The sequence below is a fragment of the Altererythrobacter sp. C41 genome, assembly GCF_016803135.1.
Taxonomy (GTDB): domain Bacteria; phylum Pseudomonadota; class Alphaproteobacteria; order Sphingomonadales; family Sphingomonadaceae; genus Pelagerythrobacter.
Genome location: NZ_JAEVFE010000001.1, coordinates 673,599 through 787,080, shown reverse-complemented (window position 1 = coordinate 787,080; position 113,482 = coordinate 673,599). Strand labels below are relative to the sequence as shown.

Genomic DNA, 113,482 nt, shown 5'->3' with positions numbered 1-113,482 from the left:
AATGGCGAGCCCCAAACTGACCTCTTGCCTGAAAGTGCTCAGCGCTTGATCTTGTCCTTTCAGAGTTGATTATCGCGCACAGGTAATTGCCTTCGGCCGCTGTTGAAACGGGCATCCAATAGAGCATATGATCGATGACCGCTTTCGCGTCCTTCAGAAGAAATGCGGCGGGCTGCGTGCCGGCCTTAGCGTAAATCACTCGTAACGGAGCGGGAGGAAACTGGGCCGAGAGCTGGCCAATGTAGTCCAGCTGTTCCGAAAAGTTTCGCTTCCCCTTACCATTCTGAGCCCAGGCTTGTTCGGCCGACGCTAGCCAGCTCGCTAAATGGGAATACCCCTGATCCCCGGCCGAAGCCGAACTCAGAATTTCGCCTTTGGCAGTGGTGGGAATCGCGCCTTCGAATATCGCGAAGAGCCGATAAGGCAGTATCGATTCGCCTAGGAGTACAGGTCGAATGAACTCTTTCTCGACGTTGCTTTCTAGGCTCGGCACATCCTTCCACGGAGCCTTCTCGAGAGGTGAGCGGCGGCTGACCACGAGGGGAGCTTCCGGATTGCTACCGAGACGACCGGAAGCTTTCCGTTCCACGAGCACGAATGCGCGGGGAATGAGAATGGCTCCTTGCCGGAACGCGTTCCGGTATGGCGAGCCTCCGCTGCGTTGTGCCGTCTCGGGGGCGGGTACACCATCTCGCTCAGTGAGAGAGCTGTCCGCAAGCTTTTCCGAAGCGTCTCGCATCGGCAAAGCTCCACTGAACGCCTTCACCTTCGATGGCGTGGCCTTCGCGATCGCCCGCTTGCGGCCGAAGAGAACACAGGACGGAACCGGGAACAGCGGAACCACGCTGTCGTCCATTGTCCAAGCCTCGTTCCACGCAACATTGTAGGACGCGAACTGGCCGGTCCTGAACTTGGCGAACTGAGCGCGCGTCAGAGCCGCCAGCGGCAGCACGAACGCGAGCGTGCCGCTCGGGCGCAGATAGAGGTGCGAGCTGCGTGCCACAAACAGGGCGCAGAGATCGTTGTGCGACGGAATGTCGCCGACATAGATACGCTCGCCTTTCGCCAATTCCTTGAACCGCTTCTGCAAGTCCGTGCTCATGTGGCGGTAGGCGACCCATGGCGGATTGCCGACGAGCACGTTGGCCCAGCCGCCGCCGCTCGCCAGCGCCAGTGGGCGTGAGAGGTTGCGGGCGACGTAGCTCCAGATCGTGTCGCGCCCCTCCAGGCGTAGTTTGTGGAAGGTCTCGTAAGTCGCCCCAAGGTCGCTGATCGACTGGTCTTCCTCCGCGTTGGTTTCGCGCTGGTAGTGCTGGCGCGTTTCGCGCTCGATCTGCGCCTCGACCTGCTCGCGGCTGCGGCGGGCGAGGCTGCCGGCGCGCATCGCCTCGATCGCCTTGTCGAACAGGCCGGGATCGCGGCAGAAGGTCTCGGGGAAGCCCAATTGCTCGCGCTTGCCTTCGCCGGCCTTGGGCGGGGGCACCTGGATGACCAGTTCCTTCTCGATCATGTCCTGCTTGATCGAGAGTTGCATCGAATCGCCGAGATAGACAGGGATCGAAAATCCGCCGGCGCGCTTGCCGAGCGCCGGGGCAAGGGCGAGGAGAAATGTCACGCGGGCGATGATGACCGCCACCGGGTGGATATCGACGCCCGCGATGTACTTGCAGGCTTCGGCCGCGCGATTGCGCGGATCGAGCCCGGCGTCCTCCGCTTCGCGCAGGAAGCACCGCACCGCGTGGAACAGGAAGGTGCCAGAGCCACAGGCGGGGTCGAGCACGCGCTGTTCGAGCGGGCGGTCGACAGCATTGCGGACAACTTTCGCTGCGAGCCAGTCAGGCGTGTAGTATTCGCCGAGGCCGTGGCGCTCGGTGGCGTCGATCAAGCTCTCATAAAGGATCTTGAGCACGTCGCTTTCGACCTCGCGCAGGCGGAAGCGGCGGACGTGAGCCATAATCTTGCGGACGAGGTCCTCGCCGCGAGGAGTGGCGGCCATCCAATCGAAGAAATCGCTTTCGACCGCGCCTGTGATGCCGGCTGAGGCGAAAGCCTCGCCTGAGAGCATGCGCTTCGGATCGTCCTCGCGAAGGTCCATTACCGCGAGCGCAATGCACTTCGTGACGATGACGAGATAGCTGTGGCGGAACCACAGCGTGGGGTCGTCCACCTCGCGGCCATAGACCAGCTTGAGCATGTCGGCCCAGAGCTGACGCTTGAGGGCTTCGGCGGGCTGGGTGGAGACATCTTCCCACAGCGCGCGCAGCTCGCGATCAACGCGCTTGAAGGCGATTGAATCAGGGCCGAGTTCCGTGCGGATTGTCAATGCGTCTGGGGGGAGCGAACCTTTGAGCGCGAGCACGCCGTCGAGCCAGGCGAGGAAGGCTTCGCCTCGCTCGGGATCGAGGGTGGTCTCCTTGAGCTGGACCAACTCGCCGCCGGCCAGCTCGTAGACGATCCAGCGCCTGCCGTCCGAGGCGATGCCGACGAAGGGTTCCCCATGCTCGCGTTCGCAATCGGCGAGGTAGTCGGGCATCCGCCGCTGGACATCGGGCAACTCCCGGTCGAGATCGCGCTTAGCTTCCAGCACAGTGCGACCGATGAGTGCATCGAGCCGACCGCAGATCTCGGGCTGGCGCTTCTCGAACCGGAGCGAGGCGCGATCGGAATCAAACTCTTCTACGAGAAGTTGGCTGAAATACGCCTTTACCTCGTCATGACCCGGCTTGCGGGCAAGGTTTTGCAGCAAATCTAGCGTCGCGTCCGTAAGCCCCATGCGCGCGGAAGTGCCAGAAGAGTGCGGCTGGAGCAAAGGCTTAATCCTCATCTCCTTCATCTTCTGCGGCCTGTTTCCGGTCGAGGCGGCGGACTGTCCCGGCATCGGGACGATTGCTTCAAGTTCTGAGTCTTTTGTTTGCGCCCTCAAACGCCGGGCGCGGCGCATCCGCGCCTTGGTTTCCGCGCAAGCGCTCCGGACGGCCGGTCGGCCTTGCGGTCCGCTGGGCGCGGACCGGGCATTCCAAGCGTTAGGTGTGGCGGCGGAGTAGGCCCACCCCCCGGCCCCTCCCGCGAGCGGGAGGGGAGGAGGTTACCACCCGTCATCCCGCAGCGTTCTGATGCGCGGGCCGGCGGTTTGGGCGGGTGGGGGCCCCTCCGGGGCGTCGCCGGCCTCGCCGCTCGTCAGCTCCGGGCAGGTTCGGTCGTCGCCGATGGCGCAGGCTTCGCCGAAGAGGGCGGCTCGGGAGCGGCCGTCGCCCGCGAAGACTTCGGCGTATTCGGCCTCGGCCGCGGCGGCGTCCGCTTCGGGGGTGGCGCTGCGGGTGCGCCAGTCGCGGTCGAGGATTTCGAGGCGGCGGAACTCGCGGTAGGCGGCGCGGGTGCGGGGGCTGAGGTGGGCCCACCAGCGGACGTGCATCCCGGCGATGCGCTCGATGAAATCGCCGGCCTGCTGCTCGGCCTCCTCCTCCTCGCGCGCCTGCTCCTCCTCCCATTCCTCGCGCCACTGCTTCTTGAGGCGGTCGAGGTCCATCTTGCCGATCGCGTTCAGGCCTTTCGCCTTGCCCTCCGTGAAGCGCTCGGGCGCGCGGTTGCGGAGCATGAACATGAGCAGGCGGTCGTTGTAGACGGTGCGCTGGCCGACGAGCTTGCCGTAGGAGTAGACCGGGACCTCGACGCCGTGGAGCGCGCGTTCCATCGCGACGTCCTCGATCCGCTGCACGCCGAGCTGGAGCGCGGCCTCCCACGCCTTGCGGAAGCTCTCCGCGCCCGGCTGGCGGCGCAGGTGGTAGGCGCCGCGCTGGCTCATGCTGACGGCGCGGGAGGCGGCCTCGACGCTGCCGGTGTCGGCCAGCGCCTCGATGAAGGCGCGCTGGCGTTCGTCGGTCCAGCCGTCGTGGCGCTGGCACTGGCGGGGGACGGGGGCGAAGGCGGGCAGTTCGCCTGCGGGGACGGGCGGGCGGGCCTCGCGATTGTCTGTGCGGCGGGTCATTTGCGAGTTTGGAGCAAAAAATCGCGATGTAGGAAAATGGATTCTTTGTTTTCGCCTCAGGCGCCGGCGGCCGCATCCGCGGCCTTGGCTATCCTCGCTCCCTTCGGTCGCTGCGGGCGCGCGGTCGCGCTTGCGGTCGGCTGGTCGCCGACCGGAGCTTTCCCGGCCAGGGGTGTGGGATGATTCAGATCCTCCCCATTTTCCGTCAGCCAAATGGGGAGGGGGACCGCGAGACGCGCAAGCGGCTCGTGGTGGAGGGGCTCGTTCCTCCCAGTGCCCCTCCGTCAGACGCCTGCGGCGTCTGCCACCTCCCCATTTGTGCTTCGCAAAAAAGGGGAGGATCGAGTGTTGGTCAGGGGCGCGTCTGCCCGTCCCCGAACACCAGGTACTTGAAGCTCGTAAGCTGCTCCAGGCCCACGGGGCCGCGGGCGTGCATCTTGCCGGTGGCGATGCCGATTTCGGCGCCCATGCCGAATTCGCCGCCGTCGGAGAACTGGGTGGAGGCGTTGTGCATCACCACGGCGCTGTCGATCGCTGTCATGAAGCGGCGGGCGGCTTCGGCGTCCTCTGTCAGGATCGCGTCGGTGTGGTGGCTGGAGTGTTCATCGACCCAGGCGATGCCTTCGTCGAGGCCGCCGACGATCTTCACGCTGGCGATGGGGTCGAGGTACTCGGTGTCCCAGTCTTCCTCGGTCGCGGGCTTGATGCGGTCGTCGAGGGCGATGGCTTCGGCGTCGCCGCGCAGTTCGCAGTCGGCGGCCATGGCGTCGGCGAGTTTGGGGACGACTTCGCCAGCAATCGCGCGGTCGATGACGATGCTCTCGGTCGCGCCGCAGATGCCGGTGCGGCGGAGCTTGGCGTTGCGGATCACCTGCACCGCCTCGTCGACGTCGGCCGCCGCGTGGACGTAGCTGTGGCAGTTGCCGTCAAGGTGAAGGAGGGTGGGGACCTTGGCCTGGTCGCGCACCAGCTCGACCAGCCCGCGGCCGCCGCGGGGGATGACGAGATCGACGTAGTCGACCGCGCGCAGCAGCTCGGCCACGGCCTCGCGGTCCGTGGTCTGGACCGTCTGAACCGCGTCTTCCGGCAGGCCGGCGGCCTTGAGCCCCTTGCGCATGGCGGCGACGATCTCGCGGGTCGAGTTGCGGCTCTCCGAACCGCCGCGCAGAATGATCGCGTTGCCCGACTTGAGGCACAGGGCCGAGGCGTCGGCGCCGACGTTGGGGCGGGATTCGTAGATCATGCCGATGACCCCGATGGGAACGGCGACGCGCTCGATCTTGAGGCCGTTGGGCCGCTCGAAGGTCGCGAGCGTGCGGCCGACCGGGTCGGGCAGCTCGGCGATTTCCTCGAGCGCTTTCGCCATGCCCTCGATCCGGTCTTCCGTCAGGCGCAGGCGGTCGACGAAGCTGCCAGGCTTCGTGCCCTCGACGCTCGCGACATCCGCCGCATTCGCCTCAAGCACCGCAGGCGTGGCTTCGCGCAGCGCCTTGGCGGCCTCCCGCAACGCGGTGTTCTTCGCCTCGGTGGCGGCCGAGAGCAGCCCGCGCGCCGCATCGCGTGCGCGGCGGCCGAGTTCGTGGATATGGATCTGCGGGTCGAGCGTCTGGTCGTTCATCGAAAGTCCTCGTGTCGTTCGTGTCATGAGCGGGAGCGCGCGGCAAGTCAGCGCAGCTCGACCGCCCGGTCGTAAGCCGCCTGCAAGGTCACGCGCATCAGGCGCGAGAGCGTCTCGTCGCCGTTGAGCGCGGCAAGGCCGGCGGCGGTGGTGCCGCCCTTGCTGGTCACCGAATTGCGCAGCGTTTCGAGATCGGGCGCGCCATCCTCCATCGCCATCGCGAGCGCGCCGGCCATCGTGCCGAGCACCATCGCGCGTGCTTCTTCCGCGCTGAAGCCCTGCTCCTCGGCAGCGGCGACATAGGCGCGAGCGATCTCGAACACGTAGCCTGGGCCGGAGCCGGCGACGGCGGTCACGCGGTCTAGGCGGTCCTCATCGTCCACGGTGACGACCGTGCCCGCGCGCTCCATCATCGCGGAGGCGTGGGCGCGCTGGTCGGCGCCGACCTCCGGGCCGGCGTAGAGCCCGCTGACGCCCTGGCCGACGGCGGCCGGCAGATTGGGCATGACGCGCACGACCGGGGCGCCATTCATCGCGTGGGCGATCCGCTGCGCGGAACAACCCGCCGCGATCGACAGCACGTAGCCGCCCTCGGCCAGCCGGCTTGCATAATCGGGGAGCACGTCGTCGATCATCTGCGGCTTGATCGCGACGATCACGACGTCGAACTGCTCTTCGCCGAGCGCGGCGAGATCGGAGACGAGCCGGGCGGGCGAGGGTGCGGAATCGAGCGCCGGATCGACAACGGTAAAGTTCTCGCCACCGCTCATCCAGTGACCGAGAAGTGCATCACCCATCTTGCCGCAGCCGATCATAACTATATTACTGAATTTCAAGTGTCGCCCCTAACTATAAATGAATAGTTCAATGGATGTGGCAGCGGTTCTGACGAACCCGATCGGCGAAACCCGATGCTGCCCCGCATGGAAACTTTTTCGGCATCCCCGGTTGTGCATTGCACAATGGCAATCTACGTAACGGACGAGATTTTTCAAGGAGTGGATTTTTATCGCCGTGGCCGAGAATCGAAACATCGTCGTCAAAATTGGTTCCGCTCTGCTCGCGAATTCGGATCTCCTCACCCCGCGTTTCAGCTTCATTCAACGGCTTCTGGAGGATGTCGCCCGCCTTCGCAACGAAGGTTACAACGTGATCCTCTGCTCCTCCGGCGCGGTCGCGCTGGGCCTCAAGATCGTCGGCGAAACGCCCGAGAGTGCGGGGGTCAGCGACAAGCAGGCGGCCGCTGCCTGCGGCATGCCGCTGCTGCTCAACGCCTACAAGCAGGTCGGCCACGAATACGGCTTCGAGATCGCGCAGGTCCTGCTGACGCTGGGCGACTTCGAGCACCACCGCCGGTTCCTCAACACCCGCAACACCGTGCACCGCCTGCTGGAGGCGGGGGTCGTGCCGATCGTCAACGAGAACGACACGATCACGACCGAAGAGATCCGCGTCGGCGACAACGACCGGCTGGCCGCCAAGGTGGCGCAGATGGTCGGCGCGAAGGACTTCGTCATCCTCACCTGCGTCGACGGCCTCTACGACCGCAATCCCGACGAGCCCGGCGCGGAGCTGGTGGAGGAAGTCCGCGACGTCGGCGAATACATGGCGGCGACCACCGGCACGAGCACGCTCGGGACCGGGGGGATGACGACCAAGCTCAAGGCCGCGAACATGGCCCAGGAAGCGGGCTGCATGACCTATATCGCCAACGGCGAATACGAGCGCCCGCTGTCCGCCGTGCTGAGCGGCGAGCGGCGCTGCACGCGCTGCCTGCCCAATCCGAACCCGATGTCGGGCATGGACGGCTGGATCGCCAATCGCCTGCAGATGGCCGGCAGCCTCGAGGTGCCGAAGGACCTCGCCGACGAACTGGCGCAGGACAAGCGCCCGATCCGGCGCGAGGACATCGTGGCGATGGACGGCGATTTCACCCGCGGCGACGTGCTGCATCTCTATGATAGCGACGGCGTGGAGCGCGCGCGCGGCCTCAGCGATTTCACTTCGGAAGAAATCCGGGTGATGCTGGTCAACCCCGAGACGCCGCCCGAGCAACTGCTGGGCTACAAGACCAAGGGCGAGATCATCCGCGCGAACAACCTCGTCATGCTGGAGAACCGGCACCTGCTGTGGGACGCGCCGGCGGGGATGACTGCATCCTCTTGATGCGGGGCAAGTAGCTCCTCGTCATCCCGGCGCACGCTGAGCGATCCCGGCTTTCGCCGGGATGACGCGAACCGCGACGGCTCTGCTGCGCCCAACTTCACTTTGCGTTCAGCGAGTGCGGCGGTATAGGCCGCAGCCATGACCACACGTCCGCGTTCGCCGCTCAAGCTCGCTTTCGCCGCCACTGCCTGCGCGGCCACTGTCTTCACCGCAGGCTGCGCCGGCGGTGGCGGCGGACCGAAGGATTCGCTCGCTTACGTCGCCCGCGACGTGGAGACACTCTATGCCGAGGCGAAGCGGCGGCTCGACAGCGGCAACGCCAAGCTCGCCGCCGCACTGTTCGACGAGGTCGAGCGTCAGCACCCCTATTCCCCCTGGGCGCGCCGTGCGCAGTTGATGAGCGCGTTCAGCTATTACGTGGCGAAGGATTACAACCAGGCGATCCAGAGCGCGCAGCGCTTCCTGTCGATCCACCCGGGCAACAAGGACGCCCCCTACGCCTATTACCTGATCGCGCTCAGCTATTACGAGCAGATCAGCGACGTGCACCGCGACCAGGCGATCACCGAACAGGCGCGCACCGCGCTGAACGAAGTCGTGCGGCGTTTCCCGCAGACCGAATACGCCGCCGACGCGCGGCTGAAGCTGGACCTCGTCAACGATCACCTCGCCGGCAAGGAGATGGAGATCGGGCGCTTCTACCAGCGCAGCGGCAACTGGCTGGCGGCGCAGATCCGTTTCCAGAACGTGGTCGACAATTTCCAGACGACCAGCCACGCGCCGGAAGCGCTCTACCGTCTGGCGGAAAGCAGCCTGGCGCTCGGCATTCCCGAAGAAGCGGTGAAGTACGCCGCCGTGCTCGGCGCGAACTATCCGGGCAACGAGTGGTACGAGAAGGCCTACGATCTGGTGCAGGATCACGCGGCCGGCGTCACCGCGAGCTAATTGTCGCGGAAGCGAAGCTCGTTTCCGGGCCGGCGTCACCCTGAACTTGTTTGTGCTTTGCACAACTTCGCTTCCAGGGCCCAGTTCTCCTCCATGCGCCCTTCGGGCGCTTCGAGAGCGGGATGGATGCTGAAACGAGTTCAGCATGACGGGGATGGATGATTAACCCCGGTTCCAAATGCCGGGAACAAGCGCGCACCGGTTGGTGACGCGCTTTCTCATTCCGGCTAGAGAATCGGGCCAGTCATGCTGACCCGCCTGTCCATCCGCAACGTCGTGCTGATCGAAGCGCTCGATCTCGATTTCGGGCGCGGCCTCGGCGTGCTCACGGGCGAAACCGGGGCAGGCAAGTCGATCCTGCTCGACGCGCTCGGCCTCGTGCTCGGCAACCGGGCGGAGACCATGCTGGTGCGCGCCGGCGAGGACCGCGCGAGCGTCACCGCGAGTTTCGAGTTCGCGCGGCTGCCCGATGCGATCGCCGAAGCGCTCGATGATGCCGAGATCGCGATCGAGCCTGGCGAACCGCTGATCATCCGCCGTCAGGTGCGCGCCGACGGGGGCAGCAAGGCCTTCGTCAACGACCAGCCGGTCAGCGTCGCGCTGCTGCGCCAGATCGCGCCAGCGCTGGTCGAGCTGCACGGGCAGCACGACGACCGCGGGCTGGTCAATCCGCGCGGCCACCGGGCGCTGCTCGACCGCTATGCCGGGGCCGACACCGCCGGCCTCGCAGCCGCATGGGACGCGTGGCGCGCGGCGGACGAGCGGCTGGAGAGTGCGCGCGCGGCGATCGAACAGGCCAAGGCCGACCAGGACCTGCTGCTGGCGCATCTGGCGGAGCTGACCGCGCTCGAGCCGCAGGCGGGCGAGGAGGCGCGGCTCGCCGAAACGCGGGCGGCGATGCAGAAGGGCGAGCGGCTGTCGGGCGATCTCGAGGAGCTGCGCCATGTGTGGGACGGGTCGGATTCGCCGCTTGCCTCGCTTCGGGTGGCGGCGCGGCGGCTCGACCGGATCGCGCCGGAGCACCCGCTGCTGACCGAGGCGCTGGCCGCGCTCGACCGCGCGGTGATCGAGGCGAGCGAGGCGGAGGAGAAGCTGGAAGCCGCGGCCGAGGCGCTGGTGCACGATCCGGCCGCGTTGGAGGCGGCCGAGACCCGCCTGTTCGACTTGCGCGCGCTGGCCCGCAAGCACCGCTGCGAGGTGGACGAACTGCCCGAGAAGATGCGCGCGTTTCGCGCCGCGCTCGACGCGATAGAGGGCGGGGAGGCCGAGCTCGACGCGCTCGAAGCAGCCGCGCGCGAGGCGGGGGAGCGCTATCGCGAGCGGGCGGGCGCTTTGCACACGGCGCGCGCGGCGGCGGCGGCGAAGCTCGACGAGGCGGTGGCAGCGGAGCTAGCGCCGCTCAGGCTCGATGCCGCGCGCTTCCGCACGGCGGTCGCCCGATTGCCCGAGGAGCGCTGGGGGCCGTACGGGCTCGACAGCGTCGAGTTCCTGATCGCGACCAATCCGGGCGCGGATTTCGCCCCGCTCGCCAAGATCGCCAGCGGCGGGGAGCTGTCGCGCTTCATCCTCGCGCTCAAGGTCGCGCTCGCCGAGCAGGGCGGTGCGGCGACGGTGATCTTCGACGAGATCGACCGCGGCGTCGGCGGCGCAGTCGCCAGCGCGATCGGCGAACGCCTCGCGCGGCTGGCGGAAGGTGGGCAGTTGCTGGCCGTGACGCACAGCCCGCAAGTCGCGGCGCGGGGCGGCACGCACTACCTGATCGCCAAGTCGAGCGAGGGGACCGTGACCAAGACCTCTGTCCTGCTGCTCGACGAGGGCGGCCGGCAGGAGGAAATCGCCCGCATGCTCAGCGGGGCGGAAGTGACGCCGGAGGCACGCGCGCAGGCGGACCGGCTGCTGGAGGGGGTGTGAGGCGTGCCGCGCTCGGGGTGGCTCTGCTGATGGTGGCGGGCTCGTCCCCGGCCGAGACGGTTGCGCCGGCGCCGCCCGCCACCGGCGACACGTTCGGCACCGATGCGCATCTCGCGCCTTCGGAGCCGGACGCGGTGCTGCGCTATGCCGATCATCCGCGCGGGTTTGCGGAGTTGCGGCTGCCGGAGGGGGAGGGGCCGTTTCCGCTCGCGGTGATCTTCCATGGAGGGTGCTGGAAGACCGGTATCGCCAACCAGGCCTACATGGCGCCGCTCGCGACGCGTTGGCAGGCACAGGGGATCGCGACCCTCAACGTCGACTACCGCGAGGTCGGCGATGGCGGCGGCTGGCCGGACAGCTTCGAGGACTGGCAGGCCTCGGCGGCGCTGATCGAGCGGGTGACGGCTGTGCACCCGATCGACCGCGCGCGCGTGACGCTGGTCGGGCATTCTGCAGGCGCGCTCCCGGCGCAGTGGCTGGCGATGGCGCAGGGGATCGACGGCCCGCTGGGTGCGCGCGAGCCGCTGGCGGTGCGCGCGGCGATCGTCCTCGACGGCCCGGCGGATGTCGGGGCGGAGCGGGAGGCATTCGACGCCCTGTGCGAGTTTTCCTCGGTCGATCCGTTCATGGGCGGCGAGCCGGGCGCTGCGCCCGCGCGCTACGCCGCGATCTCCCCGCTGGGCCACCCGCCGAAGCTGGAGGAGCTGCTGTTCGTCCAGGCCGTCCTCCCGCCTCCGCCCGAGAGCGCGCAAGCCGCGATCCGCAGCGCGGGAACGCAGCTCGAAATTCGTGCGAATCCCGGCGCGAGCCACTTCGCCGTCCTCACCCCGGGCGCCGACGCCTATGCCGCCAGCGAACCCGCGATGCTGAGGGTGATGCGCGGCGGAGAGGCCACGCGATGATGGACCGGCGGACGCATCTCGCGGCGCTGGCCGCTTTCGCGGTAGCGGTGTTGCCCTCGCGGCAGGTGAAGGCTCTGGAGAGGATCATGGAAGAGATACACCCGCAATATGGCCTGATCGGGCAGATCATCGCGCAGCCCGGCAAGCGTGCCGAACTCGCCGCGATCCTGGCCGAAGGCACGGACCGGATCCCGGGCAACTTCGGCTATCTGGTCGGCGAGGATGCGGGCAATCCGGATGCCCTGTGGGTCGTGGAGCTCTGGGCCGATAAAGAGGCGCACGCCGCCTCGCTGGCTCTGCCGCAGGTCAAGGACGCGATTGCCCGGGGCCGTCCGCTGATCGCGGAATTCGGCACTCGCGCAGAGTTCAAGCCGGTGGCAAACGCCGCTGCATGACGGATATTGAATCGCTCTCCGAGGCCGAGGCCGCCAACGAGCTGATGCGGCTCGCGAAGACGATCGCGCGGCACAACCGGCTCTATCATGCCGAGGATGCGCCGGAGGTCACCGACCAGGAATACGACGCGCTCGTGCGCCGCAATGCCGCGCTTGAGGCGGCGTTTCCGCACCTCGTCCGGGCCGACTCGCCCTCGACCGCGGTGGGCCATGCGGTGGCGGGATCGCCGCTGTCGAAGGTGACGCACGAGGTTCGCATGATGAGCCTCGACAATGCTTTCGCGGAGGAGGAGGTGGCCGAGTTCGTCGCGCGTGTGCGGCGCTATCTGGCGCTTGCGGACGACGCGCCGCTCGCCTTCACCGCGGAGGACAAGATCGATGGGCTGTCTTGTTCGCTGCGCTATGAAAATGGCGAGCTGGTGCGCGCCGCCACCCGCGGCGACGGGCAGGTGGGGGAGGACGTCACGGCGAACGTGGCCTGCATCGCGGATATTCCGCAGCGCCTCCACCACCCCCCGGCCCCCTCCTCTAAAGAGGAGGGGGGGAAGAAAAGGCGCGCCGAAAAAGCCCCCTCCTCTTTAGAGGAGGGGGTTGGGGGTGGTACCTCCACCTTCCCCGCCGTGTTCGAAGTGCGCGGCGAGGTCTACATGGAGCGCGAGGCTTTCCTTGCGCTCAACGGGCGGCTGATGGAGGAGGCGCGCGCGCAGGCCGAGGCGAAGGGGGAGGAATTCGATCCCGCGAAAGTGCGCCAGTTCGCCAATCCCCGCAATGCCGCCGCTGGTTCGCTGCGGCAGAAGGATGCGAGCGTCACCGCCAGCCGACCGCTGCGCTTCTGGGCGCACGGGTGGGGCGCCGCGTCCGAGGTGCCGGGCGAGACGCAGTACGAGGTCATGCGCCGGATCGGCGAATGGGGCCTGCCGATCAGCCCCGATCTCAAGCTCTGCCACTCGCTGGAGGAGATGCTCGCGCACTACGCTGCGATCGGCCGGCGGCGCGGGAAGCTCGGCTACGAAATCGACGGCGTGGTCTACAAGGTCGACCGGCTCGACTGGCAGGAGCGGCTCGGCTTCGTCGCCAAGGCGCCGCGCTGGGCGCTGGCGCACAAGTTTCCGGCTGAACAGGCCGAGACCACGCTGGAGGCGATCGACATTCAGGTCGGGCGCACGGGCAAGCTCACGCCGGTCGGCCGCCTCGCCCCGGTGCTTGTCGGCGGAGTGACGGTGACCAACGTCACGCTGCACAACCGCGACGAGATCGCGCGACTGGGCGTGCGGCCGGGCGACCGGATCAAGGTCCAGCGCGCGGGCGATGTGATTCCGCAAGTGGTCGAGAACCTGACGCGGGATGCCGAGCGCCCGGCCTATCGTTTCCCCGAGACCTGCCCCGATTGCGGCAGCGACGCCGTTGCCGAGGAAGGCGAGGTCGATGTCCGCTGCACCGGCGGGCTGATCTGCCCCGCGCAGCGGACCGAACGGCTCAAGCATTTCGTCAGCCGCGGCGCGCTCGACATCGAGGGGTTGGGCGAGAAGACCATCGACCAGTTCTTCGCCCTGGGCTGGCTGGAGAGCCCGGCCGACATCTTCCGCCTCAAGGGCCGGCGCGAGGCGATCCTCGCGCTCGAGGGCTGGCAGGACAAGTCTGTGGACAACCTGTTGGCGAGCATCGCGGCCAAGCGTGAGCCCGACGCCGCGCGGCTGCTGTTCGGCCTCGGCATCCGCCATGTCGGCGCAGTCACCGCGCGCGATCTGATGAAGGGCCTCGGCGATATCCGCCGCCTGCGGGAGAAAGCTGCCGCGATTCACGCCTATCGCGAGGAGAACCCGCGCGGCGAGGATGAATCGGCGGGCAAGTTCAACGCGCGCATGGTCGAGGCGATCAAGGACATCCTCGAAGTGCGCGCCGACGGCATTGGCACGGCGGTCGGCTTCGCGCTGGCCGACTTCTTCCATGAAGAGCACAACCGCGACGTCTGGAACGACCTGATCGGCGACCGGCCCGGCGCAGGCGTGGTCGATCCGCCGCCCTATGTGGTGGAGACGAAGGACAGCGCGGTTGCGGGCAAGACGGTCGTGTTCACCGGCAAGCTCGAAACCATGAGCCGCGACGAGGCCAAGGCCCAGGCCGAGCGCCTTGGCGCCAAGGCCGCCGGATCGGTCAGCGCGAAGACCGATCTGGTGGTTGCCGGCCCCGGCGCGGGCAGCAAGCTTAAGAAGGCGGCGGACCTCGGCATCGAGGTGATCGACGAGGCTGCCTGGGCGGAGATCGTCAAAGCGGCGGGTTGAGGCGGTTGACGGCGAGTTTCCCTTGCTCCCGCTGCTCCCTCTTTCCTCCCTCATCCGGATCGCTAACCGCAAGGTCCGACGGCGCGGCGCGCGATCCCAGCTTTCGCTGGGACGACGATGAAATCTGAGGGGGCCAACTCACCGGGCACCCCACCACGCCACACATGGCCCCACCGGCCAGACCGTGGCCTGCTTGCGACGGCCTACGCAACATTCCGGGGGGCCATCCATTGGCCAGATAGACGCGGATGTTTCCGCGCCCTTGCTCCGCGCGCCGGCCGCGGGTCGCCGCGGGCAAGCCGACCCAGCCTAGCGGAGACCAGCAATGCAAGTCAGCGAATGTATGACGAGAGACGTCCAGGTCGCGAGCCCGGACGATACGATCCAGCACGCCGCACAGATCATGGAACGGATCGACGCCGGCGTCCTTCCGGTCGGGCAGGGCGACCGGCTCGTCGGGATGATCACCGACCGCGACATCGCCATCCGTGCCGTGGCGAAAGGCCGCGAATGCGACACGCCCGTGGGTGATGCGATGAGCAGCCAGGTCCTGTACTGCTACGCCGACGACGATGCCGAGGACGTGCTCGAGAACATGGGCGACCAGCAGCTTCGCCGCATGCCGGTGGTCGACCGCGACAAGCGTCTGGTCGGCATCGTCTCGATCGGCGACCTCGCCAAGAAGGACGAGCGCGACACCGGCGAGGCGCTGAGCCAGATCGCACAGCCAGGCGGCCTCCACGCCACCTGATCCCCAACCAGGAGAAAACCGATGAGCGCCAACGGCCTCGAGGTATTCGACAAGACCCTGCAGACGACCAACATCTGGCTGGACCAGATCATGGAACGGCTCGGCCCCGACCGACAGGTCGCATGGAAAGCGCTGAGCACGGTGCTCCACAAGCTGCGCGACCGCCTGCCGGTGGAAGAGGCGGCGCACCTCGGCGCACAGCTCCCGCTACTCGTGCGCGGGGTCTACTACGACCAGTACCAGCCTGCGCGGCAGCCGATCCGCTGCAACCGCGAGGAGTTCGTCGCCGAAGTGACCGAATGGCTCGCCGACACCCGCCCGGTCGACCCGGAGGAGGCGATCCGCGCGGTCTTCGACGTGCTCTCGCGCAATATCGACACCGGGCAGGTGGAAAAGGTCAAGGCGATCCTGCCCGAGACGATCCGCGATCTCTGGCGCAGCGCGGAGGAAGTGGCCTGAGCGGTTCAGGAAGACGGGCTACTCCGGCTCCACGTCGTAGTGGATGATCTGCACGGCGATCAGGCCGTCCTTCACCACGAAGGCGTCCGCGCCATGCCGGGTGCGCGCGCCGTTGGTGGCTTCGCGGTCCAGCCGAGGAGCGCGTAGTCCTCGGCGACTTGCACCAGTTCGTATCGATAGGTTGCGTCGGGCAGATTCTCGCGCAGAACCCGCGCGGTCTCGCGAATGCCGTCCTTGCCGTGAAATACGCCGTCTTTCGACAGCACGAGCAGGTCGTCCGTGTAATTCCGCTCGACGTCCGCGCCGAGCGCGTGCTCGCGCCGCAGCGCGAGGTGATCTTCGATGACTTCCCGGGTCGTGCGCATCCTTGCCTCCTCGCGGGAAGAACGCCGGCGCTGGGGAAGTGTTTCGCGCGGCGGTGAAGCCGGTCTTCCAACTGCTGGGTTTCGCGGCGTCCGAGAGATTGATTTTTTGGTTCGCGCAGAGGCGCAGAGGCGCGGAGAGGTTTCGCGTAAACTATCCCTCTGTCATCCCCGCGAAAGCGGGGACCCATCTTCGGACGGCAGGAGCTGGGTCCCCGCTTTCGCGGGGATGACAAAGCTATGACCTAAGCGCGCCTTCCCTCCGCGCCTCCGCGCGAACCCTCTTCTGGTCCAACCGCCGCAAGGGGCGTGGAGGGTACGGGACAAGCCCTCCCCCGGCCCCTCCCGCGAGCGGGAGGGGAGGAGGGCGTCAGCGCGTCAGCTTCTTGTAGGCGAGGCGCGTCGGGCGGTCGGCAGCGTCGCCGAGGCGGCGGCGCTTGTCTTCCTCGTAGGCTTCGAAGTTGCCTTCGAACCATTCGACGTGGCTGTTGCCCTCGAAAGCGAGGATATGCGTCGCCAGGCGGTCGAGGAAGAAGCGGTCGTGCGAGATGACCACGGCGCAGCCGGCGAAGTTCTCGATCGCCTCTTCCAGCGCGCCGAGCGTCTCGACGTCCAGGTCGTTGGTCGGCTCGTCCAGCAGCAGCACGTTGCCGCCGGTCTTGAGCATCTTGGCCATGTGGACGCGGTTGCGCTCGCCGCCGGACAGCTTGCCGACGTTCTTCTGCTGGTCCTGACCCTTGAAGTTGAACGCGCCGACATAGGCCCGCGTGCTCATGTCGTGGCCGTTGACCTTCATGTAGTCGAGCCCGTCCGAGATTTCTTCCCAGACGTTGTGCCTGGGGTCGAGGTGGTCGCGGCTCTGGTCGACGTAGCCGAGGCGCACGGTGTCGCCGATCTCCACGCTGCCGCTGTCGGGTTCTTCCTTGCCGGTGAGAATCTTGAACAGTGTGGACTTACCCGCGCCGTTCGGCCCGATCACGCCGACGATGCCGCCGGGGGGCAGGGTGAAGCTCAGATCTTCGAACAGCAGCTTGTCGCCATAGGCCTTTGAGATACCCTTGGCCTCGATCACCTTGCCGCCGAGGCGTTCGGGCACCTGGATGACGATCTGCGCCTTGCCGGGCTTGCGGTCGTTCTGCGCTTCCTGGAGCTGTTCGAACTTGCGGATACGCGCCTTCGACTTGGTCTGGCGAGCGGCGGGAGTCTGGCGAATCCATTCGAGCTCGCGGCTGAGCGCCTTCTGCCGCCCGCTCTCCTCGCGCGATTCCTGCTCGAGGCGCTTGGCCTTCTTCTCGAGGTAGGTCGAGTAGTTGCCCTCGTAAGGGAAGTAGTTGCCGCGATCGAGCTCGAGGATCCAGCCGACGACGTTGTCGAGGAAGTAGCGGTCGTGGGTGATCATCAGCACCGCGCCGGCATATTCCTTGAGGTGGTTCTCCAGCCACTCGACGCTCTCGGCGTCGAGGTGGTTGGTCGGCTCGTCGAGCAGCAGGATCGAGGGCTTCTGAATCAGAAGACGGGTGAGCGCCACGCGGCGCTTCTCGCCGCCCGACAGGTCGGTGACCGGCCAGTCGCCCGGCGGGCAGCGCAGCGCCTCCATGGCGATTTCGAGCTGGTTGTCGAGCGTCCAGCCGTCGACCGCGTCGATCTTCTCCTGTAGCTCGCCCATCTCGGCGCCGAGCGCGTCGAAATCGGCGCCGTCCTCGCCCATCTCGATGCCGATCTGGTTGAACCGCTCGACCATGTCGGCCACGTCGCGCGCGCCGTCCTTGACGTTCTCGAGCACGGTCTTCGACGGGTCGAGTTCCGGCTCCTGCGGGAGATAGCCGACGGTGATGTTCTCGCCCGGCCAGGCCTCGCCGGTGAAGTCGGTGTCGATGCCGGCCATGATCTTCATCAGCGTCGACTTACCCGCGCCGTTGGGGCCGACGATGCCGATCTTGGCGCCCTGGTAGAACTGCAGGTTGATGTTCTGCAGCACCGGCTTCTGCGCGCCGGGGAAAGTCTTGGTCATGTTCTTCATGACGAATGCGTATTGGGCGGCCATCAGTCGTCCTTCGGGTATCAGCAGGTGTTTCGAGAGTTGGCGCGCAGATAGGCGTTGGGGCGGGCGCGGGCAAGCTGGACTTGGCCGCAAGACGCCGATAGCAAGCGCACCCATGAGGACTCTGGCACTGGCGCTCGCCGCCGCATCGCTCCCGACGCTCGCCGCCGCGCAGACCGTCGCTTCCGAAACCCCCGCCGCTGCCGCCAGCGCCGATGCTGCGCTCGAAAGCGACACGCTCGCGTGGGATTTCGTCGAGGGGATCACGACCGAGGTCGGGCCGCGCCAAGCCGGCACCGAGGCGGAGAAGCGCGGGCGCGACTGGTCGGTGGCATGGCTCAAGGCCAATGGCTTTGTCAATGTCGCGGACGAGCCGTTCCAGATGGAAACCTGGGTCCGCGGCACCGAGACCGCCGAGATCGTCAGCCCTTATCCGCAGCCGTTCCATGTGACGGCGCTGGGCGGCAGCGCCTCGACCGGGCCGGAGGGGATCACCGCCGAAGTGGTCGAGTTCGAGAGCGTCGCCGCGCTCCAGGCCGCGCCGGCGGGGAGCCTGAAGGGCAAGATCGCCTATATCAGCCACGACATGACGCCGACGCAGGACGGCTCGCAATACGGCTTCGCGGGCCCGGCGCGCTGGGTCGGCGCGGGGATCGCCGCGAGCAAGGGGGCGGTCGGGAGCGTGATCAAGTCGGTTGGCACCGACTATCACCGCAACCCGCATGCGGGCGGCACCTCGTTCCCCGAAGGCGTGGCGCCGATCCCGGCGGGCGCGCTGTCGCTGCCCGACGCGGCGAACCTGGAGCGGATGTTCGACCGCGCCGAGGGGCCGGTCACGATGAAGCTCGTGCTCACACCTCGCGACCTCGGCACGACCACCAGCGGCAACGTCGTGGGTGAGATCGTCGGGCGCGACCCTTCGCTGCCGCCGGTGCTCGTCGCCTGCCATATCGATAGCTGGGACCTCGGCACCGGCGCGATCGACGACGGCGCGGGCTGCGGCATCGTAGCCGCGGCCGCGAAGCACGTCGCCGCCGCAGGCCAGCCGCTGCGCACGATCCGCGTGCTGTTCGCAGGGGCGGAAGAGACGGGGCTGTGGGGCTCCAAGGCCTATTCCGCCGCGCACATCGACGAGCCGATCGCGGTGGGCCTCGAAAGCGACTTCGGCGCGGACCGCATCTGGAAGTTCGAGAGCAACTTCCGCGAGAGCAACCCCGACCTTCACGCGAAGATCGCGGCGGCCGTCGCGCGCTTCGGCGTCTCCAACGGCACCGGCGTCGCGACGGGCGGAGCGGACATCAACATCGTGCGCGACCAGAACAGCGCGATCATCGACCTCGCGCAGGACGGCACGCGCTACTTCGACCTGCACCACACGCCCGACGACACACTCGACAAGGTCGATCCGGTGCAGCTGCGCCAGAACGTCGCTGTCTGGACCCAGGTCGTCGGCATCCTCGCCAACGAGCCAGGGTCGATCAAGGGCGAGTAGGCCCTAGCTCCCGAACCCCCGCCGCATCAGCGCGGGCAGCATCATGGCCTGGAGGCTCGCACGCGCGACGAGGAACAGCGTGAAGGCGAGCCACAGGCCCCAGTTGCCGTGCGGCCAGGCGAACCACAGCACGCCGGCGTAGACCACCGCCGCGCCGAGCATCGAGAGTAGCAGCGCGCGCGTCCAGCTCGCACCCACGAACACGCCGTCGAATACGAAACCGGCGACGCCGGCGAAGGGGATCAGCACCAGCCAGAACGCCTGCTGCCGCGCCGCGTCCGCCACAGCGTCGGTCGCGGCGAAGCTGGCGAGGATAGGGTCGGCCAGCAGCGCGAACGCGAGGGCGACCAGCGCCGCCGCGCCGAAACCGCGCAGCAGAATCGCCCTGATGTAGCGCGCGAATCCCTCGCGGTCCTGCGCGCCGGCCCGTTCGCCGTTCAGTACTTGCGCGGCGTTCTCGAACCCGTCGAGCAGCAGCGCGGTGAAGACGAACATCTGGTAGAGGATGCCGTTCGCCGCGAGCACCACGGCGCCGCGCTCGGCGCTCAGCCGGGTCAGCGCGGCCAAGGCGACCATCAGGACCACCGTGCGCAGGAACAGGTCGCGGTTGAGCGAGAGGAACGGGCGCAGGCTGTTCCAACGCAGCACCGTGCGCTCGCGCGCGGCGTCGAGGATCGTGCGCCCCTGCTCGCCCCGCAGCACGAAGGCGGCAACCGCGGCGAGCTTGGCGTATTCGGCGGCGAAACTGGACCAGCCGACCCCCGCGATCCCCATGTCGAGATCGAGCACGAACCACAGCCCCAGCGCGACGTTGAGCAGGTTGTAGGCGACCTCGAACACGAGCACCGCCGCCATCCGCCGCCGCCCGACGAGATAGCCGATCAGCGCGAGATTGAGCATGACGCCCGGCGCGGTCCAGTAACGGATCTCGGCATAAGTTCGCGCGGCGGCGAGCACTTCGCCCTCCGCGCCCAGAACGCTGAGCAGCGCGGGCATCAGTACCGGCTTGGCGATCAGCAGCATGACCGCGATCGCGATCCCGATCGTCGCTCCGCGTAGCAATATCGCCGCCTGTTCCTGCGCCCCGCTGCGGGTGCCCGCCTGCGCGACGAGCCCGGTCGTGCCGGTCTTGAGGAAGTTCATCACGGTGAACAGCACCGCGAACAGCCGCGCGCCGACGTCCACCGCACCTTGCGCCGCGGCGTCCTCCAGCCGGCCGACGATCCACATGTCGCCGACCCCGATCAGTGCCGTCGCGACATTGGTGACCATCGCGGGCAAGGCGATCGCCCAGATGACCCGGGTGTCGAGCGCGGCGGCAGGGGAGGGGGTGGAAATCGCCTTGGCTCCTCACGGGCTCCGGCGCAGGTCCGGCCGGAGCGCGCCAGCCGTAACGGCTAATCCGGCGCCGCGCTATGGGGCCGCGCCGTCAGGGCAGGTCCGCCTGACGCGGCACCAGGGCGCGCGCGGTTGCGGCCCCCGGGCGCTTGCGCGACTTCCTGCGCTTGCTGCCGAACCAGAAGCTCCAGGTCGCGAGCGTGCCGAGCAGCACGAGTGCGAGGCCGGAGCATGTCAGCACCAGCCGCCAGGCCACGCCGCCGACCTTGCCGGCGTGGACCGGGTAGTATTTCTCGGTGATCGCGGAAGCGGTGTCGCCGGTCGCAGGGTCGTCGGTCGCGAGAACGGTGCCGGTGGCGGGATCGAGATAGACGTAGGTCCGGCCATTGGGAGTCCACTCGAAGCTCTGCTTCATCCGCAGCGTGAGCGGCGCGCCGGGTTTCTGCGGGAGCGTCAGGCGGCGCGGCAGGGCTTCGGGAAATGCGGCCTGCGCATTGGCCATGACGGTCGGCCAGTCGGTCGCGGAGGCATGCGGCCCATCCGTCTCCGGCTGGATGGGCGCGGCCGTCTCGGCGGGGTCGGCCCAGGGCGTCAGCAGCGCTTCCGACACGGCCGGGAATATCATGAAGGCGCCCGTCAGCGCACTCAGGATCAGCACCGGCGAAGCGACCGCGCCGATATCGCGGTGCTGGCGGATGATCGCGCCCTTGGTGAAGCGCGCCGGCCACAGGCGGAATTCGAAGGACCTGCGGGTGCGCCACCACAGGATCAGGCCCGTCACCGCGAAGGCGAGCAGCAGCAGGCCGAGGGCGCCGGTCAGGTATTCGCCGATCTCGCCCATGAACAGGTAGTGGTGAAGGTCGAACAGCCACAGTTCCGGCCGGCCCCACATGCTGTCCCACCGGTCGACGACCACGCCGGCCTGGGTGAGATAGGCCCCGCCGCCGTCGGTGTATATCGCCTGGTGGAGACCCAGATCGTCGTTGGCGAAGGTGATGCGCGAGAGCGCCGGATCCTCCGCGATCGCCGCCGCCACGGCCTGCCCGATCTGGGCCGGGTCCGCCGTCAGCGGATCGTCCGCGCCCGGCAGGCCGATCCAGCTCTCCTCCCACACCAGCACCGTGCCGCTGAGGCCGATCACCGCGAGCAGCAGGCCGACAATGCCCCCGGCCCAGCCGTGCAGGAGGGCGAGGAGGCGCATCAGAAGGCGCCGCGCCAGCTCAAAGTGAAAGTGCGCCCCCGGCCGGCGTAGAAGCGGTTGTTGTCCGACGTGCGCACGGTGTCGCTGTCGTAGGTCAGGTAGTACTTGTCGGCGAGGTTCTGCACCGCGAGTGCGAATTCGCCGGCGCCGGTCTGATAGGCCACGTAGGCGTCGAGCAGCGTGTAGCCCTCGAAGTCCGTGTCCACGCTGGCGTCGTTGAACGTGCGCGAGAGATAGAAGCGCGACTGCAGCCGGGCGCTGAACGGGCCGCTGCGATAATCGGCGGAGAGATTGAGCCGGTCGGGCGAAATGTTGGCGCCGTCCAGATCGTTGTTCACCAGCTCGTCTTCATCGTTGCTGTCGGTCTGGCCCTCGATATCGCTGTAAGCCGCGCTGAGCGTGAGGCCGGGCAGCGGCGTGCGCCAGGCGATGTTCGCCTCCAGCCCCTCGATCTGGATCGGCTGGCGCGAGACGCTGAAGATGCCGTCCTGGCCGAGCACCAGGATCGATCCGAGATCGCTCGACGACCAGAAGTAGCTGACGCCGGCGTCGATCGCGCCGCGCTTCCACTCAAGGCCGATCTCGCGGTTGTTCGAGATCACCGGTTCGAGCGCGAGGTAGTTGTCGATATCGACGCCTTCCTCCTCGATTCCGCGCAGGATGCGGCCGACGTCGGCGATCGTGTAGCCCTCGGCATAGCTGCCGTAGGCGCGCAGGCCTGCAATCGGCTCCACGATCACGCCGCCGTTCCACAGGACATCGTTGAACGAGGGGCTGCCGCCGCCGACGGCGACGGGCCGATAGGTGCCGAGGTTGTCAGGGACGCCATCGCCGTTGTCGTCCTCGTCGTTGCGGCCGTCGCCATCGTGGTCGGGAATGCGACCGTAGAAGGCCAATGTTTCGAAGTCGCCGACCTTCAGTTGCACGTCTTCGTAGCGGGCACCGCCCGCAAGGCGCACGGCACCGCCGAACAGCGCGAGGTTCGCCTGCGCGAACGGTGCGAGACTGCGGAAGTCTGTCTCCGGCACCCAGGTGCGGCCCGTCTGGGCCAGATACTGCTCGGTGCGGTCGAACAGCGCGTCGAAGCCGGCGGTCACGGTCAGATCCTCGAAACCGGGCACCGCGCGCTCGTAGCTGATCTTGCCGCCGATCTTGCGCGACAGGTTCGCCGACTGGTCGAACAGATTGCCGGTCGGATCGATGGCCGGATCCTGGAACGTGTCGGTGACGAGGCCGCCGAACACGTCGCGCGTGCGGCTGAAGAAGGCCTGCACGGCGAACGCGCCGCCGCCGAGATCATCGTCGGTCAGGGCGGCGGAGAGCAGCTCGGCACGGTTCGTCGGCGGATCGCCCTGGATAACCCCACGCTCGCTGCTGGCGGGGATGCCTTCGGCGCGATTGCCGGGCACGAGCACGTAGTTGCCGTTGCCCTGCAGCTCGAACCGGTTGGCGACCACGTCCAGCCGCGCGCTCGGGCTGAGCTGGTAGCCGAAGCGCCCGAACACCGACCAGGAGTCGCTGTCCTGGACCTCACCCTGGGTGCCGTCGACGCCGATGTTGTTGCCGTGCCCGTCCCGATAGGCACCGCGCTGCTCGAACGTCGCGCCGACCGTCGCGTCGAACGCGCCCGCGCGGTAGCCGACGAGGGCGCCGATCTTGCCGCCCATCGCGGCGCCGTCGAAGCCGTCCGCGGCCGAGGCCTGCAGCAGCGTGCGCGCGGCAACGCCGTCCTCCGCCGGCGCGCCGACGGTGACCTGGTTCACCACGCCGCCGGTGCCGCCGATGCCCTGCAGCGCGTTGGAGCCATAGATCACCTCGACCCGGTCGATGAAGAACGGATCGATCGTGTACCCGTCGCGCGAACCGTCGCGGACCGGGGTCGACTGCGGGATGCCGTTGATCGCGTAGAGCGGCGAGCGCCCGCGCAGGCTCTCGCCCGATCCCGAGAGCTTCTCGCGCGTCGGCGAGAACGAGGGGAGCAGGGCGGAGACCGCGTCGACCGTCGAGCCCGAGATCTGCACCTGCTGCTGCAGCGCCTCGGTGTCGACCACGTCGATCGTCAGCGGCAGCGCGCTCGGGGGGAGCTGGGTGCGCGCGGCGCTGACGATGATCTCCGCCTCGCCTTCCGCGTCCTCGGCGCCGACCGACTGGGCGGCAGCGCCGCTCGACCAGGCGAGTGCGACGGCGAGAGCGGGCAACGAAACGCGGATAGACATGGGAACCCCCCTGAACTGTGTGGCGGGTCCGCTAGCAGCGCTGCAACTGGCTCGCAATAGCATCTTTGGGGATGCGTCGGAAAAGACCTCCAAGGCCGGTTCCACACGCTCCGCCCGCCGCGGATCGCGACTGCAGGCGGCGGTGATGAAAGGGGGAACTTGGTCGGGGAGACAGGATGCGAATCCTCTGCCCCGCAATGTTCACTGGACACAATCGCTTACGATATTACTAGTGTTTACGGATCGGTTGTGTCACGGAGGATGTCACAGTTTGTGTCACGGATCCAGGTGGTATGTCGCGTGGGGATGGATACTCGATCATAAAGCGCAAGCGCAATGGTCGAGAGCTGCGGAACTTCGAGGTCCGCATTCAAGTGCCCGTCGCGTGGCGGGATGTCGTCGGTAAGACCGAGGTTCTGCTTTCGCTCGGGACGGGAGATCGCCGCACCGCCAACATGCGCGCGCCGCAGGTCGTCGCGGAGAAGCTGGCGGCCTGGGGGCGTGCTGCTGGCGAAGCTCCAGCAGCGACACCCGCGCTGGACCCGTCGAGTGTTGCGGTGCATGTTGCCTTCGACGGCATGCTGGACGCCATGGAAGGTCGCCGTCGCGAATGGCCGGTCGACGACGCCGAATACGCGGAACGGCTCGCAGAACGCGAGGCGGATCTGCGCCGGATGACCCGACGCCTTCAAGACGGCGACCTGTCGCAGTGGGAGGCGGTCGCCGACCGAATTATAGAAGCGCGCGGCCTAGCGATCACAAAAGATAGCGAGGGATACGCCGCGTTCGTCCGCGGTATCGCCGAAATGAGCATCGATGCCGTCAGTGTGTTCGTTCGCCGCACCAGCGGGGAGCTCGACGCGGCGCCGCGCAGTTCAATCGTCAGGCAGATCAAGGCTAGAGACGCGGCGAAGGCGAAGGCAGGCGAGAGCCTGGTGGAACTGTTCGACCAGTGGGCAGAAGAAATGCTGGCGAAGGGCGCGAAGCGTCCCGACACCGTGAACCAGGACCGAAAGGTCATCCGACAGTTCGCGGCGTTCGTCGGGCTCGATCGGGAGGTGCGTTCGATCACGCCGCTGGAAGTCGCCGACTACCGCGACACCATGCGCAAGCTGCCCCCGAAGTGGATGAGCAAGAAACTCTTGCGCGATCTCGACATGAGGGCTGCGGCGGTCAAGGCTCGCGAGCTAGGGCTCCCCCGAACCGCGTTCACCAACGTGAACAAGCACCTGTCGACGATTTCGCCGCTGTTCAAGTGGCTCGCCGGGCAACCCAAGTGGGCCGGGCTTGGAAATCCATGCACGGGCCTGTTCCACCCCAAGGTAAAAGGAAAGAATCCGCGTCCGCCGTTCACGACCGACGACCTCAATGTGATCCTCCAGTCGCCGTTGTTCACCGGCTTTCAGGCTGACGGAAAGGAGCATGTGCCAGGTGAACAGCGTGCGCATGATTGGCGTTACTGGATACCTTTGGTCGCGATGTTCACCGGCGCGCGCATCGGCGAGGTCGCACAGCTGCGGCTCGGGGATGTTCGACAAGAGCGAGGCGTGTGGTTCGTGCATATCCGGCATGATTCTGGGGAGGGCCTGGCGACGAAGAGCGGGAAGAGTCGCCCGGCCGCGTTGCACTCAATGCTCGAAAGTCTTGGCTTCCTAGCCTTCCATGAGCGCGAGCTAGAACGCGCAGGTAACGATCTTGCCGCGCCGCTATTCCCGGAACTGGCCCCGAACGCACGCGGCCAGATCAGCGGAACCCCCTCACGATGGTGGCGTGACTATCTCGTAGCGATCGGGGTGAAGGACCCGAGCGTCGAGGGTGGAGATGGCTTCGGATCGCATAGTTTCCGACACACACTTGCCGATCGATTGCGTGACGAGGCCGAGCTGCTCGATACCGAGATCGCGGTGTGCCTTGGACACAGCATCTCATCGACCACATCGGGGTATGGGCGGCTGACCCAAGGCACAGTCAACAAGTTCAGCGGGTGGATGAAGGCCGTGACGTTCGAAGGGGTCGATTTCAACCGTCTCACGAGGTTCCGCCAATAGGTCGTGATCTCCTCGCTGCGCATCTCGGTGCGGTCACGCTGCGGAGCCGCTAAGCCTGCCCAACGCCCGTGGCGGGAAGCAATTGTCGGTTGGCCACCGTGTTGATTTCCATGTCGGCTCCAGATAGACGGCAGCGCCCCTGCAATACCGTCGACACGCCGCGTGTCGTCACATCGATCTCAACATTATGTCAGCTCCCCACCGCAAGCCGTTCAAGCGGCAAAGAGTCGACCGCTTGCTGGATCTTCGTCTGGATGATCCAGCGATCGATCGAGATGCAAAAGTCCTGCAAGATCTGAAGGATGCCTACAGGCGCAACGCGGTCAGTCCGAAGCTTCGCGGCCTATTACAAACGTCGCCTACATTGTATTGGAAGTTGAGGGGCTCAAGATTCCCAATCCGCCAGGGGAACGGCAAGCGACTTCCCCGATGGCGATCATTGTCACCATGGATGAAGGTGCAGATCGGCTCCGTCGCCCTGGCGGAACCAGGATACATGCTGTTCCAGATCCATCTGCACGACGAACTCCGGGCCGAGATCGACGCATCGGGAGGTGGGCACAAGGACTACTTGCGAGACCGCATTGCTCGATGCGCACGGGCATTATTCGGTGGTCCGCGCTGGTTCTTCTTCGTGATGGAAGACCAGTCTCCTGACGGTGATTCCACCAGGCCGCACGCTCACGGCTCGATCGAGGTTCGACCTGCGACACTTCCTGCTAGGGGCGAAAGGCACCACCTGCGTTACCGACGCTTGGCTGAGCGCATGGGACAGGCGCATGCCGAACGCATATGCGGGTTGGCCCTTACAAAGGATCTTCTGCGGGTGGCGTCAGGGAACAGGAGAGCGGATCGCCCCACGATCGTTCAAGGTGTTCATCAAGGTCGAAACGTCTGGACGAGCACCCCGAAGCGTCCCTTCTTCAATGACCAGTGGGTCACTTACGCCTTCAAGAACATCGACAAGGTGAGTCCAACGCTCCCTGACGATCGGTTGGCATTCTCGCAATCGCTCCGGACCGAATCGAGGCGACTGTGGAACCTGATCAGGATCGGTGAAGAGGCCCTCTCGCAGTGGCCCTGAACATGCTGCTCGAATTACGTTTGCGCGCCGCTGGATGTCGTCCTGGCGCCGCTCCCCGCGATATGATCAGCGAGAGCAGGCGCATGAGAGCAAGATCTCTTCGGGGCGGCTGGCTAGGCCGGATGATCAAGGTATTGGGACAGACAATCGCCAGTTGAAAATTCTTACAAATTTGTTCAGCGGATTCTTGAGAACGCGACAGAGCTGATGAATCTGCCCGGCACTGAAGTGCACGTGAAAGCGCGTGATTCTCGCGTTCCGCATATGTGCGGCATGATCGTCGAGATTGAATCAATCAATCTCTCCCGCGTGCACATCCCAGCACGAGCCCACCCGAATCCCAGCGCATGACGACCTACGGTGACTGCATCACCAACAGCACAGGATATGCAGCACCATGCGAATGCGACTTTATGAAGCAGAGTTCGTCCGCCCCGACGGGATCGTCAACGGCCACATCGTCGCGCCATCCGGCGCGACCGCGACCCAGTTCGCGAAGGAGTATCATGACGAGACTGGAATACACGTCTCGCAGATCACCATAGCCCGCATCGACGACAAGCTACCCTCCCGACGCCGTTGGGGGCTCGATGACTTGCTGGAGACCGCATCGATTGGGTTCGCATCGGAATGCCCTCCGCTCGGCTGGTTCGGTCACACCCTGGTGCAGCCAAGGCTCAAGCTTTACCGGATCGAGCCCGAGAACGAGGAAGCAGTGCATATCATCGCACAGAACCCGGACGTCGCATCGGCGATCTGGTTGTGCGGGCTTGACCTCGGGGACGACGGTGCGCACCCGTTCTGGAGTATCTCGCAAGGGCTCGATCACCTGGACGAGCAACAGCGTGCAGAAATGGAGAATCGGTTAGAAGTCGGGCCTGTTGGCGAGTATGTCTGGAACTCCGAGCGCGGCTGGGCGCTGAAGTAGAGCCACAACCTTGACGACGTGCTCTCGCGCGGTGCAGCGGGTGTCGCACATCGCCACGGCGGGGGAGGCTGGTCTATCGAGCCATAGGGACCATCCGACCTTGCCTCCAAATGGTATCCCCGTTGGAGGCAAGGTCCTTCCGTATGCGGTGTTGCCGACGCGCTCGGCCTAGGGCACGGCAGCCAACTTTCACGCCTAGCGTCCTGGCAGGTCGTTTACGCGGGCATTGGACGGCGAGAAAATGCGAGCTCCGCCGAGAGGCGTGTGCTAGTCCTGCGGTGAGGGGGGATCAGTCAGTCGATGAAGAAGTTCTCGAAGCGGCAGGCCCCGCTCAACGTAGTTTCTCTCTATACCGGGGCCGGTGGGCTGGACCTCGGCTTTGAGGCGGCAGGCTTCATCACATGCGCGGCGGTCGAGCTCGATGCCAACGCGCGCATGACACTTGAGGACAACCGGCCGCAATGGGTGCAGCCCGAGAACGGTAACGCTCTCGAGATCGACCCCGATGCCCTACTCACGACTGCTGGCCTACAACGACAGCAAGTGGACGCACTGATTGGCGGCCCGCCTTGCCAGCCTTTCTCCAAGTCCGCGTTCTGGGCTGCCGGAACGACACGTCGACTGGACGACCCGCGCGCTCGCACGCTGGGGGCAATGCTTGACCTAGCTGAGGCGATCTTGCCCCGCGTCCTGGTGATAGAGAACGTCCGCGGGATTGCTTATCGCGAGAAGGACGAGGCGATGACACTGGTCCAACAGCGCTTAGGCCAGATCAACGAACGTCACGGGACGCGCTACACTTCGACGGTTACCTATCTGCAGGCGACGGACTTCGGCGTTCCGCAGATGCGCGAACGTGCCTTCCTCGTCTCGTTCCGCGACGGCCAAACCTTTGAGGCCCCCGAGGCTATCACCGGCGTCAGCACGAACCACACGGCGCCCACGGCGTGGGACGCAATCGGTGATCTGGTTCTCGACGACGCGCAGGTCGAGCGACTGGCGGCTCGTGGCAAGTGGGCCGGCCTCCTACCTTCTGTGCCGGAAGGGCAGAACTATCTCTGGCATACCGATAGGGGCGGGGGTCTGCCGCTGTTCGGCTGGAGAACGCGCTACTGGTCGTTTTTGTTGAAGCTCGCCAAAGACAGGCCCGCGTGGACGATTCAGGCTGACCCTGGGCCTGCCACCGGGCCATTCCACTGGGATAGCCGATTGCTCTCCATCGAAGAGATGGCGCGTCTTCAGAGCTTTCCTATCGGCTACCGCTTTGCGGGTGATTACCGCGCGGCACGAAGGCAGATCGGCAACGCAGTCCCGCCGGCGCTGGCCGAGGCGGTGGCGCGCCGCATCAGCTCCATACTCCTTCATCAGACGTATCGCTCAAGTCTGACCCTTGCGGTCCCCTCGCGCGGCACGCCGCCGGCACCGGCAGAGGTCAAGCAAGTTGCCGACCAGTTCCGAATTCTCGCCGGTCATCACGAAGCACATCCGGGAACCGGCAAGGGACCTGCCGCTCTGTTACGTCCAGCGCCCTTAGCGTCATTGCCGCAGGGAGGGAGCGAGCACTTTGACGCCGACCCCATCGACGATAGTGGTGAAGAGCCTGCGGCTGCATAGGTTTCGCAAAGACTTCCACAGCAACGCCGACTCGTAGTCTTCCAGCTCCGTCGGCACGTGATCAAGGAGCGTCTCTGCGCAGACCACCACCAGTCGTTCCTGGGTGCGTGAGAACGCGACGTTGGCTCTGTTGAGATTCAGAATGAAGCTCGCAGCAGCGCCTATCGCGTGGGGATCACTTTCCGTTCCCGAGACCACGATGATCGGCCGTTCGCCACCTTGCACCTTTTCGACCGTGTCGATGATCGAGGCGGCGTGAGAAAGCGGCTCCAGCCGCCCCTTTAGAAGCGCGCGCTGGGCTCGGTGCGGTGTGATAACGGCCACAGAGTCAGCTGCGAGTTCGCCACGAGAGCGAAGGATCTCCTCGATCAAATGCGCTTCGAGCGGATTGCTCTGACGCGAATTGCGCTCGCCATGAACGACAAGAATCAGGCCCTCGCCCTCTTGCCAGATGTCGTCCCAGCTGCCGACTACCGGCGCGGTCTCGGAGGGAGGCATGTGGTCCGGCCCTTCAAGCTCGATGTTGTCGAGCCCACCATACACACGCGAGATGAGCTCGCGAATGATCGGTGGCAGCCGGAATGTGTAGGTCAAAGCTGACTGCAGACACTGCGTAGGAAGCGGTCGACTCTCGTCGATTATGCGGAGCACCGCCTCGTAGGCGCTCTTAAAGGGTTGGTAGTATTGAGCAGGGGGGCGGTCCTCGTTTTCCCAGTCGTGCGCGATGATGGGAGACAGCTGCCGGTTGTCACCAGCGAGCATGATCTCGCCCTCCAGCTTCACCAGCGACGACAGGGCAAGGAAGTGAGGAAAAACCATCATGCTGGCCTCGTCGACGACGAGCGCGTCTGCGAGAAATCCTATCGGCTGCGCGTTGTAAGGCTGCTTGCTAGAAAGTTCTCTGGCCATCTTGAGGACAGCATTCGTTGTGCCTCCGATCACCACAGCGCCGGCCGCGCGCCAGGTCTTCACCCGTTGAGCGCAGGAATTGGAAACGAAGTTGACGATCTGGTCGGTGTCGACCGGCCGATTGCTGCTGTGGACGCGCGCCAGTGTGACCTCGGGCATTGTGATTCCCTGGAGGGCTGCCTCGGCACGAAATGAGTCCCGATACCGCAGCAGACGTTGCATGAGTGTGTCGACCGCGAGGTTCGTGTGCGCCGAGACCAGGATTACCGCGCCTTGACCCAACCTCGCAGCGATCCGCGCGTAGATAGAAGCTGCAGTAGTCACTGTTTTGCCGGTCCCCGGCGGCCCTTTGAGCAACTGCACGCGTGTGCTGATGCCTTCGCGGACCGCGTCGGCCTGGTCTTCATTGAGTGATGATGAACCCGCTGGGTGCGGCACCTGCCAGGAGGACAACAACGCGCTGATCCGCTCCTGACGAGTAGGCGGGATCGGTGGGATCGGAGGAATCCTCGGTCGGGACGGCTCGAACCACTCAAAGACGTGCCGCGCCCTGGCGGTGAGCAGCTTGTTCTCGACGGTTCCCGCGACGAAGTCGCTCGGGCTCTCGTCTACCGAAGCAAAGTCGAACACGTCCTCGTTCGCGTCAGGTGATCTGCTCGCAAGAATGTATGTGCTGTTCGCGCTGTAGATCGCCTTCATGCGGATAACTCCCGCATCCCAGTCGACGCTTTGGACGTTACAGGTCGAGCCACCCAGGGTGAGTTGGCGAAGGGTTTGACCTCTCATTACGTCGCCCGACCTCGGACTCAGCCGAACGAAGGAGCCCGCGTCGATCGACGTTCGCTGCGAGACTTCGCCCGCTGTCAGGCCGAACGATGCGACATCGAAGTCTGCAACAATGGTCTTGTTCTCGTCCGTGCGCACGTTTCGAACCGCGATGGTTCGACCTGACTGGACACGTGCCGAGAGAGGTTTGATGTTTGCGGTGAGCCAGTCCGTCATTCCCACATGATGATCTAGACGGAGGAAATCGACGCCGGCACGTGCCGTCGAGTCTATGCCCAAGTCGAATTCCTGAAGAGTGGAGATGGCCAGCGCCGGTTTCACGATCTCCTCGTTTTTGAACCGTATGCGCTCGTCTAGCCACCGCAGCGCGTGTGTCCGTGCATTCAGATAGGCTCGAAGAAGGCCGGAACCCTCGGCACGACGGTATCGTTCAATCGCGGCGCGAGTGCGGGCGTCCGCAACGTTTATCGGAAGCGTTCTCCAGACCGCCCGGAAATACGGCGCGGTCAGGGTATCGTGGAACCGGCTGCGTATCTCAAAGCGCTGACGGACGGAGCCTGGGGCATCGCGCGCGGTCCAGTTGCCCATGGCATCCACGTCGAGGGCACTTCGAAAGTCAAAGATGTCCTGCTCAAAGACCGTGTCGAGATCGGTGGACATTCCAAGCACGGTGCGCTTCCAATGGAAGCGCTGTCCGAACCAGGTTAGGGAGCTGGCGACGGAAAGGCCGCGACCGGTCCATCCGAGAGCGAAGCGGTTGTCAATCTCGTCCTGAAGGCAGGAGAAGATCAACTGTTCGAGGTTCTGTCTCGACCCCAGCAGTTCGCGGAGATGAGACAGCAATGTTGACCCACCGCGAGTGCAGGCTTCGACGAGCTGGGTCATTTCTGAGCGCGAGTAGACGTAGAAGTGTATCGGAACCGATGGCGCGTCGGCGATCGCCGCGATTGCCTCGATGACCTCGAACAGGAACTGCTGGATCATCTGACGCTCGGCGCCTGTGTCTTGGTCTGCAATGCCGGACCAAGGCGCAGTCTGGAAAGCCGTCACGTCACGGCCGTTCACGGCCCCCACGACCACCTCTCCGCTCGGCGACTCAGTGACCTCGTCGATCAAGGGGAGTGGACGGTGATCGTCGCCGAATGGGGTTCGGACATTGCCAGCACTATTGGTGACATGGGCGGCTAGCGCACCGATGCGGTTCTCCGTGTAGTCGTAGTCGACCTCCAGGTAGATGCGCACGAGGCGCTGACCGCCCATCGTATGCAACGGCAGCTGGCCTTGACCCGAATGTGGTAGTGACTGGACCTGGTATTCGCGAGGTTCGTCACCCACCTGTGGCAGCGTCGACTGGCGCGCCTTGGCAAGCGCGACCACCTGCTGCAGGTCGACATCAAAGCCAGGCGCGCTGCGGACTTGCTCTCCGCTAGGGGATGCGGGGTCGAGAGCGGCCAGATCATCAATTGTCCCGATCCCAGAAGATCGGAGAATGCGGCAGGTGGTTGGCGCAAGTCCGACGAGTTCGAGCCGGCGCTGCCTGGCGCTTTCGGGCAAACAGTGAACGCTGAAGAGGCAGCCATCGCACTTCGAGTCGAGCTGGAAATCGAGGGTATCAAGATCCCTATCGGCTACCGAGGCCAAAAGGCCCTCATTTGACAGCATTCGCTCGACGTCGGCACTCTCTGTGTCCAGGTTCAGTGCTTGACGAGCAAGCATATCCTGTGGTTCGTTGGTCGCCTCGTCAATCCGCACGACGGTGCCCTCAACTGCATCGGCCTCCAGCGGCTGGCCAGCGACGGTGAGCCCTTCAGCAGCGATGCGGGCGCGGAAAAGGACCATGTAGGTCGCGAGTTGTATCCGGTGATATGTGCGATCCTTTCGGCTCGCCTTTCCCTCGACAATTCGAAGCCGAGGGACCACGTCGTCCCAGAGCAAAACGACGAAGTCCATGCGTCCGTCGACGTTGAAGCACCCGATCGGGCCGCCGATCTCGACCTCTCGACAGTAGACTGCACGACCAGGAACCGCAGTTCTCAAGGCCGCTAGGAAGTCATCCCAGCTGACGACGCCAGTATCTGGATGCTGAGCCGCACCAAGGGGTCCGACGCCCTGTCGGGCGAGTGCCTGTTCCCACTTGTCCTCGGCGGCTTCGCCTACCGCTTGAAGGACCGGGTCGAGGCTGTTGAATAGCCGCTCCGAGAACGGCACCGACCGTGCGAGTTCGCGGTTGTTGAGGCCCAGCTTGAATCGACGCTCACACGATTGAAACCGAATGAACTCACCGATCTCGCTTACGCGGATGGTTGTCGGCAACGACGTCACAGTCCCCCCTCTCATCGACCACGCGAGTGCTGCGCTGCGGCCTTCTATATCCAATCTGGGAGCATTTGCCGTTGCTGTCGAATGAAAGATGCGATCGCGACGACCGTGCACGCGCGCCACGTATTGGGCAGAGAACACGCGCCGACCTGTCACACTGAGGTATACCCTCGCGAGGCGAGACAGCGAGACATATCCCATCTGGCATCGGTGTCTCATTAGGGTTGACTAGACATTTGTGGGACATCATAGTCTCCGGGTCTAGAAGCTAGTGAGACAGGGGTTTGTATGGTGGGGCAGCTGGTCGGTTATGCTCGCGTGTCGTCATCAGGTCAGTCGCTCGAAGTGCAACTCGATGCGTTGACTCTCGCGGGATGCGAAAAGGTGTTCGCAGAGAAGCGCTCGGGCACGACGACGAGCGGGCGGAGCGAGCTGGTCGACGCGCTCTCATACGTTCGAGAGGGTGACACCCTGGTCGTGACCCGCCTTGACCGTCTGGCTCGGTCTGCGGTCGACCTTCACAGCATTGTGGCGCAGCTAACCGAGAAAGGGGTCGCGTTCCAGTGCCTCCAGCAGTCGTCGATCGACACGAGGACCTCGACGGGGAAACTGCTCCTCGGAGTGCTCGCCTCGATCGCGGAGTTCGAGACCGACATCCGCCGCGAACGTCAGCGCGAGGGTATCGAGCGAGCGAAAGCAGCGGGTGTCTACAAGGGGCGTCGACCGACCGTTGACGTTGCTCAGGTGCGCGCTCTGCGCGATCAGGGGCTTGGGGGGACTGAGATCGCAAAGCAGCTCGGGATCGGTCGCGCGAGTGTTTACCGAGCCCTTGCGGGGTGAAGGTGCTCTCCGCATCTGTTCGCGTCAACGTCAAGAAGAAGTCCTAGGCCGGCTACACCGACCTGACCCGGGTGACCCCTATCAGGCTCATCAACTCGACGCCTGCCATCCACTGGAGCGGGCAATTGCTGGACTCATCGTGTAACTTGCTTCGGCGCAACTATAGCCATGGCTAAGGATCACATCGCCTAAATCTCAGGGATTTCCGACTCAGGCAGGCACGCGAACTCTCCTCCAATCCAATGGTGGTTCAGCCGAAGACCCTCAAGAACAACCCCTTCCGCTTCAAAAGCATCCATGGCGCTTGGGTATTTCCTGCTCGCAGCGAGCCGCCATTTGATTGCAGACCCAGGAGGGAAGCCGTTGTTCAGCTCCACCCTTCGTCGCCTGGGCGCGTTGGACATCCCGACCTTGATGACAGCATGGCCGGCGGGGATGTGTGGCATGAGAACTGAAACGGGACCGTCGAGGCGCATGAGATAGACGCTGGTCGGCCCATCTTCGGTGAGCAGGGTCCGCTCACCCATGGAAGGACGAGGGCCGCGACGGAATGCTGTGGAGCGGCTAGTCGCCGGTTCCTCAGCCAAGACATCCGTGCCCTCTTGCGTTGCAAGAGTGTCGCCCGACTCTTGGAATGCCCAGGTTACCGCCACAGGCACGGTCTCGCGCACAGATACAGCCGACGCGATCCCAGCGTAGGTGAACGGTGACCGGTCTCGGCCGCGCCAGAACACATGGATCGTGAGGCTACCGCTGAGCATTTCTCGGATAAGCGGCTGGTGTGCCGTTGAGCCTGTCTTGCCCGTCCAATCGAGAAGCTTTCCATTCCATCGGTTGGGGTAGTCGTGTCCGGTTCTGCCCGCCGTCCCCACGTTGCAGAAAATGACGACCTCATCTCCCCAGCGCGAATAGCCGGTAGCCCAAGCCCCGCCTTTGCGTTTCAGCTCTGGGAGGCCGATGCGATCGGCAACCTGCTCGCGGGTGTAGGTCCGCCCCACTTCAAAATTCGCCACGTCGTCGCCTCACGTTCAAGTTGAGTTTTGTTGTATGTTTGTTGAGCGAAATCGGCCCGATTTTTCTGACCCACACCTGGGTCTCGCGAGATTGGCGGAAATCTGCCGTTTTCAACCGTAGTCGAGAATTTCACCTGGTTGACAGCGTCAACCAGTCGATGCGGCGTAAACGCGATCGTCGTCGTCACCAGGTAACGCGCGGCTGGTGTCACAGCGGCATGTCACGGGATGTGTCACACTGGCCAAAGCTGAAATCGCAGAAAACTGCGATTTTTGGAGGTTGGTCGGGGAGACAGGATTCGAACCTGCGACATCCTGCTCCCAAAGCAGGCGCGCTACCGGACTGCGCCACTCCCCGACCTGTTCTGGCCGTTGCAGGTATCCGGTGGGCCCGGCAGGACTCGAACCCGCGACCTAGCCGTTATGAGCGGCCAGCTCTAACCAACTGAGCTACAGGCCCATGGATACCGTTCAGCGTGTCGCGCCTAGCTTGCGGCCCGGCAGGTGGCAAGATGGCTTGCTACTTCGCCACCGATCGCATGATCTCCGCCACGCTCGTCGGCTGCACGCCGTGCTGGCCAAGATAGGCGTAAACCGCGCGAAACCAATCGTAGAGCGCGTCGAGATCGGCGTCGGTTTCCACATAGGGCGTATAGCCGGGCGCGAGCGAGGGGCTGTGGAACGACAGCACGATCAGCGGCAGCCCGTCGTCGAGCGCCATGTCGAGCGCGCGGATCGCCTCGTCGATCGTGGTGCCTTCCGGGGTGAGCGGTATGCGCTCCAGCAGGCCGAGCTTTGCGAGCAGGCCGCTCATGCGCGGCATGCGCGCGATCATCGGGTACAACAGCTGCCCCTGTCGCCGCAGCATGCCCCAGTAGACCGTCGTCAGCGGCAGCTCGAGTACGGACCGCTCGCGGTCGAGCCAGAACGGTTCGAGCGGATAGCCGCTGTAGTCCGGGCCGTAGCGGCGGCTGTAATCGAACAGCGGGCGGAACGAGGTATCGACCCCGACACCTGCGTCGCGCAGCAACTCCGCGGTCTCGGGGCCAAAGCCGTAGCGGCCCGCGCGGTAGAGTTGTGGGCTTGCGCCGAAGTTCTCCGCGATCGCGTCACGCAGGCGCAGGAACTTGGCACGCTCGATGTCGGGTGCGAGATTGCCGGCGAAGGAGTTGCGCTCACTCACCTCCTCCTCGAACGGGGGATTGACCCAGGGGTGAAGCTGAATGCCGACTTCCGCCGTGCCCCGGGCGACGGGCCCCGCGAGAATGTCCTTTGCCAGCGAGGACGTGGCCACGGGCCAGTCGACCAGATAGCTGGGCACGACGCCAAGGCCCTCGCAGAATTCCTGGAAGTTGCGCAGGCGCGGCAGGTGGTCGAGCCCGTGCCGGTCGCGGGTGAAAGGGCCGCTCCAGTCGAACTCCTCCTCGGTGTCGACGGTGAGGAGGACGCGCCGCCCGAATCCACCCACGAAGCGCGCCCGCGGGCCGGGAGGCGGCAGGGCGGTCGTCGGCTGATTCATGCGCTGCACTCCCGGATGCGAGGGCCGCATCGTTCAGCGCGCTTGCGGTCGTCGCCTTTCTTGGCGGTTCGACCCGGGGCTAGGATCGCCCCTCGCGGCGGTCAATAGCGGCAGCGTGAGCCGCAGCCGCTCGTCCACATGTTCGAGGTCGCCGCCGGCCGCGCGCGCTTCGGCGCGGACCAGGCGCAGGGCGAAGCCGGCGCCGAACATGCCTGCGCTCAGAGCGCCCGGCGCGGGGCGCGGGGCGGCGGCGAACACGTCCTCTTCCGCCGCGAGGACGGCAGGCAGGGTGGCCGTCAGCGCCATCGCGCCGCCCTCCGCGCGCATCGCGACTTCCACCGCCTCGCCCGCGCCCAGCGCGGTCGCCAGCGTGGCGAACAGGCGCCAGGCAAGTGCCTCGCCCTCGCGCAGGGCCATCGGCACCACGAGCGGCGAGGGCGGAATGTCCGCCTCGAACTTCGCCATGCGCGGCGCGAGAACGCCTTCGAGCTGCTTCGCCAGACCGCGGCACAGCAGCGCGAAATCGCAGTCGCCCTCGAGCGGCTCGACCGCACCGGTTTCCAGCCGCGCGAGGCGGTCGAGCTCGTCGAACCCGGCCAGCATCCGCGCGCTGTCGGCCGCGATGTTGGCGGCGAGCGCGCGATATTCATGCGGCACCGGGCCGAAGACCTGTTGCTGGATGACCTCCGCGAAGCCCTGGATCGCGTTGACCGGGGTGCGCAGCTCGTGGAGCAGCTGGCGGATGCGATCTGCCTCGATCCCGGGATCGGGCACGGCACCGGCGACCCGGTGCGGCGCGGGGCGGCGGAACTTGCCGGCGAGCCCGTAGAACCGCCCGCCGGGCACGGTGAAGCGCGGTGCGGCATCGACGATCCACTCGCCAGCGATCTGCGGTGCGCCGCGCAGCTCGACCGGTGCGCGTTCGACGCGCTGCCACGTTCTCAGCGCGCTGCGGACGTCGTCGGTCGTCAGAAGCGTGCCCACGACCATCGGCGCGACCTGCGGTTCGGCCCAGTCGATCCGCCCCTCGCTGTCGGTGGTGAAGGCGAAGCCCATCAGCGGCGGACGCGCGGTCTCCTCCTGCTCACCGAGGGGCAGGCGAGGGGAAGTGTCGGCCGAGGGGCCCTTCGCGCGGGCGCGCTGGAAGGCCTCGATCCGGCGGACGAGCGCGCCGATCGCGCTTTCCTCGCCGCTGTCGTTTGCCGGAATGGTGAGCTCGAGCGGTTCGCGTGCGCGCGGGTCGTCCGGCTGGCTGCGGCTTTCGCTAGCAGGCTGCACGGCGAGTTCGGGGACGGGAAGCCCGCGATCATGGATGCCCAGACGGTCGAGCAGGTCCGTCGCGCGCGGTGGAAGGCCCGCGCGCAGGCGCAGGAATCCGCGCGCGCGGATCGGCAGGCGGGGGATCAACGCCTCCCAGTCCTCTTCGGCGAGCTCGGCCCGCGCGAGGGCGGCGGCGGCCACTTCGGGCTCGTCCTCCGCGAGATGCGCCGCCAGCTCCGGATTGCGGAAGCGCCAGCCGGTATCGCGAATCATCGCAGCGCGGTCCGGCGCGGGAATCGTCTCCCCCAGTGCGCCGAGGCGGAGCCAGGCGGCAGAGAGCAGGTTGCGGTCGTAGGCGCCGCGCCGGGCGCCGAGCAGGTCGAGCAATTGCCGAAACTGCGTGCGCGCGGCACGCCCGTCGCTCGCGCGGTGGCGCAGCACTGTGGCAAGGCGATCGTCGAACTGCATGGATCCTACGGCAAACATATAAGCGCCCGAGGGCGTTCCGGGAACGCACGGTTTAGCACTTTCCCCCAACAGCGGGAGCAGCACGAAGAGCGCGTTGCAAAGCGGGACAATTGCTGCCAAGGATAATAAAATTAGCCAACTGGCGACGATGGGGCCAGTTTAGTTCATTACGTACCGCGCGTTCGTGCGCGCGGGGTCCGTTGGGGGCACCCACAATGGCGAATCTGGACGACATTGACCGGCGCTTGCTGGCCGAGCTGCAGAACGAGGGCCGCGTCACGAACGTCGAGCTCGCACACCGCGTCGGCCTGACTGCGCCGCCTTGCCTGCGCCGCGTCCGCGCGCTCGAGGAAGAAGGCGTCATCAAGGGCTACCACGCGGAGCTCGATGCATCGAAGCTGGGCTTCGCGATCACCGTGTTCGCGATGGTCAGCCTCAAGAGCCAGGCCGAGAACGCACTGCGCGAATTCGAGGAGCACATGCGGGGCCTTCCCGAGGTGCGCGAATGCCACATGCTCAACGGCGAGATCGACTTCATCCTGAAGATCGTCAGCCGCGACCTGCAGAGCTTCCAGGAATTTCTGACCAGCAAGCTGACCCCGGCCCCGAACGTGGCCAGCGTGAAGACCTCGCTGACGATCCGGACTGCGAAGCATGAGCCTGGGGTGCCGTTGGAGTGACCCCTCCACCACCGCCCTTCGGGCGGCGGTCCCCCTCCCCGTTTGTGCTTCGCAAAAACGGGGAGGATGAAGTGAAATCCTCCCCATTTTCACGCAGTGCAAATGGGGAGGTGGCAGCCGCGTCAGCGGCTGACGGAGGGGTCTATTTGCTTTTGCAGTAGCGCACGATCGAATCCGCAATTTCGTTCGCGTCGCGCAGCACGTCGCTCGCCGGAATGCGCATGACTTCGATGCCTTGCACACGCAGCCACTTGTCGCGGGCGATATCCTGGTCCGGCCGATCGCCCATATCGTGTGCTTCGCCATCAATCTCGATGGCGAGCCTGATCGACGCTACGTAGAAGTCGAGAATGTAGCGGCCCACAGGATGCTGCCGCCGAAATCTGACCTCCCCGGCCTTCCGGCGCAATTCCTGCCAGAGAAGCGCTTCGGGCAAGCTCATCTCGGCGCGCAGTTTACGCGCCCTGCGGACGTTCCGAATGCGCTTCGCGCGTGGCACTTTCCCCTCTCCGTCAGTCGCCTGCGGCGACTGCCACCTCCCCATTTGCGCCTTCGGCGAAAACGGGGAGGATTTTATCAGGCTAGTCGGCCTCCCGCTCCTTCAGCCATTCCTCGAGCCATTTGATCGAGTAGTCGCCGTTCAGCACGTCGGGCTGCTTGATCAGTTCCTGATGGAGCGGAATCGAGGTCTTCACGCCTTCGACGACCATTTCCTCCAGCGCGCGGCGCAGGCGCATGATGCAGCGTTCGCGGTTGCGGCCGTAGACGATCAGCTTGGCGATCATGCTGTCGTAGTAGGGCGGGATCGAATAGCCGGCGTAGAGGCCGCTATCGACACGCACGTGCATGCCGCCCGCCGCGTGATAGTAGTTCACCCGGCCCGGCGAGGGGGCGAAGGTGAACGGGTCTTCCGCGTTGATGCGGCACTCGATCGCGTGGCCCTTGAACTCGATGTCTTCCTGGCGGCACGACAGGTCCTTGCCGTCGGCGACGCGGATCTGCTCGCGCACGAGATCGATGCCGGTGATCATCTCGGTCACCGGATGCTCGACCTGCAGGCGGGTGTTCATCTCGATGAAGTAGAACTCGCCGTTTTCCCACAGGAACTCGATCGTGCCCGCGCCGCGATAGCCCATCTGGGCCATGGCATCGGCGCAGATCATGCCCATGCGGTCGCGCTCCTCGGGCGTGAGGACGGGCGAGGGTGCTTCTTCGAGCACCTTCTGGTGGCGGCGCTGGAGCGAGCAGTCGCGCTCGCCCAGATGGATCGCGTTGCCGCGTCCGTCGCCGAACACCTGGAATTCGATGTGACGCGGGTTGCCGAGGTATTTCTCGATGTAGACGGTCGCATCGCCGAATGCGGATTTGGCCTCGTTCCCGGCCTGCTTCATCAGGGTTTCGAGCTGGTCCTCGGCTTCGCAGACCTTCATTCCGCGCCCGCCGCCGCCGCTCGCCGCCTTGATGATGACGGGATAGCCGATCTCGGCTGCGATCCGGCGCGCCTCGTCATAGTCGGAGACCGCGCCATCGGAGCCGGGGACCAGCGGGAGACCCAGCGCGCCGGCGGTGCGCTTCGCTTCGACTTTGTCGCCCATCGTGCGGATATGCTCGGGCTTGGGCCCGATCCAGGCAATGTCGTGCGCCTCGACGATCTCGGCGAACTTGGCGTTCTCCGAAAGGAAGCCGTAGCCTGGATGAATCGCGTCGGCCTGCGAGATTTCCGCAGCCGAGATGATCGCCGCGACGTTGAGGTAGCTGTCGGCCGCCGGGGGCGGGCCGATGCAAACCGCGTGGTCGGCGAGCCGCACGTGCATGGCATCGGCGTCCGCGGTCGAGTGAACCGCGACCGTCTCGATCCCCATCTCGTGCGCCGCGCGGTGGATACGCAGCGCGATCTCGCCGCGGTTGGCGATCAGGATGCGTGAAATACCCATGGTTCAGGCGATGACGATCAGGGGCTGGTCGAACTCGACCGGCTGTGCGTTCTCGACCAGGATCGCCTTGATCGTGCCGGACTTGTCGGCGGCGATCGGGTTCATGACCTTCATCGCCTCGACGATCAGCAGGGTATCGCCCTGCTTCACGCTGTCGCCGACCTTGACGAAGGGATCGGCGCCTGGCTCCGCCGCGAGATAGGCGGTGCCGACCATCGGCGACTTGAGCGCGCCGGCGTGATCGTCTTGGGCGGGGGCGGGCTCACCGGGCGCGGCGGCCGGCGCAGGCGCTGCGGTGGCCGCCGCGGGGGCGGCGAAAGCGACGGGCGCCGCGGCGATACCACCGCCGCGCGAGACGCGGACTTTGCGGTCGCCGTCTTCCACTTCGATTTCGGTCAGCCCGGTTTCCGCGAGCAGTTCGGCCAGTTCGCGAACCAGCCCCGTATCGACATCCATGCCGGACTTGCGCCCGGCGCTGCCTTTGTTTTCGGCCATAAACAACCCTTGTTCGCTACAGGCGGACGCCTATGCGCGGGTCGGGGCGGACTGGCAAGGGGCCGAGGGCGCGGAAGTTACAATTCCGCGACGGCCTCCAGCGCCACCAGATAGGAGCGCGCGCCGAGGCCCTGCACGGTCTTCGCCGCGGCGAGCCCGACGTAGGAGTGGTGGCGGAAAGGCTCACGGGTCGAGGGATCAGAGAGGTGCACCTCGATTACCGGCGTGCGGATCGCCTTGATCGCATCGAGCAGGGCGATCGAGGTGTGGGTATAGGCGGCCGCGTTGAGCAGCACCGCCTTCGCGCCTTCGGCCTGGGCCTCGTGCAGCCAGTCGACCAGATGCCCTTCGTGGTTGGACTGGCGCATCTCGATATCGAGGCCCAGCTCGCGCGCACGATCATCGAGCATGGCGGCGATGTCGTCGAGCGTGTCGGCGCCATAGATGTCGGGCTCGCGCATGCCGAGCAGGTTGAGGTTCGGCCCGTTGAGGACGTAGACGGTATTGGTGATGGGGACGCTCATTCCGCTCGCTTAGCGCGAGGGGGCGTCAACTGTCGACGCCCTTCGCTTTCCCCCACTGGCGGGCGGCGGTGTAGCCGAGATAGCCGGTGCCGAAGAGGGTGTAGAGCTCGGTCGGCAGGGCGCGCAGGTAGGCGGTCATGCCGGCGCTCACGTTCTGCGCGGCTTGCGGATCGAAGGCCGAGATCACCCCCATCGGCAGCGCGAAGAGCATGAGCGCGTACATTACGTAGAGGAAGCTCGGCCGCGCGCGGCTGGTCCAGGGATCGCGCGAATTGGCCTCGGCGACGATGGCAGCGAGGCGTGCCTCGATCTGCTTCAGCTCGTGCGTGCCTTCCAGGGCGAGCAGTTCGAGCTTGGCCTTCGTCCGGGCTTCCTTGTCGGGAATGACCTTGTCGATGATCGAGGCGATCGGCCCGATTAGCGATTCGATGATGGACATGACTGCGCTCCGCTGATTGCGATTCGCTGGTCCATGTAACCATATCGGTTCGTGTAGGAAAGATGTTTGTCGAGCTAGGCGTCCGCTCCCGCATCCGCGAGCAGCGCCTGCGCCAGCGCGAGGTGCGGCCGGTCGAGCATCGCGCCGTCGAGGCCCACCGTTCCTGCGCCCGGATTCGCCGCGAAGGCGGCAATGACCGCGCGGGCATGGGCGATTTCATCCTCGCCCGGGGTGAATGCGTCATTGATCACGTCGACTTGCGCGGGGTGGATCGCGAGCATCCCGCGGTAGCCTTGGCTGCGAACCATCATGGCACGTTCCCGCAGGCCTTCGAGATCGCGGAAGTCTGCTTGGATCGTCTCGATCGCCGCCACGCCGGCGGCGGCGGCGCCCAGCAGGCACAGGCTGCGGGCGAGTTCGTAAGTCGGCATGTAACCGCCGTCGGGCCGGAACTGGATGCGCGCACCGAGTGCGGAGGAAAGGTCTTCCGCACCCCAGCTCATCGCGACGAGGCGCGGGGCGCCTTCGTAGTCGCCGGTGCGGAACATCGCCTTCGGCGTCTCGGTCACCAGCGCAGCGACCCTGGTAGACCCGCGCGGGATCCCATGCGCTTTTTCCAACCGGATGAGAAAGGTGTCGAGCGCCTCCACATCCTCCGGGCCCTCCGCCTTGGGGAGGAGCAATCCGCCCGGCGCGGAGGACATGACCGCTTCCAGATCGTGCAGGGCGTCCCCGCTTGTGCGCGGGTTTATCCGCACCCACAGCCGCTCGCGGTCGGCGCGCCCGGCCAGGAAGTCGCGCACCATCTCGCGCGCCAGGGGCTTGCGCTCGGGAGCGACCGAGTCCTCGAGGTCGAGCAGCACGATGTCGGCGGGCCCGTCGGCCGCCTTGGCCATCTTCTTCTCGCTGTCGCCGGGGGCGAACAGCCACGACCGCATGCGGGGGCGAGTGCTTGACGCGTTCATCGGGCAAATCCTCCTGCGCCGGGCGCCCTAGGTGCGATGCGGCGGAGGTGCAATATCGACGATGGATGAAAGCTGGCCACTGGTCGGGACGAGAGGATTCGAACCTCCGACCCCCACACCCCCAGTGTGATGCGCTACCAGGCTGCGCTACGTCCCGATCCAGTGGAGGGCGGCCCTATAGGGCGAGGGTTCGGAGCTGGCAAGCATCGATCTTCGAGGTGTGGCATCGGCGCGATTCGTTGCCCTCCACTTGCAATGCTGCTAGGCGCGCCCACCTGATCGCCGGGAGGCGAGGGGTCCGGGGAACGATCGGGCCGCGCGTGTTCCCGCCAAGCTCCTGGTCTCAACCTCGATAGGTTCATTTTCATGCTCGATTTCCTTGCCGCGGCAGCCAGCGCAGATGCGCCGCCTGCGTGGATCAGCTGGCTGCCGATCGTCGGCATGATCGCGATCTTCTGGTTCCTGATCATCCGCCCTCAGATGCGCCAGCAAAAGCAGCACCGCGAGAAGATCGCCGGAATCAAGAAAGGCGATCAGGTCGTCACCGCCGGCGGCCTCGTCGGCAAGGTGACCAAGGTCGACGAGCACTATGCCGAAATCGAGCTGGCCCAGGGCGTGCGCGTCAAGGCGGTGAAGAGCACGATCGGCGACATCGTTCCGCCCGGCGGCTCGGCCGCCAACGACTGAGCGGGAGATAGCGAATGCTCGATTTCCCGCTGTGGAAGAGGGGTTGGTTCTGGGGTCTGACCCTGGCTCTTTCGATCCTCGCGCTTCCCTCGCTCGTGTCGCTGACGAATGCGCGCTGGCCCGCCTCGCTGCCGAGCCCGATGGTGAACCTCGGGCTCGACCTTGCCGGGGGCAGCCACATCCTGCTCGAGGCCGACCCTGCCCAGGTGACGGCACAGCGGATCCGCAACATGGAAGAAGCGGTGCGCTCCGCCATGCGCCGCGCCGACCCGCCGATCCGCATCGGTGACGTTTCGGCCGCCGAGGGGCGGCTCAGCTTCATGGTCGAGAGCGTTGCCGACATCGATCGCGCACGCAGCGTGCTCGAACCCCTGCTCAACGGCGAGGGGCTGACGCGGGAATGGAATCTCTCGGTCGAGGACGAAACGCGCATCGTGCTCACCCCGACCCAGGCGGCGCTGGATCAGGCGCTCAACGCGGCGATGGATTCGTCGCAGGACGTGATCGACCGGCGCATCAACGCTCTCGGCACGCGCGAGCCGACCATTATCCGCCAAGGTGACAACCGCATCGTGGTGCAGGTGCCCGGGCTCGAGGATCCCGAGCAGGTCAAGGAACTGATCGGCCGCACCGCCAAACTCGAATTCAAGCTCGTGAACGAGAACGCGCTTCCCTCGGATCTGGCGCAAGGCATTGCGCCGCCGGGGCAGCAGATCGTCCCCTATGCCGCGGACAGCGGCTTTGCCGGGCAGAGCCTCGCGGTCTACCGCCTGGGCGGGATCGACGGCAGCACGCTGATCCGCGCGCAGGCGAGCCGCAACCAGGAAAATCAGGACGTCGTCGTCATCCAGTTCGACCAGCAAGGCGGCAACCGTTTCGCCAAGCTGACCTCGGAGAACGTCGGCAAGCAGTTCGCGATCATCCTCGACGGCGAAGTGATTTCCGCGCCGGTGATCCAGGACCAGATTCTCGGCGGCGTGTCGGAAATCTCGGGCAATTTCTCGCCCGAAACCGCGCAGCAACTCGCGATCTCGCTGCAGTCGGGTGCCCTCCCGGTCGATCTCAAGGTGGTCGAGGAGCGCACCGTCGGCCCCGACCTCGGCGCGGAATCGATCCGGCTCGGCGTGATCGCGATGATCGTCGGGTCGGTCGCGGTCGTCGTGCTGATGGTCGTCACCTACGGCCGCTTCGGCATCTACGCCACGATCGCGCTGATACTGAACGTGCTGATGATCCTCGGCATCATGGCCGCGATGAATACGACGCTCACCTTGCCCGGCATTGCCGGCTTCGTGCTCACCATCGGCGCGGCGGTGGACGCCAACGTGCTCATCAACGAGCGAATACGCGAGGAGCGAAAGCGCGGGCGGCGCGTGGTCGCCGCGGTGGAGAACGGCTACAAGGAAGCCAGCCGCGCGATCTTCGACGCGAACATCACCAACTTCATCGCCGGCGTCCTGCTGTTCATGTTCGGTACCGGCCCGGTGCGCGGCTTCGCCGTCGTGCTCGTGATCGGGCTGTTCACCAGCGTGTTCACCGCCGTGTCTCTGACCCGCATGTGGGTCGCCGGGTGGCTGCGCAAGGCGCGGCCGCAGGACATCAATCTGTAAGGGGCCCGGGAAATGAAACTGCTCAAGCTCGTCCCCGACAACACCAACATCAACTTCCTGCGCTGGCGCATGCCGTTCTACGTGGTCAGCATTCTGCTGATCATCGCGAGCTGGGCGCTGGTCGCGACCAAGGGGCTCAACTACGGCGTCGACTTCGCCGGCGGCCTCAACATCACGGCGACTTTCACCGAGCGTGCCGACGCACCGGTAGAGGACGTGCGCGAGCGGGTTGCGGAGCTCGGCTACGGCGACCCGATCGTGCAGCGCTTCGGCGAGAACAACCAGGTCTCGATCCGCGTACCGCTGCCCGAATCGGCGGAAGGCAATCCGGAAGCCGCGCAGGCGATCGCCAACGAGATCGTCGGGGATCTGGAAGAAGGCTTCGCCGACCTGCGGATCGACGGCAATGAGAACGTCTCCGGCAAGGTGTCGGACGAATTCCGGCAGGATGCGACCTTCGCGCTGATCGCCGCCATGCTCGCGGTCGCGCTCTACATCTGGGTGCGCTTCGAATGGCAATTCGGCGTCGGCGGCCTGTTCGCGCTGTTCCACGACGTCTCGCTGACGCTCGGCATGCTGTCGCTGTTCCAGATGGAATTCAGCCTCGACATCATCGCGGCGATCCTCGCGATCATCGGCTACTCGCTCAACGATACGATCGTGATCTACGACCGTATCCGCGAGAACATGAAGAAGTACCGCAAGATGCCGCTGCCCGAGCTGCTGAACCTCTCGGTCAACGAGACGCTGGCACGCACCATGATGACCTCGCTCTCGATGCTGCTGGCGCTGATCCCGCTGCTGCTGTTCGGGCCCGCGAGCCTGTTCGGGATGGTCGCCGCGATTACGCTCGGCATGTTCGTCGGCATCTACAGCTCGGTTTACATGGCCGCGCCGATCCTGATCTGGCTCGGCGTCGATTCCGACAGCTTCGTGCCTCAGGAATCGGCCGCCGACCGGCAGGAGAAAGTCGCACGCGGCGAGGTCTGAGCTAGATCAGACCTTCGTAACGCCGCGCGAGTTCCGCGGCGTGCGCGGGCCAGCCGAAGCGTTCGACCGTCCCCGCCACGCGCTCGCGCGCCGGCGGGGCGGCGAACAGCTTGCGCAGCGCCGCCGCAATCGATTCGATGTCGCGGCGGACGACGTACCCGGCCTCAGGCCCGGTCACGAGTTCGCGCGCGCCGCCCGCGTCGGAGATCACGATCGGCGTCCCGCAGGCGAGCGCCTCGACCCAGGCATTGGCGAGGCCTTCCTTCTTCGATGGCAGCGCCATCACGTCTGCGGCCGAAAGCACGACCGGCAGCACGTCGTGGTCGACCGAGCCGAGGAAATGCACCCGGTCCTCGGCCCGCAGGTCGCGCGCGAGGCCGCGCAGGTACTTCTCGTCCTCCCCTTTGCCGACCAGCAGCAGCCGCGCGCCGGGGATGCTCGCCACGGCGCCGATCACCAGGTCCTGCCCCTTGCGGTCGATCAGCGCGCCGACCGTCGCGACGATCTTCTCCTTCTCGCCCAGCGGGATGCCGAGCGAAGCGCCCAGTTTCGTGCGCAGGCCCGAGTGGGCGAGGGGGCGGAAACGATTGCGGTCGAGCCCCGTGTAATGGATCGCGATCCGGCCGGGAAGCATGCCGAGCGCGATCATGTCCTCCTTCAGCGCCTCCGACACCGCGAGCAGGCCGCGCGCACCGGCCGCCGCCTCGAGCATCTGCTCGCGGGCGAAGGCCTTGGTGCCCCAGTAGGTGATGTCGGACCCCCGCGCCTTGATCGCATAAGGCAGGCCGAGCTGGCGCGCGATCCATCCGGCTGCGGGACCGTCCGGGTAGAAGAACTGCGCATCGACCAGGTCGAACGGGCGCTCCTCGTGCAGCCGACGCGCGAGCGGGAGCACCGCGCGTGCGATCATGCTGGGATTGATACGCGCGCCGACGCGCGGGACCAGCATGTAGCTCGGCCGGTGCACCTCGACGCCATTCTCGACGCCATCGACCGCCGCCTTGGCCAGCGCGCGATAGCGGCCGAGCGCGAGCGGCGGGATGCCGATCGGATTGATCGCGGTGACATGCCAGTCGCCGCGCGCCGCCAGCGCTTCGAGCGAGCGCGCCACGAACGTGCCGAACTGCGGCGCATGCGCGTTGGGATAGAGGGTCGCAATCGACAGCAGGCGGCGAGGGGCCGTCACAGCCGGCGCACCAGCATCTCCGCTACGGCGATCCAGGGCGGCGATTCGACCACCTGCTGCTTCTGCCCGGCACCGGGCGGGAGGATGCCGACGAGACTGCCCTGCCGGTCGATCAGCCGCCCGAAAGCGAAGCGCCCGCCCTTACGCGGCACGAGCACGTCGCGGTTGATCGCGCGCGGCGCCTCCTCCGGGTCGAGCTGGCGCATCCAGAGCTGGTCGCCCGCGAGATAGGGCCCGGCCGACGCTTCTACCGCCAGCACCACGAGGGGGGCGTCCCCGCCGAGTTCGGTCGGCGGGATCGCATCGCGCGGGCGGGGCAGGGCTTCCGCGCCGCTCGCGCCCAGCGTTGCGACGACCTGCGGATGCTGCGACTTGTCCGAACGAACCAGCGTCTCCGGATCGACGCCGAGCGCATTGCCGATCCGGTCCATCCATTTGGTCGAGAGATTGCGCATGCCGGTTTCGAGCCGGCCGATCGTCTGCGCGGTCGTCGGCGGATCGCAGGCGGCGGCGAGATCGGCAAGGGTCAGACCCTTCTCTTTGCGAATGTCGCGGATACGGTTGATCATGGCGCCCTCTATCTAACCCATCTGGTTTTCTCTTTCCTACATGCGTGTCGTTTTGGCAAGCGTGGATTCACTGATTCCCGCACGGAGACCACCATGCCTCGCAAGCTCGCCGAACGTGAACTCACGCCCGAAGGCCCCGGCCGCAAGGCGCTGGCCGGGCAAAGCCGCCGGACGGTGACCGTCAACCTCGCCGAATCGCCGCTCGCCTGGCTTCACGCACGCGGGCACTTGAGTGACCGCCTGTTCGCTGCCGGCGAGTGCCTGCGCGCCGATTACGAGCGCGCGCGCCTGGGGCCGAGCGTGACCATGCGCTGGGATCCGGTCCGGATCAAAGTGCAGGGCCGCGGACCCGGCCTTTCACCGACCGAGAGCCAGATCGCCGCCAAGCAGCGCTTCGACGGCGCCATCGCACTGGCCGGCAGCGGCCTTGCCGACATCCTGTGGCGCGTGGTCTGCGGCTGCGAAAGCCTCCCCAACGCCGAACGCGCGCTTTCCTGGCCGGCCCGCAGCGGCAAGGTCGTGCTGAAGATCGCGCTGGAGCGGGTGGCGGATTTCTACCGCGTTCCGTGACACCGGCGGCAAAGATCCTCCCCATTTTCGCGATAGCGCAAATGGGGGAGGTGGCAGACGCCGCAGGCGGCTGACGGAAGGGCATCGTCACGCAAAACCCCTCCACCCCGAGCCGCTTTGCGTCTCGCGGTCCCCCTCCCATTTGGCTTTGCAAAATGGGGAGGATCTCAGCCCTCGACCATCTCCGCCAGTGCCAGCCAGCGTTCCTCCGCGGCGTCCTTCTCGGTGCGGGCGTTTTCGATGCCCTTGCTGATGTTGGCGAACTTCTGCGGGTCGCGCGTGTAGAGTTCCGGGTCCGCGAGGATTTCCTCGCCGCGGGCGATCGCCGCTTCGAGTTCCTCGATCCGCGCCGGCAGAAGCTCGTAATCTCGCTGGTCCTTGTAGGAGAGTTTGGGCTTGCCGACCCCGCTGCGACTAGCCGGCTGCGCCGCCAAGTCTCGCTCCCCTCCCGCAAGCGGGAGGGGGCTTTTTGCGCGACCCTCTCCCCTCCCGCTTGCGGGAGGGGTTGGGGGTGGGCCCTTGCGTTCCTTCCGCTTCGCCTCCCAATCCTCGTAACCGCCCGCGACGATGTCGACGACACCGCTACCATCGAGGCCCAGGGTCAGCGTCACCGTGCGGTCGAGGAAGTCGCGGTCGTGGCTGACGATCAGCACCGTACCTTCGTAGTCGGCGATCACTTCCTGCAGCAGGTCGAGCGTTTCGAGGTCGAGGTCGTTGGTCGGCTCGTCGAGCACGAGCAGGTTCGACTTGCGGGCGAACTCGCGCGCCAGCAGCAGGCGGCTGCGCTCGCCGCCCGACATGATTCCGACCTTGGTGTCGACGACCTTGGGGTCGAACAGGAACTCCTTGAGGTATCCCTGCACATGCTTGCGTGACCCGCGCACGTCGATCCAGTCGCCGCCCTCGGCGAGCACCTGGCGCACCGTCTTGTCGCCTTCCAGCAGGCTGCGCTGCTGGTCGATCATCACGCCGGTCAGCTTCTTCGAAATCTCGACCGTGCCCTCGTCGGGCGCGATCTCGCCGGTCAGCAGCTTGAGCAGGGTGGTCTTGCCCGCGCCGTTGGCTCCGACGACGCCGATCCGGTCGCCGCGCTGGATGCGCAGCGTGAAGTCACGGATGATCCTGCGCTCGCTGTAGCTCTTCGAAACATGCTCGGCGACGATCACCGACTTGGACTTGAACTCCTCCTCGGTCGCGAGGCCGAGCTTGGCGGTGCCCTTGGGCGCGATCATCGCGGCGCGCTGGGCGCGCATCTGCCAGAGTTTCTCGAGCCGCCCCTGGTTGCGTTTGCGCCGCGCGGTGACGCCGCGTTCGAGCCAGTGCGCCTCGATCTTCAGTTTCGCGTCGAGCTTTTCCGCAGCCCGCGCTTCCTCGGCATAGACCTGCTCTTCCCACGCCTCGTAACCGCCGAAGCCGACTTCCTTGCGTCGCAGCGTTCCGCGGTCGAGCCAGATGGTCGCGCGGGTCAGGCGCTTGAGGAACGTGCGGTCGTGGCTGATGACGACGAACGCGCCCTTGTAACGGTCGAGCCAGCCTTCGAGCCAGTCGATCGCCGCCAGGTCGAGGTGGTTGGTCGGCTCGTCCATCAGCAGCAGGTCGGGCTCCTGCGCCAGCGCCTTCGCGATCGCCGCACGGCGCTTCTCGCCGCCGCTCGCGCCCTTGGCCGGGGTCGCCATGTCGATGCCGAGCTGGCCCGCGATGGCTTCGACTTCATGCTCGGCCGGCGCGTGCGGACCGCGTAGGGCGAAGTCCATCAGCGCGTCGCAGCCCGAGAAATCGGGCTCCTGCTCCAGCAGCACGATCCGGGTGCCGGGCTTGACCTTGCGCGTGCCGCGATCGGCCTCAATCCGGTCGTCGATCAGGCGGAACAGCGTGGTCTTGCCCGCGCCGTTGCGGCCGATCAGCGCGAGCCGGTCGCGTGGGCCGATATGCAGGTCGATGTCGCCCTGCTCGGGCCCGCCGAACAGCCAGCGGCCGCCCTGCTGCAGCCCGAGACCTTCCCAGGAGAGGATCGGTGGTTGTGCCATGAGGCGCGCGAGGTAGGCGAGGGAGGACTTCGCTGCAAGTAACCTCCACGTCATTGCGAGCGAAGCGCAGCAATCCATGGACCGGCGACTGCTTCCGAGCCGGCGGTGGCTGATCGCACGTCATCCCATGGATTGCCGCGCCGCCTGCGGCGGCTCGCAATGACGGGTCAGGGCGTGGCCGCGCGCTGCTCCTCCACCATCCGCGCCACGCTTTCGAGGAGCTGGTGCGCGTCGTAGACGATCCCGTCCTTGATCGTCCAACGGACACCGCCGACGGTTTCGAGCTGGTTCGTCTCGCGGTTCAGGCGCTTGTGGCCGGTGCCGTAGAGCACCTTGAGGTTGTCGAGCGGGTTCTCCGGCACGATCACCAGGTCGGCCAGCTTGCCGACGCGAATGCTGCCGATTGGCGGCTCGCCTCCCTTCGATTCATAGAGCTCGCGCGCGCCGTTGATCGTCGCGGCCTGGATCACCTCCAGCGGGCTCAGCCCGGCTTCGCGCAGCATCTCCAGCTCGGCGACATAGGCGAAGCCCCAGGTCTGGTAGATATAGCCCGGATCGGAGCCTGCACTGACACGGCCGCCCTCGTTCTTGAACTCGTTGGTGAGCCGCATCCACGGGCGGTAGAAATGGCGCCAGGCCACTTCGTCCTCGGTCGTCCAGTCGTGGTAGTAGCTGCCGTGGTTGGTCAGGCTCGGCTCGTAGAAGTTCATCAGCGAGGGCAGGGTGTACTTGTCGTGCCACTCGAGCGTGCGCGCGCGCATCACATCGCGGCTGGCGGAGTAGATGTTGAACGTCGGGCTCAGCGTCACGCCGCTTTCGACCAGGAAGTCGACGTATTCGTCCCACTTCTCGCTACCCGGTGCGACGATCTGGTCGGCAAGACCGGCGACTTCGCCGAAGCGGTCCTGCTCGTCGAGGTAGTTGTAGCCCGCCGGATAGCGGGGCACGGTGCCGTCCTTCAGCAGGCTCTCGAAATGACCGTAGAAGTGCGTCACGCCGTCGAGCCCCAACTCCACCGCCTTGCGCGCGTTGACTTGCGCCACGCCCACTTGCGCGAGGTGCGCCACGCTGCCGAGGCCGAGCTTGTCCGCCTCGTCCAGCGCTGCGCCGAGCACTTCGGGCGTTTCGGAATTGAAGAACTTCACCCCGTGGAAACCGGCCTGCTTGATCCAGCGGACCCAGGCGCGCGCCTTTTCCGGCGTATCGGGCGTGCCGCCGTCCCACTTGTCGCCGAACGCGGCGTAGGGGATCAGGCGCGGGGCGACGATCGTATTCGCTTCGCTGCGCGCCGCGTCGCTGAGGTCGGGCTGGTCGGGGCCGAAGTAGAACGAGACGCCGCGCACCGTCGTCACCCCGTGCGCCAGCCACAGCTTGTAGCCGTAGGACGGCTGCGGCGCCTTGGCCGGATCGCCGTTGTGCCCGTGGACGTCGACGAAGCCGGGCATCACGTACATCCCGCTCGCGTCGATCGTCCGGCTGGCGCCGTCGAGCACCTCCTGCGGTGCGCCGGTCAGGTGGACGCCGGCGATGCGGTCGCCCTCGACCACGATGTCGACCGGTCCCATCGGCGGGGCGCCGGTGCCGTCGATCATCGTCGCGCCCTGGATCACCAGCGTCGTGTAGGGGCCTTCTCCTTCGCCCGGCTGCCGGTCGGGCACCGGCTGCATCCCCGGTTGCGCGGCGGCCGCGGCGCTCCAGGCCAGCGCGAAAGTGATGGTAAGTGCGCGCAAGATCGTCATTCTGACCCTTCCTCCCTTTGCGCACCCCTATTGCCGTGAAGGCGCTTCGGAACAACCCGGTTCAGCCACGCGTAAGCGTGCCGGACCCAACAAAAGGCGAGAATCGCCAAGGAGGCATCCCAATGATCCGTTACGCCGTTCCCGTGCTTGCCATGACCGCGCTGGCCGCAACCGCCGCTCACGCGGCCGAAGTCCAGATCCAGGCCCAGGGGCCGGTGGTCGAGCTGACCGTGAACGAGATCGTCCACTCCGCACCCGACGTCGCGCAGATCGGCGCCGGCGTCACGACCCGTGCGCCGACTGCGCAGGAAGCCGTGCGGCAGAACGCGCAGGCAATGGAGCAGGTGATCGCGAAGCTGCGCGAGCTCGGCATCGCGTCGCGCGACATCCAGACCTCCAACTTCAATCTCAACCCGCAATACGATTACGACCGCAACGGCGGCGCGCGCACGTTCGTCGGCTACGACGTGAACAACCAGGTGCAGGTCAAGCTGCGCGATCTCGAACGGGCGGGCGAAGTGCTCGACGCGCTCGTCTCGGCCGGAGCGAACAATATCTACGGCCCGAACTTCATGCTCGAGGCGGACGAGGCGGCGAAGCGCGAGGCGCGCACCAAGGCCTACCAGAGCGGACAAGCCATGGCCCAGGAATATGCCCGCATGGCCGGCTATTCGGGCGTGCGCCTGCTCGAAATCTCGGAAACCTTCCAAAGCTACGGGCCGCAGCCGGTGATGATGCGCGCCAGCGCGGAGGCCGCCGCCGATGCGGGCACGCAGATCGAGCCGGGCGAAGTTGGCACCGGCGTGACGGTGACGGTCAAGTACGAGATGACCCGCTAGAACGCTGGTTTTCTTGCTGAACGCTACGCCGTGCGTGCATTCAGAACTTGTTCAATCCGTGCAGTCTAGGCAGGTTGGCACTATGCGAAAGCTCATTGCCTCCTGCCTTGCTGCCACGCTTGTCGCGTCCGGCCTTGCCGCCGCGCCGGCGCTTGCCCAGTCGCGCAACGATCAGGGCGAGGCGCGCAAGGAGATGCGTGCGGGCAACGTGCTGCCTCTGCGCGAGATCGAACGGCGCGTGCTGCCGCAGATGAGGGGCTCGGAATATCTCGGCCCGGCTTACGATTCGAGGGCGATGGTCTACCGGCTCAAGTTCATCCGCGACGGGCGCGTGACTTTCGTCGACATCGACGCGCGCACCGGCCGCGTCGTGCGCCGCAGTCGCTGATGCGGGGTGGGACGGGGCCGGGGAGGGAAACCCGCTCGCTTGTTGACGCGTTCACCCCGAAAGCCCACTTACCGTCAGCCTGATCCAGGGGGAACGAACCAGCAATGCGCATCCTGATCGTCGAGGACGAACCCACGCTCGGCCAGCAGCTCAAGTCCACGCTCGAACAGAACGGATATGCCGTCGATCTCTCGACCGACGGCGAGGACGGCCACTTCCTCGGCGCGACCGAGGATTACGATGCGGTGATCCTCGACCTCGGCCTGCCCGAGATCGACGGGCTCACCGTGCTCGGCATGTGGCGCCGCGAAGGGCGCGGCTTCCCCGTGCTGGTGCTGACCGCGCGCGATAGCTGGTCCGACAAGGTCGCCGGGCTCGACGCCGGGGCGGACGACTATCTCGCCAAGCCGTTCCAGACCGAAGAACTGATCGCCCGCCTGCGCGCGCTGATCCGCCGCGCCTCGGGCAATACCTCCAGCGAACTGACCGCCGGCGACGTGCGGCTCGACACGCGTTCGGGCCGGGTCACGCTCAAGGGCGAGCCGGTCAAGCTGACGGCGCAGGAATACAAGCTGCTGAGCTACCTCATGCACCACAAGGGCAAGGTGGTCAGCCGCACCGAACTGATCGAGCACATCTACGATCAGGATTTCGACCGCGATTCGAACACGATCGAGGTCTTCGTCACCCGCATCCGCAAGAAGCTGGGTGCGGAAGTCATCACGACCATCCGTGGCCTCGGTTACAGCCTCGACGACCCCGCAGACGCCCCGCGCGCCTGACGCCCCGAAGTCGGCGCCCGCCTCCGGCGAGCCGGAGGCTCCGTCCGGCGGCGGTGCTGCGGACGGCGACAGCGACGGCCAGACGCCGCACACGGGCAGCCTCGCGCGGCGCATGCTGCTCATCGCCGCGGGCTGGATCCTCGTGCTCCTCGTCGGCGGCGGAATCGCGCTCGAACGCACGCTGACCAATCAGGTCCAGAACAGCTTCGACGAGCAGCTCGGCTATCTGCTCAACACGATGATCGTGATCTCCGAAGTGGGCCCGGACGGCGAGGTCTACTTTATCCGTCCCATCGGCGAACCGCGCTTCCTCGAGCCTAACAGCGGCATGTACTGGCAGATCACCGCCGAGGGGCGCGAAGGGTTCGAATCGTTCTCGCTCGGCGCGCAGCCCTCGCAGTCGCTGTGGGACCGGACGCTCCAGCCGCAGGGCGACCACGTCGATCACGAGCCGCACTTCTACGACAACATGCAGTTTCCGGAGGAGCCGCTGCGCGTGGTCGAGCGCACGGTGATCCTGCCCGAAAGCGACACCCGCTGGACCTTCATGGTCGCCTCCGCGCGCGAGAACCTCGACGCGCAGATCGCGCGCATCCGCTCGATCCTGGTGTGGAGCTTCGCGGCGCTCGGCCTCGGCCTGTTCGCGATGGCCGTGCTGCAGAGCTACTACGGCCTGCTGCCGCTGCGCCGCATCCGCGCGGCAATCCAGCGCATCCGCACGACCGGCAGCAACCGCGTGTCGGACCCGCTGCCGCTCGAAGTCCAGCCGCTGGTGGAGGAGATCAACATGCTCCTCGCCCATTCGGAGCGGCAGGCGGAGGAAGCCCGCACCCACGCGGGCAATCTCGCCCATGCGCTCAAGACGCCGCTGACGGTGGTCAACAACGCCGCCACCGCACACGCCCCCGACCTCGCCGACACGGTGATCCGTGAGGCGCGCGCGATGCGCCGCCATGTCGACCACCATCTCGCCCGCGCGCGCGCCGTCGGCCGCCGCTCGGTCGGTCACGCCCGGACGACCGTGTGGGACAGTGCAGAGGCCGTGCGCCGTGCGGTCGAACGGCTCTATCCCGACGTCCGGTTCGACATCGACGGCAACCGTGAGGTGCGCGTCGCGATCGAGCGGCAGGACTTGGACGAGATCCTCGGCAACCTGATCGAGAACGCCGCCAAGTACGGCGGCGGCAGCGTGTTCGTGACGATCGATGCCGAACCCGAGGCCGAACGCTGCGTAATCTGGGTCGAGGACGACGGCACCGGCATTCCCGAGGAGGAGCGGACCCGCATCTTCGACCGCGGCGCGCGGCTCGACACCGGAAAGCCGGGCACCGGCCTCGGCCTCGCCATCGTGCGCGACGTGGCCGAGATCTACGGCGGCAACGTGGATCTGGGCGAGAGCGAGGACCTCGGCGGACTGCTCGTGCGCCTGATCCTGCCCCGGGCGGCCTGAGCGCATCGCCTGCGTTCTTCGGAACCGCAGGCCGTCTCGCGCATAAATCGGTTAGCCGAACTTCGTTACCTGGGAGAGGCCGCCATGGCCCAGCGCATCATCGCATCCGCCCTTCTTGCCGCCGCGACCCTGGGTCTCGGCGCATGCAGCACTTACGGTGACGGCTACGGATATTACGGCGGCTCGGTCGGCTACGGCAGCGGGTACTACGACGACTATTACGACGGGTACTATGGCAGCAGCTACTATCCGTACTACGGCTGGTACAATGACTACTACTATCCGGGTGCGGGCTACTACATCTATGACCGCAGCGGCCAGCGCCACCGCTGGGACGACGATACGCGCCGCTATTGGGAATCGCGCCGCGAACGCTACCGCGACCGGGGTGATCGGCGCGAGAACTGGTCGCGCTATCGCCGCGACGACGACCGGCATGAATGGCGCGGCCGGGACCGGCGCGGCGATCGCGACCGCTGGGACCGCGACCGGCGCTGGCGCGACAGGGACGACGATCGCCGCTGGCGCGGCCGTGACCGGGACGACGATGACCGCCGTTGGCGGCGCGACCGCGACGACTGACGCGCCGGCTTAGCCGCCGCGCGCGCGTTCGTGGTGGCGGATGACCTCGTCGATGATGAAGCGCAGGAACTTTTCTGAGAATTCGGGGTCGAGGTGCGCTTCCTCGGCCAGTTTGCGCAGGCGCGCGATCTGCTTCTCCTCCCGCCCCGGATCGGCCGGGGGGAGGGCATTGGCCGCCTTGTATTCGCCCACTGCCTGGGTGATGCGGAAGCGCTCCGCCAGGATGTGGATCAGGGCGGCGTCGATATTGTCGATGCTGCGGCGGAAGGCGGCGAGCTGCGCGTCGCCTGCGGAGTTGGAATCGGGCATCGCGGCGGGGCTTATCACGCGCAGGCGCGCAATTCCAAGCTTGCCAAGCCCGGTCCGCCGCAGCAATGCGTGCGCGCCATGACAGCCGACGTCGTTCCCCTGCCGCGCCGCCGCCCCACGCTCGATCCCATGCTCGCGTTGACGGCGCACGGGATGAACGCGGTCAATGCCGTGATTCTTGAGCGGATGCAGAGCGACATTCCGCTGATCCCGCGGCTCGCCGGGCACCTGATCTCGGGCGGAGGCAAGCGCCTGCGCCCGATGCTGACGCTCGCGGGGGCGGATCTGGTCGGTTACCAGGGTGCGCGTCATCACAAGCTCGCCGCTGCGGTCGAGTTCATCCACACCGCCACGCTGCTGCACGACGACGTCGTCGACGGCAGCGAGCTCAGGCGCGGCAAGGCCGCGGCGAACATCATCTTCGGCAATCCGGCGACCGTGCTGGTCGGCGACTTCCTGTTCAGCCGCGCGTTCGAACTGATGACCGAGGACGGCAGTCTCAAGGTCCTCAAGATCCTTTCCAGCGCGAGCGCGATCATCGCCGAGGGCGAAGTCTCGCAGCTCACCGCGCAGCGCCAGATCGAGACGAGCGAGGAACGCTACCTCCAGATCATCGGCGCCAAGACCGCCGCCCTGTTCGCCGCCGCCAGTCGGATCGGCGCCGTGGTCGCCGAATGCGGCGAGCGGGAGGAGCAGGCGCTCGACGATTACGGTCGCAACCTCGGCGTCGCCTTCCAGCTCGTCGACGATGCGATCGACTACGATTCGGACGCCGCCGAAATGGGCAAGGACCGCGGCGACGACTTCCGCGAAGGCAAGATGACGCTGCCGGTGATCTTCGCCTACGCCCGCGGGACGCCGGAGGAACGCAAGTTCTGGCAGGCCGCGATCGCCGGCCACCGCACGTCCGACGACGATCTCGCCGAAGCGATCGCGCTGATCGGCAAGTACGACGCGGTCGAGGCCACCCGCGAACGCGCCCGCCACTTCGCCGCCCGCGCGGTCGACGCGATCTCGATCTTCCCCGACGGCAAGGCCCGCGCCGCGATGGCCGAAGCGGCGCACTTCGCGGTGGCGCGGGGGTATTGAGGGTTCCTGCTCTCTCCCCTTCGGGGGAGAGATACGCAGGCTTGCGAGCTTGCTCGCTAGCCGGAGTTGAGAGGGGCGAAGCCGCAGCGGACGGCGAATGTTGCGCGAGTTCCCCTCTCCCCAACCCTCTCCCCTGAAGGGGGGAGGGCTATCGTCAGGTTGATCCGCTTCCCCCCGATTGGCGAGGTCGGTAGAGCGGACGAAATGCCAGACCACCTCCCCATCCACGCCGTCCTGCCGGACCTCCTCGCCGCCCTGCGCACATCCGGTGCGGCGGTGCTGGTCGCGCCACCGGGCGCGGGCAAGACCACCGCCGTGGCACCCGCGCTGCTCGGCGAGGACTGGTGCACCGGGCAGGTGATCCTCCTCAGCCCGCGCCGGGTCGCCGCACGAGCCGCAGCCGAGCGGATGGCCGAGATGCTGGGGGAGAAAGCAGGCGAGACGGTCGGCTATCTGACCCGCCTCGACAGCCGAACTTCCGCCCGGACCCGGGTGCTCGTCATGACCGAGGCGATCTTCGTCAACCGGGTGGTCGAGGACCCCGAGCTCGCAGGCGTCTCGGCCGTGCTGTTCGACGAGGCGCACGAGCGGCATCTCGACAGCGACCTCGGCCTGGCGCTCGCGCTAGAGAGCCGCGCAGTGCTGCGCGAGGACCTGCGCATCTGCGTCATGTCCGCGACGATCGACGGCGCGCGCTTCGCTCGCCTGCTGGGCGAACAGGCACCGGTGATCGAGAGTGAGGGCAGGGCCTTTCCCCTCGAAATCAGATGGTTGGGCTCGTCACCCGACAGGCGGGTTGAAGATGCCATGGCGCAGGCCGTGCTCACCGCCTGGCGCGAGGAGAGCGGCGACGTGCTCGCCTTCCTCCCCGGCGTGCGCGAGATCGAGCGCACGCGCGAGCGGCTGGCGGAGCGCCTGCCCGAAGTGCCGATCCTCCCCCTGCACGGCCAGGTCGAGCCCGCCGGGCAGCGCGCCGCCATCCGGCGCGATCCGCAGGGCCGCCGCCGCATCGTCCTCGCCACGGCCATTGCCGAGACCTCGCTGACGCTCGACGGCGTGTCGGTCGTGGTCGACAGCGGCCTCGCCCGCCATGCCGAGTTCGACCGCGCGGCGGGCACCACGCACCTCGTCACCCGCCGGGCGAGCCAAGCTTCGGCTGGCCAGCGTGCGGGCCGCGCGGCGCGGCAGGGGCCCGGCGTGGCCTACCGCCTGTGGGAACAGGCGGCGCATCCCGGCCGTCCCGAATTCGACCTGCCGGAGATCGCCACCGCGGACCTCGCGCCGCTCGCGCTCAGCCTCGCGCGCTGGGGAACGGCGGACCCGGCTGCGCTCGCGTGGCTCGATCCGCCGCCCGCCGCCTCGATCACCTCCGCGCGCGAGCGATTGATGCGGCTCGGCGCGCTCGACGGCGATGGGCGGATCACGCCGCGCGGCGAGATACTGGCAGCCCTGCCGCTTGACCCGGCGCACGGGGCGATGGTGCTCTTTGGCGCGGAGCATGGCGCCGCGCGCGAGGCGGCGCAGATCGCGCTGCTGTTGCAAGAACGCGGCCTCGGCGGGCGCGGCGAGGACATCGCGGCACGCTTGCAGCGCTGGGGCGCCGACCGCTCCCCACGTGCCGAGGCGAGCCGCAAGCTCGCGGCACGCTGGGCGGAGCGGGCGGCGCGGCAAGTTTCCGGCCCGGCAAGGAGCGAGGTGCCTGCCGCCATCCTCCTCGCCGCGGGCCTGTCCGACAACGTGGCCCGCCGCCGCGATCCCTCGGGCGAGCACTGGCTATCGGCCGGCGGGCGCGGCTTCGTGCTCGACCCGGCGAGCCCGCTCGCGCGCGCCGAATGGCTGGCGATCGGCGATGCGCAGGGGCAGGCGAGGGGCGCGCGGATCACCGCCGCGCTCGCGTTGGAGGAGGCGGATCTCGAACGCTGGCTCCCCGAACGGATCGAGCGTCGCTCGGTCCTGCGGTGGAACGAACGTGAAGGCAGGGTGGAAGCGCGGCTCGAACGCCGCCTCGGCGCCATCGTGCTCGCCAGTGGCCCTGACCCCGCGCCGGACCCAACCGGGGTTGTGGATATCCTTGTGGAAAAGGCTGTGGAGGGGTTGGGTACCTTGCTCCCACCCGAGCTCATCGCCCGTGCGCGCTACGCCGGGATCGACGCGCTTTCGCCCGCAGCGCTTGCGGAAACGGCAGACCTTTGGCTGCGGCCGCTGCTCGAGGGGCGCCGCGACCTCGCGGTGCCGCGCGGGAAGCTGGTCGACGCGCTGCTCGGCCAGCTCGACTGGGACAGCCGCCAGCGTTTCGACCGCGCCGCCCCGCGAGAATTCGTGTCGCCCGCCGGCACGCATCACCCGATCGACTACACCGGCGACGACGCGCCGAGCGTGGAGGTGCGCGTGCAGGCGCTGTTCGGGCTCGAGCGGCACCCCATGGTCGGTGCCACGCCGCTCCTCCTCAAGCTCACCAGCCCCGCCGGCCGCCCGATCCAGGCGACCCGCGACTTGCCCGGCTTCTGGCGCGGAAGCTGGGCCGACGTGCGCAAGGACATGAAAGGCCGCTACCCCAAACATCGCTGGCCGGAGGAGCCGTGGACCGAGAAGCCCAGTCTCAAGACCAAGAACGCGTTCGGCGCGGGGAAGGGCTGAGAAAACAGAGGTTCGCGCAGAGTTCGCAGAGGACGCAGAGAAAATTTGGAGCGGCGAAGCCGCATTTTGAATCTCTGCGCACTCCGCTCCTCTGCGGTCTCTGCGCGAAACCACAACCGAAGAACTTGATTTTCGCGCGGCGCCGAGGAAAGGCGATCCCATGTCTGCACGAATCTACCAGCGACCGAAGAACGCCATGCAGTCCGGCAAGGCGCGCACGTCCGAATGGGTGCTCGAATTCGAGCGCTCCGAAGCGCAGCGTCCTGACCCGCTGATGGGTTGGACCGGCAGCGCGGACACGCAGTCGCAGGTGCAGCTCACCTTCCCGGACAAGGAAGCGGCGCAGGCCTATGCCGCGAAATACGGCATCCCCGCCCGCGCCCACGCAACCCCTCCGCGCCACCTCAAGATCCAGGCCTACGCGGATAATTTCCGGTAACCAGATTTAGATCCTCCCCGTTTTCGCGCAGCGCAAACGGGGAGGGGGACCGCCAGCCGCAGGCTGGTGGTGGAGGGGCAAGGCGTACCGGTTACCCCTCCGTCACGCGCCTGTGGCGCGCGCCACCTCCCCATTTGTGCTTCGCAAAAATGGGGAGGATCTGTGGCTGCGCTTCGCGCCCGACCCCTCCCGCCCGCGGGAGGGGCGCGAGACTTGCCAGCTTGCTGGCTAGTCGCAGCGGGGTGGGCCTGCGCGGTTGCAATCCGCCGCGACCCTCGCCATATGCGCCGCGGGAGTCGGGTGGACGTTCGCGTCCGCCAACCTGGTCAGGTCCGGAAGGAAGCAGCCATAACGGATGGCAGCGGGTCGCTCGGCTCCTTTTTCACCCCGCTTTTCACCGCCGGTTTGGGCCGCCGCGCATGACATTGGCGGCGGTTGCCCCTACCTAAACGCGCATGGGTGATTCACCGGACACTTCGGGCGATCTCCCCTGGGATACCGGGGAGGAGGACCAGACCGAGCCGAGCGCCGCCGAGCTCGAGGCGGCGGGCCAGTCCGCCATGTTCGGCGATGCGCCGCCACCGCCGCCCGAACCCGCGCCTGCGCCCCCCGCCAAGCCGGACGCATCCGCGCAGCCCTACCGCGTGCTCGCGCGCAAGTACCGGCCGCAGACCTTCTCCCAGCTCATCGGGCAGGAGCCGATGGTCCGCACGCTCGCCAATGCGATCGCGCGCGACCGGCTGGCCCACGCCTTCCTGATGACCGGCGTGCGCGGGGTCGGCAAGACCTCCACCGCGCGCCTGATCGCCAAGGCGCTCAACTGCGTCGGGCCCGATGGCGAAGGCGGCCCGACGATCGATCCCTGCGGCGTGTGCGAGCCCTGCAAGGCGATCGCCGAGGGTCGCCACATCGACGTGATCGAGATGGACGCCGCCAGCCACACCGGCGTCGACGACGTGCGCGAGATCATCGAGGCGGTCCGCTACGCCGCGGTCAGCGCCCGCTACAAGATCTACATCATCGACGAAGTTCACATGCTGTCCCGCAATGCTTTCAACGCCTTGCTGAAGACACTTGAGGAACCTCCGGCCCATGTGAAGTTCCTCTTCGCGACCACCGAGGTCGACAAGCTGCCGGTCACCGTGCTCAGCCGCACCCAGCGCTTCGACTTGCGCCGCATCCCGACCGAACTGCTCCAGGCGCACTTCGCCTGGGTCTGCGAGCAGGAGGGCGTCGCGGCCGAGCCCGAAGCCCTGCACATGGTCGCCGCCGCCGCCGAAGGTTCGGTGCGCGACGGGCTTTCGATCCTCGATCAGGCGATCGCCCATGCCGACATGGGCGAGGAAGGCAAGGTGACCGCGGGCCGCGTGCGCGACATGCTCGGCCTCGCCGACAAGGGCGCCCAGCGCCGCCTGCTCGGCACGATTCTGGAAGGCGACGCCAAGGGCCTTCTCGCAGGGGTCGCGGATCAATACGCGCTCGGAGTCGAGCCGCTGGCGCTGATGCGCGGGCTGATGGATCTCGTCCACCGCATCACCGTCGCCCAGATCGGCGGCGGGGAGCCCGAGGCGCCGAGCGCCGAGGAGCGGGCGGCGCTGGCCGAATGGGCGGGCCGCCTGTCCGCCGGGCAGCTCCACCGCCTGTGGCAGCTCCTGCTCAAGGGGCACGAGGAAGTGCGCCAGGCGCCGGACCCGCTGGTCTCGGCGCAGATGGCGCTGCTGCGCGTGCTCCATGCCGCCGACCTGCCCGACCCGGGCAAGCTGGCGAAGAAGCTGGAGGACCTGGCCGCGAACGGCATCGCCGCACCTGCGAGCGGCGGGCAGGGCGCGGGCGGCGCGGCCCCGGCGGCGGCGCTCGACTGGCGGCAGCTCGTCGACAAGATCCGGGCCGCGGGTCACCACCACGCCGCCAGCATCATGGAACTGCAGGTCCGCGTGGTCCTGCTCGAGACGGGCACGCTGCGCTACGCCCGCGCCGCCCATTTCCGCGACGATATCGCCCCGCAACTGCGCGACGCCCTGACGGCGGCGACCGGCCAGCGCTGGATCGTCGAACAATGCGAAGAACAAGGCGTCCCCTCGCTCGTTGAGCAGGAGGAGGCCGCCAGGGCCGCCGAACAGGCGAAGGTGCGCGCGCACCCGCTGGTCGAGGCCGCCTATGCCGCGTTTCCCGAGGCCCAACCGGTCGAGGAAGCCGAAATCCACAGCTCCGGCCGTGCCGCCTGGGGCCGCTGACGAGACGAAGAGGACTACCCGATGCAATCGATGGAAGAGATGATCCAGGCCGCGCAGAAGGCCGCCGAGACGATCCAGACCCAGATGGGCGAGATGCAGGCCAAGCTCGATGCGATCGAGGTCGAAGGCGTTGCCGGCGGCGGCCTGGTCAAGGTCCGCGCCAGCGCCAAGGGCCGCATCCTGCGCGTCGAGATCGACGAGAGCTTGATGAAGCCGGAAGAGAAGCAGATGGTCGAAGACCTCGTCACCGCCGCTTTCAACGACGCCCGCGACAAGGCCGACCGCGTCTCGGGCGAGGAAATGAAGAAGATGCAAGGCGGCCTCGGCCTGCCCCCCGGGTTCAACCTGCCGGGCATGGGGTGATCGCGCGGCACGGGGCGCGATCCCGCAGGGAACGCGGGTGAGACTCGCCGCGAGCGCGAGCCTCGCGGGCGCCGCGGCGTGCCTGCTGGCCGCTTGCGCTTCACCCGCTCCGCCATCGCACACGCCGCCCGCGCCCGCGGCGATCGAGGTGCAGACCGAAGACGTCACGCGCTTCTACGAGGTCTACGAAGCCACCGGCGGGCGGCCCAGCGCCGAACAGATCCAGCACGACTATCTCGACCGGGGCTCGACCGGTCTGCGCCACCTGCTCGCGGTGCGCAACGTCAATGCGGGGAACATCGCCCGCGCGCTCGCGGAAAGGCCCGAGCTCTATACCAACGCGCGGACCTGCCTTGCCTCGCTCCCGCGCGTCGCCGACCGGCTGGAGCGGACATTCCGCAATCTGCTCGAGATCTATCCCGAGGCCGACAAGCCCCCGGTGACGATCCTGGTGAGCCGCGGCAAGCCGATCGCCATCGCCGAGCGTGGGCGCGGCGTGCAGGTCGCGCTCGAAGGGATGTGCTCCGACCTGGCTGCAAAGGTGCTCGGCGGCGATGCCGACGACCGCTTCGTCAACGTGATCGCGCACGAATACATTCACGTGCAGCAGCCGCCCGTGGCCGGCGAGCCGACCGTGCTCCAGCGCGCGATCGCGGAAGGCGTGGCCGAGTTCGTGGGAGAGCTGATCTCGGGCGGCATCGCCAATGTCGCCGTCCATGCCTCGGCCGAAGGGCGCGAGCGCGAGCTCGAAACCCGGTTCCTAGCCGATGCCGGCAAGACCGACCTGTCGGCCTGGTTCGACAACACGACAGCGGACGATCCCGGGCAGCTCGGCTACTGGGTCGGCTACCGCATCGCCAAGGCCTACTACCGCCGAGCGCCCGACAAGCGTGCCGCGATCCGCGACCTGATCGAGGCCCGCGACGCCCGCGTGCTCCTGGCACAAAGCGGGTGGTATCCGGGCATCGCGCTGGATTGACCGGCCGAGGGCCGGGCGCCAGGGCCTCCCGCCTCACCGCGAATTCAGCATCTCCAGCAGCTCGGCCAGCCGCTGTCTGCGCGGCAGTAGCTCCTTCCGGGCGGCGCGGCTGCTGTCATAGGTGGTCGACGCGATCGAAATGATCAGGAAGGCGGCCGTCCCGGCGGTCAGCCAGATGTCGTCCGTCCGGTTGATCTCCATGATCAGCCAGACGATCAGCGACGCGCTCGCCACGATCGGTGCCGACCAGAGCAGGAGATTGCTCCAGCGCCCGACTTGCGAGAGCCGGTAGTCGATCAGCGAGAGATTGCGGCGGACCTCGTCCTGCAATGTGCTGCCGAATTCGCGCTCCCGCACGCTCTGGCGCCGGCGGCTCAGCCACAGCGCGCCGATCCATAGCGCGGTCGCGCCGACCCCGGCCGAAAGCGCCAGGACGGCCTGAAGCGAAAGGCCGCGAAAGTGGAGGAACGCCCACAGCGAGGCGAGTGCGACCGCCGCCATGACACCCCCGACCGCGTAAGTCGTCCACTGGTCCCAGCGCAGCGCGCGGCGGATGCCGGCCTGTTCGTTCCGGAGAACCAGGCGCAGCAGGTCGCCGTTGACACCGTAGAGCGGCCGCTCGTCCTGCGCCTTCCAGGCCTCCATCATCTGGTCAAAGTCCATCGGTCTGCTCCTTCCCCAGCCGGGCGGCCAGCGCCGCCTTGATGCGGTTGATCCTCACCCCGACGTTGCTCTCGCCGAGGCCGAGGATCTGCGACATGTCGCGGTAGCTGAAGCCGTCGAGCATCAGCAGCGCGAGCGACCGGTTCACTTCGTCGAGCTCGGCGATTTGCCGGTAGATCCACTCGATCCGCGGGTCGCGCTCGGGCGGGGCGACCAGCAGCGCGGTCGCCGCGTCGAAGTCCTGCCGTCCGCGGCCGTGCTTGCGCTCCTTCCGGCTCCATGCGAGCGCAGTGTTGAGCGCAACACGGTAGATCCAGGTCGCAATCGCGGAATCGCCGCGAAACGCCGCGAGCGAGTGCCAGACCTGCAGCGCGATCTCCTGGAACAGGTCCTCGCGGTCCGCGTGCGTGGCGCCGTAGGCGCGCGCCACCTTGAACAGGATGGCCTTGTGCGCCTCGATCCAGCTCTCGAAAATCCCGTTGCGTTCGGCGTCGGTCATCGTCCCCACCTTCGCGCCGTTAGTAGCAGGGCGGAGGGAATTTCTTACACGAGACCGAAAGACGTGACGCCCGCTAGGCCCCGATCGCCATCCGGATCGCCTGCTCGACCGGCGAATAGGCGCCGTCCTTCCGCTCTAGCCGGATCGGCTCGCGCGGGAGGAGCGGGGGCTGGGCCATGAAGCGGGGTTCGGTGCCGCGATGGGGCTGGGCCGCGTGGACCAGGAACGGGTGGCACAGGTACACGGTACCCGCCTCGCCGGTGGCGAGCACTTCGGGCCGGTGGGCCGACGCCGCGAAGCCGTCGGCAGCGAGTTCTCGCAGCGTCAGGCCCGCCTCGCCCGCGGGGGCGAGCTGGCGGGCGATGTCGATATGCGATCCGGCGCGGATGCGGGTCGGAGCGTCCTCCGGCCCGACGTCGGAGAACAGGAACAGCATGAGCAGCGCGCGGCCCCTGCTGTGGACGTTGGCGCGCCATTCCATGAAGTCCGGATTTTCCTCGCCGAAGCTGACGTCGACGTGCCAGCCGTCGTCGCCCGGATTTTCGGGCGAGGGGAAGCGGACCGGAAACGTGCCCAGCGCCATCGGCGGCAGCCAGCGCCCGGGACCGACGAGCGCGTCGAAAGCCGCGTGGAGCGCCGGGCCGTTTGCCGCCTCGCGGAACGGAGGCTGCGCATAATGGCCGAGCCGGACGACGGGCCGGGCCCAGGTCGCGCGGTCGTGCGGGTCGCAGCCGGTGTCGCGCCACAGGATCGCGCGCGCTTCCTCCGCCAGCGCTTTCGGAAACGCGCGGTCGATGCGGATGAAGCCGTCGGAGAGGAACGAGGCGATTGCGCCGGCATCGGGCGCAGCGGTGGTGTCAGGGGTCATGAGGTGCTTTCCATCGAATGTGCAGAAGTTCGCCGCGCCCGCTCATCGCGGCGCCGGCAGGTTCGCTATCGCGATCCGCTCAGACGAGCGGAAACGCCGCTGCGCGATGGAAGATCATGAACGTCATGCCGCAATAGTAGGGGTCTGCCGCGCCGGTTGCAAACGGAGGGATAGTTCCGCCGAAAACCATTTTCCTACATCGCCTCGATTTGCCATCGTCTTTCGGATCCCGAGTCGCACCGCCTCGCTTTGGTCCCGCCCGCTCACCCGCCGCCCTTCCCCCGCGCGTGCTACGCGAGCAGGCTCGCTGCACCTCGCATCACAAGGTGACACTTTGCCCAGCCACCGCGTCACATGTGTCAACAGCTTCGGCCATCGCCGGCATTGCGGCCCGCGCGGCGGGTTCCCATATCCGGGACCAAAGGGAGCGCGCCTTCCGCGCTCCACGGACGGATTGACAGCATGAACCAGCAACACCCCCTTCTCCCCCTGCGCGACATCGTCGTATTCCCCGGCATGGTCGTCCCGCTCTTCGTCGGCCGCGACATGTCGGTCGCGGCGCTGGAAGCGGCGATGGAGGGCAGCAAGGACATCTTCCTGCTCTCGCAGCTCGACCCCGGTTGCGACGATCCCGGCGCGGACGATCTCTACGACGTGGGCGTGGTCGCGCAGGTGCTGCAGCTCCTCAAGCTGCCCGACGGCACGGTCCGCGTGCTGGTCGAGGGCACCGCGCGGGCGCGGCTGGAGGAGATCAGGCCGAACGGCGACTTCATGGTCGCCGAGGTCTCGGTGCTGGAGCCGGAAACCGCTTCGGGCAGCGAAGTCGTCGCCATGATGCGCCAGGTGGTCGAGCAGTTCGGCGAGTACGCCAAGCTCAACAAGAAGCTGGGTGAGGGCGCCGGCGACGATCTGGAGGAGATCGACGACGCTGGCCAGCTCGCCGACACGATCGCCGCCGCGATCAGCGCCAAGGTTTCCGACAAGCAGGCCGTGCTGACCGAGCGCGACCCGCTCAAGCGGCTCGAGATGGTCCTCTCGTTCATGGAGGGCGAGCTCTCGGTCCTGCAGGTCGAGCGCCGGATCCGCGGCCGCGTGAAGCGGCAGATGGAGAAGACCCAGCGCGAATACTACCTCAACGAGCAGCTCAAGGCGATCCAGAGCGAGCTCGGCGGTGGCGACGGCGAGGAAGGCGACGAGATCGCCGAGCTGCAGGAGAAGATCGACACCCTCGAGCTCTCCGCCGAAGCCAAGGCCAAGGCGCAGAGCGAGCTCAAGAAGCTCAAGTCGATGCAGCCGATGAGCGCCGAGGCGACCGTCATCCGCAACTACCTCGACGTGCTGCTCGGCCTTCCCTGGGGCAAGACGAGCGAGCTGAAGAAGGACATCGCCGAAGCGCAGGCGATCCTCGACGAGGATCATTACGCGCTGGAGAAGGTCAAGGATCGCATCGTCGAGTACCTCGCGGTGCAGGCGCGGGCCCAGAAGCTGAAGGGCCCGATCCTGTGCCTCGTCGGCCCCCCGGGCGTGGGCAAGACCAGCCTCGGCAAGTCGATCGCCCGCGCGACGGGCCGCGAGTTCGTGCGCCAGAGCCTCGGCGGCGTGCGCGACGAGGCGGAGATCCGCGGCCACCGGCGCACCTACATCGGCTCGCTGCCGGGCAAGATCGTCACCAATCTGAAGAAGGCGGGGAAGAGCAATCCGCTGTTCCTGCTCGACGAGATCGACAAGCTCGGCCAGGACTTCCGCGGCGATCCCGCCTCGGCGCTGCTCGAAGTGCTCGATCCGGAGCAGAACTCGAAGTTCCAGGATCACTACCTGGAGCTCGATATCGACCTCAGCGACGTGATGTTCGTGACCACCGCGAACAGCCTCAACCTGCCGCAGCCGCTGCTCGACCGGATGGAGATCATCCGGCTCGAGGGCTACACGGAGGACGAGAAGGTCGAGATCGCCCAGCGCCACCTGATCGCCAAGCAGATCGAGGCGCACGGCCTGGCGGAAGGCGAGTTCGAGCTGACCGAGGACGGCCTGCGGGACCTGATCCGCCACTACACTCGCGAGGCCGGCGTGCGCACGCTGGAGCGCGAGATCGCGCGGCTGGCGCGCAAGTCGCTGCGCCGGATCCTCGAGGGGAAGGCGGAAAGCGTAACCATTACGCCCGACAACCTCGGCGAGTTCGCAGGGGTGCGGAAGTTCAAGCACGGCGTCTCGGAGGACGAGCCGCAGGTCGGCGCGGTCACCGGGCTCGCCTGGACCGAAGTCGGCGGCGAGCTGCTGACGATCGAGAGCGTGACCACGCCGGGCAAGGGCGAGATCAAGACCACCGGCAAGCTGGGCGAGGTGATGACCGAGAGCGTCGCAGCCGCGTTCAGTTTCGTGAAGGCGCGCGCGCCGGCTTACGGCATCAAGCCCTCGATCTTCCAGCGCAAGAACATCCACATTCACCTTCCCGAAGGCGCCGTGCCGAAGGACGGGCCGAGTGCGGGCATCGGCATGGTCACCTCGATCGTCTCGACGCTGAGCGGGATCGCGGTGCGCCCCGACGTGGCGATGACCGGCGAGGTCACGCTGCGCGGGCGGGTGCTGGCGATCGGCGGGCTCAAGGAGAAACTGCTCGCCGCGCTGCGCGGCGGGATCAAGACCGTCCTGATCCCCGAAGAGAACGTGAAGGATCTCGCCGAAATTCCGGCCAACGTGAAGGACGGGCTCGAGATCGTGCCCGTCAGCCATGTCGATCAGGTGCTGGAGAAGGCGCTCGTCGCCGTGCCCGCGCCGATCGAATGGACCGAGGCCGACGATATCGCCAGCCAGCCGGCCCATCCCGGGCAGCCGCTCGGCGACCGTCCCGCGACCGCGCACTGAGCGGAAGCGGACGCGGCGCCGCCGGCGACCGCACGACGATCCGGCACGATTTGCGATGAATCGTGCCGGATCGTTGTCACGTATCCGTATTCGGCGGGATTTGCCTTTGACAGCCCCGGCAAAAACGCGTTCAAATCGCCCCTTTCGGGGAGGCGATTCACCGAAACCGGTTTTCATCGAGACTTTAGGGGGTTCCCAGAATGAACAAGAACGATCTGATCAGCGCCGTCGCGGATTCCAGCGGTCTTTCGAAGAGCGATGCCTCGAACGCGGTCGAGGGCGTTTTCGATTCGATCACGAAGGCCCTGTCGAAGGGGGATGAAGTGCGGCTGGTCGGGTTTGGAACGTTCTCGGTCGCGCGGCGCAAGGCGTCGACCGGCCGCAACCCGCGTACCGGCGAGCCGATGACGATCAAGGCCTCCAATCAGCCCAAGTTCAAGGCCGGCAAGGGTCTCAAGGACAGCGTGAACTGAACCTTCCGCTCTGACGTCCGGGCCGCCCGCCTCGCGGCCCGCAACGAACACGCCGCGCCGTCAGAAGACGAGCGCGGCGTTTCTTTTTGGACGTTCGGGCGAGCGGTCAGCCCGCCTTGGCCTGCTCGATATAGCGCCCGACGTTCTTCGCCATGACGTCGAGCGGCGCATTGCCGCCGAGCACCACTGCGTCGTTGAAAGCCTTGAAATCGTAGGCATCGCCCAGCGCCTCCTGCGCACGGGTGCGCTGTCGCACGATCTCGCTGTGGCCGATCTTGTAGCCGCACGCCTGCCCGGGCCAGGAGCAGTAGCGATCGACTTCGCTCGCCACTTCGTCGGGATGCGAGCCATTGCGCTCGACGAAGAACTGCCGGCCCTGCTCGCGCGTCCAGCGCTTGTGGTGGAGGCCCGTGTCGACCACCAGGCGGCAGGCGCGGAAGGCGAGGCTCTGGAGGTAGCCGAGGCGGCCGACCTTGAACTCGTCGTAAGCGCCGAGCTCGTCCGCGATCTGCTCGGCATAGAGACCCCAGCCTTCGGAGAAAGCGCTGAACGAAAGGATCGAGCGGATCAGCGGCAGGCGGTTCGAATACTCGCCTTCCCAGACGTGGCCGGGGATCGTCTCGTGGTAGGTGAGGTCGGCGAGGTCGTATTTGCGGTGCATGTCGGTCGAACGGAGGTTGATCCACATCCGCCCCGGAATCGTTCCGTCCTTGCTGCCCGCGCCGCCGTAGGCGCCCGGCGCGCCGGGTTCCTCGGCCGGAGGCAGGCGGCGGACTTCGAGGTTGGGATCGACCAGCGTGTTGAACGCGCGCGGCATCTGCGCGGTGATCCACGCGATCCGCTCGTGGATGAAGTCCATGATCTCCTTGCGGCCCGGATCGCCCTCGGCGAACTTGTAACGCGGGTCTTCCGCCAGCGCCCGCATCCGCTCGCCCACGGAGCCGGTGGTGTAACCGATCTCCTTGAGGATCGGGTCCATCCGGCCATGCAGCTCGTCGAGTTCGTCGAGGCCGATCTGGTGGATCTCGTCGGGCGAGAGCGTGGTCGTGGTTGCCGCCCGCAGGCCCCAGGCGTACCACTCCTCACCCTGCGGCCGGGCCCACATGCCCGCCTCGGGCTTGGCCACCGCACGCTCGGCCTCGAGCTCCTCGAGCTGGCGCTTGAGCGCTTCGGTGACGGGGCCCGTCACCAGCGAGCGCGCCTGCGCCTCCCAGTCGCCGGCGAGCCCGGCTTCCTTCGTGCGCGTGACCAGCGAATCGACCATCGTGCCCCCGCCGGAGGTCTCGGCGATCGACTGCTCCATCTGCGAGATCGCGGCGTCGAGCAGGAAATCAGGCGGCACGAGCCCCATGCCGCGCGCCTCCTTGATCCGTGCGAGCTCGCCGTCGAGGGCGGCGGGCAGCGCCTCGAGCCGCGCGACATAGGCCTGCGCGTCTTCGGCGGTCTTCACCGGATGGCTCGTGTCCATGAACCGCGGCATGTCGAGATAAGTGCCGACGTTCTGGATCACGACGTAGGGCGAATTGCGCCAGCTCCCCACTGCGACGTCGCCGTAGGGCAGGGCGAACCCTTCCAGCGCGGTCGAATAGGCGCTCTCGACCACCTCGAAGCTGGTCCGCGTGTCGGCATCGAGCGAGGCGGTGTCGAACGCCCGCACCCGCGCGAGGTCGGCGCGCAGCGTCTCGGCATAGGCCTTCTGGCCCGCGGGCGACTGGTCTTCGAGCTGTGCGCGCAGCGCGGCGTGCGCGCCGGTGTCGACGCCGAGGCTGGTCGCGCGCTCGGGTTCGTGGCGCAGCAGGTTCCAGGCGACGTCCTCCAGCAGCGCGGCGCCTTCGCCGGATTGCGCGGAGGCAGACTGGCTCAGGACGCGCTCGCATCCCCCCAGTGCGAGCAGGGAGGCGCCGGCGCCGAGGCCTGCAAGTGCCTGGCGGCGGGTGATTTCGGTGGTGATTTGGGTCATGGCGCAATGTCTGACGCGCGCTCGCCCGGCTGTCAAACCGGCTGGCGGCCGGCGTGCGATGCGGTTAGGCCGGCGGCGTTAGCGGAGGAGTATCGCGCGAATGATGGGTACCGTGCTGTCGATCGTCATGCTGGCGGGCCTGCTGCTGCTGGTCGGCGCGTTCGCCCTCTGGCGCCGGGGCGGCTCGCGCAAGCAGGTGCTGCTGATGGTCCTGCTGGCGGTGATCTGCTTCGTCAACATCGCGATCTGGACGGTGCCCGACGCGGGAGGCGAGGCCCCGCTCGACTGGGTCGAGCAGAGCCAGGCCGGGTAGGTCAATCGGGCAACTGCCAGGATACCGCGCTGGACCAGGTCGCGGAGGCTTTCGCGCCCGCGGCGTCGATGCCGGGCTCGAACCGCGCGCGGCGGGTGACGAGATCGCAGGTGGCGCGATCGAGTTCGGAATGTCCGCTGGAGCCGGTGATCGTGCAGCTCTTCACCCGCCCGTTCGTGCCGACTTCGACCCGGAAACGGGCGACGCCGGTGAGTTCGCGGTTGATCCAGATGGTGCGATAGTCCGCGGTGGTCACCCACTGCCCCGGATCGTTGCGCGGGCGGGGCGCGACCGGATCCAACGCCGGAGTGACCTGGGCAGCGGGGGTGACCTCCGGCTTGGGGAACAGGTCCGTGGTCACGTCAGGGATCGGCGGCAGCGGGACGTCACGCACTTCGATCGGCGGCATCTCGGCGGTCAAGTCCAGCGGTTTGGGCGGGACATGGACGTAGCTTTGCGGGGTCGACGGCTTGTCTGGCGTAACCTCGGGCGTGGGTGGCGGGGGTTCGATCGGCACTTCCACGATCGTTTCGCCGGTCAGCTTCGGCACGTCCTCGATCATTCCGGTGACCTGCAGCCCCACCAGCAGGGCATAGGCGGCTGCGCCGTGAACCACGATCACCCCGGCGATGGACTTCGCCCGGTCGCGCGGCGTGCGCGTGTCGATATAGGCCATTGTCGTTCTCCTCTCCTCGATGCGCCTCCGAGGAACGGAGGCACTCCCTCCACCAAGAAGAATGATACAACGTAACTTTTGTTTCGGCCAAATGCTTTCGCGTTGCGGAGCGCAACCGGATTTCGATCTGACAGGGGAGAACGCCGCGCGGGCGGTCAGTCGTGGTCGGGGTGCTGGCGGTTCGTACGCCGGATCGCGGCGGCCCATTCGGCGTTATCGCCCGCCTCGGTCGCGCCCTCGTCGCGGAGTGCGGGGAGCGTGTCGAACCACGGCATGCGCGCTTCCGCGCCCATCTGCGAGTGCGGGGCGAAGGCGGCCGGATCGTCGAGCGAGCCGATGGTCAGGTTGGTGCGCCCGTTCGCGTGGGCGTGGTAGAACAGCGGCGTGCCGCACTGGGCGCAGAATCCGCGCTCGACCCCGGCGCTGCTCTCGAAGGTCGCGGGCGCACCGCGCGTCCATTCGAGGGCATCGTCGGGCGCGGCGACCAGCGCCGCGAACAGGTTGCCGGTCGCCTTCTGGCACATGCGGCAATGGCACAGGTGCGCATTGTCGAGCATGGCCGAGGCGCGGTATCGCACCGCGCCGCACTGGCAGCCGCCCGTCGCCGTGACAGGAAGCCGCCGCATCGCGCTCACTTGATCGAGCAGGCCGGATCGAGCCGGAAGTCGAGGTAGTTGTCGACCGACGCCATCAGATCCTCAATCTCGTTCTCGAAGAAGTGATTGGCGCGCGGGATTTCCTCGTGATGGATCGTGATGTGCTTCTGCGTGCGCAGTTTCTCGACCAGCTTGGTCACGGCGCCAGGCTGAACCACGGTGTCGGCAGCGCCCTGAATGAAGATGCCGCTGGCCGGGCAGGGCGCGAGGAAGCTGAAGTCGTACATGTTGGCCGGCGGCGCGATCGAGATGAAGCCGCGAACCTCGGGCCGGCGCATGAGAAGCTGCATGCCGATCAGCGCGCCGAAGCTGACGCCGGCGACCCAGGTGGTCTGCGCCTCCTGATGGATCGACTGCACCCAGTCGAGCGCGGCGGCCGCGTCCGACAGCTCGCCCACGCCGTTGTCGAAGCTGCCCTGGCTCCGCCCGACGCCGCGGAAATTGAAGCGCAGCACGGCGAAACCGCGGTCCACGAACGTCTTGTAGAGCCGCTGCGTGATCCGCTCGTTCATCGTCCCGCCGCCCTGCGGATGCGGGTGGAGGATCATCGCCACCGGCGCGCGCGGGCGCGGGGGAGGGGAGAAACGGCCTTCGAGGCGGCCTTCGGGGCCGGGAAAGATCACTGAGGGCATTGGGGAAATCCTGCCGGAGATGTTGGTTTCGCGGCGGACCGGGTGGTGCGCGCGAAGTCGGTGGCTATATAGTGCCGCGACCCGAAATCGCAATTCTTTCGAGCACCGCCCCATCCCTGAGCGCATCTATCTCGATCATGCCGCCACCACGCCGCTCCGCCCCGAGGCGCGCGCAGCGATGGAGGAGGGCTTCGGCATCTGGGCCAATCCCTCCAGCCCGCATGCGGAAGGGCGCAAGGCCAAGGCCGCGCTGGAGGATGCCCGGGCGCGGGTCAAGGCGGCACTGGGCTGGGAGGGGGAGGTGATCTTCACCTCGGGCGCGAGCGAGGCGCTGGCCATCGCCCTGCAGCGGGCGATGGCCGATCGGCGGATCGTCTCGGCGGTCGAGCACGACGCGGTGTTCCGCGCGGCGCCCGATGCCGAGGTGCTGCCTGTGCTGGCCGGCGAGATCGATCCTGGCGCGCTCGATGCCGCGCTGGAGCGGCCCGGCCACGCAGTCGTGGCGGTGCAGCAGGTCAATCCCGAGACGGGAACGCTCGTCCTGCCGGCGCAAGGCGACACGCTGCAGAGCCGCGTGCGCGAGGCCGGCGGTCTGCTCCTTGCGGATTGCTCGCAGTCGGTGGGCAAGTTGCCGCTGCCGGATGCCGACATGGCGGTCGTCTCGGCCCACAAGCTCGGCGGGCCGGTCGGCGTCGGCGCTCTGCTGACACGCGACTTCGCTATGCTCGAGCCGATCGGCGGGCACGAACGCGGCTATCGTGCCGGGACCGAGAATCTGCCTGCTATCCTCGGCTTCGCTGCCGCTCTTGAGGCGGGCGGGCCGGGGGGCTGGGCGACGACCGAGGCACAGCGGCAATCGTTTGCCGCCGCGCTGGCGGACCGGCGGGTCACGCCCGGTGCAGTGCAGTGCGCGCATATCCTCGCTCTCGCGCATCCCACTCTCAGCGCGCAGGCGCTGCTGATCCGGCTCGACGCGATCGGGTTTGCGGTTTCCGCCGGGAGCGCCTGCTCATCGGGCACCCTGAAGAAAAGCCGCGTGCTCGAGGCCTTCGGGGTGGACGACGAGACGGCTGCCCGAACGATCCGCGTCAGCCTCGGCTGGAGCACGACGCCGGGCGAACTCGACCGCTTTGTCGAGGCCTGGGCGAGGCTGGCGAGCGCATAATACCTCGGTGACAGGATAGCGAAAGCGCGCGATTGATGCCAAAGGGCGCCGCATGATCTATCTCGACTACCAAGCCACCACCCCGCTCGCGCCCGAAGCACGCGAGGCCATGCTGCGCTGGCTCGACGGGCCCGACGGCATGGGGTTCGCCAACCCGCACAGTCCCCACCGCATGGGCCGACAGGCCGCCGCGGCGGTCGAAGTGGCGCGCGAGCGAGTCGCGGCGCTCCTTCCGCCGGGCGGCCGGATGATCTTCACCGGCAATGCCTGCGAGGCGGTCAATCTCGCGATGCGCGGTTCGGCGACACGCCGAAAGGCCGGCATCGCCTGTTCCGCGATCGAGCATGCCTCGGTCCGCGACACTGCCCGGGCTCTCGGCCAGGTGACGGAGATCCGGGTCGACCAGAAGGGCCTGACCGACCCTGCGGCCGATTTGCCGGACGACATCGGCCTCATCGCGGTCATGTCGGTCAACAACGAAATCGGCACGGTTCAGCCGGTCGGCGAGTGGTATCGCCGCGCGCAGGAAAGCGGCGCACTGTTCCTGTGCGACGCGGTCCAGGCCTGCGGCAAGCGGGAGATCGCCGGCGCCGACATGATCGCGATCAGCGCGCACAAGATGCACGGGCCCAAGGGCATCGGCGCGTTGTGGGTGCGCGACGGGCTGGAGCTCGATCCGCAGGTCACCGGCGGGCTGCAGGAAGGCATCCGCTCGGGCACGCTGAGCCCCGCGCTCTGCGCTGCCTTTGGCGCGGCGGCGGAGCTTGCGAAGGCCCGCATGGCGGAGGATGCGGCGCATATCGAGGCGCTCTGGCGTCGCGCGCGCGAACTGTTCGCCGACTGGACGCTCAACGGCAGTGCGGAGGCGCGCTGGCACGGCAATCTCAATATCCGCAAGGATGGCCTCGACGTCGCGCGGCTGATGAGCGACTGCCGCGAGGTGATGTTCTCCGCCGGATCGGCCTGCGCCAGCGGATCGGGCGCGCCGAGCCACGTGCTGCGCGCGATCGGCCTCACCGACGCCCAGGCGAAGAGCTCGATCCGCCTCGGCTTCGGCCGTTACACCACGCACGCCGAGATCGAGGAAGCCGCCGGCCTCATCAACGCCGCGGCGGAGGCGCAGGGCGCGTGAGCGTGCGCGTCCGCTTCGTCACGCCGCAGGGCCGGGTGGTCGAGGCCGAGGGCGAACCGGGCATCCCCTTGCTGGAAGTGGCGCAGGCGGCGGGAATGCCGCTGGAGGGGACGTGCGAAGGGCAGATGGCCTGCTCGACCTGCCACGTGATCGTCGCCGCCGAATGGTTCGCCCGTTTGCCCGAAGCTACCGAGGATGAAGAGGACATGCTCGATCTCGCGGCGGGTGTTCAGCGCACGAGCCGCCTTTCGTGCCAGATCGTGCTTTCCGAAGAACTCGACGGCCTGGAAGTGCGCGTCCCGGTGGAGAGCCGGGACATGAGCGTGATCTAGGCGCGCAGCGCTGCGAGCAACTGCTGGTAAAGCCATTCGCGCGCGTCTGGTTCGACATAGGCGTGGGTCGCGCCCTTGCAGTAGGCGACGCGCTGATCCGCCGGATCCCAGGCGGAGGCAAAGGCCTGGGCGGTACGGTCGGCGTCTGCCAGCAGGATCCGAGCCGGTCCGCCGAACGCCTCCAGCCCGGTCTTGATCTCCTGCGCGAGCGAGCTGGGTGCCGATTTAGGCAGTGCCGCCTTGGCGATTCCGCGCGCGAGCTTGCCGAGGTCGACCTTGCCGGTGACGAGCCGCGCCAGTTCCTTCGGGTTCTTCAGTTTCTCGGCATAGCGGGCGCGGACGGCCTCGGGCGGCGGGATCGCGTCGTCATCGCCCTCGATCGTCCACGGGTTCGACAGGACCAGCGCATCGCATCCTGCGCCTCTGGCCAGCATCAGCGCGCTCGCGGCATCGCAATTGCCGAAGCCGATCACGCGGTTCATTTGCGGTGTGATGGCGCGGAAAGCATCGAGCGCGGCGACGATGTCCTTGCGGCTCTTGCGAAAGCCGAGGTTCTCGCCCTCGCTGTCACCGACGCCGCGGCGGTCGAAGCGGAACACCGGGAAACCGGCCTTCTGGATGCGCGCGGCAAGCTGCGCCTGGCCGGAGAACGCGCCCGCGCGGATCTCGTTGCCGCCGCTGACGATCAGCAGGCCGACCGACGCCGGTGCGGTGTCGAGCGTGCCGGCGAGCGTGGAATCCTCGCATGCGAACGTGAGCGGCAGGCGCTTCATGCCGGGGCGAGTCCCGTTGCGATCGCGGCAGCCAGCGCATCCGCCTGTTCGGGCGATTCGTCGGGTTCGGCGCGCAGCCAGAGGGCCCCTCCGCCGATCGCACCCTGATCGATCTCGACCTGAGCCGCGTCCGGCTGCGGCGCGGCGCTCTCGAGCTGAGCGAACAGGTCGGGGCCGAGCGGCCAGCCGGCCAGCTCCACGCCTTCGCTGCGGCCGGTCTGCTGGAGCGCTTCGATGGTCTCGTCACGGCCGGCCTCGCGTGCGGCGATCGTGCGGGCACGCAGCATCGCGCGCAGCACCTGCCGGCCGGCGACGGGGGCGTAGTTCCAGCCGGGCATTTCGGGCGGGGCAGCCAGCACCCCGCCGCGCAGGGTCAGGACATGGGTCGCGGAGAAATGCGCTGCCGCCGCCGCGGCGCACTGGCGCCAGTGGTCGAGCGACTGCGCCTCGAGCGGCTGGCGGCTTTCGTTGCAACCGGGGAGGTCGGGCAGCACCGAGTCGATCCCGGCGCCATCGAGTCGCTGCATAACTTCCACGGTCAGCCGCCGCAGCTTGTTCGCCTCGTCGAACAAGGCGGGAAGCACCAGCACGCGCACGGCGCGCTTGCCGCCGAAGGTGAGCGCGATTTCCTCGTGCGTGCCGCCCCCGACGGTCGGGCACGGCCAGGTCGTGAAAGCACGTCCCGTCAGTTTTCTACGACTTTCGCCTCGGCGAAGGCGAGCAGCCCGCCGTAGGTCTCCAGCATCTCGCCGTCGACGTCGTCATCCTCGATGATGATGTCGAGACGGTCCTCCATCTCGGTCAGCAGGCCGGCGACGGCCATCGAGTCGAGCTCGGGCAGATGGCCGAACAGGCCGGTGTCGCCGTCGAAGCGCTCGACTCGCTCCGCATCGAGCCCGAGCACGTCGCGCAGGATCGCGCGCAACTTTGTGTCGATATCGCTGCGGCTTGGCGCAAGTTCGGTCATGTTCGGGCTCGTCCCCTGAAATTTGGCCCATGCAGTTTGGCCCTGCAATTCGGCGGGCCGCCCTTAGCCGCGCCCGGAAGCGGGTGCAAGGCGGCGGGCGAAGCGCTTGGCCAGCGCAGGCCATGCACGCGGCTGCCGGAGGTCGAGGCAGTCGAGTCGAAAGCGCGGCCGCACGATCTCCATCCAGTCCGCCTTGTAGCCATCGTTGCCGGTGCCGAAATCGACCAGCGCGACGCCATCGCGGTCGATCACATGCTCGAATAGTGCAGCGGTCAGCGTGGTGCCGGCCGACAGTTCCTTGCGGCTTTCGAGGTGGGCGAGCTTGTGGATGTAGGCGGTGCCGTTCTCGGCCGTCCAGAACTGCGCGGCGACCGGCTCCCCTTCGTGCCGTGCGACCGCGAGGCGGATACGGCTCGCTTTCCCTTCCGCCTCGGCAAAGCGGCGAAGCAGGTCGGGCGTGCCTTCCTCGGGCTTCCAGCTTTCCGCGTAGATCGCCTCGTAGGCCGCCCAGTCGGCGGCGTCGAAGCGCTCGCGTATCGTGACCTCGACTTTCTTTGCCTTGCGCTTGAGCGTCGTTCGCATCCGGCCCGGCCGCGAGGCCCAGTATTCGGCGAAGCTGCGCCCGTTCACTTCGAGCACGTGATTGTGGTCGCACTGCTCGCGCGCGACGAGCCAGCCTGCGCTGCGGAACGCCCGCTCGAGCCGGGTGGCGGAACCGTCCTCGTCCGGCACTGGCCATAGCGTGACGCGGTGCGTCTGCCGCCTGAGATCGCGCGCGAGCCCTGCGAGCAGTCGCTCCGCTTGCGGTCCCTCCGGCGCGAGCTGGCGCCAGGTGAAGCTGTACCAGTTGCGCAGCGGCTCGAGCCGGCCATTGGCGCGGGTCAGTGCCAGTGCGGCCTTTGCTTCACTGTCTTCCGCCAGCGCGATCAAGGGAGCGATCCCGCTCTCGGCCAGCAGGGCGAACCACTCGGGCCGTTCGAAGGGCGAGGGCGCCCGTTCGATCGTCCCTTGCAAGACGTTAACCTCATCGTGATAGCTGGCGGCGATCACAGCCTATGCGTTCCTCGAAAGTTCACATGCCCCTCGCACCAGATCCAGTTCCCCGGCCGCTCGACCATCTCGCCGAACGTGGTGAGCCGGATGCACCCGCGCTGGTGCTGCGCGAGGGCACGCTTAGCCACAAGGACTTAAGAACCCGTGTCGCTCGCATGGCGGCATGGCTGCAGAGCCAGGTGCCCGGGCGCGGCGAACGCGTGGCGAGCTGGGCCGCGAAGGGGGAGCTGACCTGCCTGCTGCCGCTGGCCTGCGCGCGCGCCGGCCTGGTCCATGTCCCGATCAACCCGCTGCTCAAGCATGCGCAAGTCGCGCATATCCTCGCCGACAGCGGCGCACGCCTGCTGCTCGCGACCGAAGCGCGGCTGAACACGCTGGAGCAGGGCGATCTGCCCGAACATTGCCGCGCCTTGGCGGAGGACGACGCGGTTGCGGCGATCGAGGAGTTCGGCGGCTCTCTCGGACCCTCCGAAGCCGATCCGGACGAACTCGCGGCCATCCTCTACACCAGCGGATCGACCGGACGTCCCAAAGGCGTGATGCTGAGCCATGCGAACATGTGGCTCGGGGCGGTGAGCGTGTCGCACTATCTCGGCATCGAGAGCGACGACGTGACGCTCGCGGTCCTGCCGCTGTCGTTCGACTATGGGCAGAACCAGCTTCTCAACAGCTGGTACGCGGGCGCCTGCGTGGTGCCGCTCGACTATCTCTTCCCGCGCGACGTCGCCAAGGCCTGCGCCCGGCATGGCGTCACGACACTCGCCGCCGTGCCACCGCTATGGGTGCAACTGACCGATCTCGACTGGCCCGAGGAGGCGGTAGCGCCGATCCGCCGCCTGACCAACACCGGCGGTGCGCTGACCGTCGATCTCGTCCGAGATCTTCGCCGTATCTTCCCGCAGGCACGGCTTTTCCCGATGTACGGGCTGACCGAAGCCTTCCGCTCCACCTATCTCGATCCGGCCCTTGTCGACACGCATCCGACCTCGATGGGCCGCGCGATTCCCTTCGCAGAAATCCTGGTCGTGGGCGACGACGGCAAGGTCACCCAAGCCGGCGAAGAGGGCGAACTGGTGCATTGCGGCCCGCTCGTCGCGCAGGGTTATTGGCAGGATGCCGAGCGGACGGCGGAGCGGTTCAAACCTGCTCCGGCAGAGTCCGAGTATGGCGGTACGGCCGTATGGTCGGGCGACCGTGTCCGGCGGGATGAGAACGGGTTCCTCTATTTCGTCGGCCGGCGCGACGCGATGATAAAGAGCGCGGGCAACCGGATCAGCCCGCAGGAGATCGAGGATGCGGCGATCGCAACCGGATTGGTGGCAGAAGCGGTCGCGCTCGGCGTGTCCGACGAGCGGTTGGGACAGGCGGTGCACCTGGTCGTGCGCGGGGCTGCCGGCGCGGCGGATGCCGAGGAGCGATTGCCCAGGGCACTGGCGAAGGACCTGCCCAACTTCATGCAACCCAAGGTGATTCACTGGCGCGAGGCGCTGCCGACCAATCCCAACGGCAAACTCGATCGCACTGCGATCGCACGGGAGATCACCGGATGAAGCCGCTCGGTCCCATTCCCGCCGGTTTTGCCGCGCTCGACGGCGAACTCGCCATCGGCGGGCGCAAGGCGAGCGACCTGGTCGCGGAGGCAGGGACGACGCCCCTGTTCGTCTACTCGCGCGACATGCTGCGCGCCCGGGTGGCGGCACTGCGGGACGCCATGCCCGAACGGCTCGGGATCAACTACGCGATCAAGGCCAACCCTTACGCGCCGGTGCTGGAATTCATGGCTGGACTGGTCGATGGTTTCGACGTCGCATCGGCGGGGGAACTCGCGAGGCTTGGCGAGGCGGGCATCGATCCGGCACGAGTGAGCTTCGCCGGCCCCGGCAAGCGCGACGAAGAACTCGAAGCTGCAATTTCAGCCGGTTGCACGATCAATCTCGAGTCCGAGGGAGAAGCGCAGCGTGCGCTCGCGATCGCCGAGAGGCTCGGCGCTCAACCCCGTCTGGCGATCCGCGTGAACCCCTCGTTCGAGCTGCGCGGCTCGGGCATGAAGATGGGCGGCGGCGCCAAACAGTTCGGGATCGACGAGGAACGCGTGCCCGCCATCGGGCGTGAGATCATCGCCGCGGGTGCTGAATGGCGCGGGCTGCATATCTTCACCGGCAGCCAGGCACTCGACGCCGAAGCGATCATCGAGACCCAGGCCAACGTGCTCGCGCTGGCCGACCGGCTGGCGGGCGAAATCGGCGCGGCCTTGCCCAAGCTCAACATGGGCGGCGGCTTCGGCATCCCGTACTTCAATGGCGACACGCCGCTCGATATCCGCTCGGTCGGTGCGGCGCTGACGGAGCGGTTCGTCCAGCTACCCGACAGCCTCGCCGCGACCGAGCTCTGCATCGAGCTCGGCCGCTATCTCGTGGGCGAGGCGGGAGTCTATCTGACCCGCATAATCGACCGGAAGGTCAGCCACGGCCAGACCTTCCTCATCACCGATGGCGGTCTGCACCACCAGCTTGCCGCCTCGGGCAATTTCGGCACCGTCGTCCGCCGCAACTATCCGCTGGCGATCGCGACACGCTTCGATGCCGCGTCGGAGGAAGAGGCCAACGTGGTCGGGTGCCTCTGCACGCCGCTCGACCGGCTGGCCGATCAGGCGCACCTGCCGCGTGCGGAAGTCGGCGATCTCGTCGCCGTCTTCTGCGCGGGAGCCTACGGCGCGACGGCATCGCCGGCGGACTTCCTCGGCCACGGTCCCGCGCGGCAGATGCTCGTTTAACCTTTTCGCCCCGGCTGTCCCGTATCGGGACCGTCCGTCAGAAGGCGAAGAAGGCTAATAGTATTTTCACCCTTTTTGGGGAGGAAGCCTCCCTTGAACCGCGGGTGCGGAAGGGGAGGTCGCTCCTCCGCTCCGCATGTCGCGCCCGCAACACAGGCCCCGCAAGGCAAGGACGTGCATCGATGCCCATCGCCCGACTTTCCAAAGCGCTCGCCGGCACCGCGCTGGCCGCCCTCTCGCTCGCGGGCTGCGCCGGCGGTGGCGGCGCGCAGTTGCCCCCCGCCTCGTTCGTCGCGATGCAGGAAGGCCCGGGCGAGGAATATGTCATCGGGCCGCTCGACGAGCTGACGATCCACGTCTGGCGCAACCCCGAGCTCGGCGCGGAGAAGATCCAGGTCCGCCCCGACGGGCGCATCACCACGCCGCTGGTGGCGGACATGCCGGCAGTCGGCAAGACGCCGGCGATGCTGGCCGAGGATATCCGCCTGCAGCTTTCGCAATATATCGAAGAACCGCTGGTCTCGGTGATCGTGACACAGTTCGCAGGCACCTTCAGCCAGCAGATCCGCATCGTCGGCGCGACCGAGCAGCCGGCCTCGATCCCCTACCGCGCGAACATGACCGTGCTCGACGCGATGATCGCGGTCGGGGGTCTCAGCGAGTTCGCCGCGGGCAACCGCGCCAAGCTGATCCGCTTCGACAAGCAGGCCGGGCGCCAGCGCGAATATGCGCTGCGGCTGGGGGACCTGCTCAAGAACGGCGACAGCCGCGCCAACGTCATGCTCCAGCCGGGCGACGTGATCATCATCCCCGAAAGCATGTTCTGAGAAAGGCGCCGGGCGCATGAACGAGGTCTTCGAGGAACTGCAGGCGGCGCTCTATTCGGCGTGGCACCGGCGCTGGCTGGTGTTAGCGGTCGCTTGGGGCGTGTGCATCCTGGGATGGCTCGCCGTGGCCATGATCCCCAACACCTACGAATCGAAAGCACGGGTCTTCGTCCAGCTCGACGACGTGCTGGCGCAGCAGATCGGCATCGTCAGCGCCGGCAAGGACGAGATCGAGCGCGTGCGCAAGACGCTCCTCAGCTCGGTCAATCTCGAGAAAGTCGTGCGCTCGACCAAGCTGGGCGAGGAGGTCACCACCCCGTCGCAGATGGAGCGCGCCGTCGGCGGCCTGGCCGAGAAGATCAAGGTGGTGAGCACCGAGGGCAACTTGTTCGAGATCACCGCGCAGATCGGCAAGTCCAGCCTCTCCGATGCGGAGAATGCCGCGCTGGCGCAGGATGTCGTGCAGAAGATGATCGACATCTTCCGCGAGGAAAATATCGCCGGCAGCCGCGGCGAGCTGGCCGAGACACTGATCTTCATCGAGCAGCAGCTCGAGGACCGCAAGCGCGAGCTCGAGGCGGCCGAGCAGCGGCGGCTCGCCTTCGAGGCAGAACATCCGGAGCTGGTCGGCGGCACCACATCGCTCTCAGCCAAGGTCCAGAACCTGCGCGCCGAGATGCGCGGCGTCGATGCGGACCTCGCCGCGGCGCAGAGCGCGCTGGCGGCGATCCAGGGTCAGATCGCGGGCACGCCGCGCACGCTGGTGACGGCGGGCGAGGCCGGCGGCGCACGCGGCGCGCTGATGCAGGCGCGCTCGCAGCTCGCAGGTCTCCAGGCGCGCGGCCTGACCGACAACCATCCCGACGTCGCCGCGTTCAAGCGCCAGATCGAGCTGCTCGAACGGCAGGCGGCGCGCGAAGGACCGAACGCTTCGGGGACGGTAAACCCCGCCTACAGCTCGCTGGTCGCGATCCGCGCCGAGCGCGAGGCCAACGTCCAGGCGCTGATGGCGCGCAAGGCGGCGCTTCAGGCCGATCTCACCGGCATGATGGCGATCCAGGCCGACGAGCCCGCGGTCGCTGCCGAAGCCAACCGCATCAGCCGCGACTACGAGGTGCTCAAGCAGAAGTACGACGAGCTGCTGCAGAACCGGGAAGAGATGCGGCTGCGCAGCCAGGTCGAGAGCGAGCGCAGCTCGTTCCGCTTCGAAGTGGTCGATCCGCCATCGACGCCGCGCGCACCCGCTGCGCCCAATCGCCCGATCCTGCTGATCGGGGTGCTGATCCTGGGGGTGGGGGCCGGCGTCGGTGTTGCCTTCGCGCTCAGCCAGGTACGCTCGACTTTCGCCACCGGCGCCAAGCTCGAACGATCGCTCGGCCTGCCGGTGATCGGCACGATCTCGCACACGTTCACCGACGCGACTCGGGCGATTGCGCGCAAGCGGATGAAGATGTTCGTCGCGGGCTGCGCCTCGCTGGGCGGGCTCTGCGTACTGCTGCTCGCGGTCGAGTTCGTCCAGGTCGGCATGGTCGGGTGAGGAGAGGGACATGACCGAACACAAGAAGATCCCCGTCCCGCCCGAGGGGCCCAAGGAAAGCTCGCTGCTGGAGCGCGCAAGCGGCGCGTTCGGCTTCGATCCGTTCAAGGCCGCGCCCGTGCCGCACCGGCTGCCCGACGCGCCGATGAAGCGCGCCAAGGTGCGCCGGACGGACGAGGCCGCGGACGCCGCCCCGGTCGATCCCGCGCCCGAAGCCTCCGCCGAGCCGCCGGTCGAAGAGGCCGTGCCGGAGAGCCTTCCCGCGCCGATCGCGCCGTCGCAGGTGGTGGTCGAGCGGCAGGTCGGCGCCGTCGCCCTCCGGGGCAAACGCTTCCCGGTCGACCGCGAGCTGCTGCGCGAGCAGGGCCTGATCGTCCCCGACGGCGCGGTGAACGCTTTGGTCGAGGAATTCCGCATCGTGAAGCGCCGCGTGCTCGAAAGCGCGCATGCCACGGGAACCGCGCGCTCGCGCCGCATCCTCGTCTGTTCGCCGCATCCGGGCGAGGGCAAGACCTTCTGCGCCAGTAATCTCGCGATTGCGCTCGCCGCCGAACGCGACAGCGAGGTCCTACTGATCGATGCGGATTTCGCCAAGCCCTCGATCCTCTCGACGTTCGGTCTGCCCAAGGGCCCAGGCTTCATGGACTGCCTCGCGAACGACAACGTTCCGCCGGAAGACCTGGTGATCGGCACCGACATTCCGGGCCTGTGGGTGCTTCCCGCCGGCAATCAGACCAATGCCGACAGCGAATACCTCGCCAGCCGCCGCACCGCCGAGGTGCTCGACCGGCTGAGCATGGGCGCGCCCAACCGCATCCTGATCTTCGATTCGCCGCCCGCGCTCGCGGCCTCCCCGGCGGCCGAGCTCGCGAAGCAGGTCGGCCAGGCGATCCTCGTGGCCCGCGCGGATTCGACGGCGCAGAGCGCGCTGGAGGACGCGGCCGAGCTCCTGTCCGGCTGCCCGGACGTCAAGCTCGTGCTCAACGCTGCGCACTTCAGCCCCAGCGGCCGCAAGTTCGGCACCTACTATGGCTACGGGGAGTAAGGCGATGACCCGCACCTTCCTCGCCCCGGCCTGCGCGATAGCCGCGCTTGCCCTGGCGGCGCCGGTCTGTGCGCAGCAGACCGCGACCGAGGAAGCGAGCCAGGGGCGCGGCGACCGGCGCGTCAGCATCGATCCCTATATCGAGGCCTCGCAGGTCCTCGTCGCCGAACTTTCGCCGGGCGACGACACGGTGACGTATACCCAGCTTGCCGCGGGCGTGGATGCCAGCGTGACGGGCCGCAACAACGGCGGCGCGGTCTCGCTGCGCTACGAGCGTAACATCGGCTACGGCGACGAAACGCTCGATTCCGATACGCTGAGCGGCGTCGCCCGCGGGTATGCGACGATCGTGCCGCGCGCCCTGACGGTCGAGGGTGGGGCGCTCGCCGCCCGCACGCGGGTCGACGGCAACGGCGGTGCGACGCTCAACCCGCTGGTCGGCGACGACAGCGAGAGCCGCATCTACTCCGCCTACGCGGGCCCGAACCTCCACACGCGCGCGGGCGACGTCGAGATCAACGCCAATTACCGCATGGGTTACACCCGCGTCGAAGCGCCCGATGCGGTGGTCGTCACGCCGGGCGCCGCGCCGGTCGACGTGTTCGACGAGAGCGTGGTCCACGCCGCAGGCTTCCACGTCGGAACGCGCCCGGGCGAACCGCTTCCGGTCGGGTTGGGCGTCGGCGGGGGCTGGGTGCAGGAGGACGTCTCCAACCTCGACCAGCGCGTGCAGGATCGCTTCGTGCGGGCCGACGTGCAGGTGCCGGTATCCCGCGACCTCGCGCTCGTCGGCGGCGTCGGGTACGAGGATGTCGAGGTATCGAGCCGCGATGCGGTGCGCGATGCGGACGGCATTCCGATCGTGGGCAGCGACGGCCGCTTCGTCACCGACGATAGCGTGCCCCGCCGCATCGCCTACGAAGCGAACGGCCTGATCTGGGACGTTGGCGTCATGTGGCGCCCGAGCACGCGCACCGCGCTCGAGGCCCATGTCGGCCGGCGTTACGATTCCACCACCTACTACGGCACGTTCGCCTGGGCGCCGAACTCGCGCAGCAGCGTCAACGTCGCCGTGTACGACACGATCTCCGGCTTCGGCGGGCTGCTCAACACGGCGCTCGCCAATCTGCCGACCCAATTCACCGCGGCGCGCAACGCGCTGAGCGGCGACTTCACCGGCTGCGTCGGGGGCGAGGAGGGCGCGAGCTGCCTCGCCGGCGTGCTCGGTTCGGTGCGCTCGGCCGTGTTCCGTTCGCGCGGCGTCGCGGCGAGCTACGGCGTGCAGCTCGGCCGGATCAACACCGGCGTCGGCGCAGGCTACCAGCGGCGCAAGTTCATCGCCGCGCCGGGCACCGTACTCGCCTCGGCCGATGGCGTGGTCGATGAGGCGTACTGGGTCAGCTACTACCTGTCCGCGCAGCTCGGCCGCGATGCGGGTTTCGACGCCAATGCCTATGCGAGCCGGATCGACAGCGGCTTCGTCGACAGCGGCGAGGTCCTCGCGCTCGGTGCATCCGCCGCCTATCGCCGCGCGATCACCGACCGCCTGTCGGCCCGCGCCGCCGTGGCGATCGACCATCTCGATAGCGACGCCGCGATCGAGAACTACACATCGGCCTCCGCACTGCTCGGCCTGCGATACGATTTCTGAGGGGTTTGAAGCGATGTTCGACGACTTTTACGGGCTCACGGGTCGCCCCTTCCAGCTGACCCCCGACCCCAATTTCTATTTCGAGAGCACGACGCATCGCAAGGCGCTGTCCTACCTCGGCTATGGCATGGCGCAGGGCGAGGGCTTCATCGTCATCACCGGCGAGGTCGGCGCGGGCAAGTCGACGCTGGTCGCGCACCTGATGCAGAAGATCGACCGCAACCACATGACGGTCGGCCAGGTGGTCACCAGCAACCTCGATGGCGAGGAACTGGTCCACGTCGTCGCACAGAGCTTCGGCCTCGACGTCCAGGGGCATGACAAGGCCAGCGCGCTCGGCGCGATCGAGAGCTTCCTGCACGAGGAGGCGCGCGCGGGCAGGCGCTGCATGCTGGTGGTCGACGAATCGCAGAACCTCAGCGTCGAGGCGCTGGAGGAGCTGCGGATGCTGTCGAACTTCCAGCTCGGCGCGCACCCGCTGCTGCAGACGCTGCTGCTGGGTCAGCCGGAATTCCGCCAGGTGCTCGCCGAGCATCAGGATCTCGAGCAGCTCCGCCAGCGCGTAATCGCCGCCCATCACCTCGAGCCGATGGAGCCGGCGGAGATCGAACCCTACATCAAGCACCGCCTCGAATGTGTCGGCTGGCAGGGCAATCCCGAGTTCGACCAGCGCGTCTTCGCCGAGCTGCACCAGGCTGCCGGCGGCATCCCGCGCAAGGTCAACCAGGTGGCGACGCGGCTGCTGTTGCTCGGCGCCGTCGAGCAGCGCACGCGGATCGACAGCGCCATGCTTGGTGCCGTGCTCAAGGAAATGCAGAGCGACAACGCCTTTCCCGAAGCCGCGCCGGGCCCGCTGCCGAAGCTCGGCCCCGCGCCGGGGCCGGGCCCGGTCAAGCATGCCGTCTATCCCGAAGCCGTGCCGGTGACGCCAGTGCAGGTGCCGGCCGTAGATTTCGAGGCCATGCTCGCCGAACGCGACGCGCAGATCGCGGAACTGCAGCAGGCGGTGATCGAGCTGTCGCAGGCGGCGGAGCAGGACGACAGCGCGCAAAGCGAGGAACTCGTCGCCCGCATCGATGCCTTCGGCCGCCGGCTGGACGAGCAGGAGCGCTCGGTGCGCGAGGTTCTCACCATGCTGATCGAGTGGGTCGAAACCGGGCAGCTCCCGCGCGCCGCGGCCTGAGGAGGCGCGCGTGGAGGGGCACCGCATCGTCAACGGCCTGTCGGTCGACGTCGAGGACTGGTTCCAGGTCGGCGCGTTCGAGAACGTAATCGCGCGCGGCGATTGGGACCATCTCGCGCTGCGCGTCGAGGACAATGTGCTGCGCATCCTCGATCTCTTCGCCGAAGCCGGGGTCAAGGCGACCTTCTTCACGCTGGGCTGGGTGGCCGAGCGCAATGGCGCGCTGATGCGACGGATCGTCGAGGCCGGCCACGAGCTCGCGAGCCACGGCTACGACCATGCGCGGGTGTTCACTTTCGACCGCAAGCAGTTCGCCGCGGACATCCGGCGCGCGCGAGAGACGCTCGAGGATGCGGGCGGTGTGGCGGTGACCGGCTACCGCGCGCCAAGCTTCTCGATCGATCAGCGCACTCCCTGGGCCTATCTCGAGCTGGCCGAGCAGGGTTATGCCTACTCCTCCAGCGTCGCGCCGATTGCGCACGACCACTACGGCTGGCGCGAGGCGCCCCGCTTCGCGTTCCATCCGCTCCCCGGATCCGATCTCGTCGAAATCCCGGTGACCACCGCGACGTTCGGCGGCAAGCGTCTGGCGGCGGGCGGCGGCGGGTTCTTCCGCGTGCTGCCCTACGGCTTCTCGCGCTGGGCGATCCGGCAGGTGAACCGCCGCGACGGCCGCCCGGCCGTCTTCTACTTCCACCCGTGGGAGATCGATCCCGACCAGCCGCGGGTGCCCGGTGCGCCCCTCAGGTCGCGTCTGCGCCACTACACCAATCTCGAGCGCATGGCGCCCAAGCTGCGGGAGCTGGTGCGCGAGTTCGCCTGGGGGCGCATGGACGAGGTCGCGCAGCGCGAAACCGCGTGTGCGGTGCCGCTGGCGGCATGAACGCGCCCTTCGCTCCGGCTGCGACGACGGTTTCGCTCGCGGATTTGCGCGATGCGAGCGAAAGCGTGCGGATCGAGCGCTTCGTCGCGGAGCAGCGCGGGGCACTGTTCCATCGCCCGGCCTGGCTCCGCGCGGTGGAGCGCGGCACCGGCCAGCAGACGCTGGGCCTCGTGGCGGAGCGGCACGGCAGCCTCGTCGGGTGGCTGCCGCTGAGCGAGATCCATTCCCCGATCTTCGGCCGCGCGCTCGTATCGAGCGGCTTCGCGGTCGGCGGCGGCATTCTGGCGGAGGACGATCGCGGCGCGGTTGCACTCGCCCGCGCGGTCGAGGAGCTGGCGCAGCGGCGTAGCTGCGCGACGGTGGAGCTGCGGGGCGGGGCGCTCCCGGCCGGCTGGGACGTGCGCGACGACGCGCACGTCGGGTTCGTCGCCGATCTCGCGGCGGACGACGAGGCGCAGCTCCTCGCCGTTCAGCGCAAGCAGCGCGCGGAAGTGCGCAAGAGCCTGCAAGGCGATCTCGAGGTCCGTATCGGCCGCGACGAGGCGGACCGGGCGGCGCACTACGCGGTCTACGCCGAAAGCGTCCGCAATCTCGGCACGCCGGTGTTCCCGCGGGCGCTGTTCGACGCGGCGCTGGACGAGCTCGACGGTGACGTGCTCACCGTGCTCCACGCTGGGCAACCCGCGGCGAGCGTGCTGTCGTTCTATCATTCAGGCACCGTACTTCCCTATTGGGGCGGCGGTATTTTCGCGGCGCGCGCGCTACGGGCGAACGAGCGGATGTATTTCGAACTCATGCTGCATGCCCGCCGGCGCGGATGCCTGCGGTTCGACTTCGGCCGTTCGAAGGCGGGCAGCGGGCCGGCCGCCTACAAGAAGAACTGGGGCTTCGAGCCGCAGCCGCTCGCCTATGCGAGCTGGACCGCCCCGGGCACCGCCAGGCGCGACATCGACCCGAACAGCGACGCCTACTCGGCCAAGATCGCGTTGTGGAAGCGCCTGCCGCTCGCGCTCGCCAACCGGCTGGGCCCGCCGATCGCGCGGGGGCTCGGCTGATGCCCAGCGAGATACTCTTCCTCGCGCACCGCGTGCCGTTTCCGCCCGACCGGGGCGACAAGATCCGCTCGCACCATTTGCTGAAGCGGCTGGCCGAGATTGCGCCGGTCCATGTCGGCTGTCTCGCAGAGAACGACGGCGATATGGCGCAGGAGTGCGAGCTGGCGGGGATCGCCGCAAGCCATTTCCTCGCGCGCCGCGCAAAGCCGCTGCCGCTTGCGGGTATCGAGGCGCTGGCTAAGGGCCTGCCGGTCAGCCTCACGGCCTTCGACCATGCCGGCCTTCGCCGCTGGATCGCGGCCACGCTGGCCGAGCGGCCTATTGGAACCGTCTTCGTGTTCTCCGGCCAGATGGGGCAGTATGTCCCGTCGGACTTTGGCGGCCGCGTGGTGATCGACTTGTGCGACGTCGATTCGGCCAAGTTCGAAGCTTACGGCGAGAAAAGCGGCCCGCGCGCATGGATCGACCGGCGCGAGGCGCGCCTGGTCGCGCGGGAGGAAGAACGTCTGGCGCACCGCGCCCATTGCACGCTTTTCGTCAGCGAAGCCGAGGCGACGCTGTTCCGCTCCCGCCTGCATGACCCGGCCGGCACGCGCATCGAAGCGCTGCGCAACGGGATCGACACGGCGGCCTTCGATCCGCTGGCGACTACGCCGCACCCGGAGCTTGCGGCGCAGGCTGGGCCGCACCTCGTATTCACCGGGCAGATGGACTACGCGCCCAACGTCGCCGCTGCGCTGCGCACGGCGGAGCGGCTACTTCCAGCGATCCGGCAGGTTCATCCTGACGCGACCTTTCATGTCGTCGGCCGTGCGCCTGCAGCGCAACTGCGACGGCTCGACGGGCAGGACGGTGTCCGGGTCTGGGGGGAAGTGCCCGACGTGCGGCCTTTCCTCGCTGCCGCCGATGCCGTGCTCGCCCCGCTGGAGATCGCGCGCGGCATTCAGAACAAGGTGCTGGAGGCCATGGCCATGGCGCGGCCCGTCGTTCTCTCGCCCGAGGCCGCGACCGGGATCGACGCGCGCGATGGAGAGCACTTCGCCGTCGGGGCCGACGATGCGGCGTTGATCGACCGCGCGCTCGCGCTGTTGCAAGACGCGGCCGCCGCCGGGGCAATGGGCGCCGCCGCGCGGCGCTACGTGGTCGATCATCAAGGCTGGGCCGCCATGCTCGCCCCGCTGGACAAGATCGTCGGCGCCCGCCGCGCGGAGGCGCATCGCGATGCCGCCTGAGGCCAGCCTGCCGCTTGCGCGCGAGGGGCTGTTCGCTCGCCTTCCGACCGCGTGGCGCGGCCCGCTGGCCCGTCTCGCCACCGCCTGGCTCGCGCTCGTGCTCCTTACTGGCCGCGACTGGCTGGCGATGGCCGACAAGTGGTGGAACGTTTCGACTTACAATCACGTGCTGTTCGTGCCCCTGATCATCGGATGGCTGGCGTGGAACCGCCGCCGCGAACTGGCGGAACTGACGCCGCGCGCCTGGTGGCCCGGGCTCATGCTGGTCGCGGGATCGCTGTTCCTCTGGCTGCTCGGCACGCTTGCCGGGCTCAACAGCGCGAGCCAGCTCGGCGCGGTCCTTGCGCTTCCGTCGGCGGTGATCGCGCTGCTTGGCCCGCGGGTCGCGGTGGGGCTGGTCTTCCCGCTCGCCTATATGCTGTTCCTCGTGCCGTTCGGCGACGAGCTCGTCCCGACCCTGCAGATGGTGACCGCGGACATCGTCATCTGGCTCACGCATGCCAGCGGCATTCCCGCCGTGATCGAGGGGGTCTTCATCGACACCCCGGTCGGCCTGTTCGAAGTGGCCGAGGCCTGCTCGGGCGTGCGGTTCCTCGTCGCCATGCTCGCGCTCGGCGTGCTGATCGCGCAGACCTGCTTCCGGAGCTGGGCGCGCCGCACGGCCTTCCTCGCCTTCGCGCTGGCACTGCCAATTCTCGCCAACGGGGTGCGCGCCTGGGGGACGATATACATCGCGCAGTCGCAGGGGATCGCGTTCGCCGAAGGGTTCGACCACATCGTCTACGGCTGGGTCTTCTTCGCTTTCGTCGTCGCGGTGCTGCTCGCCGTGTCGTGGCGCTGGTTCGACCGCGAGCCGGACGAGCCGGCGATCGATCCCGAGGTGCTCCGCCGCTCGCCCTTCCTCGGCCGGCTTGAGCGTGCCTCGCTCGGCGCCAGCACGGCGCTCGGCGCGATCGTTGCGATGGCGCTCGGCTTCGCCCTCTGGGCCACGCTCGCCGCGCGAGTGGAGGCGCAGATACCGCCGGCGATCGCCTTGCCCGAGGTCGCGGGCTGGCAGCAACTCGCCTATGCGCCCGAGGTCGCGTGGCAGCCACGCGCGAGCGGCGCTGCACATCGGCTGATCGGCCGCTACCGCAATGCCGCCGGGGACGAGATCGACGTGTTCTACGCGCTCTATCCGGCGCAGGACGACAGGCGCGATGCTTCGGCGTACGGGGAGGGCGCGCTCGTGCCCGACACGCCGTGGCGCTGGCTGGAGCCGGGGCGGACGTCGCCGGAGGCGGCGGGCGATGTGCTTCTCGCCTACGGACGGCTCGTCCGGGTCGCCGAGACGAGCTACCGGAAGGGCGATCTCACCACCGGCAGCGCGGCGCGGCTCAAGCTCGCGACGATGCGCGACCGCCTGCTGCTGCGCCGAGGCCCGACCGCGACGCTGATCCTCTCGGTCGAGGGTCGCCCGGCAGCCGAAGGCGCGCAGGTCATCGATCGGTTCACCGCCGCCATCGGCGAGCGCGGCGCGTGGATGGACCGCGTCGCCGGCCTGCGATAGAGGCCGCGCCATGTGCGGCATCGCCGGAATCTTTCATTGCGGCATTCCCAAGCCGGTCGATCCGGAGCGGGTCGGCCGCATGTCCGACGCGCTCGCGCACCGCGGCCCTGACGGATCGGGCGTCTGGACCGGACCGGGCGTCGGCCTCGGCCATCGCCGCCTCTCGATCATCGACGTCGCAGGGTCCCCGCAGCCGATGCATTCGGCCGACGGGCGCGCGACGATCGTCTTCAACGGCGAGATCTACAACTACCGCGAGCTGCGCCGCGAGCTCGCGAGCGAAGGCGCGCAGTTCCGCACCGACGGCGACACGGAAGTGATCCTCGCCGCCTGGGCTCGCTGGGGCGTCGAGTGCCTGCCGCGCCTCCACGGCATGTTCGCCTTCGCGCTCTACGACGCGCACCGGCGCGAACTGCTGCTCGCGCGCGACCGCCTGGGGGTGAAGCCGCTGTTCATGGCGCACCTGAGCGACGGAAGCCTGGCCTTCGCCTCTGAGCTCAAGGGCCTCCTCGCGCACCCGCTGCTGCGGCGCGAGGCCGATCCGTTGGCGGTCGAGGACTACCTCACCTGGGGCTACGTCCCCGACCACCGCTCGATCCTGAAAGGCGTCGAGAAGCTGCCGGCCGGCCATTACCGCGTGCTCCGGCACGAGACCTCGCCGCCGCCGCCGGTGCAGTGGTGGGACGTCGATTTCACCTGCCGCCGGACGGGTTCGAGCGCGGATCTTTCGGCCGAGCTCCTTCACCATATGCGCGAGGCGGTGGCATCGCGCATGATCGCCGATGTGCCGCTCGGTGCCTTTTTGTCTGGCGGTGTCGATTCATCCTCGGTCGTGGCGTTGATGGCGGAATCGAGCCGCGATCCGGTGAAGACCTGCTCGATCGGCTTCGACGTCGCGGCCCTCGACGAGACCGCCTACGCCGAGCAGGTCGCGCTGCGCTTCGGCACCGATCACCGCAGCCGCACGGTCGATCCCGACGACTTTTCCGCGGTCGACCGGCTCGCAACCATGTTCGACGAACCCTTCGCCGACGCTTCCGCGCTGCCGACCTGGCGCGTGTGCCAGCTTGCGCGCGAAACGGTGACCGTGGCGCTTTCGGGCGACGGTGCGGACGAAGCTTTCGCCGGTTACCGCCGCCAGATCTTCCACGCCCGCGAGGAGCAGGCCCGCGCCCTGCTTCCGGCGGCGCTGCGGCGCCCGGTGTTCGGCGCTCTCGGTGCGATCTGGCCCAAGGCCGACTGGGCGCCGCGCCCGCTGCGCGCCAAGACCACCTTCCAGTCGCTCGCCGACGACGGGGCTGCAGGCTACGCCCGCGCGCTCGGCGTCGTTCCGCCAGAGTTTCGCGACGCGCTCTACACCGACCGCTTCGCCCGTGAGATCGATGGCTATCGCGCGGAAGATCCGCTGATGAAGATGATGCGTTCGGCCCCCGCCCGCAGCGGGCTCGACCGTGCGCAATATGCCGACCTCAAATTCTGGCTGCCCGGCGACATCCTGACCAAAGTCGACCGCACGAGCATGGACGTGAGCCTCGAGGCGCGCGAACCGCTGCTCGACCACCGGCTGATCGAGTTCGCCGCGCAGCTGCCGCAGCGCGAGCGGATCAGGGGGCGCCAGGGCAAGTGGCTGCTCAAGCACACGATGCGCCGCTACCTGCCGGACGACGTGCTGTTCCGCCCCAAGCAGGGCTTCGTAACGCCCATCGCGCAGTGGCTGCGCGGCCCGCTCGCCGGCGAGGCACGCGCGATTGCGAGCGGGGCGCGGCTGGCCCACACCGGCTGGTTCGACGAGATCCGGCTCGGCACGATCGCCGAGGCGCATATCGCCGGCCGCTCGGACCATTCGCGCCTCTTGTGGCAGCTCCTGATGCTCGACCGTTCGCTCGATCGCCTGGGCATATCTGGCTAGCAGCCGACCCGATTTTGCGACCTGCCCCGGATCGGGACCGACTGTCAGCAAAGTTAATTAATCGTTTGCCAATTGACTCGCGTGTCGATTACGCTTCGCGAAAATCGGGGGGCGCCGCAGAAAAGCGGGGGGATCCTTATGGATCGTATGAGTTCCGGAATGGAGAAAACCGAACCCGAGATGGGTTCGGATCGGCCAGCTATTCCGCTTGACGCCAGCGACGAGGCGCTGGTGGTGGAAAGCGCGCGGCACGCGGCGATTCCCGAGGGCCTGTTCCAGCTTCACGAGCTCGACGTCCTTTACGAGGACGATACGCAGACGCTCTGGACCTACATGAACCCCGAAGGGCGGCCGAGCTTCACGCCCACGATGCTCGGCGATTTCGAGAACTGGCAGGTCTATATCGAACAGGGCTTCGGGCCGGAGAAAGTGCCGCTGCGCTTCCTCGTGCTCGGTAGCAGGGCGCCGGGCGTGTTCTGCTTTGGCGGCGATCTCGACCTCTTTCAGCGGTTGATCCGCGAGCGCAATCGTGACGGACTGGTGCGCTACGGCCATCGCTGCTGCAAGATTCTCCACCGCAACATCGCCTCGCTCGACCTGCCGATGCTGACGATCGGACTGGTAGAGGGCGCGGCGTTGGGCGGCGGGTTCGAGGCGCTGCTGTCGTTCGACTACATCGTGGCCGAACGCGGTGCGACGTTCGGCTTGCCGGAGATCATGTTCGGACTGTTCCCGGGGATGGGTGCGCACGCGCTGCTGAGCCGCAAGGTCGGCAGCGCGATGGCTGACCGGCTGATCGTGTCGAACGAGACCTATAGTGCGGAGCAGATGTACGAGATCGGCCTCGTGCATCACCTCGCCGAGAACGGGCAGGGGCTCGCCGCCTGCCGCGAATTCATCAAGAAGTCCGACCGCCGCCACGCAGGGCTGGTCAATTCGCGGCGCGCGATGAAGGTCGCCTGGAACCTCGAACTGGCGGAACTGAACCGCATCACCGAGCTATGGGCCGATTCCGCCCTCCAGTTGCGCGAACAGGACCTGAAAGTCATGGGCCGCCTAGTGGCCGCGCAAGCACGGCTCACTAAGGCGGCCTGATAGCCCTCTCCCCTTCGGGGGAGAGGGTTGGGAGAGGGGGTGTCGCGCGATCTTCGCGTCCGGATCTGGCCTCGTTCCCCTCTCAACTTCGGCTAGCGAGCAAGCTCGCAAGCCTGCGTATCTCTCCCTTGAAGGGGAGAGAGGGGAGGGATCAAGTTAGCGCGCGTCGACCAGGACAACCTGCGCGTCGTCGATCGCCTCGACGACGATCTCCTCTTCGCCCGTCACCGCGATGCCGTCGCGCGGAGCGGCTTCAACGCCGTTTACGCGAATGCGGCCGTCGGGCGCGACGAGATACTGGTGCCGCTCGCCCGAAGTGCGCCAGGTCGCCGATTGGCCCGCCGCGAGCGTCGCCGCGGCCACCTTGGCGTCGGTGCGGATCGACAGGGCGTCATCCGCCTCGGGCGTGCCGCTGGCGACGATTTCGAACCCGCCCTCGCGCGCGGCCTTGGGGAACTCGCGCTGGCCCCATGAGGGCTGCTCGCCGCGCCGGTCCGGGATGATCCAGATCTGGAACAGCGTCGTCGCCTCGTCCTCGAGGTTGTATTCGGCGTGAGTAATGCCAGTCCCGGCACTCATCACCTGGACGTCGCCGGCGGCGGTGCGTCCCTGGTTGCCGAGGCTGTCCTTGTGCGTGATCGCGCCGGTGCGCACGAACGTCACGATTTCCATGTCGTTGTGCGGGTGCGGGGGGAAGCCGCTCTTCGCCGCGATGGTGTCGTCGTTCCACACGCGGATCGCGCCCCAGCCCATGCGTTCGGGATCATGATAGCCCGCGAAGCTGAAGTGATGGTGGGCGTTCAGCCAGCCGTGGTCGGCCGCGCCCAGCGTGGCGAAAGGTCTCACGTCGATCATCGATATTCTCACCTCGGCGGGATGTTATCGCCGGAATAACCGATAAGTGGGGCTCGGCCACAGCCTTTCAACCCTCGCTGCCGTGCCCAAGGGCCATGTAGTCGGCGCTCTGCATTTCCTCGAGCCGGCTGACCGTGCGGGCGAATTCGAAGCTGCCATCGCCCGCCGGATAGAGACCCTCCGGCTCCGCGTCGGCGGTGGCGAAAAGCTTGACCTTGAGTTCGTAAAGCGCGTCGACGAGTTTGGTGAAGCGGATCGCCTCGTTGCGGCGGTCGGGGCCCATGACCGGGATGCCGACGACGATCACCGTGTGGTAGGCGCGCGCGATCGCGAGATAGTCGGCCGCGCCGCGGTTTTCGCCGCACAGGCGCTTGAAACTGAACACGGCGACGCCCTTGAGACTCTTCGGCACATGCAGAGTGCGTCCGCCGCCAAGGTCGAGATCGGCGCTCGGCACGTGCGCCGCATCTTCGGGCTTGTAGTCGGTCAGGCGGAAGAACGCTTCGCGCACCTGCGCGGTGGCTTCCGGCCCAAGCGGAGTGTGCCAGTTGTCGATCCCGCCGAGCCGGTCGAGCCGGTAATCGACCGGGCCGTTGAGCGCGATCACGTCCAGTTCGGCCTCGACCAGATCGATGAACGGCAGGAACAGCGAGCGGTTGAGCCCGTCCTTGTAGAGATCGCGCGGCGGGCGGTTGCTGGTGGTGACGACGGTGACGCCCTCGTCGCGGATCAGCGCGGTGAAGAGGCGACTCATGATCGCGGCATCGGCAGTGTTGTTCACCACCATCTCGTCGAACGCGAGACAGCGGACTTCCCGGGCGATGCGCGCCGCCACGGGCGCTACGGGGTCGCCGGCCTCCTTCGCGCGTTCCTCGCGGATCATGCCGTCGACTTCGAGCATGAAGGCGTGGAAGTGGACCCGGCGCTTCTCGGCGATCGCCAGCGTTTCCACGAACAGGTCCATCAGCATCGACTTGCCGCGTCCGACGCCGCCCCACAGGTAAAGACCCCGCGGGCGGGTGGGCTTGCCACCGAAGATGCGACCGAAAAAACCGCTGCCGCCGACCGTCTCGAGCGCCTGTTGGAGTCGGTCGAGCGCCTCTGCGGCGGCGCACTGTTCCGGGTCAGGGCGCAGCTCGCCGGCGGCGATCAGCGCTTCGTAGCGCGCAAGCATCCCGCTCACTTGCGGCTTGCCTTGCGCACCAGCCCGGTGAAGCCCGCCACCAGATGATCGCCCTGCACGACCTCGCCGCGCAGGAACAGCAGCCGCCCGGTCTCACGCAGAACTTCGACTACGGCATCGAGTGGCTCGCCGGGTTTGCCGGCGCCGATGAACTGGGTCGAAAGCTCCAGCGTCACCGCCGGACCGGCATCGCCGCCGGTCAGCGTGCGCATGGCGGCGAACAATGAAATGTCGATGAGCGACAGCGTGACCGCGCCGTGGACGATATCCTGGAGGTTGGTGTGTTTGCGTTCGGGAAACATGCGCAGCCGGCACTTGTCACCCTCGGTGCGCACGAGCATGTCGCCCATGACCACCGCGTTGAACCGGGTCTGATCGCGCAGGTTCCAGGTATGCCAGCCGGGATGATCGGGATCCTCCCGATAGTCGAAGGCCGGTTCTTGCGCTTCCACGCTCAGATCTGGCGCTCGGCCAGCATCTTCTTGGTCTCGGCGATCGCCTTGGCCGGGTTGAGGCCCTTGGGGCACACGTTCGCGCAGTTCATGATCGTGTGGCAGCGATAGAGCCGGAACGGATCCTCGAGCTGGTCGAGCCGTTCGCCGGTCATCTCGTCGCGGCTGTCGGCCAGCCAGCGATAGGCCTGGAGCAGGATCGCCGGGCCGAGGAACTTGTCGGAATTCCACCAGTAGCTCGGGCACGCAGTCGAGCAGCAGGCGCACAGGATGCACTCGTAGAGGCCGTCGAGTTTCTCGCGCTGCTCGGGGCTCTGCAGGCGCTCCTTGCCGCTCGGCGTGGTCGAGACGGTCTGCAGCCAAGGCCGGATCGAAGCGTACTGCGCGTAGAAGTGGGTGAAGTCGGGGACGAGATCCTTGACCACGTCCATGTGGGGCAGCGGCGTGATGCGGATTTCGCCCTTCAGATCCTCGATCGCGGTGGTGCAGGCGAGGCCGTTCTTGCCGTTGAGGTTCATCGAGCACGACCCGCAGATCCCCTCGCGGCACGAGCGGCGGAAGGTCAGCGTCGGGTCGATCTCGTTCTTGATCTTGATCAGCGCGTCGAGGACCATCGGGCCGCAATCGTCGAGGTCGATCTCGAACGTGTCGTAACGCGGGTTCTCGCCGCTGTCGGGGTCGTAGCGGTAGATCTTGAACTTCTGGACCCGGCTGGCGCCCTCGGCATGGTGGGCGCGGCCCTTGCCGCTGATCTTCGAATTCTTCGGGAGAGTGAAGGTCGCCATTGCGTCCGCTGTCCTGCTGCGTTTCGGGGCCTATCTAACCGGTTCGGCGGCAAGAGCAAGGCGAAGCGGGCCCGCGGAAAACGCGCTGGCGAAAAAAGCGGGCACGCCGGGTGCAGGGAAAAAGCGCGAACTTCCCGGCTGGTTGCGCTAGTGGGCCCGCGAACGCAGCAGAACGGGAGCCGCTGGGCTTGCGCATGACGATCTACGATCTGGACGGCACGCTGCTGTCCGGTTCGACTTTCACGCCCTTCCTGATCTTCGGCGCGCGGCGGCTCGCTCCGTGGCGGCTTCTGTTGCTCCCGGTCTGGGTGGCGCTGATGATCGGGCACAAGCTCGGCCTGCTTGATCGCACGGCACTCAAGCATCGCGGAATGCGACTGATGCTGGGGCGTCCTCGAGCGGAACGACTCGCCGCGGTGGCGCAGGCCTTTGCCGATGCGCGCGTCGCGCGGCTGCATCCGGGCGCGCGGCGGGCGATGGAGGCGGATGTGCGCGAGGGCCGCCGGGTCGTGATCGCGACCGCCGCCCACCTGCTCTATGCCGAACACATCGCGCGGCTGCTCAAGGTGGAGGAGATCATCGCCAGCCACTGGGCGCTTGAAGGCGAGTTGCAGCCCAACTGCTACGGGCCGGAGAAGCTGGCGCGCGTACAGGCGTGGCTGGCGGAGCGCGGCATCGCGCGCGAAGAGCTGCATCTGCGGTTCGTCAGCGACAGCTTCGCCGACGGGCCGTTACTCGACTGGGCGGACGAGGGCTGGTTCGTGACCGCGCGGCCCAAGGCCGCCAGGCGTGCCGAGCAGCGGGGCTGGCGCCCGGTCGACTTCACTCGCTGAGAGTTCGACTGCCATATCGCGCAGGACCAGCGCTATGTGGCGGTCCCAGCGGAACGTGCGCTCCGCATGGAGGCGCGCGGCGCCGGCCATCGCGCGGCGTTCGTCCGGCCCCGAGAGCAGGCGGTGCAGGGCGCCGCGCAGCTCGCCGTGATCGGTGCCGTCGACCGCAATGCCGTTGACGTCGCATTCGATCAGTTCGATCGCGCCGCCCGCCTTGCCGAGAACGACGGCGGTTTCGGCCGCCATGGCATCGGCGATGGCAATGCCGAACCCCTCGAAATCGCGTCCGTCGTCGATCTCGATCTGCGGATGGAGGAAGATGTCGGCCTGGGCGTAGAGCGCCGCCACGCGCTCCGCCGGCATGAAGCCCGCAACTTCCACCATGTCGCCGAGCGCGAACTCCTCGACCAGCTGCTGCACTTCGGCAAGGGCAGGGCCGCGTCCGCCGATGACGTATCGGAACGGCAGGCCCTGATCGCGCAGTTCGGCCAAGGCGCGAACGCATGCCGCGATGTTCTTGCGCGGCTCCAGACGGCATAGCGAGAAGATCAGCGGCGGATCGTTCTGGGAACAGGATTCCGGTGTGACACAGCCGTTCGGGCTGTCGCCGAGGCCGTTCCAGGCGACGACCGGTTCCGGCAGATCTTCGCCCAACCGCGCGCGGAGCTTGGCCGCGCTGTAGCCGCTGACGGTCACGATCGCGCGCGCGCGGCGTGCGACCATCCGCATGAGCTGCTTCGTACGCGTGCCGCCGTACATGAATTCCCGGCCGTGAAAGGTGGTCACGTAGGGCAGGCCGGCCAGCATCGGCAGAATCGAGGTGCGCCAGGTGGTGCCGTGCACCAGGAAAGGCGCGCCGCTCCGAGCCTTCTCGCGCCGCATGGCCGCACGCAGGCGCAGCGGCATCAGCGGCGATTTGGGCCGGCCGACGTCGACGAGCGCGACGGGCCCGACCCGCGTGCGCCGGGGCCCCAGCGCCGTTTGCGTGAACACGGTCACATCCGCGCCGGCGTCGGCATAGGCTTCGGCCACGCCCTCGGCATAGGTCTGCATACCGCCTTCTTCGGCAGCATAACCCTTCGCCATGACCCAGATGCGGCGGCCGTCGAGCCGCGCCGGTTTCAGGCTCGTTTCGTGCTGAATGACGAATTCTCTTCCATGAAAGACGTGACGGCGGCCGCCGCCCTTATCGCGGCCGACTGCGCGCCTGTCGAGAACGTATCGGCGAAAAGTTCCCTCTGCCGCGCCTCGTACGGCGGGTGCGAGGCGACGGCCTGGTCGAGCGCCTCTATGATATTCGCCTCCGGCCCGGCCACCGGCCCGGTCTGCCAGTGCGCGTAATCGGGGTTGCCCTGCCATTCCACTCCGTGGGCGTTCAGGTGCAGGCACGGCCGAGGGCGCAGCAGGAACTCGTAGATCTGGCTGCTCACATCGCCGCAGTAGATGTCGGCGAGGTTGGTGTAGCTCATGTCCGTCGCCGCCGGACTGCCGCGGTCGACCAGGATATGCGGACATGCCTCCACCGCGGGATCGACCGATGGCACGCGCTCGATCGCAGGCGGGGCGATGGTGACCGTGTACCGCCTCTGGAACAGCATGACGTGCGGGGCGAAGATCACGTTGTAGCGGTCGCTCGCCGCCAGCTCCGCGAGTACGCGCGGCCCCATCCGGTAATAGCTGGACAGGCGGGGCGAGGGATGCGGGGTGTAGAGGACGATCGGCCGTGAGGGATCGGGAAACGGGTTGGGAATGCGCCGATCCGCGAACAGGTCGAACTTGGGATAGCCGACGATGCGGATGCGCGCCGGATCGACGCCCGCCTCTGCCTCCAGGCGCCGCGCAATCTTGGGGCCGGACACCAGCACGAGATCGAACCGGGCGCTTTCCTTGCCGAAGCCGATCGCGCGGTCTCCGGCGCCGTGCCGGGTATGAATGATCTTCAGTCCATCGAGGCCGTAGCGAGTCTTGAGCAGGAGCGAGGTCTTTTCGGACACCACCAGCGCGTCGAACCCGCGGAAGAAATCGAGATTGTCGCGGTAAAGCAGGATCTTGCGCGCCGGCACAACCCGCTCCAGCACGCCCGCCGCGAAACGCGAGATGCCGTCGCGGAGGTCGAGCCGGACGAGGCTCATCCGCTCGAGCGCGGTTCCCGCCAGTTCGCGGACGCGCTGCTCCAGTCGTTCGCTGCCGGTCGCCAGCACGACCTCATGCTGCCCGCTCGCCGCCAGTTCCAGCGCAATCGGCAGGCTATGCGCGAGCTGGTGGAGCTGGTCGTGGTTGAAGAGGAAGCAGATACGCGCCATCCGGCGTGCCGCTAGCGTAAAGTCCGCCGCGGCGCCATGACGATGTCGCTCGGCCTGGGGCATTGACCGCCCCAGCAAGCTCGTCCAGAGCGCGGCCATGCCGTCGCGCGCTCCCACTTCACGCACGGGCCTGTCGACCATCCTGGGCAACCTGGCGTGGCTCTTGGGGGGCAAGGGCTTCGGTGCCGTGTGCAGCATCGTCTATCTCGCGGTGCTGTCACGCTCACTCGGAATCAAGGATTTCGGCCACTTTTCGCTGATTTTCGGTACTGGTCAGGCGCTGGTGGCGGTCGCGGGCTTCCAGACCTGGCAGACCATGGTGCGCTTCGGCGCGCAGGCGGTGCACGAGCAGAACTGGCAGCGCTTCGGCCGGCTCGCATGGTTCTGCGGCGCGATCGACGCGGGCGGGGCTCTGCTCGGCTGCCTGGTCGCCTACGTGATCTATTTCGGGTTCGCGGAGCTGCTCGAACTCAACGAGCGCTACGTGACGATGGCGTTCGCTTTCAACTGCGCCCTCCTGTGGGCGCGTGTCACGACGCCGATCGGCATCGTGCGCGTGCTCGGCCGATACGATGTCGCCACTTATGTCGAAGCCATCGTCCCGACAGGGCGCCTGCTGGCCGCGTTCGCTATCATGTTCGCGGGCGCCAACGTCGGGCGCTTCCTGGCCGCCTGGGCGGCGATCGAACTGATCTCCGCCGCAGCCTACTGGATCGCGGCCTGGCGGCTCGCGCCGCAAGCTATGCGCAAGGAGCATCTCGGCACGCTCGGTCAGGCGATGCGCGAGAATCCGGGGGTCGGAAGGTTTTTCGGAATCACTTACGTGAGCTCGACGCTGGATGCGCTCTACAAGCAGGGGCCGCTGCTCGCGGTCGGCTATTTCCTCGGCACCAGCGCGGCGGGTGTCTATCGCCTGGCGGACCAGCTTGCACAGGGCTTCGGCAAGCTGTCGCAGCTTCTCAGCCGGGCGATCTATCCGGAATTCGCTCATGCCCGCATGGCCTCCGACATCGGCGATTTCCGGCGGCTGGTGACGCAAGTGACGGTCATCGCGGGCATTGGCGGGGTGACCGTGACGCTTGCGGCGCTTGCGTTCGGCGAGGATCTGCTCGGCCTGATCGGGGGCGAGGGCTTCGCGCGCGGCGGCGTGGTGCTGATACCGCTCGCGATCGGCGCGGCTTTCGACCTCGCGAGCGCATCGTATGAACCTGTGCTCCATTCCACCGGCCATCCCTCCTATCCGCTGATCGCGCGCAGCCTTGCCGCGGTGGCGCTGATCGCCAGCATCGTCGCATTCGCCGGCTTCGGCCCTGTCGGTATCGGCTGGGCGGTCGCGCTGGGCATGGCCTGCAGCTACCTCGCGATGAGCATTGCGGTGTTCATCGTTCTCCGGCGGGACCGGACTGCGTGACCGCCGCGACGAACGCGCTTGTGCTGGCCGGCTCCCGCCCGGGAGGTGACCCGCTCGCGCTGGAAGCCGGCGTGCCGCACAAGGCCCTGATAGAGATAGGGGGGGCACCGCTCCTTACCCGCGTCGTCGGCGCGCTGCGTGATGCGGGATGCGGGAAAATCTTCGTCTGCTGCGAGCCGGGGCCGGTGGAGGATATTGCGCGGACGTTGGGTGCAGAGATCGTCCTGCCCGCGGCGGGGCCGAGCGGAAGCGTGCTGCGCACACTGGACACGAGTGGCACCCCGCTGCTCGTGACGACCGCCGATCACGCCCTGCTGCGCCCGGAATGGGTCGCCGAACTGATCGAGGGCGCGCCGGCCGAATGCGATCTCGCGGTGATGATGGCCGAACGCGCGCGGATCGAGGCTGCGATGCCGGGCAGCCGGCGGACCTATCTGCGCTTCGCGGACGGGCACTGGTCGGGCTGCAACCTGTTCCTCCTGCGAACCCCCGCGGCGCGCGCGGCGGTCGAGGAATGGACGCGGGTCGAGGCGGACCGCAAGCGCCCGTGGAAGATCGTTGCGCGGCTGGGGTTCGGGCTGCTCCTGTCCTACGCACTGGGCCGGCTGACGCTCGCCAGAGGGCTCGCGCGGCTGGGGGAGGGCATCGGCGTAAGGGCCGCTCTGGTCCCCGCCAGTAATGGACTGGCCGCAGTGGACGTCGACACCGCGCGCGATCTGGAGGACGTGCGCAGGCTCATCGGAGACGACGCGCGGCAGTTTGGCTAGCGCCCATCTTTGCAGACGGCCGTCGGAGCCGTCACCATGACAATCACATCGGGAACTCCTATGCTGCGAAGGTCACAGCGGCACGCCCAGGGGAATACGATGGCGCTCAGCGACTTCTGGGACAGACACGGCGCTCCCCGACTGATCAAGTTCGCGTGCGGGGCGAAGCCGATCATGGAACTGCGCGAGAAGGTCGTGCCGATGGCGCGCGGCGAAGTGTTCGAGCTCGGCTGCGGCGGCGGGATCAACCAGCGGCTCTACAACCCGGCAGCCATCACGCGCTATGCCGGGATCGATCCCGGCGGCAAGCTGCTCGATTATGCACGGGCAGAAGCCACGCGGAAGGGCTGGCGGGCCGACATTCGCCAGGGCGTGGGGGAAGCGATCCCTTTTCCCGACGACAGCTTCGATACCGCAGTGTGCACTTACACAATGTGTTCGGTCGCCGATCAGGCGCAGGTCGTGCGCGAGATGCGCCGCATCCTCAGGCCGGGTGGACGGCTGCTGTTTCTGGAGCACGGGCGCGCACCGGAACCTGAGGTCGCGCGATGGCAGGACCGGATCGAACCGTGGTGGAAGCCGGTCATGGGCGGCTGTCATCTGACCCGCCCGATCACTTCGGCGGTCGTTGCAGGCGGCTTCGCGGTCGAACCGCTCGGCGCGCGTTATCTGCCGGGAATGCCGCGCCCGCTCGTGTGGACGGAGTGGGGCGTGGGCGTGAAGGTCTGACTGCAGAGATCTGCCGTGCGGCAAGTCATGGCGAGGTGCCCGAAGGCCGCCTCGCCATGACTTGTCGGCATTACTCGCCGAAGGTGCGCTGCCACCAGCCGCGCCGCTGAGGCGCTGCGGCTGCGGTATCGCCCGCGTCGTTCGCCGGAGCCGGTTCGGCGGCCTCTGTCGATGAGAGTTCCTCGGCCGGGGCGGTTTCCTGAACCGCCGGTTCTTCCTTCTTCTTGCGCCGCGTACGCTTGGGCTTCTCGGCCGGCGCTTCCGCTTCCGCGGCCGGTTCCGATGCAGGGGCCGCGGCGTTTTCCGCAGGAGCATCCTCTGCCTTCTTGCGGCGCGTGCGCCGCTTCGGCTTCGGTGCTTCTTCCGCCTCCGTCGCTGGTTCGGCCGCTGAGGCTTCTTCGGTCGCGGCGGTCTCGGCGACTTCGGCTTCGGCCGCTGGTTCCTCTGCCTTCTTGCGGCGCGTGCGCCGCTTCGGCTTAGGTGTTTCCTCGGCAGCTGCTTCGGCCGTCTCCGGCGAATCCTCAGGGCCCGCCACGACAGCCATGTCCTCGGCGACCTGTTCGGCCAGATCCTCGAGCGGCTTCACCTCGCCGCCCGTCTCGTCGCCGGCTTCGCCGCCCTTACCGCGCCGGCGCCGCCCGCCCCGCCGGCGACGCTTCTTCGGCTTTCCTTCCTCGTCCTCGCCATCGCGCTCGTCGCGGGCAGGGGTGTCGTCGCGATGCTCGCCGTCTTCGGACGTCTCACCGTCGCCGTCGCCGTTGCCGTGATCGTCGCCCCGATTCTTGTTGCGGCCGCGTCCACCGCGGCGGCGGCGCTTGCGCTTCCGTGAGGAGTCGCCTTCGTCCTCGTCGCGAGTCTCGTATTCCTCGTCGTCGCTCTCGGCTTCGACGTCGAGATCATCCTCTTCGTCGTCCACGATCGGCTCGAACTTCGGCGCCTGGGTCGGGCGCGGGCCGGCGCTGGAGACGCTCATCTTCGCGCCTTCTTCCTCACCCTCCGGAACGACCTCGACATTGACGCCGTAGCGCTGCTCGATCTCGACCAGATCGTCGCGCTTGGCGTTGAGCAGGTAGATCGCCGCTTCGGTGCTCGCAGCGAGCCGGATCACGGTGCCCTTGCCCTTGGCCGCTTCGTCCTCGATCAGGCGCAGCGCCGACAGGCCTGCGCTCGATGCCGTGCGGACGAGGCCGGTGCCGTCGCAATGCGGGCATTCGCGGGTGGTCGCTTCGAGCACGCCGGTGCGCAGACGCTGGCGGCTCATCTCCATCAGGCCGAAGCCCGAGATGCGGCCGACCTGGATGCGCGCACGGTCGTTCTTCAGCGCGTCCTTCATCGCGCGCTCGACCTTACGGATGTTGGAGCTGTACTCCATGTCGATGAAGTCGATCACCACCAGGCCGGCCATGTCGCGCAGGCGAAGCTGGCGGGCGATTTCCTTCGCCGCCTCGAGATTGGTCGCGAGCGCGGTCTGCTCGATCCCGTGTTCCTTGGTCGAACGGCCCGAGTTGATGTCGATCGAGACCAGCGCCTCGGTCGGGTTGATGACCAGATAGCCGCCCGATTTGAGCTGCACGACGGGGTCGTACATCGCGCGAAGCTGGTCTTCCGCGCCGTATCGCTGGAACAGCGGCACGGGATCGGAATAGGCCTTCACCCGCCGCGCATGGCTGGGCATCAGCAGCTTCATGAATTCCTTGGCCGAACGGTAGCCCGCTTCGCCCTCGACCACGACTTCCTCGATCTCGCGGTTGTAGATGTCGCGGATCGCGCGCTTGATCAGGTCGCTGTCGGAGTGGATCAGCGTCGGTGCGGCGGAGGCCAGCGTCTTCTCGCGAATCTCGTCCCACAGGCGGGCGAGATAGTCGAAGTCGCGCTTGATCTCGGTCTTGGTGCGCTGGAGGCCCGCGGTGCGCACGATCAGACCCATCGACTTCGGCAAGCTCAGGTCGCCGACGATCTGCTTCAGCCGCTTGCGGTCGCTCGCGCTGGAGATCTTGCGCGAGATGCCGCCGCCGTGGCTGCTGTTCGGCATCAGCACCGTGTAGCGCCCGGCAAGGCTGAGGTAGGTGGTCAGCGCCGCGCCCTTGTTGCCGCGCTCTTCCTTGACGACCTGGACCAGGAGCACCTGGCGGCGCTGGATGACGTCCTGGATCTTGTAGCGACGGCGCAGCGCCTGGCGGCGGGCGCGAACCTCGTCGACTTCCTTCGTGCGGGCGCGGCCCTTGCCCTGACGGCGTGCGCGGCCGCGGCGGCCACGGCGCGAATCCCCGGCGTCTTCGCCGTTTTCTTCGTCGCCGTCGTCGTCATCCTCGCCGTTCTCGACCTGGCCTTCCTCGATGGTGGAAACATCGCCCTTCTCGGAGGTGTCGATTTCCTCGACCCCGTCCTCGGCGAACTCCTCGACCAGCGATTCGCCGGTCTCGTCGTCGGCGTCGTATTCGTCGCCCGGGATTTCGCCGCGGTCTTCCTCTTCGGCGCGCAGGCGTGCCTCTTCCTCGGCTGCTTCGGCCTCTTCGGCGAGGAGCTGCTCGCGATCCTCCTTGGGGATCTGATAATAATCCGGATGGATCTCGCCGAACGCGAGGAACCCGTGCCGGTTGCCTCCGAAGTCGACGAAGGCCGCCTGAAGACTGGGCTCTACCCGGGTGACCTTGGCGAGGTAGATATTGCCTTTGATCTGCTTGTGTTCGGCAGATTCGAAATCAAACTCTTCAATCCGGTTGCCTTTGAGCACCGCCACCCGCGTTTCTTCCGGGTGGCGCGCATCGATAAGCATGCGCGTTGCCATTTAGAATTCTCCGTGCGCGTGCCCTCAGGCCGAGGCCTGTCGGGAGAACGCGCGCATATGTGTGGAAACCGCCGATCGAACTGCGATGGGCGGCATTGTCGGACCGGTCGCTCTGGATCGTCCAGAGGCGCCGGAATGATGTGTCTGCTGACATGCGAATGCGCCTGCTTTGCGCCGCCCGGTCCGCCCATGCCGCGACGCATGCCAGGGGCAGCGTCGTCAGGGGTTGGGAGGGGCTTCTCATGTCTTGCATCAACCTGTTGCGTAAAGCCCGGGAAGGGACTTCCGAGCCTGCCGATCGTTCTCCCGCCGGCCAGCACGAAAGTGTGAAAGGCGGGCTTGGACGGGCCGGATGTCGGCCTGCCAGCGCTAGCACTGCCGGTCTAGTTCGGCAACCATGTTGCGCTCTGCGCCCGCAACGCCGTAACAACGCCGCGCAATGTCCATGCGGCTACAGATCTGGCTGATTTTCCTCGCGCCGCTGGCTTTGCTGGCCGCGCTCTATGCGCTCGGTCTGACGATTCCGGTGCCGCATCTCGGGCGGGACTATGTGGTGCGCCTGCCGCTTCCCGAGGCCGGGGCACCCGTCGACCTGCCGATGATCCATGGCCCGCCCGATCGCTCGCGGCCGCTCGTGGTGATCGATCCGGGGCACGGCGGAAAGGATCCCGGAGCGAGCGTCGAGGGATACCGTGAGAAGGATATCGCGCTCGGCCTCGCGCTCGCATTGCGCGACCGGCTCGTGCAGGATGGCGGCATCCGGGTGGCGCTGACTCGCGAGGACGACAGCTTTCTGGTGCTCGAGGAACGGCCGGAAATCGCGCGCAGGATGAGCGCCGACCTGTTCCTCTCGATCCACGCGGACTCAGCGGCCGCGGCGAGCGAAGCCAGCGGCGCGAGTATCTATACGCTCTCAGCGCAGGCATCGAGCGAAGCGGCTGCGCGCTTTGCGGAGCGGGAGAACAACGCCGACCGGCTCAACGGGGTGCGGATCGAGGGGCAGAGCGAGCAGGTCAGTGCGATCCTCGTGGAACTGTCGCAGCGCCGCGTGCAGGCGGAATCGGCCGAGTTCACGAGCCTCGTCCTGCGCGAAGGGGAAGGGACGCTGACGTTTCATCCCCGGCCGCGCCGCTCGGCCGCGCTCGCCGTGCTCCGCGCGCCCGACGTGCCGGCGGTGCTCTACGAATCCGGTTTCATCACCAATCCCGAAGATGCCGAGCGCCTCGCCACTCCCGAGGGGCAGGAGCGCTTTGCCCAGGTGATGGCGCGCGCGATCCGCATCTACTTCGCGCGGCAGGCGGGGTCGTAGCCGTTCGGCGCGCATCGATGGATGACGCACCGACGCGGCCACGGTAGGGCGAACGCGATGACCGAGCAGATCGTACCCGACAGCGAACACCGCGGGATAGTCGCGCGCCTGCCGCAGATGCCGCGGGATCTCGCGCAGCTCGCCCGCTTCGACCGGCCGATCGGCTGGTGGCTGCTGTTCTGGCCCTGCGTCTACGGCCTCTGGCTCGCCGGCGCGGGTTGGCAGTGGGAACTGCTGCTGTGGCTCCTCCTCGGCAGCGTGGCGATGCGCGGGGCGGGATGCGTCTACAACGACATCGTCGATGCGAACCTCGACCGGCAGGTGGCCCGTACCGCGCTGCGCCCAGTGGCGAGTGGCCGCGTTTCGAAGAAGCTCGCCTGGGCCTGGCTTCTGGCTTTGTGCCTCGTCGGCCTCGTCGTGCTGCTGCAATTGCGGTGGCAGGCGCAGCTCGTCGCGCTGACGAGCCTGGCGCTGGTCGCCGCCTATCCCTTCATGAAGCGCATTACATGGTGGCCGCAGGCATGGCTCGGGCTCGTGTTCAGTTGGGGCGCGCCGGTTGCCTGGATCGCGCTGCGCTCCGACAACTGGGAGGTTCTCGCAGCACTCTACGCCGGGTGTGTACTGTGGGTGATCGGCTACGACACGATCTACGCCTTGCAGGACCGGGAGGACGACGCACTCGTCGGCATCCGCTCCTCAGCGCTGCGGCTGGGGCGGCGCGTGAAGCCGGGAGTGGCGCTGTTCTACGGCGGCGCGGTCGCGCTGTGGGCGCTCGCGTTCTGGCTCCTGCGCGAAGACTGGCTGGCGCTGCTGGCACTGGCCCCGGCGGCGATTCATCTCGGCTGGCAGGTGGCGACGCTCGACCCGGCCGATCCGGCCAACCCCCTCGAGCGGTTCCGGGCGAACCGATGGACCGGGGCGCTGGTGGCGGCCGCCTGTTTCGTGGTCGGCAACGCCTGAACGCCCTTCGTCGCCGTCATGGGCCGAATGCGCCACCTCCCCGTTCGCGACGCGAGAGAACGGGGAGGGGCGACGTCGATCAGAGATAGCTGAGCACTTCGAATTCGATCCCGTCCCAGTCGAAGAAATAGAACCGCCGCCCGGGCGCGTAATCGGCGTGGCCGAAGGGTTCCAGACCCGCTTCGATGACGATCTCTTCGGCGGTCTCCAGATCATCGACCAGCAGACCGACGTGGTTGAGCGGCACGCCCTTGCGATACCCACCGGTGGCATCCGGATTGGTGTAGAGGGCAAGGTAGGTCGTCTCGTTGCCGACGTGGATGGTCTCCCCGCCGTTCATCGCCGGGCCGCGCCATCGCTCGTGCCAGTCGCATAGCTTCTCCAGCAATGCGGCACTGCGCTGCGGGTCGGTGACGGTGAGGTTGGCGTGTTCGAGTTGGCCCTTGGGCATATTGGCACTCCTTGTTGTCCCGCCGGTACATCGTGCATCGGCGAATCGGGTGCTCGCATTCATGCAACTTCAAGCTGACTTGAGGTCAAGCATGTTTGTCGGTTAATGGATGCGTATGAAAGCCAGTGACCTCCTGCCCATCGGCATGCTCGCCCGCCGCACGGGCCTCTCGACCTCGGCGATCCGCTTCTACGAGGACAAGGGGTTGCTGCGGGCGCACCGCACCGGCGGCAATCAGCGGCGGTTTCTCCGCTCGGACATCCGCCGCCTCAGCTTCATCCTGATCGCGCAGAAGCTCGGGCTGACGCTGGAGGAGATCGCCGAGCAGCTCACGCGGCTGCCGGAAGGGCGCACCCCGACCAGCTTCGACTGGTGGAAGATCAGCGAGGCGATCCGCGATCGCCTCGACCGCCGGATCGCGCAGCTCGAGGCGATGCGCGACAATCTCGACGGCTGCATCGGTTGCGGCTGTCTCAGCCTCAAGCATTGCAGGTTGTACAATCCGGACGACAAGGCAGGCGAGCAGGGCCCGGGGCCGCGCGTCCTGCGCGAGATGGCGTAGAGTTCACGGCGGAAAAAGTTCGCGTCATTGAACCCCGTCACCCTGAACTCGTTTCAGGGCCCATTTCTCCTCTCGCGCCGCCGGTTCTGAAGGCGCGCCGGGTGCTGGAAGCGAAGTTGTGCAAAGCACAAACAAGTTCAGCATGACGATTGATGGGCGGACTTCGGTTCCTGGACTGCTTACTCCTCCGGCCCCAGCGCGGGGTCGAGATCGCGCGGGCGCTTGAAGTGGACCAGCCGCCCGCAGCCGGGCGCCAGGTCGGCCCAGTCGTCGATGTCGAGCTCGAACACCGCGAATGTCGCGGTCGGATATTTGGTCGCCGCTTCGTCGAACAGGCCGTTCTCGGCCGAGGGAGGGACGAGTGCGAAGAGCACTTCCTGCAGGCCCGGATTGTGCCCGGCGACAAGCACCGCATCCGCGCTCCCCGCATTCTCGCGAATGACGTCGAGAATGGTCTCCGCGCTTGCGAGATAGAGGCGCTCGTCCCACCGCAGCTCGGCGCCGGGGAGCGCCGCAGCAAGCGTCTGGCGCACCCGTTCGGCGGAACTGGCGAGCAGCAGGTCCCATTCGAAGCCATGCTCGATTATGTGCCGGCCGATCAGCCGCGCACCCTTGCGCCCGCGGGCGTTGAGGCCGCGATCGAAGTCGCGCTTGCCCACGTCGTCCCAGTCCGACTTCGCGTGGCGCAGCAATCCCAAACTCTTCACGACGGCTGGCGGTCCTCTGATTCCCGTGCGGCTTCGGCCCCTGAAACACCGGCGGCCACGCGTTGTAAAGCGTCCGCCAGCGTCAGCCTGATGACAGGCGTGCCGGCGGGGAAGGCGCCGAGAAGCCGGCTGGGGAAGGCGGAGGAGAGCACGACGAAATGGCCCGCGTCGTCCTTCGAGCGGATCAGGCGCCCGAACGCCTGCGCCAGGCGCGCGCGGATGATGCGGTCGTCGTAAGCGCTGCCGCCGTTGGCCGCACGGCGCGC

101 protein-coding genes, 3 tRNA genes and 1 other RNA gene (2 of these 105 only partly in view) are annotated in these 113,482 nt (G+C 67.4%); 57 read left to right on the top strand and 48 right to left on the bottom strand.

Annotation, left to right across the window (positions count from 1 at the left end):
• The 4 genes from JNO53_RS03745 to JNO53_RS03730 all read right to left on the bottom strand — a co-directional run.
• On the bottom strand, positions 1-2,878 hold the 5' portion of the coding sequence (locus tag JNO53_RS03745; RefSeq protein ID WP_203107720.1) for an Eco57I restriction-modification methylase domain-containing protein. Its footprint begins 239 nt before the window's first position; the window shows 2,878 of its 3,117 coding nt (coding positions 1-2,878); it begins with the start codon at positions 2,876-2,878; its stop codon lies beyond the left edge, outside the window.
• Between the two features lie 207 nt (positions 2,879-3,085).
• Positions 3,086-3,985: a hypothetical protein gene (locus JNO53_RS15330; protein ID WP_238401552.1), complete on the bottom strand. Its 900-nt coding sequence runs from the start codon at positions 3,983-3,985 to the stop codon at positions 3,086-3,088.
• A gap of 352 nt (positions 3,986-4,337) precedes the next feature.
• The gene (locus tag JNO53_RS03735) at positions 4,338-5,603 is read right to left on the bottom strand and encodes a glutamate-5-semialdehyde dehydrogenase (RefSeq protein WP_203107718.1); all 1,266 of its coding nucleotides are present in this window, start codon (positions 5,601-5,603) and stop codon (positions 4,338-4,340) included.
• Between the two features lie 47 nt (positions 5,604-5,650).
• Positions 5,651-6,418, bottom strand: a complete 768-nt coding sequence (locus JNO53_RS03730) for a pyrroline-5-carboxylate reductase family protein (RefSeq protein ID WP_203107890.1) — start codon at positions 6,416-6,418, stop codon at positions 5,651-5,653.
• Positions 6,419-6,617: 199 nt separating this feature from the next.
• On the opposite strand from JNO53_RS03730, the gene proB reads away from it, so the two are divergent.
• From proB to JNO53_RS03690, 8 genes are all read left to right on the top strand, one after another.
• Entirely contained in the window at positions 6,618-7,769 is a 1,152-nt protein-coding gene (gene proB / locus JNO53_RS03725) for a glutamate 5-kinase (RefSeq protein ID WP_203107715.1), read from the top strand.
• Positions 7,770-7,907: 138 nt separating this feature from the next.
• Positions 7,908-8,714, top strand: coding sequence for an outer membrane protein assembly factor BamD (locus JNO53_RS03720; RefSeq protein WP_203107713.1), 807 nt, complete (start codon positions 7,908-7,910; stop codon positions 8,712-8,714).
• A gap of 246 nt (positions 8,715-8,960) precedes the next feature.
• The gene (gene recN / locus JNO53_RS03715) at positions 8,961-10,625 is read left to right on the top strand and encodes a DNA repair protein RecN (RefSeq protein WP_203107711.1); all 1,665 of its coding nucleotides are present in this window, start codon (positions 8,961-8,963) and stop codon (positions 10,623-10,625) included.
• Positions 10,622-11,527, top strand: coding sequence for an alpha/beta hydrolase (locus JNO53_RS03710; protein ID WP_203107709.1), 906 nt, complete (start codon positions 10,622-10,624; stop codon positions 11,525-11,527). The genes recN and JNO53_RS03710 overlap by 4 nt, the downstream gene beginning before the upstream one ends.
• On the top strand, positions 11,524-11,922 hold the full coding sequence (locus JNO53_RS03705) for a putative quinol monooxygenase (RefSeq protein ID WP_238401550.1): 399 nt from the start codon (positions 11,524-11,526) through the stop codon (positions 11,920-11,922). Before JNO53_RS03710 ends, JNO53_RS03705 begins: the two co-directional genes overlap by 4 nt.
• Positions 11,919-14,204 carry an NAD-dependent DNA ligase LigA gene (ligA, locus tag JNO53_RS03700; protein WP_203107707.1) on the top strand — a complete coding sequence of 762 codons (2,286 nt, stop codon included), beginning with the start codon at positions 11,919-11,921 and terminating at the stop codon, positions 14,202-14,204. The genes JNO53_RS03705 and ligA overlap by 4 nt, the downstream gene beginning before the upstream one ends.
• A gap of 343 nt (positions 14,205-14,547) precedes the next feature.
• Positions 14,548-14,955 carry a CBS domain-containing protein gene (locus JNO53_RS03695; protein WP_238401549.1) on the top strand — a complete coding sequence of 136 codons (408 nt, stop codon included), beginning with the start codon at positions 14,548-14,550 and terminating at the stop codon, positions 14,953-14,955.
• A 21-nt stretch (positions 14,956-14,976) separates the two neighbouring features.
• Positions 14,977-15,414: a DUF2267 domain-containing protein gene (locus JNO53_RS03690; protein WP_203107703.1), complete on the top strand. Its 438-nt coding sequence runs from the start codon at positions 14,977-14,979 to the stop codon at positions 15,412-15,414.
• A 71-nt stretch (positions 15,415-15,485) separates the two neighbouring features.
• Here JNO53_RS03690 and JNO53_RS03685 read toward each other — a convergent pair whose 3' ends face one another.
• Both JNO53_RS03685 and ettA read right to left on the bottom strand, forming a co-directional pair.
• The gene (locus JNO53_RS03685) at positions 15,486-15,779 is read right to left on the bottom strand and encodes a hypothetical protein (RefSeq protein WP_203107701.1); all 294 of its coding nucleotides are present in this window, start codon (positions 15,777-15,779) and stop codon (positions 15,486-15,488) included.
• Positions 15,780-16,146: 367 nt separating this feature from the next.
• The gene (ettA, locus tag JNO53_RS03680) at positions 16,147-17,820 is read right to left on the bottom strand and encodes an energy-dependent translational throttle protein EttA (protein WP_203107699.1); all 1,674 of its coding nucleotides are present in this window, start codon (positions 17,818-17,820) and stop codon (positions 16,147-16,149) included.
• A gap of 112 nt (positions 17,821-17,932) precedes the next feature.
• On the opposite strand from ettA, the gene JNO53_RS03675 reads away from it, so the two are divergent.
• Positions 17,933-19,309 (top strand): M20/M25/M40 family metallo-hydrolase, encoded by a 1,377-nt coding sequence (locus JNO53_RS03675; RefSeq protein ID WP_203107697.1) that lies wholly within the window; start codon positions 17,933-17,935, stop codon positions 19,307-19,309.
• A gap of 3 nt (positions 19,310-19,312) precedes the next feature.
• Here the strand turns inward: JNO53_RS03675 and JNO53_RS03670 are convergent, their stop codons facing one another.
• The 3 genes from JNO53_RS03670 to JNO53_RS03660 all read right to left on the bottom strand — a co-directional run bounded on the left by JNO53_RS03670 (position 19,313) and on the right by JNO53_RS03660 (position 24,064).
• On the bottom strand, positions 19,313-20,581 hold the full coding sequence (locus JNO53_RS03670; RefSeq protein WP_238401636.1) for an MATE family efflux transporter: 1,269 nt from the start codon (positions 20,579-20,581) through the stop codon (positions 19,313-19,315).
• A 157-nt stretch (positions 20,582-20,738) separates the two neighbouring features.
• Positions 20,739-21,848: a PepSY-associated TM helix domain-containing protein gene (locus JNO53_RS03665; RefSeq protein ID WP_203107693.1), complete on the bottom strand. Its 1,110-nt coding sequence runs from the start codon at positions 21,846-21,848 to the stop codon at positions 20,739-20,741.
• Positions 21,848-24,064 (bottom strand): TonB-dependent receptor, encoded by a 2,217-nt coding sequence (locus JNO53_RS03660; protein ID WP_203107691.1) that lies wholly within the window; start codon positions 24,062-24,064, stop codon positions 21,848-21,850. Before JNO53_RS03660 ends, JNO53_RS03665 begins: the two co-directional genes overlap by 1 nt.
• 293 nt (positions 24,065-24,357) lie before the next feature.
• Between JNO53_RS03660 and JNO53_RS03655 the strand changes: the two genes are divergently transcribed.
• The 4 genes from JNO53_RS03655 to JNO53_RS03640 all read left to right on the top strand — a co-directional run bounded on the left by JNO53_RS03655 (position 24,358) and on the right by JNO53_RS03640 (position 29,738).
• On the top strand, positions 24,358-26,112 hold the full coding sequence (locus tag JNO53_RS03655) for a site-specific integrase (RefSeq protein WP_203107689.1): 1,755 nt from the start codon (positions 24,358-24,360) through the stop codon (positions 26,110-26,112).
• A gap of 451 nt (positions 26,113-26,563) precedes the next feature.
• Complete coding sequence (locus JNO53_RS03650) at positions 26,564-27,196, top strand: hypothetical protein (protein ID WP_203107687.1); 633 nt, start codon at positions 26,564-26,566, stop codon at positions 27,194-27,196.
• Between the two features lie 403 nt (positions 27,197-27,599).
• Positions 27,600-28,124: a hypothetical protein gene (locus JNO53_RS03645; RefSeq protein ID WP_238401548.1), complete on the top strand. Its 525-nt coding sequence runs from the start codon at positions 27,600-27,602 to the stop codon at positions 28,122-28,124.
• 300 nt (positions 28,125-28,424) lie between these two features.
• Entirely contained in the window at positions 28,425-29,738 is a 1,314-nt protein-coding gene (locus JNO53_RS03640) for a DNA cytosine methyltransferase (protein ID WP_203107683.1), read from the top strand.
• On the opposite strand, the gene JNO53_RS03635 is transcribed toward JNO53_RS03640, so the two are convergent.
• Positions 29,661-33,755: an AAA domain-containing protein gene (locus tag JNO53_RS03635; protein WP_203107681.1), complete on the bottom strand. Its 4,095-nt coding sequence runs from the start codon at positions 33,753-33,755 to the stop codon at positions 29,661-29,663. The genes JNO53_RS03640 and JNO53_RS03635 overlap by 78 nt on opposite strands.
• Positions 33,756-34,040: 285 nt before the next feature.
• Here JNO53_RS03635 and JNO53_RS03630 point away from each other — a divergent pair, with 285 nt between their 5' ends.
• Entirely contained in the window at positions 34,041-34,592 is a 552-nt protein-coding gene (locus JNO53_RS03630; protein WP_203107679.1) for a recombinase family protein, read from the top strand.
• A 188-nt stretch (positions 34,593-34,780) separates the two neighbouring features.
• On the opposite strand, the gene JNO53_RS03625 is transcribed toward JNO53_RS03630, so the two are convergent.
• The 5 genes from JNO53_RS03625 to JNO53_RS03605 form a co-directional block, all read right to left on the bottom strand.
• The gene (locus JNO53_RS03625; protein ID WP_203107677.1) at positions 34,781-35,605 is read right to left on the bottom strand and encodes a hypothetical protein; all 825 of its coding nucleotides are present in this window, start codon (positions 35,603-35,605) and stop codon (positions 34,781-34,783) included.
• 281 nt (positions 35,606-35,886) lie between these two features.
• A tRNA-Pro gene (locus tag JNO53_RS03620) sits at positions 35,887-35,963 on the bottom strand.
• Positions 35,964-35,991: 28 nt separating this feature from the next.
• Positions 35,992-36,065, bottom strand: a tRNA-Ile gene (locus tag JNO53_RS03615).
• Between the two features lie 60 nt (positions 36,066-36,125).
• Entirely contained in the window at positions 36,126-37,124 is a 999-nt protein-coding gene (locus tag JNO53_RS03610) for a polysaccharide deacetylase family protein (protein WP_203107675.1), read from the bottom strand.
• A 33-nt stretch (positions 37,125-37,157) separates the two neighbouring features.
• Entirely contained in the window at positions 37,158-38,852 is a 1,695-nt protein-coding gene (locus JNO53_RS03605; protein WP_203107673.1) for a HAMP domain-containing histidine kinase, read from the bottom strand.
• 215 nt (positions 38,853-39,067) lie between these two features.
• Here JNO53_RS03605 and JNO53_RS03600 point away from each other — a divergent pair, with 215 nt between their 5' ends.
• Positions 39,068-39,532 (top strand): Lrp/AsnC family transcriptional regulator, encoded by a 465-nt coding sequence (locus JNO53_RS03600; RefSeq protein WP_119511419.1) that lies wholly within the window; start codon positions 39,068-39,070, stop codon positions 39,530-39,532.
• A gap of 142 nt (positions 39,533-39,674) precedes the next feature.
• Here JNO53_RS03600 and JNO53_RS03595 read toward each other — a convergent pair whose 3' ends face one another.
• The 7 genes from JNO53_RS03595 to JNO53_RS03565 form a co-directional block, all read right to left on the bottom strand.
• Complete coding sequence (locus JNO53_RS03595) at positions 39,675-40,031, bottom strand: endonuclease domain-containing protein (protein ID WP_338015290.1); 357 nt, start codon at positions 40,029-40,031, stop codon at positions 39,675-39,677.
• A gap of 82 nt (positions 40,032-40,113) precedes the next feature.
• Positions 40,114-41,466, bottom strand: a complete 1,353-nt coding sequence (accC, locus tag JNO53_RS03590; protein WP_203107669.1) for an acetyl-CoA carboxylase biotin carboxylase subunit — start codon at positions 41,464-41,466, stop codon at positions 40,114-40,116.
• Positions 41,467-41,469: 3 nt separating this feature from the next.
• Entirely contained in the window at positions 41,470-41,961 is a 492-nt protein-coding gene (accB, locus tag JNO53_RS03585; RefSeq protein WP_203107667.1) for an acetyl-CoA carboxylase biotin carboxyl carrier protein, read from the bottom strand.
• A 77-nt stretch (positions 41,962-42,038) separates the two neighbouring features.
• Entirely contained in the window at positions 42,039-42,485 is a 447-nt protein-coding gene (aroQ, locus tag JNO53_RS03580) for a type II 3-dehydroquinate dehydratase (protein ID WP_203107665.1), read from the bottom strand.
• Positions 42,486-42,510: 25 nt separating this feature from the next.
• Complete coding sequence (locus JNO53_RS03575; RefSeq protein ID WP_203107663.1) at positions 42,511-42,924, bottom strand: holin family protein; 414 nt, start codon at positions 42,922-42,924, stop codon at positions 42,511-42,513.
• Between the two features lie 74 nt (positions 42,925-42,998).
• Positions 42,999-43,862 (bottom strand): HpcH/HpaI aldolase/citrate lyase family protein, encoded by an 864-nt coding sequence (locus JNO53_RS03570; protein ID WP_203107661.1) that lies wholly within the window; start codon positions 43,860-43,862, stop codon positions 42,999-43,001.
• A 107-nt stretch (positions 43,863-43,969) separates the two neighbouring features.
• Positions 43,970-44,046 (bottom strand) — tRNA-Pro (locus JNO53_RS03565).
• A gap of 209 nt (positions 44,047-44,255) precedes the next feature.
• Here JNO53_RS03565 and yajC point away from each other — a divergent pair.
• Genes yajC through secF form a run of 3 tightly spaced genes read left to right on the top strand, consistent with a single transcriptional unit; the run spans position 44,256 to position 47,176 of the window.
• The gene (yajC, locus tag JNO53_RS03560) at positions 44,256-44,576 is read left to right on the top strand and encodes a preprotein translocase subunit YajC (RefSeq protein WP_203107659.1); all 321 of its coding nucleotides are present in this window, start codon (positions 44,256-44,258) and stop codon (positions 44,574-44,576) included.
• A gap of 14 nt (positions 44,577-44,590) precedes the next feature.
• Positions 44,591-46,186, top strand: a complete 1,596-nt coding sequence (secD, locus tag JNO53_RS03555) for a protein translocase subunit SecD (protein ID WP_203107657.1) — start codon at positions 44,591-44,593, stop codon at positions 46,184-46,186.
• A 12-nt stretch (positions 46,187-46,198) separates the two neighbouring features.
• Entirely contained in the window at positions 46,199-47,176 is a 978-nt protein-coding gene (gene secF, locus JNO53_RS03550) for a protein translocase subunit SecF (RefSeq protein WP_203107655.1), read from the top strand.
• A gap of 1 nt (position 47,177) precedes the next feature.
• Here secF and JNO53_RS03545 read toward each other — a convergent pair whose 3' ends face one another.
• Together JNO53_RS03545 and JNO53_RS03540 are read right to left on the bottom strand one after the other, a co-directional pair.
• Positions 47,178-48,362: a glycosyltransferase gene (locus JNO53_RS03545; protein WP_203107653.1), complete on the bottom strand. Its 1,185-nt coding sequence runs from the start codon at positions 48,360-48,362 to the stop codon at positions 47,178-47,180.
• Positions 48,359-48,931 carry a helix-turn-helix domain-containing protein gene (locus tag JNO53_RS03540; RefSeq protein ID WP_203107651.1) on the bottom strand — a complete coding sequence of 191 codons (573 nt, stop codon included), beginning with the start codon at positions 48,929-48,931 and terminating at the stop codon, positions 48,359-48,361. Before JNO53_RS03540 ends, JNO53_RS03545 begins: the two co-directional genes overlap by 4 nt.
• A gap of 93 nt (positions 48,932-49,024) precedes the next feature.
• Here JNO53_RS03540 and JNO53_RS03535 point away from each other — a divergent pair, with 93 nt between their 5' ends.
• Positions 49,025-49,501: a DUF6456 domain-containing protein gene (locus tag JNO53_RS03535; protein WP_203107649.1), complete on the top strand. Its 477-nt coding sequence runs from the start codon at positions 49,025-49,027 to the stop codon at positions 49,499-49,501.
• Between the two features lie 167 nt (positions 49,502-49,668).
• Here JNO53_RS03535 and JNO53_RS03530 read toward each other — a convergent pair whose 3' ends face one another.
• Positions 49,669-51,528, bottom strand: a complete 1,860-nt coding sequence (locus JNO53_RS03530) for an ABC-F family ATP-binding cassette domain-containing protein (protein WP_203107647.1) — start codon at positions 51,526-51,528, stop codon at positions 49,669-49,671.
• A 167-nt stretch (positions 51,529-51,695) separates the two neighbouring features.
• Entirely contained in the window at positions 51,696-53,267 is a 1,572-nt protein-coding gene (locus JNO53_RS03525) for an amidohydrolase family protein (protein ID WP_203107645.1), read from the bottom strand.
• A gap of 122 nt (positions 53,268-53,389) precedes the next feature.
• On the opposite strand from JNO53_RS03525, the gene JNO53_RS03520 reads away from it, so the two are divergent.
• The 5 genes from JNO53_RS03520 (at position 53,390) to JNO53_RS03500 (ending at position 57,308) form a co-directional block, all read left to right on the top strand.
• A complete protein-coding gene (locus JNO53_RS03520; protein ID WP_203107643.1) occupies positions 53,390-54,106 on the top strand; it encodes an SIMPL domain-containing protein in 717 nt (238 codons plus the stop codon).
• Between the two features lie 82 nt (positions 54,107-54,188).
• Positions 54,189-54,494, top strand: coding sequence for a PepSY domain-containing protein (locus tag JNO53_RS03515; RefSeq protein ID WP_203107641.1), 306 nt, complete (start codon positions 54,189-54,191; stop codon positions 54,492-54,494).
• A gap of 104 nt (positions 54,495-54,598) precedes the next feature.
• Positions 54,599-55,276 (top strand): response regulator transcription factor, encoded by a 678-nt coding sequence (locus JNO53_RS03510; RefSeq protein WP_119512900.1) that lies wholly within the window; start codon positions 54,599-54,601, stop codon positions 55,274-55,276.
• Complete coding sequence (locus JNO53_RS03505; RefSeq protein WP_338015289.1) at positions 55,227-56,726, top strand: sensor histidine kinase; 1,500 nt, start codon at positions 55,227-55,229, stop codon at positions 56,724-56,726. The genes JNO53_RS03510 and JNO53_RS03505 overlap by 50 nt, the downstream gene beginning before the upstream one ends.
• An 84-nt stretch (positions 56,727-56,810) precedes the next feature.
• On the top strand, positions 56,811-57,308 hold the full coding sequence (locus JNO53_RS03500; protein WP_203107639.1) for a hypothetical protein: 498 nt from the start codon (positions 56,811-56,813) through the stop codon (positions 57,306-57,308).
• A 9-nt stretch (positions 57,309-57,317) separates the two neighbouring features.
• Here the strand turns inward: JNO53_RS03500 and JNO53_RS03495 are convergent, their stop codons facing one another.
• Positions 57,318-57,617, bottom strand: a complete 300-nt coding sequence (locus tag JNO53_RS03495; protein WP_203107637.1) for a chorismate mutase — start codon at positions 57,615-57,617, stop codon at positions 57,318-57,320.
• 78 nt (positions 57,618-57,695) lie between these two features.
• Between JNO53_RS03495 and JNO53_RS03490 the strand changes: the two genes are divergently transcribed.
• The 7 genes from JNO53_RS03490 to JNO53_RS15500 all read left to right on the top strand — a co-directional run bounded on the left by JNO53_RS03490 (position 57,696) and on the right by JNO53_RS15500 (position 65,358).
• Positions 57,696-58,706 (top strand): polyprenyl synthetase family protein, encoded by a 1,011-nt coding sequence (locus JNO53_RS03490; protein ID WP_203107635.1) that lies wholly within the window; start codon positions 57,696-57,698, stop codon positions 58,704-58,706.
• 204 nt (positions 58,707-58,910) lie between these two features.
• Positions 58,911-61,343 (top strand): ATP-dependent helicase HrpB, encoded by a 2,433-nt coding sequence (hrpB, locus tag JNO53_RS03485; protein WP_203107633.1) that lies wholly within the window; start codon positions 58,911-58,913, stop codon positions 61,341-61,343.
• 160 nt (positions 61,344-61,503) lie between these two features.
• A complete protein-coding gene (locus JNO53_RS03480; RefSeq protein ID WP_203107631.1) occupies positions 61,504-61,782 on the top strand; it encodes an ETC complex I subunit in 279 nt (92 codons plus the stop codon).
• 289 nt (positions 61,783-62,071) lie between these two features.
• Positions 62,072-62,166: signal recognition particle sRNA small type (gene ffs / locus JNO53_RS03475), an RNA gene on the top strand.
• Positions 62,167-62,237: 71 nt separating this feature from the next.
• Positions 62,238-64,016 carry a DNA polymerase III subunit gamma/tau gene (locus tag JNO53_RS03470; RefSeq protein ID WP_203107629.1) on the top strand — a complete coding sequence of 593 codons (1,779 nt, stop codon included), beginning with the start codon at positions 62,238-62,240 and terminating at the stop codon, positions 64,014-64,016.
• Between the two features lie 21 nt (positions 64,017-64,037).
• On the top strand, positions 64,038-64,379 hold the full coding sequence (locus tag JNO53_RS03465; RefSeq protein ID WP_203107627.1) for a YbaB/EbfC family nucleoid-associated protein: 342 nt from the start codon (positions 64,038-64,040) through the stop codon (positions 64,377-64,379).
• 37 nt (positions 64,380-64,416) lie between these two features.
• Positions 64,417-65,358, top strand: a complete 942-nt coding sequence (locus tag JNO53_RS15500; RefSeq protein WP_203107625.1) for a gliding motility protein GldB-related protein — start codon at positions 64,417-64,419, stop codon at positions 65,356-65,358.
• A 33-nt stretch (positions 65,359-65,391) separates the two neighbouring features.
• Here JNO53_RS15500 and JNO53_RS03455 read toward each other — a convergent pair whose 3' ends face one another.
• The 3 genes from JNO53_RS03455 to JNO53_RS03445 all read right to left on the bottom strand — a co-directional run bounded on the left by JNO53_RS03455 (position 65,392) and on the right by JNO53_RS03445 (position 67,388).
• Positions 65,392-66,021, bottom strand: coding sequence for a hypothetical protein (locus tag JNO53_RS03455; RefSeq protein ID WP_203107623.1), 630 nt, complete (start codon positions 66,019-66,021; stop codon positions 65,392-65,394).
• Positions 66,011-66,520, bottom strand: a complete 510-nt coding sequence (locus JNO53_RS03450) for an RNA polymerase sigma factor (protein WP_203107621.1) — start codon at positions 66,518-66,520, stop codon at positions 66,011-66,013. Before JNO53_RS03450 ends, JNO53_RS03455 begins: the two co-directional genes overlap by 11 nt.
• A 73-nt stretch (positions 66,521-66,593) precedes the next feature.
• The gene (locus JNO53_RS03445; RefSeq protein ID WP_203107619.1) at positions 66,594-67,388 is read right to left on the bottom strand and encodes a phytanoyl-CoA dioxygenase family protein; all 795 of its coding nucleotides are present in this window, start codon (positions 67,386-67,388) and stop codon (positions 66,594-66,596) included.
• Positions 67,389-67,850: 462 nt separating this feature from the next.
• Between JNO53_RS03445 and lon the strand changes: the two genes are divergently transcribed.
• Entirely contained in the window at positions 67,851-70,250 is a 2,400-nt protein-coding gene (gene lon, locus JNO53_RS03440) for an endopeptidase La (protein WP_203107617.1), read from the top strand.
• A gap of 200 nt (positions 70,251-70,450) precedes the next feature.
• Positions 70,451-70,723: an HU family DNA-binding protein gene (locus tag JNO53_RS03435; protein WP_119512878.1), complete on the top strand. Its 273-nt coding sequence runs from the start codon at positions 70,451-70,453 to the stop codon at positions 70,721-70,723.
• A gap of 106 nt (positions 70,724-70,829) precedes the next feature.
• Here the strand turns inward: JNO53_RS03435 and JNO53_RS03430 are convergent, their stop codons facing one another.
• A complete protein-coding gene (locus tag JNO53_RS03430) occupies positions 70,830-72,683 on the bottom strand; it encodes a DUF885 domain-containing protein (RefSeq protein ID WP_203107615.1) in 1,854 nt (617 codons plus the stop codon).
• A gap of 100 nt (positions 72,684-72,783) precedes the next feature.
• Between JNO53_RS03430 and JNO53_RS03425 the strand changes: the two genes are divergently transcribed.
• Complete coding sequence (locus tag JNO53_RS03425) at positions 72,784-72,996, top strand: hypothetical protein (RefSeq protein WP_203107613.1); 213 nt, start codon at positions 72,784-72,786, stop codon at positions 72,994-72,996.
• 1 nt (position 72,997) lies between these two features.
• Here JNO53_RS03425 and JNO53_RS03420 read toward each other — a convergent pair whose 3' ends face one another.
• From JNO53_RS03420 to JNO53_RS03410, 3 genes are all read right to left on the bottom strand, one after another.
• Positions 72,998-73,672 (bottom strand): TonB family protein, encoded by a 675-nt coding sequence (locus JNO53_RS03420; protein ID WP_203107611.1) that lies wholly within the window; start codon positions 73,670-73,672, stop codon positions 72,998-73,000.
• A 155-nt stretch (positions 73,673-73,827) separates the two neighbouring features.
• On the bottom strand, positions 73,828-74,298 hold the full coding sequence (locus tag JNO53_RS03415; protein ID WP_203107609.1) for a GFA family protein: 471 nt from the start codon (positions 74,296-74,298) through the stop codon (positions 73,828-73,830).
• 5 nt (positions 74,299-74,303) lie between these two features.
• On the bottom strand, positions 74,304-74,960 hold the full coding sequence (locus JNO53_RS03410; RefSeq protein ID WP_203107607.1) for an alpha/beta hydrolase: 657 nt from the start codon (positions 74,958-74,960) through the stop codon (positions 74,304-74,306).
• Positions 74,961-75,138: 178 nt separating this feature from the next.
• On the opposite strand from JNO53_RS03410, the gene JNO53_RS03405 reads away from it, so the two are divergent.
• The 3 genes from JNO53_RS03405 to JNO53_RS03395 are packed head-to-tail and all read left to right on the top strand — an operon-like array spanning position 75,139 to position 77,589.
• Positions 75,139-76,125 (top strand): aminotransferase class V-fold PLP-dependent enzyme, encoded by a 987-nt coding sequence (locus JNO53_RS03405; RefSeq protein ID WP_238401547.1) that lies wholly within the window; start codon positions 75,139-75,141, stop codon positions 76,123-76,125.
• A gap of 52 nt (positions 76,126-76,177) precedes the next feature.
• Complete coding sequence (locus JNO53_RS03400) at positions 76,178-77,257, top strand: cysteine desulfurase family protein (protein WP_203107603.1); 1,080 nt, start codon at positions 76,178-76,180, stop codon at positions 77,255-77,257.
• A gap of 2 nt (positions 77,258-77,259) precedes the next feature.
• Positions 77,260-77,589 (top strand): 2Fe-2S iron-sulfur cluster-binding protein, encoded by a 330-nt coding sequence (locus JNO53_RS03395; protein WP_203107884.1) that lies wholly within the window; start codon positions 77,260-77,262, stop codon positions 77,587-77,589.
• On the opposite strand, the gene JNO53_RS03390 is transcribed toward JNO53_RS03395, so the two are convergent.
• The 4 genes from JNO53_RS03390 to JNO53_RS03375 all read right to left on the bottom strand — a co-directional run bounded on the left by JNO53_RS03390 (position 77,586) and on the right by JNO53_RS03375 (position 80,379).
• Positions 77,586-78,362, bottom strand: a complete 777-nt coding sequence (locus JNO53_RS03390) for a hydrolase 1, exosortase A system-associated (RefSeq protein ID WP_203107600.1) — start codon at positions 78,360-78,362, stop codon at positions 77,586-77,588. The genes JNO53_RS03395 and JNO53_RS03390 overlap by 4 nt on opposite strands.
• A complete protein-coding gene (locus JNO53_RS03385) occupies positions 78,359-78,952 on the bottom strand; it encodes a hypothetical protein (RefSeq protein WP_338015288.1) in 594 nt (197 codons plus the stop codon). The genes JNO53_RS03390 and JNO53_RS03385 overlap by 4 nt, the downstream gene beginning before the upstream one ends.
• Before the next feature lie 95 nt (positions 78,953-79,047).
• Positions 79,048-79,329 carry a phosphopantetheine-binding protein gene (locus JNO53_RS03380; protein WP_203107598.1) on the bottom strand — a complete coding sequence of 94 codons (282 nt, stop codon included), beginning with the start codon at positions 79,327-79,329 and terminating at the stop codon, positions 79,048-79,050.
• A 63-nt stretch (positions 79,330-79,392) separates the two neighbouring features.
• Entirely contained in the window at positions 79,393-80,379 is a 987-nt protein-coding gene (locus JNO53_RS03375; protein ID WP_203107596.1) for a GNAT family N-acetyltransferase, read from the bottom strand.
• Positions 80,380-80,405: 26 nt separating this feature from the next.
• On the opposite strand from JNO53_RS03375, the gene JNO53_RS03370 reads away from it, so the two are divergent.
• From JNO53_RS03370 to JNO53_RS03310, 13 genes are all read left to right on the top strand, one after another.
• A complete protein-coding gene (locus JNO53_RS03370) occupies positions 80,406-81,932 on the top strand; it encodes an acyl-CoA ligase (AMP-forming), exosortase A system-associated (protein WP_203107594.1) in 1,527 nt (508 codons plus the stop codon).
• Entirely contained in the window at positions 81,929-83,155 is a 1,227-nt protein-coding gene (locus JNO53_RS03365) for a pyridoxal-dependent decarboxylase, exosortase A system-associated (protein WP_203107592.1), read from the top strand. Before JNO53_RS03370 ends, JNO53_RS03365 begins: the two co-directional genes overlap by 4 nt.
• 182 nt (positions 83,156-83,337) lie before the next feature.
• Positions 83,338-83,982 (top strand): XrtA/PEP-CTERM system exopolysaccharide export protein, encoded by a 645-nt coding sequence (locus JNO53_RS03360; protein WP_203107590.1) that lies wholly within the window; start codon positions 83,338-83,340, stop codon positions 83,980-83,982.
• Positions 83,983-83,998: 16 nt separating this feature from the next.
• Positions 83,999-85,519: an XrtA system polysaccharide chain length determinant gene (locus JNO53_RS03355; protein ID WP_203107588.1), complete on the top strand. Its 1,521-nt coding sequence runs from the start codon at positions 83,999-84,001 to the stop codon at positions 85,517-85,519.
• A gap of 10 nt (positions 85,520-85,529) precedes the next feature.
• Positions 85,530-86,564, top strand: coding sequence for a capsular biosynthesis protein (locus JNO53_RS03350; protein WP_203107586.1), 1,035 nt, complete (start codon positions 85,530-85,532; stop codon positions 86,562-86,564).
• 4 nt (positions 86,565-86,568) lie between these two features.
• On the top strand, positions 86,569-88,215 hold the full coding sequence (locus tag JNO53_RS03345) for a preprotein translocase subunit YajC (protein ID WP_203107584.1): 1,647 nt from the start codon (positions 86,569-86,571) through the stop codon (positions 88,213-88,215).
• 13 nt (positions 88,216-88,228) lie between these two features.
• Positions 88,229-89,398, top strand: coding sequence for an XrtA/PEP-CTERM system-associated ATPase (locus JNO53_RS03340; RefSeq protein ID WP_203107582.1), 1,170 nt, complete (start codon positions 88,229-88,231; stop codon positions 89,396-89,398).
• A gap of 10 nt (positions 89,399-89,408) precedes the next feature.
• Positions 89,409-90,281, top strand: a complete 873-nt coding sequence (locus JNO53_RS03335; protein WP_203107580.1) for an XrtA system polysaccharide deacetylase — start codon at positions 89,409-89,411, stop codon at positions 90,279-90,281.
• Complete coding sequence (locus tag JNO53_RS03330) at positions 90,278-91,336, top strand: FemAB family XrtA/PEP-CTERM system-associated protein (protein WP_203107578.1); 1,059 nt, start codon at positions 90,278-90,280, stop codon at positions 91,334-91,336. Before JNO53_RS03335 ends, JNO53_RS03330 begins: the two co-directional genes overlap by 4 nt.
• Entirely contained in the window at positions 91,336-92,568 is a 1,233-nt protein-coding gene (locus tag JNO53_RS03325) for a TIGR03087 family PEP-CTERM/XrtA system glycosyltransferase (RefSeq protein WP_203107576.1), read from the top strand. The genes JNO53_RS03330 and JNO53_RS03325 overlap by 1 nt, the downstream gene beginning before the upstream one ends.
• Positions 92,558-94,117: an exosortase A gene (gene xrtA / locus JNO53_RS03320; RefSeq protein WP_203107574.1), complete on the top strand. Its 1,560-nt coding sequence runs from the start codon at positions 92,558-92,560 to the stop codon at positions 94,115-94,117. The genes JNO53_RS03325 and xrtA overlap by 11 nt, the downstream gene beginning before the upstream one ends.
• Positions 94,118-94,127: 10 nt before the next feature.
• On the top strand, positions 94,128-96,026 hold the full coding sequence (locus JNO53_RS03315; protein ID WP_203107572.1) for an XrtA/PEP-CTERM system amidotransferase: 1,899 nt from the start codon (positions 94,128-94,130) through the stop codon (positions 96,024-96,026).
• 159 nt (positions 96,027-96,185) lie between these two features.
• On the top strand, positions 96,186-97,121 hold the full coding sequence (locus JNO53_RS03310) for a crotonase/enoyl-CoA hydratase family protein (RefSeq protein WP_238401546.1): 936 nt from the start codon (positions 96,186-96,188) through the stop codon (positions 97,119-97,121).
• Positions 97,122-97,277: 156 nt separating this feature from the next.
• Here the strand turns inward: JNO53_RS03310 and JNO53_RS03305 are convergent, their stop codons facing one another.
• The 4 genes from JNO53_RS03305 to JNO53_RS03290 form a co-directional block, all read right to left on the bottom strand.
• Entirely contained in the window at positions 97,278-97,976 is a 699-nt protein-coding gene (locus JNO53_RS03305; protein ID WP_203107570.1) for a pirin family protein, read from the bottom strand.
• 67 nt (positions 97,977-98,043) lie between these two features.
• Positions 98,044-99,159, bottom strand: a complete 1,116-nt coding sequence (gene zapE, locus JNO53_RS03300) for a cell division protein ZapE (RefSeq protein WP_203107568.1) — start codon at positions 99,157-99,159, stop codon at positions 98,044-98,046.
• Positions 99,156-99,611: a PaaI family thioesterase gene (locus tag JNO53_RS03295; protein ID WP_338015287.1), complete on the bottom strand. Its 456-nt coding sequence runs from the start codon at positions 99,609-99,611 to the stop codon at positions 99,156-99,158. Before JNO53_RS03295 ends, zapE begins: the two co-directional genes overlap by 4 nt.
• A 2-nt stretch (positions 99,612-99,613) precedes the next feature.
• Positions 99,614-100,396 (bottom strand): succinate dehydrogenase iron-sulfur subunit, encoded by a 783-nt coding sequence (locus JNO53_RS03290; RefSeq protein ID WP_203107566.1) that lies wholly within the window; start codon positions 100,394-100,396, stop codon positions 99,614-99,616.
• 194 nt (positions 100,397-100,590) lie between these two features.
• On the opposite strand from JNO53_RS03290, the gene JNO53_RS03285 reads away from it, so the two are divergent.
• On the top strand, positions 100,591-101,229 hold the full coding sequence (locus JNO53_RS03285; RefSeq protein ID WP_203107564.1) for an HAD family hydrolase: 639 nt from the start codon (positions 100,591-100,593) through the stop codon (positions 101,227-101,229).
• Here the strand turns inward: JNO53_RS03285 and JNO53_RS03280 are convergent.
• Both JNO53_RS03280 and JNO53_RS03275 read right to left on the bottom strand, forming a co-directional pair.
• The gene (locus JNO53_RS03280; RefSeq protein ID WP_203107562.1) at positions 101,128-102,315 is read right to left on the bottom strand and encodes a glycosyltransferase family 4 protein; all 1,188 of its coding nucleotides are present in this window, start codon (positions 102,313-102,315) and stop codon (positions 101,128-101,130) included. The genes JNO53_RS03285 and JNO53_RS03280 overlap by 102 nt on opposite strands.
• Before the next feature lie 35 nt (positions 102,316-102,350).
• Positions 102,351-103,631 (bottom strand): hypothetical protein, encoded by a 1,281-nt coding sequence (locus JNO53_RS03275; protein WP_338015286.1) that lies wholly within the window; start codon positions 103,629-103,631, stop codon positions 102,351-102,353.
• On the opposite strand from JNO53_RS03275, the gene JNO53_RS03270 reads away from it, so the two are divergent.
• The 3 genes from JNO53_RS03270 (at position 103,630) to JNO53_RS03260 (ending at position 106,439) form a co-directional block, all read left to right on the top strand.
• A complete protein-coding gene (locus JNO53_RS03270; protein ID WP_203107560.1) occupies positions 103,630-104,943 on the top strand; it encodes a lipopolysaccharide biosynthesis protein in 1,314 nt (437 codons plus the stop codon). The genes JNO53_RS03275 and JNO53_RS03270 overlap by 2 nt on opposite strands.
• Positions 104,940-105,710, top strand: coding sequence for an NTP transferase domain-containing protein (locus JNO53_RS03265; protein ID WP_203107558.1), 771 nt, complete (start codon positions 104,940-104,942; stop codon positions 105,708-105,710). The genes JNO53_RS03270 and JNO53_RS03265 overlap by 4 nt, the downstream gene beginning before the upstream one ends.
• A gap of 99 nt (positions 105,711-105,809) precedes the next feature.
• Complete coding sequence (locus tag JNO53_RS03260) at positions 105,810-106,439, top strand: class I SAM-dependent methyltransferase (RefSeq protein WP_203107556.1); 630 nt, start codon at positions 105,810-105,812, stop codon at positions 106,437-106,439.
• Between the two features lie 70 nt (positions 106,440-106,509).
• Here the strand turns inward: JNO53_RS03260 and JNO53_RS03255 are convergent, their stop codons facing one another.
• The gene (locus JNO53_RS03255; RefSeq protein ID WP_203107554.1) at positions 106,510-109,227 is read right to left on the bottom strand and encodes an Rne/Rng family ribonuclease; all 2,718 of its coding nucleotides are present in this window, start codon (positions 109,225-109,227) and stop codon (positions 106,510-106,512) included.
• A 439-nt stretch (positions 109,228-109,666) separates the two neighbouring features.
• Between JNO53_RS03255 and JNO53_RS03250 the strand changes: the two genes are divergently transcribed.
• Both JNO53_RS03250 and ubiA read left to right on the top strand, forming a co-directional pair.
• Positions 109,667-110,536 carry an N-acetylmuramoyl-L-alanine amidase family protein gene (locus tag JNO53_RS03250; RefSeq protein ID WP_203107552.1) on the top strand — a complete coding sequence of 290 codons (870 nt, stop codon included), beginning with the start codon at positions 109,667-109,669 and terminating at the stop codon, positions 110,534-110,536.
• A 57-nt stretch (positions 110,537-110,593) separates the two neighbouring features.
• Positions 110,594-111,496 carry a 4-hydroxybenzoate octaprenyltransferase gene (gene ubiA, locus JNO53_RS03245; protein WP_203107550.1) on the top strand — a complete coding sequence of 301 codons (903 nt, stop codon included), beginning with the start codon at positions 110,594-110,596 and terminating at the stop codon, positions 111,494-111,496.
• A 79-nt stretch (positions 111,497-111,575) separates the two neighbouring features.
• On the opposite strand, the gene JNO53_RS03240 is transcribed toward ubiA, so the two are convergent.
• A complete protein-coding gene (locus JNO53_RS03240) occupies positions 111,576-111,947 on the bottom strand; it encodes a VOC family protein (RefSeq protein ID WP_203107548.1) in 372 nt (123 codons plus the stop codon).
• Between the two features lie 115 nt (positions 111,948-112,062).
• Between JNO53_RS03240 and soxR the strand changes: the two genes are divergently transcribed.
• Positions 112,063-112,509: a redox-sensitive transcriptional activator SoxR gene (gene soxR, locus JNO53_RS03235; protein ID WP_203107546.1), complete on the top strand. Its 447-nt coding sequence runs from the start codon at positions 112,063-112,065 to the stop codon at positions 112,507-112,509.
• Between the two features lie 179 nt (positions 112,510-112,688).
• Here the strand turns inward: soxR and JNO53_RS03230 are convergent, their stop codons facing one another.
• Together JNO53_RS03230 and JNO53_RS03225 are read right to left on the bottom strand one after the other, a co-directional pair.
• Entirely contained in the window at positions 112,689-113,201 is a 513-nt protein-coding gene (locus JNO53_RS03230) for a SixA phosphatase family protein (RefSeq protein ID WP_238401545.1), read from the bottom strand.
• A gap of 11 nt (positions 113,202-113,212) precedes the next feature.
• Positions 113,213-113,482 carry the final stretch of an ATP-dependent DNA helicase gene (locus JNO53_RS03225; protein ID WP_203107542.1) on the bottom strand. 2,454 nt of this gene lie beyond the right edge of the window, so only the last 270 of its 2,724 coding nucleotides appear in the window; its start codon lies off the right edge, out of view; it ends in the stop codon at positions 113,213-113,215.

Coding starts and splice junctions, on each gene's coding strand:
- JNO53_RS03350 (WP_203107586.1), top strand. CDS start 85,530: ATGACCGAACACAAGAAGATCCCCGTCCCGCCCGAGGGGCCCAAGGAA.
- JNO53_RS03735 (WP_203107718.1), bottom strand. CDS start 5,603: ATGAACGACCAGACGCTCGACCCGCAGATCCATATCCACGAACTCGGC.
- JNO53_RS03450 (WP_203107621.1), bottom strand. CDS start 66,520: ATGACCGACGCCGAACGCAACGGGATTTTCGAGAGCTGGATCGAGGCG.
- JNO53_RS03530 (WP_203107647.1), bottom strand. CDS start 51,528: ATGGCACAACCACCGATCCTCTCCTGGGAAGGTCTCGGGCTGCAGCAG.
- JNO53_RS03255 (WP_203107554.1), bottom strand. CDS start 109,227: ATGGCAACGCGCATGCTTATCGATGCGCGCCACCCGGAAGAAACGCGG.
- aroQ (WP_203107665.1), bottom strand. CDS start 42,485: ATGAGCGTCCCCATCACCAATACCGTCTACGTCCTCAACGGGCCGAAC.
- JNO53_RS03435 (WP_119512878.1), top strand. CDS start 70,451: ATGAACAAGAACGATCTGATCAGCGCCGTCGCGGATTCCAGCGGTCTT.
- JNO53_RS03695 (WP_238401549.1), top strand. CDS start 14,548: ATGACGAGAGACGTCCAGGTCGCGAGCCCGGACGATACGATCCAGCAC.
- JNO53_RS03660 (WP_203107691.1), bottom strand. CDS start 24,064: ATGTCTATCCGCGTTTCGTTGCCCGCTCTCGCCGTCGCACTCGCCTGG.
- JNO53_RS03345 (WP_203107584.1), top strand. CDS start 86,569: ATGACCCGCACCTTCCTCGCCCCGGCCTGCGCGATAGCCGCGCTTGCC.
- JNO53_RS03575 (WP_203107663.1), bottom strand. CDS start 42,924: ATGTCCATCATCGAATCGCTAATCGGGCCGATCGCCTCGATCATCGAC.
- JNO53_RS03370 (WP_203107594.1), top strand. CDS start 80,406: ATGCCCCTCGCACCAGATCCAGTTCCCCGGCCGCTCGACCATCTCGCC.
- JNO53_RS03690 (WP_203107703.1), top strand. CDS start 14,977: ATGAGCGCCAACGGCCTCGAGGTATTCGACAAGACCCTGCAGACGACC.
- JNO53_RS03285 (WP_203107564.1), top strand. CDS start 100,591: ATGACGATCTACGATCTGGACGGCACGCTGCTGTCCGGTTCGACTTTC.
- JNO53_RS03500 (WP_203107639.1), top strand. CDS start 56,811: ATGGCCCAGCGCATCATCGCATCCGCCCTTCTTGCCGCCGCGACCCTG.
- JNO53_RS03630 (WP_203107679.1), top strand. CDS start 34,041: ATGGTGGGGCAGCTGGTCGGTTATGCTCGCGTGTCGTCATCAGGTCAG.
- JNO53_RS03240 (WP_203107548.1), bottom strand. CDS start 111,947: ATGCCCAAGGGCCAACTCGAACACGCCAACCTCACCGTCACCGACCCG.
- secD (WP_203107657.1), top strand. CDS start 44,591: ATGCTCGATTTCCCGCTGTGGAAGAGGGGTTGGTTCTGGGGTCTGACC.
- JNO53_RS03410 (WP_203107607.1), bottom strand. CDS start 74,960: ATGCCCTCAGTGATCTTTCCCGGCCCCGAAGGCCGCCTCGAAGGCCGT.
- JNO53_RS03425 (WP_203107613.1), top strand. CDS start 72,784: ATGATGGGTACCGTGCTGTCGATCGTCATGCTGGCGGGCCTGCTGCTG.
- JNO53_RS03720 (WP_203107713.1), top strand. CDS start 7,908: ATGACCACACGTCCGCGTTCGCCGCTCAAGCTCGCTTTCGCCGCCACT.
- JNO53_RS03600 (WP_119511419.1), top strand. CDS start 39,068: ATGGCGAATCTGGACGACATTGACCGGCGCTTGCTGGCCGAGCTGCAG.
- JNO53_RS03455 (WP_203107623.1), bottom strand. CDS start 66,021: ATGGACTTTGACCAGATGATGGAGGCCTGGAAGGCGCAGGACGAGCGG.
- JNO53_RS03365 (WP_203107592.1), top strand. CDS start 81,929: ATGAAGCCGCTCGGTCCCATTCCCGCCGGTTTTGCCGCGCTCGACGGC.
- secF (WP_203107655.1), top strand. CDS start 46,199: ATGAAACTGCTCAAGCTCGTCCCCGACAACACCAACATCAACTTCCTG.
- JNO53_RS03405 (WP_238401547.1), top strand. CDS start 75,139: ATGGAGGAGGGCTTCGGCATCTGGGCCAATCCCTCCAGCCCGCATGCG.
- JNO53_RS03665 (WP_203107693.1), bottom strand. CDS start 21,848: ATGCGCCTCCTCGCCCTCCTGCACGGCTGGGCCGGGGGCATTGTCGGC.
- JNO53_RS03415 (WP_203107609.1), bottom strand. CDS start 74,298: ATGCGGCGGCTTCCTGTCACGGCGACGGGCGGCTGCCAGTGCGGCGCG.
- JNO53_RS03655 (WP_203107689.1), top strand. CDS start 24,358: ATGTCGCGTGGGGATGGATACTCGATCATAAAGCGCAAGCGCAATGGT.
- JNO53_RS03290 (WP_203107566.1), bottom strand. CDS start 100,396: ATGGCGACCTTCACTCTCCCGAAGAATTCGAAGATCAGCGGCAAGGGC.
- JNO53_RS03270 (WP_203107560.1), top strand. CDS start 103,630: ATGCCGTCGCGCGCTCCCACTTCACGCACGGGCCTGTCGACCATCCTG.
- JNO53_RS03445 (WP_203107619.1), bottom strand. CDS start 67,388: ATGACCCCTGACACCACCGCTGCGCCCGATGCCGGCGCAATCGCCTCG.
- JNO53_RS03495 (WP_203107637.1), bottom strand. CDS start 57,617: ATGCCCGATTCCAACTCCGCAGGCGACGCGCAGCTCGCCGCCTTCCGC.
- JNO53_RS03310 (WP_238401546.1), top strand. CDS start 96,186: ATGGAGAAAACCGAACCCGAGATGGGTTCGGATCGGCCAGCTATTCCG.
- JNO53_RS03360 (WP_203107590.1), top strand. CDS start 83,338: ATGCCCATCGCCCGACTTTCCAAAGCGCTCGCCGGCACCGCGCTGGCC.
- JNO53_RS03280 (WP_203107562.1), bottom strand. CDS start 102,315: ATGGCGAAGGGTTATGCTGCCGAAGAAGGCGGTATGCAGACCTATGCC.
- JNO53_RS03650 (WP_203107687.1), top strand. CDS start 26,564: ATGAAGGTGCAGATCGGCTCCGTCGCCCTGGCGGAACCAGGATACATG.
- JNO53_RS03520 (WP_203107643.1), top strand. CDS start 53,390: ATGATCCGTTACGCCGTTCCCGTGCTTGCCATGACCGCGCTGGCCGCA.
- JNO53_RS03645 (WP_238401548.1), top strand. CDS start 27,600: ATGCGACTTTATGAAGCAGAGTTCGTCCGCCCCGACGGGATCGTCAAC.
- JNO53_RS03685 (WP_203107701.1), bottom strand. CDS start 15,779: ATGCGCACGACCCGGGAAGTCATCGAAGATCACCTCGCGCTGCGGCGC.
- hrpB (WP_203107633.1), top strand. CDS start 58,911: ATGCCAGACCACCTCCCCATCCACGCCGTCCTGCCGGACCTCCTCGCC.
- lon (WP_203107617.1), top strand. CDS start 67,851: ATGAACCAGCAACACCCCCTTCTCCCCCTGCGCGACATCGTCGTATTC.
- JNO53_RS03340 (WP_203107582.1), top strand. CDS start 88,229: ATGTTCGACGACTTTTACGGGCTCACGGGTCGCCCCTTCCAGCTGACC.
- JNO53_RS03525 (WP_203107645.1), bottom strand. CDS start 53,267: ATGACGATCTTGCGCGCACTTACCATCACTTTCGCGCTGGCCTGGAGC.
- soxR (WP_203107546.1), top strand. CDS start 112,063: ATGAAAGCCAGTGACCTCCTGCCCATCGGCATGCTCGCCCGCCGCACG.
- JNO53_RS03705 (WP_238401550.1), top strand. CDS start 11,524: ATGATGGACCGGCGGACGCATCTCGCGGCGCTGGCCGCTTTCGCGGTA.
- accB (WP_203107667.1), bottom strand. CDS start 41,961: ATGGCCGAAAACAAAGGCAGCGCCGGGCGCAAGTCCGGCATGGATGTC.
- xrtA (WP_203107574.1), top strand. CDS start 92,558: ATGCCGCCTGAGGCCAGCCTGCCGCTTGCGCGCGAGGGGCTGTTCGCT.
- JNO53_RS03515 (WP_203107641.1), top strand. CDS start 54,189: ATGCGAAAGCTCATTGCCTCCTGCCTTGCTGCCACGCTTGTCGCGTCC.
- JNO53_RS03470 (WP_203107629.1), top strand. CDS start 62,238: ATGGGTGATTCACCGGACACTTCGGGCGATCTCCCCTGGGATACCGGG.
- JNO53_RS03670 (WP_238401636.1), bottom strand. CDS start 20,581: ATGGTCACCAATGTCGCGACGGCACTGATCGGGGTCGGCGACATGTGG.
- accC (WP_203107669.1), bottom strand. CDS start 41,466: ATGGGTATTTCACGCATCCTGATCGCCAACCGCGGCGAGATCGCGCTG.
- recN (WP_203107711.1), top strand. CDS start 8,961: ATGCTGACCCGCCTGTCCATCCGCAACGTCGTGCTGATCGAAGCGCTC.
- ettA (WP_203107699.1), bottom strand. CDS start 17,820: ATGGCCGCCCAATACGCATTCGTCATGAAGAACATGACCAAGACTTTC.
- JNO53_RS03250 (WP_203107552.1), top strand. CDS start 109,667: ATGTCCATGCGGCTACAGATCTGGCTGATTTTCCTCGCGCCGCTGGCT.
- JNO53_RS03465 (WP_203107627.1), top strand. CDS start 64,038: ATGCAATCGATGGAAGAGATGATCCAGGCCGCGCAGAAGGCCGCCGAG.
- JNO53_RS03400 (WP_203107603.1), top strand. CDS start 76,178: ATGATCTATCTCGACTACCAAGCCACCACCCCGCTCGCGCCCGAAGCA.
- JNO53_RS03490 (WP_203107635.1), top strand. CDS start 57,696: ATGACAGCCGACGTCGTTCCCCTGCCGCGCCGCCGCCCCACGCTCGAT.
- JNO53_RS03480 (WP_203107631.1), top strand. CDS start 61,504: ATGTCTGCACGAATCTACCAGCGACCGAAGAACGCCATGCAGTCCGGC.
- ligA (WP_203107707.1), top strand. CDS start 11,919: ATGACGGATATTGAATCGCTCTCCGAGGCCGAGGCCGCCAACGAGCTG.
- JNO53_RS03380 (WP_203107598.1), bottom strand. CDS start 79,329: ATGACCGAACTTGCGCCAAGCCGCAGCGATATCGACACAAAGTTGCGC.
- JNO53_RS03260 (WP_203107556.1), top strand. CDS start 105,810: ATGGCGCTCAGCGACTTCTGGGACAGACACGGCGCTCCCCGACTGATC.
- JNO53_RS03540 (WP_203107651.1), bottom strand. CDS start 48,931: ATGATCAACCGTATCCGCGACATTCGCAAAGAGAAGGGTCTGACCCTT.
- JNO53_RS03430 (WP_203107615.1), bottom strand. CDS start 72,683: ATGACCCAAATCACCACCGAAATCACCCGCCGCCAGGCACTTGCAGGC.
- JNO53_RS03510 (WP_119512900.1), top strand. CDS start 54,599: ATGCGCATCCTGATCGTCGAGGACGAACCCACGCTCGGCCAGCAGCTC.
- JNO53_RS03390 (WP_203107600.1), bottom strand. CDS start 78,362: ATGAAGCGCCTGCCGCTCACGTTCGCATGCGAGGATTCCACGCTCGCC.
- JNO53_RS03535 (WP_203107649.1), top strand. CDS start 49,025: ATGCCTCGCAAGCTCGCCGAACGTGAACTCACGCCCGAAGGCCCCGGC.
- JNO53_RS03420 (WP_203107611.1), bottom strand. CDS start 73,672: ATGGCCTATATCGACACGCGCACGCCGCGCGACCGGGCGAAGTCCATC.
- JNO53_RS03325 (WP_203107576.1), top strand. CDS start 91,336: ATGCCCAGCGAGATACTCTTCCTCGCGCACCGCGTGCCGTTTCCGCCC.
- JNO53_RS03610 (WP_203107675.1), bottom strand. CDS start 37,124: ATGAATCAGCCGACGACCGCCCTGCCGCCTCCCGGCCCGCGGGCGCGC.
- JNO53_RS03605 (WP_203107673.1), bottom strand. CDS start 38,852: ATGCAGTTCGACGATCGCCTTGCCACAGTGCTGCGCCACCGCGCGAGC.
- JNO53_RS03730 (WP_203107890.1), bottom strand. CDS start 6,418: ATGATCGGCTGCGGCAAGATGGGTGATGCACTTCTCGGTCACTGGATG.
- yajC (WP_203107659.1), top strand. CDS start 44,256: ATGCTCGATTTCCTTGCCGCGGCAGCCAGCGCAGATGCGCCGCCTGCG.
- JNO53_RS03355 (WP_203107588.1), top strand. CDS start 83,999: ATGAACGAGGTCTTCGAGGAACTGCAGGCGGCGCTCTATTCGGCGTGG.
- JNO53_RS03675 (WP_203107697.1), top strand. CDS start 17,933: ATGAGGACTCTGGCACTGGCGCTCGCCGCCGCATCGCTCCCGACGCTC.
- JNO53_RS03640 (WP_203107683.1), top strand. CDS start 28,425: ATGAAGAAGTTCTCGAAGCGGCAGGCCCCGCTCAACGTAGTTTCTCTC.
- JNO53_RS03275 (WP_338015286.1), bottom strand. CDS start 103,631: ATGGCCGCGCTCTGGACGAGCTTGCTGGGGCGGTCAATGCCCCAGGCC.
- JNO53_RS03315 (WP_203107572.1), top strand. CDS start 94,128: ATGTGCGGCATCGCCGGAATCTTTCATTGCGGCATTCCCAAGCCGGTC.
- JNO53_RS03330 (WP_203107578.1), top strand. CDS start 90,278: ATGAACGCGCCCTTCGCTCCGGCTGCGACGACGGTTTCGCTCGCGGAT.
- JNO53_RS03305 (WP_203107570.1), bottom strand. CDS start 97,976: ATGATCGACGTGAGACCTTTCGCCACGCTGGGCGCGGCCGACCACGGC.
- JNO53_RS15330 (WP_238401552.1), bottom strand. CDS start 3,985: ATGACCCGCCGCACAGACAATCGCGAGGCCCGCCCGCCCGTCCCCGCA.
- JNO53_RS03570 (WP_203107661.1), bottom strand. CDS start 43,862: ATGCGGTCGTGGCTGTTCGCCCCCGGCGACAGCGAGAAGAAGATGGCC.
- ubiA (WP_203107550.1), top strand. CDS start 110,594: ATGACCGAGCAGATCGTACCCGACAGCGAACACCGCGGGATAGTCGCG.